This is a genomic window from Aliidiomarina soli (assembly GCF_003986975.1).
In the GTDB taxonomy this organism is placed as follows: Bacteria; Pseudomonadota; Gammaproteobacteria; order Enterobacterales; family Alteromonadaceae; genus Aliidiomarina; species Aliidiomarina soli.
Genome location: NZ_PIPO01000005.1, coordinates 227,490 through 342,832 on the forward strand (window position 1 = coordinate 227,490; position 115,343 = coordinate 342,832).

The window sequence follows — 115,343 nt, forward strand, 5'->3', positions numbered from 1 at the left end:
AAGTAAACAACGCAAGACTCATTGGCATAGTGCAATGGAGAAGAACAAAACATAACCGAAGTACACTGAAATATCAGTCAAGTTTGGTATCCCCTCGATCCTGGAATGTTGCCATTCTTTAGACAGGTAGCTTTGCGTCCCCACCTTTCGATGAGTTTGCCTTTTCAATATGCGTAACCCGTTATTAAACGCGGTTACCAGCAATTTTTAATAATTTGTAATATTGCTGTCACGGTTGACTGTAAAGTAATCAAACCAATAGAACAAGATTAATTTTTAAACAAACATTCTACTGGGTGCATTTTAACGGGTTAAAAAATTGGTTTAATTCGAAAAATACGCTGGTACAGCAAGAGGCTAAAGCGGGTTGCGGAGGTAAATTGGGTCAACTCTTGGTAGTATACGAAAAGAAATGTCATGAAACGTTATTCAACTTCAGTGAGGCGGTTACCTATGTTATTTGTTGTTTCCCCAGCGAAAAATCTCGACTATCAAAGCCCGGCAGCAACCGAGACCTATAGTCAGCCGCGGTTACTCGACGAGGCGGAACAACTGGTAAAGCGGGCGCGAACTTTGTCGCCTCAGGAACTTGGCTCATTGATGAAAATCAGTGATAAATTAGCCGGTCTCAATGCCGCACGCTTTAGTGACTGGCAACGGCCATTCACACCACAGAACGCGAAACAGGCGGTATTTGCATTTAACGGTGATGTTTATGCGGGGCTGGATGCGAATACGTTAGGCGCAAACGCGATTGACTATGCTCAACAACATATGCGTATTCTGTCTGGCCTCTATGGTGTTTTGCGGCCACTCGATTTGATGCAGCCTTACCGGCTTGAGATGGGGACCAAACTCACCACCAGCCGTGGTAAAGATCTGTATCAATTCTGGGGCGACCGGATTAGCGAACAACTGAATCAAGATCTGGCCAGTGCTGGCGATACAGTGTTGGTAAATCTCGCGTCCAACGAGTATTTTAAGGCTGTTAACAAGGGTAAATTGCAAGCAACACTGGTAACACCTGTATTTAAAGACAGCAAAAATGGGCAGCTAAAGGTAATAAGCTTCTATGCTAAGAAGGCACGGGGCTTAATGGCGCGTTTTATCGCGGAAAACCAGCCGGCCGACGTGCAGGCATTAAAAGCCTTTAACAGCGCGGGATATAAATTCGATGCGGCGTTGTCTTCAGATACAGAGTTGGTATTTACCCGTCCAGAACAAATTTAAAGGATTTAGCCATGAGTGAACACGATCCTGCTCAATCGAACACGCCTAAGCGCGGCCTTATTACGCTTGTTGCCCTTGCCCTGGTAATTTTACTACTGGTGGTTGTCGTTTTATGGTGGTCAGGCTCTGATGAGGAGCCGGATAGCCGCCAGTCAGTGCCGGTCGAGGTCAGTGAGCCTGAGCCGCTACCGGACCCTGAGCCCGAACCTGAACCATTACCGGACTACATGCCTTTGCCTGAGCCTGATTCGACCGCAGACGTCGAGCCGGAGCCTGAACCTGAGCCAGAAATTGAACTGCCTGAGCTGAATCAAAGTACGCAACCACTGTTAGCAGAGCTCGAAGAGCGAGAGCAAAATGTGCGTCCTCTGCGTAGTGAGCACCTGGTCCGTGATATGGTTATTTTTGTACATAACTTAAGCGATGGAGAGGTGATCCGTGAAAGCGCCGGTGTGAGTAGCCCTGACGCTCGTTTCACCACGCAGGAAGTGGATAACCAGTTGTATATCGACGAACGCAGCTTTGCCCGTTACGATGAGCTGGTAGACTGGTTTGTGAGCCTTGACAGTGAAGTGGTGGTGAACCTGTATGAAGCCTATCAGCCTTTGTTTGAACAGGCCTTTACTGAAATAGCACACCCTGATGAGACATTTCAGGTACAGATTCAGGACGCCATTGATGTACTACTGGCGACCCCGGAGCCTGAAGGGCTGCTTGCTTTATCAGATGATAGTGTAATGTATACCTTTGCCGACCCGGAGCTGGAGTCTCTGCCTGCAGCGCAGAAGCAAATGCTACGTTTGGGTCTTGAGAACCAGCGCAAAGTGAAGCGTAAACTGCGAGAAATTCGGGCGCGGCTCGAAGAACTCAATTAACAGGGACAGGTACAGGCGCGTATGACAGAACGAACGGCCGGTTTGCCAGTAAAAGCGAACCGTTTTCTCTACTGGTTGGGTGGCATTGGGCTTCGTCTGCTCGGTGGCTGGAGAATTGAAGGGCAATTGCCAGACCTGGCGAAAGGGGTTATCCCTATCGCGCCACATACCTCCAATTGGGACTTCATGGTTGGTTTGATGGTGAAATTTCGGTTAGGTTTGCAAGTTGCCTTTCTGGGTAAACATTCGTTGTTTCGTTTTCCACTCAAAGGATTTTTCACTCGTATCGGTGGTATTCCGGTAGAGCGGGGAAAAGGGCAAGGAGTGGTCGAAACGATGTGCGATGCCTTTGCCAAACGCGACCAGCTAATTCTGGTGATCGCGCCGGAAGGTACCCGCAAGAAAGTAGCCGCGTGGAAAACCGGTTTTCTCCATATAGCCAGTCAGGCGAAAGTGCCAGTTATTCCGGTCGCACTTGATTATGCCCGTAAAGTGGTACGGATCGGTGATCCTATGGACGTTTGCGATAATATTCAGCTGGCGCTGGAAAAAGTGCAGGCATTTACCGGACAGGCGCAGGGCAAGAACCCGAGGAATGGTTAATGGAAAAACAGACTGAAAAGCGTTCAGCCCCTATCAAGATCAGCATGGTTGGGCCCTTGCTCCTGAGCATGTTGTTATGGGCGTTCACTGCGACAGGGCAAAGCGATTTAACTCAATATGATGCTCCACAGGAATACCAGGACGACTGGCGCTTCGTGGTACTAAGCGAGAACGACAGTGTTGCCTATTATGGTGCCGCCCAGGCGTCCCGACGCATGTTGTATGAGACCTTAGGCTGGGGCTGGCCCACCTCTAAACAGACCCTGGAAAGCCATACCGACACCATTCAATTCCATGTTCAGCAACACAACGAGGGTGCAGCCTATACCTACGTTATTCTCGAACCGCAACATCGTCAGCTGCGTGGCGCATTATTTATTAGCCGGGTGCAGAACCGCAGTGACGTGCCAGGGTTTGATCCGGCAGAGTATCAGTTTGAAATAACCTTCTGGTTAAATGAAGCGGGACAATCCGCTCAACACAGCAACCGCTTAGTGGCCAATATCGCGCAGTGGGTACGGGAAGAGTGGGACGTCGAGTCGGTCCTATTCCCGACTTCGCGGGCCAATATCTTTGCCCGCAATCAGTTTGAACAGAACAATTTCGAAATGGTTGCTGAAGATGCCAGTAGCAATGAGCTTTTGTACAGGTTTCGTGCGCGCTGATACGCAATGTGGTAAACTACGCGCCATTTTTAGACTGGGTTTGTCGCAACCGAGAGCATGAAAGCAGTCTGCGCAACCTGGTGTACTGGGTATTTTACGGTCAGTGACCGTATTTAGGACATAAGATGAAGACAATTGAAGGTGGCGTTGCAGCGCCGGGTAAAAAATTTGCCATCGTGGTATCTCGTTTTAACAGCTTTATCGTCGACGCGTTACTGGAGGGTGCAGTAGGTACACTTCAGCGTATCGGCCAGGTCAACGCGGATGACATTACCGTGATTCGGGTGCCAGGTGCCTATGAGCTGCCGTTAACAGCGAAGAAAGCCGCAGAAAGTGGCCATTATGATGCCTTAATCGCGATTGGCGCGGTTATTCGCGGTGGTACACCACACTTTGACTTTGTTGCCGGTGAGGCGAACTCTGGTCTGGCTCAGGTTGCCATGCAATCAGGCATTCCGGTAGCTTTTGGTGTGATTACTACCGACACCGACGAACAGGCCATTGATCGGGCTGGCGTAAAGCACGGCAATAAAGGCTCAGAGGCTGCATTGAGCGCCCTTGAAATGGTCAACGTTCTGCAACAGTTGTAAGGATAATCATTGTGAAACCAGCAGCACGCCGTAAAGCACGTCGCTTGGCTATTCAGGCTATTTATTCATGGCAGCTTTCGAAAAACAGTATCAGTGATATTGAGGCTGAGTTTTTGACTGACAATGACGTTAGCAAGGTCGATGTTGATTACTTTCAGGATCTGATCCGAGGCGTCGCAACCCAGGCCAGTTCACTGGACGGCTCATTGTCGCCGTTTACCGACCGGCCGTTTGCGGATTTAGATCAGATCGAGCGGGCGATTTTACGTGTCTCCGCCTACGAGCTGAAGTTCCGCGTGGATGTGCCTTATAAGGTGGTTATGAACGAAGCGATTGAGTTAGCCAAAGCATTTGGCGCCGATGACAGCCACCGTTTTGTCAACGGCGTGCTCGACAAAGCGGTTGACAGTCTGCGTGCGGCGCGACAATAAAACTGGTTTGCGATATGTCTGTTCTTAGCGAGTTCGAACTAATCGAGCGTTATTTTCGTCATCATGGCCAGTCGCGCCGTGACGTTCAACTTGCGCAGGGCGACGACTGTGCGGTGGTAAAGACCACGCCGGGCACAGAAATTGCGGTTACCACAGACACCATGGTAGCGGGCGTTCACTTTGATGACAAAGTGCCGGCGCGCGCCCTTGGCCACAAACTGGTGGCGGTCAATCTGTCTGACCTGGCGGCAATGGGCGCTGAACCTGCATGGTTGTCGCTGGCGATTACCCTACCCAAAGCCGACCATACATGGCTGAGTGAATTCTCGGCTGGAATGCATGAACTGGCTGGTTATTACCATTGTCAGCTGATCGGGGGTGATACCACCCGTGGCCCGTTGACCTTAACCCTGACTGCTCAGGGCTTGCTGCCGGAAGGACAAACCCTGGTACGTCACGGCGCCAAGCCAGGTGACTGGATATTTGTCAGTGGTACCTTAGGTGATGCTGCAGCTGCGCTTGCTGCGCAGCGTGACGATTTAGAGATCTCCAGCGCCGGTCAGAAAAAGCTCGAGGAGCGTCTCTTCTACCCCACACCGAGAGTGTCCTTAGGGCAGGCTCTACGGGGCATGGCGACGAGCTGTATTGATGTCTCCGATGGATTAGCGGCCGATCTGCAACATATTTTAAAACGGTCTGAGGTTGGCGGACGTCTGTTTCTGACCCAGTTGCCATACTCTGATACGCTCAACACATTGTCACTTGAGCAGAAACGTCACTACGCACTGCACGGTGGCGACGACTACGAACTGTGTTTTACCATTCCTGAAGAAATGCGTGGCTCGCTGGAAACCGCCTTGACCCATTCCGGGGTAGATATTACCTGTATTGGTCAGATTGACAGACAGCCAGGGTTGCGTTTTTTTGATGGCGATAACGAAGTAACTGCCTCGGGATTAGGCTATCAACACTTTGGTATGGCTACACTTTAGTACCTGAACGTACCTCAAGGCAACTGAGAGCTGGGTAGCTTAACCTGGCTTATCTTTACTTCAGCGAACAGACGATAAGGACACCCGGATGAGTTACCGTCACCTGTTAAAAAACCCGCTTCATTTCCTGTCATTGGGGTTTGGTAGTGGTCTGTTTCCGAAGGCGCCAGGTACCATGGGAACAGTGGCCGCGATTCCTGTGGTGTGGCTGGCATCGTACCTCGGCACTACTGGCTTCATTATTGCCACGGTAGTGGCATTCCTGGTCGGTATCTACCTATGTGGCTATACCGCTAAGGCAATGGGCGAGCATGATCACCCGTCTATTGTGTGGGACGAAATAGCGGGCTATATGGTGGCGATGATTGCGGTTCCAGTGAGCGTAAGCACCCTGTTGCTGGCGTTTATCCTGTTCCGTATCTTCGATATCCTCAAACCGTGGCCAATCCGTTACCTTGACCGCCATATGCATGGCGGCCTGGGTATTATGGTGGATGACATTCTGGCTGGTTTAGCGAGCCTGGCAATCATTCACGCAGTACTCGCTATGGGCTGGTTATAAGCGCTTTCGGATCGAGGCTTCGATACCAGCAGCATCCAGTTCAAGTTCAGCCCGTATTTCAGCCTGTGAACCATGTTTGATAAAGCTGTCCGGTAAGCCCAGCATAAGCAGCGGGGAAGGCTGTTGCTGAGTCATTAGCAATTCGGCGACGGCGCTACCAGCACCCCCGGCAACCGCGTTTTCTTCCAATGTAACCAGCAAGTCGTGCTCAGCCGCGGCTTTTTTAACGGCCTCTGCATCCATCGGTTTGACAAAGCGCATGTCGATGACAGTGGCATCCAGCGCTTCGGCGGCCTGCATGGCTTCAGGCAGCAAGGTGCCGAAGTTCAGGATAGCAACCTTCGTCCCCTGGCGGCGCACGATCGCCTTACCCAGTTCCATTGCCTGCAAAGACTCCAGCTCGCATCCAATGCCGCTACCGCGTGGATAGCGCACCGCAGCAGGTTGCTGCAGATGGTAACCGGTATACAGCATCTGACGGCATTCGTTTTCATCGCTGGGTGTCATCACCACCATGTTTGGAATGCAACGCAGGAAGCTGATGTCAAAGGCGCCCTGATGGGTCGGTCCGTCGGCACCGACAATACCGGCCCGGTCAATCGCAAACAGCACCGGCAGGTTTTGCAGGGCAACGTCATGAATCAGCTGGTCATAGCCACGCTGTAAGAATGTTGAGTAGATCGCAACCACAGGTTTGCGTTTACCAATGGCAAGGCCGGCGGCCAGGGTGACCGCGTGTTGCTCGGCAATGGCCACATCGTAATACTGGTTAGGGAAGCGTTGTGAAAACTCAACCATGCCAGACCCCTCGCGCATTGCGGGGGTTATAGCGACCAGCTTATCGTCCTGGCTGGCCATCTCACACAGCCAGTCACCAAAAATTTTCGAGTACGACGGCAGCCCAGGTTTACTAGCCGGTAATTGATTAATCGCCGGATCAAACTTCGGCACACCGTGGTAGCCAATCGGGTCTTTTTCGGCTGGTTCGTAACCTTTGCCTTTGCGTGTCACCACATGTAAAAGCTGGGGCCCTTTCAGTGAACGCATGTTCTCAAGGGTTTCCACCAGAGTAGTCACGTCATGCCCGTCGACTGGCCCGATATAGTTAAAGCCAAGTTCTTCAAAAATGGTGCCCGGAGTCACCATCCCTTTCATGTGCTCTTCGGCACGGCTGGCCAGTTCGCGGACGGTGGGCATACCGCGCAGCATTTTTTTCGAGCCTTCGCGCAGCGAGGTATAGACCTTGCCGGATAGCAAGCGGGCGAAATGATTGTTTAGCGCACCGACATTTTCCGAAATCGACATTTCGTTGTCGTTCAGGATCACCAGCATATCCGGTTTAATATCGCCGGCGTGGTTCATCGCTTCAAACGCCATCCCGGCCGTCATCGCGCCATCACCAATGACCGCGACTACCCGGCGGTTCTGACGTTCTTTCTCAGCGGCAATGGCAAGGCCTAAGGCGGCACTGATTGAGGTACTGGAATGGCCGACTGAAAGCACATCGTATTCGCTCTCATCGCGCCACGGGAAAGGGTGTAAGCCGTCTTTCTGGCGAATACTGGACAGTTCATCACGGCGCCCGGTCAAAATTTTATGCGGGTAGGCCTGATGACCGACATCCCAAACTAAATGATCAAAGGGCGTTTGATAGACTTTATGCAAGGCGACGGTCAGCTCAACCGTACCAAGACCGCTGGCCAGGTGGCCGGAACTTTGACTGACTGAACTTAGCAGGTACTGTCTTAACTCTTTACACACCTGGTCGAGCTTTTGCCGGGGCAACGCGCGCAGATCTGCAGGGGAGTCAATCAGACGTAACACAGGGTACTGTGTTGTAGAGGTGCTTTCAGTCATGAACTAACGGTCTCTTGTGATCAGGTAATGGGTGAATGCTGCTAATACCTCGGTATTGTACGGGATAGCATCCAACGCGTGTAGCGCTTTTTGCGCTAACTCGGTGAGGTAGCCTTGGGCGCTCGCAAGCCCCATTAACGCTGGATAGGTGGATTTTTGCTGTTCGGCATCGGCGCCCTGTTGTTTGCCTAGGACCTGAGTGTCGCCGATAACGTCAAGAATATCATCCTGAACCTGGAAGGCTAACCCGATCAAACGGGCCCACTGGCGCAGATGATGACTCGTCTCCAGCCAGCTCTGCTGGTCTGCCCGGGCGTTAGTTGCAACCTCACTGGCAAGCAAAAGGCCCAGTTCAACGGCAGCTTCGATCAGCGCACCGGTTTTATAGTGGTGAATTCGTTCAAGGGTATCCAGGTCGACGTGGCGGTTGGTTGCCTGCAGGTCAAGAGACTGGCCGGCACACATGCCCTGCGCACCAGCTGCCTGCGCCAGCGTTCGAACCATGTTTAGCTGGACCACGGCACTGACACCCGCAAGCGGACGGCTGATTAGCTCAAAGGCGAGACTTTGCAGTGCATCACCAGCAAGAATGGCGGTCGCCTCGTCGAAGGCTTTGTGGCAGGTCGCCTGACCGCGACGTAAATCGTCGTCGTCCATGGCTGGCAAATCATCGTGAACCAGCGAATAAGCATGAATGCATTCAATCGCCGCCGCTGCTCCGTCAAGGTTTTTCGCCTCGGCACCGAGCATTTCACCCACCGCGTAGACCAAAAATGGACGGACTCGTTTGCCACCAAGCAACACCGCATAGCGCATGGCATCATGCAGGCGAGGGCAGACCGGATCGATGGCAGTAAGCTGGATCTGCAGGAAGTCACTGTGACGTTGGCGGTACGCCTGTAATTTATCGGTAAGCACAGGGTCCTCAGTCGCTGACGTAACGCTGTTGTTCGTCATCTGACTGGTCATGTTGACGGGGCCTCATCGTCGGACATCGGCTGCAGGGTTTCCTGTGATCCCTGACGCACTAATAAGCTGACTTTTTGTTCAGCCTGTTGCAGCTTTTGCTGACTGATCCGCGACAACGCCACGGCACGTTCAAATTGCTGCAGGGACTGCTCAAGGGGCAAATCGCCTTGTTCGAGCTGGTTAACAATGTGTTCAAGTTCACTCATCGCTTGCTCGAAGGTTAACTCAGAGGTGTCTTTGCTATCAGTCATCAGATGTTCTCCACGGAATGCTGCCACATCGGTGTTGCAACACGGGCCGCCATGTTAATCTCGCAACCTTACCGAACCTGTAGGCTAAATTCAATTGCCAGCGTTGCCAGGCGTGCTCTGCACGGCTGCCAGAGGGCTTTGCGACTGAAGTAATTTGCAAAGAGTTAGTAAAGAAATAGACATGGGCGCCGATGAATTAACAGTACCGACAAAAATTGCGGTTGTTAGTGTAGCGCGGATGATGAAAAATAGCGCCTCTTCTTGAGACACACACAACGGGGAGATCTGTGTGGATATAGCAACAATAATCGGCATTATCGGGGCGCTCGCCTTCATTGCGATGGCGATGCTGTTCAACGGAGACATCGGGCTCTATGTGAATGTGCCGTCCATCTTTATCGTATTTGGCGGATCATTATTTGTCGCCCTGGCCAGCTATCCGTTAAGTCAGTTTCTTGGCGCGGGTAAAGTCGCCGTCAAGGCCTTTATGTTCCGTATCGAGCAGCCTCAGGAGCTGATCGATAAAGCGGTGGAAATGGCTGATTCTGCGCGTAAGGGTGGTTTTCTGGCATTGGAAGAAACGGAAGTCCCCAACCCGTTTTTTCGCAAAGGCATTGATATGCTGGTGGATGGCCATGATGCCGAAGTCGTGCGCACGACCATGCAAAAAGACATTGATTTGACCTATGACCGACACGAACGTGGCGCTAATATTTTCCAGACCATTGGCGATGTATCGCCAGCGATGGGGATGATAGGGACGCTGATCGGTCTGGTTGCAATGCTGGCTAACATGGATGACCCAAAAGCGATCGGCCCAGCGATGGCAGTAGCCTTGCTGACCACGCTGTACGGTACTTTCATTGCTAACATTATCTGTGTGCCGATTGTGAACAAGCTCAAACTGCGTATGGAACAGGAAAAACTGAATCAGGAACTGATGCTGGATGCGGTGCTTGGTATTCAGGATGGCCAGAACCCACGTATTATCGAATCGCTGTTGAAGAACTATCTCGCTTCGTCGAAGCGTGTGGAAGAGGAGCGTTAAGCTATGGCTCTGCCGGAACCGCAAAAAAAGTGCCGTAAGTGCCCGCCGAAAGGTCTGGCGCCCTGGATGGCTACCTTCGCGGATCTGATGGCACTGCTGTTATGCTTTTTCGTACTGCTGCTGGCATTCAGTGAAATGGATGTACTTAAATTCAAGCAGATTGCGGGCTCGATGCAGTTCGCCTTTGGTGTGCAAAATCGCATTGAAGTGGAAGATATTCCTCGCGGTACCAGTGTGATTGCCCAGGAATTCAGTCCCGGCCGTCCGACGCCGACGCCGATTGAAACCATTCAGCAGGTAACCAGCGACATGACCGAGTCGACTCTGGACTTCCAGGACGGTGAGGATGACTACGTAGGTGGCCCACAGCAGGAAGAAGGCGGTGAGGCGGAACCTGAGGAGCAGTCGCCTGAGCAAATGGATATGATGCAGATGCAGGAGCAGACGGAACAGGCAATCAACCGCATCCGCGAAGAAATGGAACAGGAAATTGAAGAGGGCGCATTAGAGCTGGAAAACCTCGGTCAGCAAATTATCATCCGGGTGCGCGAACAAGGCACCTTCCCGCAAGGGTCTGCGTTCCTGCAACCACAGTTCCGCGGTGTTATTCGTCGCATTGGTGAAGTTCTGAATGATATTCCAGGTGAAATTACCATTTCAGGACATACAGATAATCGTCGTATTCGTTCAGAAATGCACAGTTCAAACTGGGATTTATCCAGTGCACGCGCCGTGGCGGTGGCTGAAGAAATGCTCAATGTAGAGAATTTCGAAGAAAGCCGCCTGACCGTTCGTGGTCTGGCCGATACGCGCCCACTGGTGCCTAACAACAGTGATGATAATCGTCGGCGCAACCGCCGCGTTGAAATTTCAATTCTGCAGGGGAGTGCGATGGAGTCACAACCAATCAGCACCCAACAAGGCAACTAGCCGATTCACCCCGTTTTTTGTATAATTGCCTGCCATTGGATGGCCTTGCCGGTTTAACCGACAAGGCCATCGTCGTTGTAGCATCTTGCTGTCCTAAGATGCCGTGCACACCCCAGGTTAGGTATTTCCATGAAGTATATTGTTCGGTTGCAGGCCGAAATTACGGTAAAAAGCAAATCAGTGCGCTCGCGTCACGGTAAATTATTGACTGCGAATTTGCGTATTCAGCTGAAAGCGCTGGACCCGGTGATTAAAGTAAAATGGCTCTGGGATCGCATCGAAGTTGTATTGCCCGAGCAACCCTCTGACGCCCTTTCGAACGCGGTGGTTGAGCGTTTACAGTCAACTCCGGGCGTGCTTCATTTTGAACGTGTGCAGTATCATCCACTGACGGATTTCGAGACCTTGCTTGACTGGGTTCTCAGCTTCAAGCGTGCTCAGCTAGTGGGTAAGTCATTTGCTATCCGGGTCAAACGCAAAGGGCATCATTCGTTTTCCTCCCAGGACCTGGCGCGCTATATAGGCGGTGGTGTGAAGGAACGGGTCGAAGGCACTCAGGTGAAGTTAAAAGGTGCCGAGGAAGAAGTGGTACTGATGATAGCTGAGGACGATGTATTCCTGGTGGAGCGGCGCTTTGCCGGTCTCGGCGGGTTCCCCTTACCGAGTCAGGAAACCGTGCTGTCGCTGATGTCAGGCGGGTTTGATTCGACAGTCTCGAGCTATCAGATGATCAAGCGTGGGGCACGCACCCATTACTGCTTTTTTAACTTAGGCGGCGACTTGCATGAGGCAGGAGTGCGTGAAATCTCCTACTATCTGTGGAAGCGTTTTTCACCGACCCATCCGGTGAAGTTCGTAAGCATTGATTTTGCGCCACTGGTGGATGTCATTCTCACTCATGTTGACAATGGCCTGATGGGCGTCGTTTTGAAGCGCACCATGTTGCGAGCCGCAGCGCTGGCCACTCGCTATGTTAATGCCCAGGCGCTGGTTACCGGTGAAGCGATGGGGCAGGTATCGAGTCAGACCCTGAGCAACCTGGCGGTGATCGACGAAGTCACCTCGAAGCTAGTGTTACGGCCGCTGATCGCGATGGATAAGCAGGATATTGTTGATATCGCCCGCCGCATTGGCACTGAACCTTTGGCCGCCGCGATGCCAGAGTATTGTGGCGTTATTTCGAATAAGCCAACGGTCAAAGCGGATCTGGAAAAAGTGAAGCAGGCCGAGCAGGCGATCACCGACCAAATGATTGAAGCTCAGGTCTATAATGCAGACGTCATCGACATTCGCCAACTGCATGACGCACAGATGGAAAAAGTGTCCCTGGCGGCAGCGGTTAACGACACAACCTTAGAAAAAGTAATTCTGGATATTCGCAGCAATGACGAAGTTGAACAGGCTCCGTTGCAGAATACCGAATACTCAGTTGAACATTTACCATTTTTTAAACTCGAATCTGCCTTTGCAGGGCTTCCAAAAGACCGCCAATATTTGCTTTACTGCGATCAGGGAATTATGAGCCGAATGCAGGTGCTGCATTTGCGCGAACTTGGCTACACCAATGTGGCGGTTTATCAACGAGCGGAGAAAACTGTTGAATAGCGTAGTAGCGCGAACTCTTTTTGTATTTACTTTTTGTCTGGTCTCGGGATTGTTCTTCTGGCAGTCGCCGCCCGCAGGCCCCACGTCGGTGGCTCACCTAGATAAGGTGGTTCACTTCGGGCTGTTCTTTGTGCTGGCAGCGAGCATGCAGTATGCCTTTCGTATGCGCTACTTATGGTCATTGAGCTGGTTGTTGCTGTACGCGGTAGCGATTGAATGGATTCAGTATTATATACCGGGCCGCGGTGCCGATGGCTGGGATGTCGTGGCTGACATGGCCGGGGCACTGAGTTTCTTCATTGTTTTCAGCTGGTATAAACAAAAACGCCGCAATTAGCGGCGTTTTTGTTTGCTGGATGGCTTTTTCTTCGCCGTAGCTTTCTTCTTTTTACTCTTACCTGGTTGTGGAAACTTGTATTGCGGGCGCAGCTCTTTAATCACCCGACGTTCGATCTTCTCGCCAAGATAGCGTTCGACCCGACCCAGCATATCTGCATCATGGGCCTCTACCAGCGACACGGCTAGCCCTTTACGACCCGCGCGACCCGTGCGGCCGATACGGTGGACAAAGACATCGGCGCGGCGCGGCAAGTCAAAGTTAACCACCAGTTGCACGTCATCAACATCAATCCCGCGAGCGGCGACATCGGTTGCGACCAGCACTGCATTTTTGCCCTGGGAAAAGTCTGCCAGCGCCTGATTGCGCGAATGCTGTGGCATGTCACCATGAAGCATGCTGACACGGTATTTCAGAGCACGTAGCTGGTCGGTTAGTGCCAGTACCCGTTCTTTGGTTTTAACAAACACCAGCACCGACTGAGTATGTTCATTCAGCAATGCCTGCAGTAACTGGGTCTTGTGTTCGAGGGTGTCTGCCTGATGCAGCCACTGCGTGATCTTGCCACGCTCGCGCTTTGGCGGTTGGGCATCGATATAGACAGGCTCCAGCAGGGTACTTTTACTGAAGCGCTGAATAGCGGCACCTTCCAGAGTTGCGGAGAAGAGCAGACGCTGGCGGACATGGCGGGCTTCCGCCAGAATACTGCTGACAGCATCGGTGAAACCCATATCCAGCATGCGATCGGCTTCATCAAGAATCAGCCATTCGATATCTTCAGCGGAAAAGCGCTCCTGACCGAGGTAGTCAAGCAAACGCCCGGGTGTGGAAATGACAATATCCAGATTGCTTTCAAAGGCACTCAGGTGACTGCCGAAATTGACCCCGCCGGTTACCAGTAAGCTCTGATGGCCGGTGTGTTGACAGATAATCGCTGCCTGCTCGTGGATCTGTGCAGCCAGTTCCCGGGTTGGTGCTAACACCAGTACTCGAGCACTCCCTGGTTCGCTACGCGGAAAATCCAACAGGTGCTGGAACGCTGGAACCAGATAGGCCAGGGTTTTTCCGGTCCCGGTCGGGGACGACGCCAGGATGTCATGCTCCGCCATGGCCTCAGGAATAACCTGTTGCTGGATGCGGGTCGGCATTTTATGGCCGAGTTGCAACATGGCTTCTATCAATTCCGGGGCGATGTCGAGATCGTGCCAGCTTGGAGTCATGGATATCAGGTGCCTTTCAATGAGTAAATTGGTGGCTATTTTATCCTGTTTTTGTGACGACGGCGATGCTTGCGTTCACAATCAATCCACGACAAACTATGCCTCTTGCGAATAGTCCAGAATACACATGGTAGCTATGCACACTTATACGGATTTATTGAACCAGGTTAGTCAGCAGTTAGAGGATGACAGTATTAAGCTGCCAGGCTTGCCCGAAATCGCGATTCAGGTGCAGCAGGCGGTCGCCGATCCCATGATGACATTACCCAAACTGTCACGGATCATTGCACGCGATCCGGCCTTAAGCGCGCGTCTGGTGCGCATCGCAAACAGTGCCTGGCTGGGGCGCCCGGTAAAAGCAGAAAATCTGCCGCAAGCCGTTATGCGGCTGGGATTCTGGCAAATCCGTAATGTCTCATTGGCGATGGCGCTGGAAGGGCTGTATGAAGCGCAGGATGCGATGGTCAAAGACGAACTGCGTGAGGCGTGGCGACAAAGCCTGGATCTGACCGCCGCCGCGGTCACCTTACTCAATCATTATCCGGGCGAAATGGACTTGCATAGCCATACGCTTGCTTTGGCCTGCAGCTGCAGCCGGATTGGCGTATTGCCGCTGCTCAGTGTGGTTGAACAGGACCAGCTGAGTGATATGGAGGATTATTATGCGGCGAAACAGGTCCTGGCAGTGCCTCTGGGGACTAAAGTGTTAACCAGCTGGCAGTTCAGCGCCGATATTATTCGTTTACACAAGCAATGGCGTGAAGGGATCGGCAGCTTACAGCCGTCGTATCTGAGCTTTATGCAGTTGGCCGGGGTTCTGACCGGGCAGATCAAGGTTACCGACGAAAAAGAGTTGCTTAAAATGTACGCCAGCAGTGGTTGTATTACCCGTCCGGGTGTCTGGCAGCAGCCTGCGGTGCAGGCTGACTACCAAAGCATTCTAAGTGCGTTACGCGACTAGCAGGACGCTGCTGCGTTAACTTTGCGCTAACTTTCCGTCAAGGCCTCGTCAAGGGCATCCAGTAAGGCATTGCATTCCAGTGCCATCAGACTGAAGTCTGCATCCAGTTGGTCGGCTTTATCAGCGCCCGCCATGTCGTCGTTCTTTTCTTTGACCACATCACTGAACTGCAACCGCTTAATAGCAAAGTCATCTTCGAGTACGAAATTCATGTGCTCATCCCATATCAGGCCAAGCTTGGTCGCCACTTTGCCGTGTTGCAAATGACTTTGAATTTCTTCACTGGCCAGTTCCTGCTTTTTCAGCCGCACCACAGCAGGTTCATCGCCGCTTCCTTTCAGCTCAGCATCGCCGCCCAGTTCGAACGGGGCAGGAGCACTTTGCTGTTCCAGCCAGGTGGTGAAAAAGGTCTCGGCAGCCTGCTCAGCCCCCCAGGGTTTGACCGGTAACGAGCCAATGGCACCGCGCAGCAGCGAGCTAAAGTCTTCGGCTTTGTTGCTTGATGAGGCATCCACAAAGAGCCGCTGTCCTTTCACATCAAGGTATGCCCATTGAGTACTGAAACGGCTAAACGCCTGCGGCAGCATCTGGTGGACGATGTCTTCTTTCAATGCGCTGCGTTCTTTCTTTGGCATAGGCCGGGCGTATTCTTCAGCATAGGCGCGGGCCTTTTCATCCAGCTCCGCATTAATTGCACTGGCTGGCAGCACTTTTTCTTCTTTGCGTGCACACAACAAAATATTATCGCCGATAGCGTGATGCAGCACTTCACTTTGCTCGCCGAATGGGGAGACAAAGCCAAAGCTGGCCAGTTGATGGCGCTGGCACGGCTGATAAAGGTACTCAGCAAGGCTGCTGTCAAAATCAGCGGGAACGGCAAAAGGTTGGGTAAACTGGTACACGCGCAGGTTTTTAAACCACATGGGGTTACTCCGGAAACAAGGGTTAGGTTGGGGCGAGCAGGCATTGTAGCCTAGTGATCGAGCACTTCAACGGGAAAATGGAAATCATAACGTAAACCTTTGCCGGGAGCGCTATGAGCGGTGATGTCACCTTGCAGCGTCTGGCACACAAGGTTACGGATAATATGGGTGCCAAGACCGCTGCCGCCGTCGTTGGGTCTGGTGGTAAAAAACGGGTCGAACAGATGATCAAGGTTATCCTGAGTCATGCCATTGCCGTTGTCCTGAAAGGTGCAATTGAGGGTGTCATTGTGTACCCGCAAGCGGATGCGGATAACGCCTTCGTCTATGCCATCAAACGCATGCAATAACGAATTCAGGATCATATTGGTCAGAATCTGTGCCAGTGAACCGGCCAGGCAGCGAATACGCACATCGGTTTCGCATTCCACTTTAACCTCATGGCGGGTGTGTTTTAATTTCGGTCGCAACGACTGAACCACGCCGTCTACGTACTCGCATATGCCGATGTCACGCATGGCGTCAGACGTCTGATCCACGGCCACCTGTTTAAAGCTCTCAATCAGGTCTTTCGCCCGGTTCAGGTTACTATCCAGCAACTGCACACTTTCACGCCCATCGGCGATGAAATGGCCTAACTGACTCTGGGTAAGGCTTTTATCCTCGAGCGCAATGGCGAGCTGTTCAAGACGGTCAGCAAGGAACGAACTGGCGGTCACACCAATCCCAATCGGCGTATTAATATCATGTGCAATACCAGCAACCAGGCCACCAAGCGAGGCCATCTTTTCTGATTCAACCAATTGGCTTTGCGCCCGTTGCAAGGTTTCCAGTGATTCTTTGAGGCGCTGATTGGTCCGTTTCAGGGTACTTTCGGTCAGCTTACGCTGGCGAATTTCCTGCTCCAGCTTGTACTGGCGTTGCTCAAGTTCGTGGCGTCGGTTTTCCAGGTCCATCATCAGATGGCTAAGGCGAGACGTCTTACGCGCGACTTCCTGTTCCAGCAGGTTGTTTTGTGCGTCCAGTTGCTGATTGGCGTGGCGCAGCTTTTGTTCGGTCAGGTGCAGGTCGGCCTGGTGGCTTTGCAGGTTGTCGATAAGCCGGTTGTAAGCGTCTTCCACCTGGGTGAACTCGTTGTTGTGCTGGTCTTTGAGGTGAATACGCGAGTTATCCAGATCATCGATATGAAAGGTTTCGATTTGCTTGCTTAACTGCTGGAAAGGGCGGCTAAGCAGGCGGCTGAAGGCGAGCGAGAAAATCAGAATAAGCAGAGTGCTTTTGATAATGGCATTGCCGATGAGGAACGCCAGACTGACTTTGAGCCGGTCAATGGCAACATTGCGGTTAGAAAAAATGGCCACATCGCCGACCCGGGTTGATTGCCCGGAGAACTCAAAAATAAGTGGGCTGTAATGGCCAAACACACCATTTTGTTCGGTCAGGTTAACCGCTTCATTCTGCTCGCTGGGTAACTGGGCAGGCTCGAAGGTGGTTCCTGACTGAACCAGGATGCTGCCTTCGTCGTCGCGGATAATAACGCCGCCAATCGAGGGGATATTAATTAACCCTTCGGCGATGGCATTGATTTGTGGGGAATTGAATTCCCATAAGGCACGGGTCAGGCTGCCAGCAAAGGTGTGCTGCTGGTTTTCCAGCTCTGCGACAAGGTAACGTTTGGTATTAAAGTACTCGCCTGCGATGTGTACGCAGGTAATCATGAAGGTGAGTAAAAAATATACCGACAGGACACGAGTAAGCAGTGACCGGGAAATTCGCTGATTCTGCATCACTTGGCCAGCCCTGCCGTGAAAACATCTATTGTCATGCCCTAAACCCTGGCTACCTGATTAAAGTTCTTCTTATGGTCGATGCAGGTTTACTCTACCAAGCTGACCATGGGGCGCAACTAATTTTTTTAACAAATGATGACACCCGTGTTTTTTACCAAATCATGACGCAATTGCGCTGTGGTCATAAAAGTGTCATACAATACTCCCATAATGCCTGCATTAACCAAAAGAGAGGATTAGGCATGGCGCGCAAGATTCTGATCGTAGAAGACGAAGCTCCAATTCGGGAGATGTTGGCATTCGTTATGGAACAGCATGGTTATCAGCCGGTTGAGGCAGGGGACTATGACAAAGCACTGGATGCAGTGGTCGAGCCCTACCCGGACATGGTGCTGCTTGACTGGATGTTGCCCGGTGGGAGCGGTATTCAACTGGCAAAAACTCTGAAGAGCCAGGATCACACCCGACACATCCCGATTATCATGCTCACCGCGCGCAGTGAAGAAGAGGACAAAGTCAAAGGGCTTGAAGTGGGAGCCGATGACTATATCACCAAGCCGTTCTCACCCAAGGAACTGATGGCGCGGATGCGGGCTGTATTTCGTCGGGTATCTCCTACCAGCCTTGATGAGCCGCTTGAAATCGAAGGGCTTAAACTGGACCCGGTGTCGCACCGTGTCAGTGCCAATGATGGCGCGATTGATATGGGCCCCACTGAATTCCGTTTGTTGCACTTCTTTATGACCCATCAGGACCGCGTATATTCCCGTGAACAGCTGCTTGATCACGTATGGGGAACCAATGTCTTTGTTGAAGACCGTACTGTGGATGTACACATCAGACGGCTTCGTAAAGCCATCGAAGGGGCGGGTCATGATCGGCTGGTACAGACGGTGCGTGGTGTTGGTTATCGGTTCTCGGCGCGTTAAATGGGACGTAATTATACCTTAAGCGCTATTCTCCGTGGTTTGCTGGTTTATCTGCTGCCGTTTGTGTTGGCAGGCTGGTACCTCGATGTTGTCTGGCAGGCACTGGCGCTGGCATTGTTGCTTAAGCTCTGCTGGCACTATTACTACATTAACCGCCTGACCGGCTGGCTGTGGGACAGCCGAACCCTGTTACCACCAATGGGCAAAGGGGTGTGGACCGATATCTTTGACGGTATTTACCGCACCCTGCGCCGCAATCAGGTGCGCCAACGCTCACTGAGTACACTGATCAAGCGTTTCCGTCAGGCCTCCGAAGCGATGCCAGATGCAGCGGTGGTGCTAAAAGAAGATGGCACCGTGACCTGGGCCAACAAGTTGGCTCAGCTGTATTTCGGACTGCAGTGGCCGGGTGACAATGGCATTCGTATCACCAACCTGATCCGCCATCCGCGCTTCGTCAAATTCTTTAAAAAAGGCGATTTCAGCCAGGCTGTTACCATGCATTCGCCGGCACATGCCAGTATGGAAGTGGAGGTACGGGTGATGCCCTATGCTGACAACCAATTCCTGTTGATAGCCCGCGATGTGACGCAGTTGACCAAACTTGAGCGAATGCGCAAAGACTTCGTCGCCAACGTCTCGCATGAGCTGAAAACACCGCTGACGGTGATGCAGGGGTATCTGGAAATGCTGGATGAACCGGAGCTGCTGCCAGCCAAGCAGCTGCACAAAGCGATTCATGATATGACCGCGCAGACGGCACGGATGCAGAATATGGTGAATCAGCTACTCGAGCTGTCGCGTATTGAGTCCAGCGGGCCTGACAGTTTTACTGAAGAAGTCGACATGGCTGCCCTGATCCGCAGTTGTGTGCATGATGTCTCATTGCTGAATAGTGAAAAGCAGCACCGCATTGAAGTGAGCCTGGACGAGCACCTGAGCGTGTATGGCAGTGCCGATAAATTGCGTGCCGTGGTGATGAACTTATTGACCAATGCAATTAAATACAGCCCGGCAGGCGGTACTATTAACCTCACCTGGCAGCGCCGCCATTTAGCGGCAGCGTTTTCTATCAGCGATACCGGACCGGGCATCGAACCTGAGCATTTAAGCCGGTTAACAGAACGTTTTTACCGCATTGATGCGGACCGCAACAGTGCCACCGGCGGCACCGGACTTGGCTTGTCCATTGTTAAGCATGCGCTGGAACATCACCGTTCACGACTGCAAATTGACAGTAAGGTCGGCCAGGGAAGCCGCTTCAGTTTTGTGGTACCTGCTGAACTGATAGTGCAGGCAAAAGCCGACGCAACCTAACGTCGTTAAGGTTGCGTCGGTAAAGTAACGTCGGCAAATGGTGCTGGTCTTTCGTTTCGGGCAACGGTTAGTGCAGTACCCGCGCCCGAATAGTGCCCTCGATGTTTTTAAGCTTTTCCAGCACGGCGTCAGCCTGGTCGCTGTCAATATCGACCACCACATAACCAATCTCGCTGTCGGTTTGCAGGTACTGCGCAGCGATGTTGATATCTAAGTCGGCAAAGGTCTGGTTTACTTCGCGCAACACCCCGGGCTGGTTTTTATGAATGTGCAGCAAACGGCTGGCATCGGCATGCAACGGCAGCGACACCTCGGGGAAGTTCACCGCGGATAAAGTCGAGCCGTTATCCGAGTATTTGGTCAGTTTACCGGCAACTTCGACGCCGATATTCTCCTGTGCTTCCTGGGTTGAACCGCCGACATGGGGGGTCAGAATCACGTTATCAAAGGCTCGCAGTGGCGACACAAATTCGTCGTCGGTAGCTTTAGGCTCAACCGGGAACACGTCGAGGGCAGCGCCACTAAGGTGTCCGCTTTGCAGTGCATCGACCAGGGCGTCGATATTGACCACGGTGCCGCGCGACGCATTAATAAGTTTACTGCCGGGTTTCATATAGGCCAGTTCACTGGCGCCTATCATCTGTTGCGTTTCGCGAGTTTCCGGTACATGCAGACTCACCACATCACTTTGTTCAAGTAAGCTCGTCAGCGCATTGATTTGCTGAGCATTACCGAGCGAGAGTTTTTCCTCAATATCGTAGTACAGCACCTGCATGCCCAGTTGTTCGGCAAGAATACCCAGTTGGGTACCAATATGACCGTAGCCAATAATACCCAGTACTTTGCCGCGAACTTCATGCGCGCCACTGGCGGTTTTTGGCCACTCACCACGGTGGCAGGCAGCATTTTTTTCCGGAACCCGGCGCAGCAGCATAATGATATTGGCCAGAACCAGCTCGGCCACGCTGCGGGTATTCGAAAACGGCGCGTTAAAGACCGGAATGCCAAGTCGTTTTGCGGCGTCGGTGTCGACCTGGTTGGTGCCAATGCAAAAGCAGCCAATGGCCGCCAGTTTCGTAGCTTTAGCCAACACCTCTGCACTTAGCTGAGTGCGTGAACGGATACCCACAAAATGGGCGTTGGCCAGCGCCTGGTCAAGCTCGTCGCCTGACAGTGCCGTGGGGTAACAGTCGATATTGTGATAGCCCTGGCGCTTGAGACAGTCAATGGCGCTTTGATGGACCCCTTCAAGTAGTACGATACGAATGCGGCTTTTATCCAGTGAAACGGTCGGCGCCATTAGGCTATGTCCTTAATCCAGTGTAGTCAGGGTTTGGCCATCGCTGAGCAGTGCGATATCAGCACCGCGCGAAGCAAACAGCCCATTGGTTACAACCCCTGTAATTTGATTGAGCTTTTCCTCAAGCTCAATAGGGCGTCCGATATTTAGGTTATAAACGTCGAGAATGACGTTGCCGTTATCGGTGACAAAGTCGTCGCGTAACACCGGGTCGCCACCAAGCTTCACAAGTTGCCGCGCGACATACGAACGTGCCATGGGGATAACTTCAACCGGCAACGGGAAGTCACCGAGTGCAGTCACCAGCTTGCTTTTATCGGCAATGCAGATAAAGCGGTCGGCCACCGCAGCAATGATTTTCTCGCGGGTCAGTGCGCCGCCGCCGCCCTTGATCATTTGCCGGTGACGATTAATTTCATCCGCACCGTCAACGTAAACGGGCAGTTCGCTGACCCCGTTCAGGTCAAAGACTGCAATACCATGTTGTTTTAAGCGTTCGGTTGAGGCTTTGGAGCTCGATACCGCACCGTCAATGTCATGCTTCATGCTGGCTAAGGCGTCGATGAAATAGTTGACCGTCGATCCGGTTCCAACACCGACAACAGTGCCGGGTTTGATGTACTCGAGTGCCGCTTCTGCGGCCATTTTTTTAGCGTGATCAGACATGATTGGCTTCTTCTTTTGGTGAGCGCTGGATGCTGTCTAGTATACGTGGCCCCGGCAGCTTCGCCAACTTCCGGCCGGCACTGGATCACCTCGGCTTAAAAGCGCCAGATGCGACCCGGGGTGATCACACCGTTAATCGGAACATCCCAGCTTGCCACCGGCAATTGCTCGACCTGCTGACAGTCGTGGGCCAGTCCGAACACGGTTAAGCCGGGTAGCTTGCCATTCAGCCAGGGAGCCAGGGTGCGGTCGTAAAAGCCGCCGCCCATACCGAGCCGGTTGCCATGCGGGTCAAAACCAACCAAAGGGATCAGCAGGCAGTCTATCTGCGCTAACGGCACCACTGCCTGGCAGCTCAACACAGGTTCAGGGATAGCAAAACGGTTGGGGCGCATAGGCGTTGTTTTGCTGTAGTCGAGCATCAGCAGGTGGCCAGGGTTGAACGGATGTAAAACCGGCAGCGCCAACTGCTTGCCCTGCTCCAGCAGGGTGTCAATTAACGGCGCGGTATTCAGTTCACCCCCGACGCTGTGGTAGAGGCCGATGCGCCGTGCCTGCTGCAATTCGGGTAACGCAAGAGCCTGCCTGGTTAAGGCGCTGGCAGCATCTTGCTGTTGCGCTGCATTCAATGCATTGCGCTGGCTGATCAGGCGTTCGCGCAACGCACTGCGAGCCTGCTCTGAGGAGGTTGTTTTCTGCGTTTGCATACCGGCTTGCCTGTGCTCCGCCATTGACTGTCCTTTCGACCCTTGCGACACTCGCAGGATAAATCGAATAACAGGACAATGCCATGTTAACCCGCCGTCTTTCCACTCTGATTGTTGTTTGCAGTATTTTAGCCTTTAGTTGGGCTGTATCGGCAGCGCCGCCGAGTGCCTCTGATCGCAGCAATGGTGAGGGCCCTTATCAGCGAATGATCCTGCGTGGCGGCACCCTGATCAATGGCGAAGGCGCGCCAGCGGTAGGCCCGGTCGATATCGTGATCGAGCAGGATCGCATTGTTGAGGTGGCCGTGGTCGGCTACCCGGGTGTGCCAATTCGCAACGAAGGCCGTCCTGAAGCAGGCCCTGATGATGTCGAAGTCGACGTGAGTGGGCATTACATATTACCGGGGTTTATCGACATGCATGCACACCTGGGCGGCTCGGCGGATAATATCCCGGCTGACTATGTGCTCAAACTGTGGCTCGCCCATGGTATTACCACGGTTCGCGAACCCGGCAGTTTTAACGGCTTAGACTGGACGTTGGAGCATGCACAGCGCGCCGAGCGGGGAGAGATCGCGGCACCGCGCATTATTCCGTACGTTGGCTTTGGCCAGGGCAGCGTAGAGCCTATTATCACTGCAGACCAGGCTCGCGACTGGGTGCGTCAGATTAAAAGCGAAGGTGCCTCGGGGATTAAATTCTTTGGTGCACCGCCACGGGTAATTGCGGCGGCACTGGATGAAGCAGAACAGCAGCAGCTGGGCACCATGATGCACCACGCCCAGCTCAATGTAGTGCGGACCAATGTGCTGGATTCAGCGCGCATGGGCCTGGGTAGCATGGAACACTGGTACGGGTTGCCGGAAGCGCTGTTTACCGGTCAGCGTATTCAGGACTATTCACCGGACTATAACTACCAGAATGAACAGGATCGCTTTGGCGAAGCCGGACGTCTCTGGCAGCAGGCGGCAGAACCAGGGTCAGAGCGCTGGAATCAGGTGCGTGACGAACTGATTGAACTCGACTTTACCATCAACCCCACGCTGACCATTTATGAGGCCAGTCGTGACCTTGAACGGCAACGCAACGCGGTGTGGCACGATGAATACACCTTGCCCACGTTATGGGACTTCTTTACCCCAAGTCGCTATGCTCACGGTTCCTATTGGTTTGACTGGACTACCGACGACGAGGTCGCTTGGCGAGATAACTACCGTCTGTGGATGCGCTTTCTGAATGACTATAAGAACCACGGTGGACGGATAACGCTGGGGTCGGACGCGGGCTATATCTATAAAATTTATGGCTTCGGCTATATTCAGGAAATGGAGCTGTTACGCGAGGCAGGCTTTAATGCGCTGGAAGTGATTCAGGCGGCGACCTTGCACGGCGCCGAAGCGCTTGGCCTTGATGATGAAATTGGCAGTGTGATTGCAGGTAAAAAAGCGGATCTGGTGATTGTGCAAGAGAACCCGTTGCGCAACTTTAAAGTCTTGTATGGCACCGGCCACTATCAGCTGGATGAAAATAATCAGCCAACGCGGACCAACGGCATAAAATATACCATTCGTGACGGGATTCTGTACGACACCAGTGAATTGCTTAACGACGTCCGCGCTATCGTAGCGGAAGCTAAAGAGGAATCAGGCAATGGATAAGATCCATAATTCGAAAGTGGATAGCTGGCTGATGCTGCTGGTGGTCACGCTGGCGTTGTTCGTGCTGTTGGCCAGTTCGTTGCTGGCTATCAGCGGCTGGGCATTGCTGGCGCTGGTATTGCTACTGTTGGCGGCGGTGTTACCGATGTGGATCCTGATGTCGACCCGATACCATATTATTGGGGATGAATTGCGGGTGCGCGCTGGGCCTTTTCGCTGGCGGATTGAACTGGACCGGATTGATGGTGTCGAGCCTTGTCATAATGCAGCGCTGGCGCCGGCATTGTCGAAAGAGCGTCTGCGCCTTCAATACCGCGCAAGCGGGCGTGATAAATCCGCTGGTACAGGTCGCTATGTGTTGTTGTTGTCACCGGAAGACCGATATCAGTTTATTTTTGACTTAGGGGTGGCAGACCCGGAAACCTTTGATCCTGAAACCGGCCCGCAAACTGAGTAGAAGGGTGCTCCCCAAGATGCCGCTGCTGCGTGGTAGCCCTTGAACCCACTGGCTCAAGGCGGGTGCTGAATTGAATGGTCGCAGGCTTCCCGGTACATGCCGGGCTTGCGCACTGACCACCAAGCAGGACCCTTAACTGAAAACATCGGCTCAGGGACATTCACCAACTGGCTAACACCCCAGGGAGCATAATTCTGCTGTAAAACTCTGGTGTATTTCTATCTGGCGTACTTCTAGTTGTACTCGTCGCCGTCCTGGCTGGATGCTTGTTCACCCATGGCTTTTTCAATCGTTGCCTGGAGCAGGCGAACCTTGTCCTCCAGCGCAGCTGTATGCTTTGACTGCTGAGTTTTATCTTCTATCCATTCATGGCATATATTAAGCGCGGTCATGACCGCTATCTGCTCAACATTGGTCAGCTTGGTGGCGCTCTTAGTTTCATTCAGGCGCTGGTCAAGTTGGCGAGCGGCTTCGCGAAGCGCGCTTTCCTGACCATCCGGGCACATAACCCGATAATTTCTATCGAGTAATCTGATGTCCATTGCGTGACCGCTCATCTACGAATTTCCTCTTGATTCTATAGGGCGGAGCATAGCTGTACTGCTATCATTATGCAACTGGAGCCTATCTCAGTTGCAGCATTCTTAAGCGGGGGAAAGTCAGCGCGCTGGCACTTTTCTGGCTCCGCCTTGCTGCCAGTGTTAGGATAATGGCAATTCTTTTGGGCGACATTCACATGGCTTGGAAAAAATATATGTCAGAATCAATAGCACGCGCATATGATGCGCTCAATCAACACCTTGAGCGCGAAAATATGCTCCTATGTGCCGCAGAAATCCACGGCATGCTATGCGGGCTGGTCGCCAGTGGCGCGCCTTTAAAGCAAAGTGAATGGCACGGTCTGATGATCGATCTGGCGAATGAAGGTCAGGCGTTCAGTGTCGGCATGAAGTCACTGCTGAACGACGTCCACCAGCAGGTGGGTGAAGACCTCTCTGATCCGCAAATGAGCTTTCAGTTATTGCTGCCGGGCGATGAAGAGCCACTTGCTGAGCGACTAAAGGCTTTAACCGATTGGGTGCAGTCATTTCTGGTCGGTTTTGGGGTCAATCAGCAGAACCTGGCCGAGGCCTCGGAAGATTTACGCGAAGCAATTCAGGATTTAAGTGAAATCGCACGTCTGTCTGACGATGTTGAGCCGGATGACGAAGGCGAGCGCGCTTACTACGAAGTCACTGAGTACGTGCGAATTTCTGCCATTATGTGTTTCAACGAATTAGCCGGCTTGCGTCACCCGCAAGCGCCAGGCTCAGACACATTGCACTAAACACTGTCATGCGACAGGTCATGCAACAGGTCATGCGACAGCGAGTTCAGGAGTAGATGGTGAAAGACGCGATTGCAGTGGAAGAACTGAAGCAACGCCGCCAGGCGCTGGCTGCATGTTATGCACCAGGTACGGTGCTGTTAATCCGTGGTGGCCGCCTGGTTACCCGCAGCAATGATACCGAGTATCCGTTTCGTCAGCGCAGCGATTTTTTCTATTTAACCGGTCTTAACGAACCGGATGGCTGGCTGGTGCTGGTCAGCGGCGAGCCGTTGGACGAGTTCCTGTTCGTGCTGCCACGCGATAGCGAGCAGGAAATCTGGCACGGGCGTCGGCTTGGCTGTGACAAGGCCGCTGAGCTGTCCGGAATAACCAAGGTTCGTGAGCTCAACGAACTCAACCGCAAGGTGCTGTCGCTGCTTGGTAGTCATGATGCAGTGGCCTGGTGTTATCAGGTTGATAGTGACGAACGCCAGCAACGTCAGCGCTGGCTGGACAAGCTCAGCGAATCACGTAAGCACGGCTGCCCGAGCCAAATCCATGATCTGGCACCTGCTATTCACGAACTGCGTTTATTTAAATCCAAAGCTGAAATAAACTTAATGCGGCGCTCTGCGCAGATAGCGGCAGATGCCCATCGCCGGGCGATGTCGATGTGCAAAGTGGGCCGCTATGAATACCAGCTGGCCGCCGAAATACACCACGAATTTGCCATGCGTGGCACCGCCGGGCCCGCCTACGGCACCATTTGCGGTAGTGGCGACAATGCCTGCATTTTGCATTACACCGAAAACGAATCCCAACTCAAAAATGGCGACTTAGTCCTGATCGACGCCGGTTGTGAATATCAGGGCTACGCCAGCGATATTACCCGCACCTTTCCGGTGAATGGCCGTTTTAGCCCAGCGCAGAAACGTCTCTATAACTGGGTGCTGAAAGCACAACAGGCGGCGATTGCTCAGATCAAACCTGGGGTGACGCTGCCGCAACTGTACAAGGTGGCGGCCAAAATTCTGAGCGAAGGCCTGATTGATGTCGGGGTGTTAAAAGGCTCTGTGGCTGAGAACATTAAAGGCATCCATTACCGCCCTTATTTTATGCATGGCCTTGGTCACTGGCTGGGGCTGGATGTGCATGATGTCGGTGCCTATAAAATCGATGGTGAACCACGCCCCCTGGAGCCGGGGATGGTGCTTACTATTGAACCGGGCCTGTATATCGACAGTGCAACCGAGTGTCCGCCTGAATACCGTGGGCTCGGTATCCGTATCGAGGACGACATCCTGGTCACCGAGGATGGCTGTGAAAACCTGACCGCCTCGGTGCCGGTGACCGTGGAAGAAATTGAAGATTTGATGACGCCCGGTGCATTTACCTAAGCCCGGGTACATGCACGGCTGAACAGCGAAGAAGAAGCAAAGATGAGCGCAAATTCTGTGGACATTACCATAAGTGGGGGCGGCGTTGTTGGCGGCTTAGCCGCGCTATTGCTGGCCAAAGCGATGCCGGACCGCTCGATACTGGTACTCGATGGCAGTGCGCCTGGCAGTCATGATCCGCGGACACTGGCGTTAGCCCATACCACGGTGCTAGCGATGCAGCAGGCCGGGCTGTGGAGTCCGGTTGCAGCGCTTAAAGGGAAAGCGAAAGAAACCAGTGAACCCGCCGGACAAGCCCAGCGTCTGGCGCAGGCGATTCAGCATATCCATGTATCTGAACGTGGTGCGGCCGGAAGTTCCTCCCTGCACGCTGCCGATTTTAATCTCGACGCGCTCGGTCAGGTAGTCCCCGCTCAGGCACTGCAACAGGATGTTCATGCTGCCTGCCAGCAGGTAGAGAACCTGACCTGGCTGGACAATACGGCGCTGAGCGCGTTCGAGCATCAGCGCGATAACGTGGTATTGACCGCTGGTCAGCAAACCCTGCACAGCCAGCTTTTGATTGCTGCCGATGGTGGCCGTTCGATGATCCGTGATCAACTTGCGATTCAGGGTCGTGAAACCGACTACCAGCAGACCGCGCTGATTGCCAATGTAACCTTTGATCGTGACCATCAGGGCATGGCGTATGAACGCTTTACCGAGCACGGGCCGATTGCCTTATTGCCATGTGGTCCGCGGCGAATGGCTCTGGTCTGGTGCGTCGCAGGCAGCGATGCGGATTATTACAATACATTGAGTGACGAAGACTTTTTGCGCGCTCTGCAGCAGGAATTTGGTTATCGGGCGGGCCGCTGTATTGGGCTAGACACCCGAGCCAGCTACCCACTGTATTTATTGTTGGCAGATCGCGCGGTGTATCACCGTACGGTGTTACTGGGCAATGCCTGTCATACCCTGCACCCGATTGCCGGGCAGGGCTATAACCTTGGCGTTCGCGACGTGCTTGATCTGGTTGAGGCACTGAGCGCTGACCATGATCCCGCGCAGCCGGGGTGGTCGCATCAAACTCTGCTTGCCTATGAGCGCAGGCGACAACAGGATTACCAGCGTATTGGTGGTTTAACCGACGGTCTGGTACGCACTTTCTCCAATCATTACCCGCCATTGCGGGCAGCGCGTAATATGGGTCTGCTCGCCCTGCGCAGCTGCAAACCCCTGGCTTACCCATTGGCACGTGCTGCCATGGGCTATCGCTCGTTAACAGGAGACTGAACAGATGGCATTGCATCGTACACAGGTAGTGGTGGTTGGCGGCGGGATGATCGGCCTGAGCCTGGCATTAAGCTTGGCCAAGCGTGGTCGTCAGGTGGTAGTCGTAGAAAAGCGGACCGACAAAGGCGTGATCCCGGATACCCAGCAACTGCGGGTCAGTGCTATCAGTGAAGGGTCACGCCACTGGCTTGAGCAAATCGGCGTTTGGCAGGCGGTTCCGACGGAACGTCTTGGCCCGTACACGGGCATGCAGGTTTGGGACCGCGACAATGGCGCTGAAATTGAATTTGCAGCCAGCGATGCCGGCTTCACAACGCTCGGTCATATTGTTGAAAACGCGGTGCTGGAAGCGGTGCTGTGGCAGCAAGCCGAGGCCGCAGGCGTGCAGCTACTCAGTGGGGTCGAGCATGAGGCCCCGGTGTTCAGTGAGCAGGACGTGACGCTAAGCTTAAGTAATGGCGACATTGTACTGGCGCAGTTGCTGGTGGCCGCCGATGGGGCTCAGTCGACGTTACGTAGTCAGGCAGACACGCCGATGGTGTTCAAAGACTATGAACAGCAGGGTTTAGTCGCCACCATTCGCAGTGAAAAACCTCATCAGGGTATCGCCCGACAGGCGTTTATGCCGGGCGGACCTCTGGCGCTATTGCCACTGGCTGATCCGCACTTGCTGTCAATTGTCTGGAGCCAGCCAAGTGTGCAGGCAGAGCAATGGTCGGTGGAAGATGAAGAGGTATTTAATCATCGCCTGACCGCCGCCAGTGACAACTGCCTTGGTTTGTTGGCTGTGGAAGGGCCGCGACGTAACTTTCCGTTGCAGATGCGCTACGCCGAACAATGGTTGTACAAGCGCCAGGTTTTGATTGGTGATGCCGCCCATACCATTCACCCGCTTGCCGGGCAGGGCGCTAACCTGGGTCTGGCCGATGCGCGAGATCTTGAAGCACGGTTGGCCGCGTTAGGCACCTTAAACGGGGTCTGGGATGAGGCTGAACTGATGCGCACCCTGCGAGGCTATCAGCGCGCGCGCAAGGCCGCTGCTTTGCAGCATATTGCGGTAATGGAAGGCTTCCATCAGCTGTTCCGTGGCAGCAACCCGCTGCTGCGCTTTATTCGCGGACGCGGCCTTAACCTGGTCAACCGCCAGCCGCTGTTAAAACAGTTTTTTCTCGCTCAAGCCAGTAAGTAAGCCAGCAAATAAGCCGCGTCAGCGTAGCGCCTCTTCGATATAACGCAGCAGGCGTTCGGCGGCGTCTTCACTGCGGCCATGGCGCTCCAGGTAGATATTAATCTGGCCCAGCTCCGGCAACGCAGGGTGTTTAACTTCATGCAGTTCAACCGGTACGCTGGAGCGCGCCAGTACAGTGACCCCCAGTCCGCTGCGCAAGGCACTGGAAATACCGGCCAGATCGCTGTTGGTGTAGCTGATTCTATAGCCATGCCCACTGAGCATTTTTTCCGCACGGCGACGATAGACGCAACCTTCCGGCGCCATCACCAATGCCAACGGCTGTGAGGGTTTATAGTCGGGACTGCCTGCAACCCAGACCAACTGATCGGTTTTGACCAGAATGGCATTGTCCGGCGCACTCTCGGCCACGGTCAGAATAATATCAAACTGGCGGCGGCTGGCGCCGAGACGCAAATCGCGGCTTAGCCCTGAGGTCACCTGCAGCGCCACCTGGGGGTAACTACTGGCAAACTGGCCGAGAATACTGGGTAACAAGGTCGAGGCAAATTCACTGGGTATCCCCAGGCGCACCTCACCGGACAGATTGGATTCGCTATGCAACGCGATGATTTGGTCATTCAGGTTCAGCAATTGCTGTGCCATTGGGTACAATTCGACGCCGGCATCGGTCAGCCGAATGCGGTTCTCCTGACGCTGCAGCAACTTCGCATTAAGCATTTGCTCAAGGCGTTTTATTTGCAAACTAATCGCCGGCTGCGAGCGGCCCATGCGCTCACCCGCCAGGGTGTAGCTTTGCAGATCGTAAACGCTTAAAAATGCGCGTAAATTTTCGCTCGGAATGTGTTTCATCGGCCACCTTTCTATAACGACAGATTATTTTTACCACTTATTATTAATTTTATAAATAGTGTCATTTGCCTTTTTAATTTGTTGCCGGGCGCCCAAACCTCTATAATCCGCGTTAAATTTAAGCGAATACGGTAAACATAATGGCTAGCAAAACTCCTTTGTACGATGCCCATGTGGCAGCAGGCGCGAAAATGGTCGACTTCCACGGCTGGGATATGCCGCTGAACTATGGTTCTCAGATAGAAGAGCACCATGCTGTACGCCAGCGCGCGGGCATGTTTGACGTCTCGCACATGACCATTGTGGATGCCACCGGCCCTGAAGCTAAGGCCTATTTGCGCTATTTACTGGCCAACGATGTGGCCAAGCTGACCCAGCCGGGTAAAGCACTTTACACCGGTATGCTGAATGAGCAGGGCGGTGTGATTGATGATTTGATCGTGTACTACTTTGCTGATGATTCGTATCGCCTGGTGGTTAACTCAGCAACCCGTGACAAAGACATGCAGTGGCTGCAAAAGCAGGCAGGTGAGTTTGACGTGTCAGTCACTGAGCGCACCGAGTTTGCGATGATTGCCTTGCAGGGCCCGCAGGCGCAGGAAAAAATTGCCATTTTGCTTGGTGACGACCAGTTCGGCCAGGTTAAAGAAATGAAGCCATTCTTTGGTCTGCAGCTGGGTGACTTGTTTGTCGCCACCACTGGCTATACCGGTGAAGCTGGCTATGAGATTATCGTCCCCAATGAATTAGTCGTCTCGGTGTGGGACAAGTTGCTCGATAATGGCGTTGAGCCATGTGGCCTTGGCGCGCGTGATACCCTGCGTCTGGAAGCTGGCATGAACCTGTATGGTCAGGACATGGACGAAACCGTATCACCATTAGCCGCCAACATGGGCTGGAGCGTTGCCTTCGAACCGGCTGAGCGTAAGTTTATTGGCCGTGACGTTCTGGAAGCGCAAAAAGCACAAGGGACCGAGAAGTTAATCGGTCTGGTGATGGAAGATAAAGGCGTATTGCGTGCCGGGCTGAAAGTGAAGGTTGAAGGTGGTGAAGGCGTGATAACCTCAGGGACTTTCTCGCCAACCCTCGGTTACAGCATCGCCATGGCGCGGGTACCGACGCCAGTGGGGGACACTGCTGAGGTGGAAATGCGCAAGAAAATGGTTACAGTAAAAGTTGTCAAGCCAGGTTTCGTTCGTCACGGCGCTGCGGTGGTGAAAGCTTACTAAGGCTTCATCTGGGCCTGACTACCTTAGTTAATCAATGTTTTTAAAAAGCTATATAAAAAGGACAAGACAATGAGCAACGTTCCAACAGAATTGAAATACGCAGCGTCGCACGAATGGGTGCGTAACGAAGGCGAAGGCGTTTACACCGTCGGTATCAGTGAACACGCGCAGGAGCTGTTAGGTGACATGGTGTTTGTCGAGCTGCCGGAAGAAGGCGATACCTTCTCAGTGGGTGACGACTGTGCGGTTGCAGAATCAGTTAAAGCGGCGTCTGATATTTACGCGCCAATTAGCGGCCAGATCGTGGCTGTGAACGAAGATCTCGAAGACTCGCCGGAAATGGTCAACAACGACCCGTACGGTGACGGCTGGTTATTCAAAATTAAAGCAGACGATGAAAATGAATTAAACAACCTGCTGGATGCAGAAGCCTATTCTGCGTCAATCGAAGACGAATAAGCAGGTTGTCAGAATGTCAGGGCCCCGGTTATGCCGGGGCCTTGTTTTTCGCTTAGCCAACGTAAGCGACATTGCCATTAGCTAAATCAAGGTGAATCATGAGCGGTAAAACCCTGGAACAATTTGAACGTCACGACGAGTTTGTGGCCCGTCATATCGGCCCGAGTGAAGATGAGCGCGCAGCCATGCTGCAAGCCGTCGGTGCATCGTCACTGGAAGAAATGACTACGCAAACCGTACCCGGTGCAATTTTGCGCGAGCCTTTTCTGAACATTGGCACGGCCATGACAGAGCGTGATGCGCTGGCAAAATTGAAAACCATCGCGAGCAAGAACCAGGTGTTTAAAAGCTACATTGGGGCAGGTTACTACGACACCCTGACGCCGAACGTGATTCTCCGTAACGTGCTGGAAAATCCGGGTTGGTACACCGCGTACACCCCGTACCAGCCAGAAATTGCTCAGGGCCGCCTGCAGGCTATCCTCAACTTCCAGCAAATGACCATGGATTTAACTGGCATGGAGCTGGCGAGTGCGTCACTGCTGGATGAAGCCACAGCCGCAGCCGAAGCAATGGCCATGGCCAAGCGGGTAGCCAAGTCGAAGTCCAACGCATTCTTTATTGCCAACAACGTATTCCCGCAAACCATTGACGTGGTCAAAGCGCGCGCTGACATGTTCGGTTTCGATATTATCGAAGGCGACTGGACCGAAGCGGCCGACCATGAAGTCTTTGGTGCCTTGCTGCAAAGCCCGGCCGACAATGGCGATATTCTTGATTTAAGCGACGTGATTGCCGCGGTGCAAAAGCAAAAAGCAGTAGTCGCAGTAGCAACCGATCTGATGAGCCTGGTGATGTGTAAGTCGCCGGGTGAAATGGGCGCGGATATGGTCTTTGGTTCGGCGCAACGGTTTGGTGTGCCAATGGGCTACGGCGGACCACATGCAGCATTCTTTGCTACTCGTGACAAATTCAAACGTGCCTTACCGGGCCGTATTATTGGTGTGTCTAAAGACTCACGTGGCAACCTGGCGCTGCGTATGGCGATGCAAACCCGCGAACAGCATATCCGTCGCGAGAAAGCTAACTCAAACATCTGTACCGCGCAGGTTCTGCTGGCCAACATGGCCTCATTCTACGCGGTTTACCACGGTCCTGAAGGGCTGAAGAACATTGCCGGACGCATTCACCGCCTGACCGACATTGTTGCCGCAGGCCTGCAGGAAAAAGGGCTGACGGTCACCAACAGCAGCTGGTTCGACACCCTGACAGTGAACGTGCGCTCCAGCAAGAGTGACATTATTGAGCGTGCGCGTGCCGCTGAAGTGAACCTGCGTCTGGACCACGACGGTCAGGTTGGTATCAGTCTTGATGAAAGCAAAACTGCTGCCGATGTCGCGCAACTGTTCGATATTCTGCTTGGCGAAGGCCATGGCCTGAGTGTCGGTAAACTGGACTCTGAAGTAAGTGGCGGCGACGACAGCTTACCTCTTAACCTGCAGCGCGATAGCGATTTCCTGACTCACGAAGTATTTAACTCGTATCATTCAGAAACCGAGATGCTGCGTTACATTAAGTCGCTGGAAAACAAAGATCTGGCACTTAACCATTCGATGATTTCACTCGGCTCCTGCACCATGAAGCTGAATGCGACGGCCGAGATGATCCCGGTGACCTGGCCAGAATTTGGTGGCCTGCACCCGTTCTGCCCACCTGAACAAACCCGGGGCTACGCGCAAATGATTGCCAGCCTGTCAGACTGGTTGCTGGACATTACCGGCTATGACGCCATGTCGATGCAGCCAAACTCAGGTGCGCAGGGTGAATACGCTGGTCTGATGGCAATTCAGAAGTATCATCAGAGCCGTGGTGAAGGGCATCGTGATATCTGCCTGATCCCAAGTTCAGCGCATGGTACCAACCCGGCTTCAGCGCAAATGGCGAGCATGAAAGTGATCGTGGTTGACTGCGATGAGCAGGGCAATATCGACGTCAGCGATTTCCGCCAGAAAGCCGAAGAAGCCGGTGACAACCTGTCGTGTGCCATGGTGACCTACCCGTCGACCCATGGTGTGTACGAAGAAAAAATCCGTGAAGTCTGCGACATCGTGCATGAATTCGGTGGCCAGGTGTATATGGACGGCGCCAACATGAACGCTCAGGTTGGGGTGACCTCACCAGGCTTTATTGGCTCGGATGTATCGCACCTGAACCTGCATAAAACCTTCTGCATACCACATGGTGGTGGCGGACCAGGCATGGGCCCTATCGGAGTCAAGAAACACCTGGCACCATTCTTACCGGGTCACGTCATGATGGACGGCGAAGGGCTGGCGCATGGTAACCATGCCGTATCAGCAGCACCGTACGGAAGTGCCAGCATCCTGCCAATTTCGTGGATGTACATTGCGATGATGGGCAGCGCAGGCCTGCGTGAAGCGACCGAAACCGCCATTCTGAACGCAAACTACCTGGCAACTAAGCTGGGTGAGCACTACCCAATTCTGTACAGCGGACGCAACGGCCGCGTCGCCCATGAGTGCATCATCGATTTACGCCCGCTGAAAGACAAAGCGGATATCGCCGAAATCGACATTGCCAAGCGCCTGCAGGACTATGGCTTCCACTCGCCAACCATGTCGTTCCCGGTCGCGGGCACGCTGATGGTAGAGCCAACCGAGTCCGAGTCGAAAGCCGAGCTGGACCGCTTCATTGAAGCCATGGTCTGCATTAAAGGCGAACTGGAGAAAGTGGCTGCAGGTGAATGGCCAGCGGACAACAACCCGCTGGTGAATGCGCCGCATACCCTGGCCGATATAGTCGACAGCAGCTGGGACCGGCCGTACGACCGCCAACTGGCCGCGTACCCGGTACCTGCCGTAGCCATCGATAAGTTCTGGCCAAGCGTGAACCGCATCGACGATGTCTATGGCGACCGGAATCTGGTGTGCAGCTGCCCGGATATTGATAGCTACCGGTAAGCTATCTTAAAAGTATGCAGCATAATAGAGTCTGCGAGTGGATTTAATTGTGTTTGCGACTATTTTATTAGATATTTAAAGAAAAACCCGCCATTGGCGGGTTTTTCTTTAGGCGGACCAATTTAGCGCTGAATGCTGCAAAGCAGATCATAACTAAGACAGGATATTATTAGCGACTAGCGGGCATTTTTTTGTTAGCTTGGTAACCATTGATTCAATCATCCACTACGAAATATGAGGTAGTTGCAATGGACAGTGAGAGCAGCGCATTTTATGTAGTGTCACTGAAACTAAGAAGACACCCGCAAGATTACCGATGAGTGAGACTATATTTCTCCTTTAATCGCCAAGTAATATTCCATTTTTTACATGACGAGTGACTTGTTGAAAAGGTGGAAAACTTAGGCAAGTAATTTACAGATAGGAAATTACTTGTGTTCTAACCGGCCAATCAGTTACTTAAAAGTTATAGACTGAGCTGTGAAGAATTAAAAAGTGTTAAGCCAAATCTGTGATGGTGGTACTGACTCTATATTTATTTTGATTAACGAGGAAAAAGTTTACTCTGGCTGTATTAAAAACACCTATAAAATTTCAACTTGAAAACGAAAAAGCGATAATATAAGACCTCTAAGGATTTTTTAAAATTCTCATTTGATGTTGAAAAATAATGGTACTAAGGACTAATTAAAAATTACACAAACGACACAGGCAAAAAAACTCGTGGTGAGCTTGATACAGATTAAGTTGACCTAGAACTTACGAAAGTAGTGAAGGCGATGGAGGCTAGCTATTAATGTTAAGGATGCCAGTAAACCTTGATACGACGAAATTAGAAGAGTTAATAAAGAACTCATTAGAAACAGCCAATAGACCGTCTCAATTGGAATTGCCGGTCGGTACTAATCGACTCGCTTTTGGTGGCTACGCTGCGGCTACGCAAGCCGTAAACACTTGGTTTTATGCCAATGAAAATGATGCAACATTGAAGCTTAAGACTCCATTCGACGCATCAGAACTTATCCATGACCCGCATAAGTTTACTGCCTTTATGATGGCGAGGAATTTTTCTACTAATGAAGTAGAGAATTACGAACTCAAAAAGAAAATTTACACTGCAGCCAAACAACAAATAGAAGAACAGTCGAAAAGTCAATATGGCCAGACAAGAGGAAGACTTTGCTGGTTCTCATTTGTTGACCATAGTACTAAAGGGTTTGATAAGAATTTTTACATTAACTCCCCCCATAAAAAACCCATAATCAGAAATGAAGCGCAGATTTCGAATATTATAAGAGCAATGGTCGAGCAATCATCTAAAGTAGCAGGGGGAGGGACTCTACCTCCATACGATGACGTGAAAAATCTTGGGCGCGTATTTGAAGAGCTCTTCCACAACACTCATGAACATGGGAGTAGAGGCACGGATAAAAATACTTGGCTTAAACCTGCTACCCGCTTGATTTATACATACGGTATTAATTTAAACGACAACGCTATTCTCAATGCGAGTGAAAATGAAGAATGGTTGACTGCTTACCTTAAGACTCTTGAGAAAAACGGGTTGGCTACACAACACTTTATTGAGATTAGCGTTATAGATTCTGGGTTAGGCTTCTGTGGCAGATGGCTGTCGGATAATCCTGAAGAAGCTGAGCAATTAGAAAAAGATGAAAAGTTTCAATATTCAGTATTAAAACGATGCTTCGAATTTAAAAAAACTTCAACTGGAATATTTAATAAGGGGCACGGGCTAACAGCTGTAATGGAGCATTTAACCAAGCTAAATGGATTTTTAAAGGTTAGAAGTAATAAGTTATCGGTTTACAGAGATTTTGCCAGTGAACCATTTTCACTTAAGTCACCTGATTACGAATTTTTTGATTGGATAACCAAAAAAAGATGTCCTGAGAATGTAACCTTATTGCCAGAAGCGAGAGGGGTGGCGATCACTCTTTTAATTCCTCTTAATGCGAAGTCTTACATAAAGGAGAACAGCTGATGAGTGATTGTTTTTCATTCAGGTTCAAGGAGCAAGCGAGTCAGAAGAGTTCTCTTATTCTTTTTGTTCACGGCAGTGCAAGCTCAAGCACGATCACGAAAGTGATAAAATCGGATGTTTCAGAAAATCTCTCACCTAAATATCTTTATATTATGGGTTTCGGAATCAATGAGCTTGAAAAAGCGCTTTTGAGTAACGAGCTTTTTATGGAAGAGGTAGGTAGTTGGATCGCGGACGTTGACAAAAAATTGAAGTTTCTCAATGTCAGTTGCGACGGACGTATATCAGTAGGTGATGCGAAGACTGAATACAAATATCAAGATAGCTTGATAGAGGCAGGTGCGAGGGAAGTCTTCGTGAAGCGAAAAGGCTTGATTACGTCCTCTGAGAGTTATCATTTTGCAAAACCTTCTGGTGCACATTGTAACAAATTCATTAGAGCATCAAACTTATTTACATCTGGTCTTGAAACTGCGTTTCTTGCTATAGGTATTCTCAAATACCTGAATGATGATGTAAAACGAGTGTATGTAGATACTTCCTCCATATCTTTTTTGTTATCTATTGCGCTCCAGTTGTCGAAGCAGTTTGAAGATAAATTGCCAACAATAGAAAGCTTTGGTTCATATGACAATGTAAATGATTTTGATTTCGTAGAAGGTAAAGAAACTCTTGTATTCATTTCTGCGACTACAAGTAATGGCTTAAGGAACGAACTACTAGAAAAGAAAAATCTTAAGAAAGAGCAAATAATTACACTGTTATACTCTAGTGTTAAAAGCGAAGAGAACAATGTTTTTGACATAGGCAGTGTACTAGAGGGAGATATTTACTCAGTTAAAGAAGAAAATTGTAGACTATGTCAACGAGGTTCAAAAGTTATTGATATTTCTGGAGAGCAATTCCTGCCTGCAACTCCGAAGCATGAAACGCTTCTTATTAGGAAGTTAGATTTTACCGTTCAAAGACAAAAATTTTTCGACGAATTTGCAACTAAAAAAGTATTTAAATGCGATTCCTCACCTGGGGATGGGTTAGGGGTAGAGCATTTTTATATAGATGTGGAGCGGGTGCTCTCACTAAACAGTGATAGTTTCGGAAAAGATCTAGAGCGAAACGTAAAAAAATACCTTGCCCAAGATACGGAACTTATTGTTGCTCTAGATTCTGCCGCGTCGCTTTCATTAGCGAAAAGAATTAGTGGAAGCGCCAAGAATTCACTTTCGGTCAAAATGTTTAATAAATTGAACGAGAGTGAGTTAGAAGGGGCGCCGTCGGTTATGGTTGTCGCCAGCTCTATTACGTCAGGAAGAAAACTTTTGTCGGCGTCTAGAAAGCTCAGAAGAATTTCTAAAACAGCGTCTATTACTTACTTGGTAGCGTTTTCGAAGATTCCAACAAAGGAACAATTTGAGCAATTGCGAAAAGATCTAACGCTAGGTGGCTACGAGCTTATAGTATTAAGGCATTGTCCAATGCCAAGAAATAGGGACGAAGAAGTTACCACGTGGGTTGCGGAGGAAAATATTCTACGTAGCGAGGCTGATAGCGTTTTTGATGGCGATACTTTATTGCCCTCTTCATTGAAAGCGCGTTTAGAGTCTTTAACCGGAGAATGTAAAGAAGATGACCTGTTTCTGAATTCACCTATTGGAAAGAAGTTGAGTTTACGGCCTACATTTGCGTTTTGGAGTGGATTAAATTTAGATACCGAGAACGCAACTCAAGCAGACGTATATTGGACTATTCAATCATTAATTCATGATTTAAGAGCGAGCTCTGAGAAAGGCCTTTCCACTAGTTATCATACGACGTTAATTAGCCCTGTTTGTTTTGATCGTTTTAATGACGGGGTAATACAAGCTTGTATTTTGAGAGCCGCAAAGCCAATTGAATTGAATTACGCAATCGATGAAACGTATAGCAGGCAAATTACCGACATTATTCTCTCTTGCATTTCCAACCTTGATAATGATCAAGGAGAAGGTACTTTAGAGTTTTTGATGGCTATTTGGCTTGAGCGGCTCTGCCTAAAGCCCAGTCATCTTAGGGAATTGTGTGAAACAAAAACTATGAATAAAACAGTTAATTTTCTACTTGGAAAAATAGCCTCGGTATGCCAGAAATAGCGGTATATCAGGAATAGGCTACTCAAATATAATTAGTTAAGTTATTGATATAATATATCAGTACTGAAGCGCAAGAAGGTGCTGGAATCGAAAAGGTTCCTGTGGAACTCAATATTTTCGAAGAGAGCAGTGTTAACGACCTTGCCATGGGACAAAACGTGCTGTCAGACTACGTCTGAACAATCATTGTATTCGACACTTAATGGAAAAAGTTGCTTTATCCGTTTGCTTGATTACTGAACTATGAATTTATCGGTTTCTTAATAGTCTTTCGAAAAGTTAACTCTCTTGCATGAAGAGAAACGCTTATTGAATAGCATTATTACTAGGCGGTCGTCTGTGTTTGGTGCTCTAGGCTTGGCGCGAAAGGTCCTCAAAGCTCACTGAGTATGCAAAACAGGCGGCATACAAATTTAAATGTTATTGAAAATGTGGTGTTATTTCACGGGAAAGGTCACTTCAAGCAAAGCTTCGTTGCCAGTGTTAAAGACCCCGACAAAGACTCCCAAAAAGATCTTAAAGAGTCACCAACGCGATACCAGAGCCGACCGTGGCAGAAAAAGCCAGTTTGACTATCTCGGTAATGCGTTTTGTGCCTTCAGTTCATAAGAGTACTGGACACCGTACGGCTTGTTTATCTCGACGACCCAGGGAAGGCTTACTGCGTCATTGAATAAGGGTTTAAAAACTGCCGGTTCCAAAGCAAGCGCTTATCTACCTCTCCCAGTTCTGCCTCAGCGCAGACTGTATCCCAGTTATCAGTAATTATCTGAATTTGATGCGCAAAGATCTCCTTAGCTTCCTCTTGTGACAATAGAAAGTTGTGGGCTGTTTCCAGGCACGTTGCTAATTGACTCATCTTATTATTGCCAGCAATTAGCATGGCCTGAGAAGCTTCGTTTCCGGTACGTCCCTGAGGGCATATGTCGTAAGCTGGTGTTAATGTCAGTGTCTTTCCGTTCCAGAATGCCGCATGATTACGTGCGTGATCGTCTGTGTTTCCAGAAAGAATATTAAAGGTCAGGCGGCAAAAGAGTTCACGGAGTGTTTCCTTAGGCTTTGTAAATCGGTGTCGAATAATTTCCGCTAGTGTCTCGTAGCTGGCATATCGCGCCATCATGTCATCCAGTGCAAATAACGTCAGTGCCGACACCATAGATTTGCGCGTCCAGCCCTTTTTTGAGTCTACGCGATCGAAGCGCTCGACCAGCAACACATCTTTGTTGGCAGCCTTGGTCATTTTAACAGGAGCAACGTCGAGACCTGCCAACTTAGCCAAGCGCATGGCGATAAATTCAGCCTTTACGACACTGTAGATATCACTGCTTGAGGCAAATTTTGCAATATACTTTGTGCCGTCTTCCTCAATTAATGCTTTAGGGCGAGCGCCACCGATAGAGCTGCCGTGGAAAAGCGCTTGATCGAGTTCTGGCGTCAGCGGTATGCCTTTTTCCACACGCTCAGCGGACTCCATCAGTTCTTGCATCGAGACATTTGCTGCGGATCGTGGCACGTATTCTGTTGGCGAAAGCTGAAAGTCCAGGGCGCCAATGCGGTCTGAGCCAGACTCCAAAAGATAGGTAAGCTCATCGAGCTGAGCAGTATCAATGTCATTACCTTTGTGACCAAGCCGGCGGTTAATGATAACGCGCCGCCCCCACGCATCTGGAGCACTGTCTCGAATGCAGCCGGGCATATTTAGTCCGTATAGAAGTGAGAGTACACCGGGGCGTAATGGTAATTCAGGCTCGTAAATAGGTATGGCATCCATTGTTCTTTCTAAATAACTTCTACCATAGTTAAAGAGTAGCTTTTCACCGTCAGGCTCGAGGCGACCAGCCACGACGGGCTCTGTCGCATCGGGTAACCAAATCCAGACGTAAGCTTCTTTATAGTCTTTCTTAGAAGTCATCTATGACTTTCCTTTTAGCCTTGCGGGCGCTTTTAGGCAGCAGCGCAAGCTTTGCTTCGACTTGTTTTAGCTGCATCGTTAGTCGGCCAGGCTCTGCTTCAAATAAGGTCACCCCGACAATTCTGGCGACCTCAAAGGTTGCGCCTATTTCGCACTTCGGATCGGCTTTCTCTATGCGAGATAGCATGCCTCTGGAGATACCGGCACGATCTGCCAGCTCCTGAGCGCTCATCTTTTGTTCAAGCCTTGAGGCACGGATCAACTTCGCCAACAATGTTAGCGCTTCTTCAGTGTAGCTGGAGTAAGTTCTTGCTGAGGACTTTGGCATTTTGCATCACATATAGTGCATTTGTATGTTTAATGACTCACATATAGAGCAAAATCTTTCATACGTCAATTTTAGAAACTACACTCAGTGTTCTATATAAAGAGCTTAAGGATTCCTTATGTTCTATATGTAGAGCATTTATGAGTGGATTCCTAGCGCTTTTCACTGTAGGGGCAGGATAAGTTAGTACCATGAAGCAGCCGTTTGAAATTGAAGCTCACCTTGCGCGGGCTCGTGTTTAAGTGGCCGTCGCGGAACTTCGAAATGCCCAAGGTTGCCGGTTTTGTTACTTGTCGAACCCCAAGCAATCTTGTAAGTTAGAGTTATAAATAAAAAAGCGCACGCCGATGGATGATGGCGAAGCGAACGCAGTTGCCAATGCAACCGCTCATGAGCCCGCTCAAGTTGTTTCCTCAAGGAAGAGCCCTCCTCACATTCGTTTTCGCTGCTTACGATTGCTTATTTTGTCCCTAGCTTCGCTTAGTGTTTGGCACGTTTACGCTAGTGGTCGTTACTAACCACAGAGACTGCATTAGCACATTCTTGAGTTAGTGTGCACGCACGGTATATTGGGAATAGCATGGGCGCTCACTATTAAAATGTTATGAAAGCTATGAGATTGGCGTTATGGCAACACCTAGTAGGTCGATGAAAAAATTGTCTTGTATTGGTGTTGATGGAGAGATTAGAGAGTACACCGTCTCTATATCTAAGTGCCTTCCCAACATATGTATTGAAGTTGAAGCAGAAAATGTCGGAGCGGGGAAGCTTGAAATGGCATTGATGCCTGAAGGTGAATTGCTATGGGTCAAGTATATAGAAAGGCCATATACTGAGCCATTTGTAGGCAGAGGTGTTGCAGAAACTCTAATTATAGAGCTGGTTATGTTTTTTAAAAAGCAACTAACTTCAACATCCACATACTCTGCTTGCGGGGAATACGGGCGTTCAGAAAGCGCAACTAAAATGTGGAAAAGGCTAGTCGCTAGAAGCTTAGCCCTATACGATGAAGTTTCAGATAGATTTGTTACATCTATCGATATTTCTTCATAACAAAGCAATGCAGCGGATGAACCGCTGATTGCGGTGTTAGTTAAGGAAGACTATGGATCCTACCACACTTCAACTTTGGTCAGTCATCGGTACTTGGGTCGCTGGTATTGGCACCGTAGGTGCCGTGATAACTTCCCTTTGGTTTGCGTTGCATCAGAACACGATAAAATTACAGGTGTCTGCTGGTCACCGAATTCTAGTTTCGCCGGGATCTAAGGAACCCCCAGACTATTGCTTTATACGAGTAGTAAATGTTGGTCTTCGTCCGGCAAGGGTTACCCATGTGGGCTGGCAGGTGGGAAGGTGGCGTAATAAAAAGCACATGCTACAAACCTTTGGATATCCAGGGTTTAATGATGTACCTAAAGCCCTTCACGAGGGCGAGGAAGCAAGCTTTATGGTTCCTTTCGTGCGCTCTGGGGGGGGTGAGGATTGGGTCGTGCGCTTTCCGAAATATATAGTGGGGGAGAACTCCCCTAAGATAATCAAAACTCTAAAGGTCTCAGTTCACACGTCAGTAGGTCAGAGTTTTAAGCGTAAAGTGGAACGGAGTTTGATCGAGAAACTCGAAGAATCGTATAGAGCTAACAATGAAAATCAGCCGACGCAGAAAGAGCGCGGCTGATTTTGGCGTTAGGCCCATGGGATGCTAATGCTTAAAACGAATAACTACATTAATATTGATCTGAAGGTAAAGGATCAATACATCTATAGAATTATTTCGATTGAACGCTTGATTGAGCTTTTTTCAAATAAGAAAAATTTATTAGTCAGCCCGAGGAAATGGGAAGACCCATTTGAGAACTTCATCCTAAAGTCTAAAGCCAGGCTATCTGATGGGAAAATTGTCGATTTTGGGTTTAGGGACAACTTTTATGGTCAATGCTGGACTCGCCATAAGGCATCTGATGCTATGTGGAGAATCTACTCTCCAGAATCAAGCGGGGTAAGGATCAGAACAACCATTCCAAAGCTAGCAAATAGTTTGGCCGTTGGGCTACATCCTTGGCAGAACGTTCAGTGCTTTATCGGTAAAGTGAAATATCTAAATAACAAAAAAATGATGGATTTTGCGAATACTGTTTTCAAAGGAAAAATCAACCCTGAGGCATATGAGCTTGCAAAAACGCTTCTGATAAAACGGCCGGCATTCAAACACGAGAATGAAGTGCGTCTTTTATATTTTGAGAAAGAAAGCGGAAAGTCCGGGAGCATCTATGAATACGACATTGATCCACACTCTTTGATTGATCAAATAATGATCGACCCACGGCTTGATTGCTCGGAATTTAGAAAAGTGAAAGCTGATATTCAATCCAAGACTAATTTCAAAGGCCGAATACTAAGATCGTTGTTGTATGCACCACCAGAGAATATGGTTTTTCCCTTTGGACTGTAACTGGCCTAACCAAGCAATTAAATACGTTCACTGCGGTCACCGGACGCTCGTTCCTCGCGCCGCTTATTGCGCGCGTTTCGCATTCAAGGATGGTGGATTATCAAAATAGATGTTTTTGATGTTTTTATCGGTGAATTAGCATCTGGTAATCCTTGTGGAGTGGTAGAGCTTGATAACTGGCTTACTGACGCTGAGCTATATCAAATTACGCGTGATGCTGGGCAGCCCGTTACATCGTTCATTGTTCGCATTGACGGTCAATTTCACATTCGCTGGTTCGCATTGGATGGCGAAATTAACCTTTGTGGTCACGGGAGTTTGGGTGCAGGAGCAGCGATCCTTTCAAAGTACAAGTTGGACGACGTAGTTTTCTTTAGTAAACATGGTGAAGTCGCGATTTCTAAAAAGGATAGTCTGCACGCACTCGTATTACCAAGCTGGGAAGGTAAGCCTTGCAAAGCTCCGATAGAGATCTCGGACTTAGCTGTGGATGTCGTTGATGTATTCTCGACCAGAGACTTAGTGTTAGTTTTTCCGTCGGTAAAGGCGGTAGTGGACTTCCTGCCAGACGATGAGCGACTAAGAAAGCTCAATGACCATCATGCTTTAATCGTCACCGCTGCAGACGGTGAGTGTGGCTACGTCCTAAGATACTTTGCTCCGAAAATTGGTATATCTGAAGATCTAGTAACAGGCTCAGCACAATGCTCTCTTGCGCCGTATTGGTTTAAAAAACTTGGTGCAGATTCACTGAATGTGCGTCAACTTTCAACTTCGGGCGGTGATTTTGAAGTAGAGCGCAAGTCAGAGAGTTTAATAACGATACTTGCTCAAGCAAGGTTACGAGCTCTTGCAATTTAACAGGGCGCCGCACTTGCGGCCGTTGGGACTCCAACCAGCTATGCGGTTTGTCGCCCGTGTGCTTAACGTTAGGCTTTTGGGATCGATTAATGAAGTATAAGTGTGACATTGAGTTTTTAGAGCGGCGGTTGAAATGGCTTAAGTGGCTTAATTATGGGTTCTTGATACCTTGCATAGTTGCTATATATTTCAAACCTTCAATTTTTTTTGTAAATGGCTCACTCACTACAGGGGTAGTTATTTGTGTGGTCACTTTGTCTGTATTGAGGTTCATCGACAAGCACTATGAGGGTGCTTTATATAACCATCGTAGTGATACGGTTATTCTAAGTGGTACTGGACTTGAATTTTTTCAACACGATTCAGGCTATAGCTTTAAGCGGGACTACAAAGATATTGTGTCGGTGGAGTACTTTAGATTTCTTGGCACACCAAAGGTAAAACTTCGTTTTACAAACAATGAGTTCTACGATCTTGTTTGGTTTAAAGACTCTAACGCTCTTTACAGCAAGCTAAAAAGTAAATAGAGCATGTTAAAGAACGCCTAAAGGCGCTTAAGTCGGACTACAAGCCGTGGCGGTTTTGGTTCGAATTGGATTTTGTATTTACGGTGGTTATTTGGGGTTTAGCGTTGGTTTGCAGCCACTTAGCTTAGCGTTATATGCAAGTCGAGATCATTGCATGAATCAAGAAGAATACGATAGAAAAGTTGAGACAGACAATAAGGATTCTGGGCGAGTGAACAGCAAGATCGTCCGTGCCGAAAAAGCGATACAGGTATCGGGGGTTCTTAATAAACTGCAGTCGTATTCGCCGGAAGTGGTTAGTACGATATTTGTTTCTCTGGATACGAGGGAAAGCGACATAGATATCGTTTGTACGTATCAGGAACAGGAAGCGTTTATTGAGGAATTTGAATCGGCATATTCTGGCTATGAAGCATACAGCCTGAGCCCACGCAACGATCACGCTTTAGGTCGCTTTCACTGTAACCAGTTTTTATTTGAAGTCTATGCGTCAAAAACTCCAGTGCAGTTGCAGGCTGCATTTCGCCATTATCAGGTGATGAAATGCCTTGTAAAGGTCGGGGGTAATGAGTTCATCGACAGGATACGGCAGCTTAAAGAAAGCGGTCTCAAAACAGAACCCGCTATTTGTCGGGTTATGGGGATTTCTGGCGACCCCTACGCTGCAGTTCTTGAACTGGAGCGCTGGTCCGAAGATGAGCTTAAAGCGCATGTTGCAAATTGCATGTAGCAATCGCAGGCAAAGCGACCCCCATACAGCGTGGCCCTTGCTGCGGGCGTTAATTTTAATCGGGTTTAGTGATGAATATTGAGATCGTAGAAAAAGCAGATCACCTTAATCTAATAGAAATTTGGGAGGCCTCAGTACGGGCAACCCATGATTTTCTGGCGGAAGATGATTTACAGAAGTTAAAGCCGTTAATTTTGGAGCAGTACTTTGACGCAGTTGATTTAAGATGCGTTAAAAATGCTCATGGTGAAATTCAGGGATTCTGTGGCGTCCATGAAGGTAACATTGAAATGTTGTTTATCTCACCTGATGCGCGGGGAAAAGGCATTGGTGCCACGTTAACTGCTCATGCTATCAAAAAGCAGGGAGCATCAAAGGTCGATGTAAATGAACAGAATGAACAGGCGCTAGGTTTTTATCAGCATATTGGCTTTAAAGTGATAGGCCGCTCACCTTTTGATGGCCAGGGTAAGCCCTATCCGCTGTTGCATATGGCGCTATAAAAATGTAACCCATATAGGGCTCTCTTATCTTATGCGCCTAATGCGGGGAACCAGCGGAAGACGAAGCGTTAGAATGAGTTATCAGTACCTTATGAGCAATCAGCCACTACCCCACTTGTATCATTTTGCTGTCTGTGTATCTTCATCAGGCCTTTCAGATTAACCAATAGCATTGGCAGTACAATCAAAACGAAAGCGATATTAGACAACGGAACGGCGAGCCAGACGCCGTCAATACCGATGAACTTTGGCAAGATAAAGAGGAATGGCAGCTGAACAAACATGTTACCCAGGGCAACAAATAGGGCTTGTCCGCTCTTGCCGACGGCAACAAAGTAGACAGAGGCCATGAACAGGAAGCCGTCTAAAAACAGGGCCATCAAATGCAGGCGGATGCCGTGTTTCCCTGCTTCAAGCAATGCCTCGTTGCCGGTGGTGAAGATGCCGACAAAGACGCCTGGAAACATATTAAACAATATGACCAGAGCGATACCAGACCCGACCGTGACAGAAAAAGCCAATTTGACGGTCTCGGTGATGCGCTTGTACTGTTTGGCGCCTAAGTAATAACTTACCGGGGGCTGCAAACCGCTTACCAAACCTTCCGCAAAGAAGTAGTAAGCGCTTGCGATATATCCCACAATCGCGAATGCAGCCAGCTGTGTCGTATCACCATAGGCCATAAATTGCATATTGTGGAACGCCATCACAAAGCTGAAATAGATAAACATCACCAGGTTGGATGAGCCTAGTTGCACGATGCGCGTGGCGATGGTTTTATCAAATTGTTTAACCGTCAGTTTGGTTTTGGCTTTTGCTGACATAAAGTAACGCAGACACAAAACACAGGTGGCTAGCTGAGCAATTAAGGTGGCAATGGCTGCACCTTGTAACCCCATGTCAAGATGCCCCAGGAACACGTAGTCCAACACAATATTCGTTAAAGCACCGACCACAATGAATACCGTGGCAAGGTTCGGGCTGTTGTCATTGCGAACCAGAATCGGCATGGCACTCGCGCCAATCGAGATAAGCGCACCAAAGGACATGGTCTGCACATAGCTCCAGCTCATCTCCATGGTGATGTCTGTCGCGCCTTGTATGGTGAGCAGGCCCTGACCAAAAGTGATAAACACTGCGGTGGCTAGCAGACCAATGAGAACGACCAAACAGAGTGCTGTGATTAGTGTTGCCTGAGTGGCCGGCAGGTTGTTCTCACCACGGTATTTAGACAGCAGGCTGCCGCCACCCATACCCACCAGCAAACCAAAACCCATAATGAAGCCGAGCAACGGAATTGCCATGTTGATGCTTGCAAGTCCGTCTGCACCAATAAAGTGTCCAACGAAAAAGCCATCAATAATCTGATACAAACCACTCACTAACATCGCGACGATAGAAGGAATGGCAAAGCGCCAGAATGCGCCGGCTACGGACTGTGATTCCTGAACTGGTGTTGCGCCTTGCATGATCTGATACCCATAGTGTTGTAAACACGGGCATGATATACAAAAAAGAGATACGATAAAGTTAGTTATCATCCGCTGTTCGGATGGGTTGGAGGGTTGGGTTGAGCTGAAAACAACCGCTTTAGGAGATTGAAATGAATTGGACATTAGATCAGTTGCTGGCTTTTGTGACCGCTGCCGAGCAGGGTTCGTTTTCAGCGGCGGCAAGGCAGCTGCGTAAAGCGCAATCACGCATCAGCAGCGCTATTGCGAACTTAGAGCTTGATTTAGGTTTCGAGCTATTTGACCGCAGCTCAAAATTCCCGACATTGACCCCCCTGGGTAAAGAAATGCTGCCTGAAGCGCGCGCTGTGCTTAACCAATGTCTTCGTTTAGACTCAAGAGCCCTGGCCGCCGCAAACGAAGAGCCTATTTCGTTGCGTATCGCTATAGATGAAGCATTACCACTGGAAACCATCCACTCTATTTTCTCTCAGGTCGGGGAGGTATTTCCTGACACGCACTTGGTTATTACTAATGGCTCACAGGACGACATTGCCATTAACATTGCAAATCAGAAAGCCGACATTGGTTTTATGATCAGCAATAGTGCATTGCCAGCAAAGTTGACCTTACAGTCGTTAGGGTACTTTAAGAAAATACTGATTGTCGGTAACAGGCACCCGCTTGCCAAAGAAGGCGTAGTGAGTCTTGCGCAATTACAGCAGTACCGTCAGTTTGTACTCTGTAACCGCTCAGGAGAGAACCGCGAAAATGCATTGAGCCCCGATCACTGGGATTTAGACAGTTATTACCTGATCTGTGAGCTGGTTACGCAAAATCAGGGGTGGGCAATAGTGCCAGAACATATCGCCAGGGCAGATTGGTTCAAAGAACAAGTTAAAGCGGTAAAAAGTGATTTTTTGAGCGACAAATTAATTGAAATAGGCATAGTGAAACGACTAGATAGCCCAAGCAGCAAAATCACGGAATGGATAACGGAAAAAATGCGTCACTTAATCAACAATCATGCTGTTTAACGAGGCTGGCGAGATTAGAGACTTCGACAGGAAAAGAACTATTATCGAAACATCAGCCCTGTCCCATGGCGTTAAAATTCTAATGAAGGATGGTGGATTATCAAAGTAGATATCTATGATGTGTTTATCGGCGAATCAGCCTCTGGCAATCCTTGTGGGGTTATAGGACTTTCTGGCGAACCCTACGCTGCAGTTCTTGAACTGGAGCGCTGGTCCGAAGATGAGCTTAAAGCGCATGTTGCAAATTGCATCTAGCAATCCCAGACTGCCTTGGAATAGCTCAGGGCCCATGCCTGAAGCTTAGACAGCCTAACCTTTCCGGGCTTCAAGCATGCGCTGAAGTATTTCCTGAAGGAGCTGCTGGTCGGACGCGGGGAGCTGTTCGATAAGAGGTGCCAGTGCTTGTTGCCCCTGGACACGCAGTTGTTTCATTAGCTCGTAACCCTCGCTTGTCAGAAAAACATCTGTAGCCCTGCCGTCTTCCGCATTCGGCGCACGCGCCACCAGGCCTCTCTTTTCTGCTCGGGTAATGAGTCCCGACATTGTCTGCTTCTCTAATCCCAGGTAGTCGGCGAGCTCCGCCATTCGCGGGCGCCGATCCCAAAGGATTCCCAAGACACGGATCAGGGAGAGGGACAAGCCATGCTCGGCGGCAATCCTGTTGATTACGGCCATAGTGACAAAGGAGGTCGCCGTAAGAGCATCGGCCAGCCCTTCGTCGGGCATGGAGGCTTGCTTAATGGATATTTGCTTTTTCATCATGATTTCATATTGACATAGTTCGTATCCCGCATCAATATTAGGTTCGTATTGCGAACTTAATGGGCAGGGTTCCCATTTTTAGGAGAACGCTATGTTGAAGAAAACGGCATTGAAATTCGCTGCGACCATGCTGGTCGCAAGCATCGGTACTGCAGCCATCGCCAACAGCTTTCCCAGGCTGATCGACCCCGCCACAGATTTGGCTGCCCAGGCACCCGGACTGGAGTTAGGCTGGGCTGACTCTGTCTATATCACCAGCCGCTTGAACGCAGGCGGCCACGATATAGGCATCCTGTTGCATGTCGTATCGATCCCGAACGGACCGGGGCGCAAGATCGTCTATTCCATTACGGACGAGTCAACGGACTTCTATCGATACGAAGTCGTTCAGGTTGCTGAGAAAGACCTTGAGTGGAGCGATGACGGGCTGAATATCAGAGCACCGGGTCTCACTTGGAGCGGAAATGCCGAGAAGATGACAATCTCGTTCGAAATTCCGTGGAGCTCACTGGAACTTGTATTAGAGGCCGAGGGGCCGGTAATGAGTTATGGCGGCACTGGTGCTTTTCCCTTGTTTGGCCACATCAACCACGAGTTCGCTTTGCCCAAGCTGAACACGACAGGTACTTTGACCCTGGAAGGGGATACCTATGAGGTTTCGGGGCAGACCTGGCTTGATCGTCAGTGGGGCCGGTCACGCCACAGCCTGACACGAATTGGAGCTGGATAAGTTTCAACCTCCCGAACGGTGATGTGATGGCAATTTGGGATGCGGTGAGTCCGTCGACTGACAGTTACGCCTGGGCAACGGTGATGTATCCGGACGGCACCCATGTCGTGGCGGAGGTCGAACCGCTCGCGGCGGGCGCGAGCGAGAGCTGGACCAGCGCTGAAAGCGGCAATACCTATCCGACTCGCTGGCAGGTTCGCATTCCGGCATTGGACGCTTATTTAACGGTCGATGTGACGGGCAATCGTCATCAGGAGATTGTTATCCACGGAGATGGGCGCTATGAGGCCACCGCAGCCTTTTCCGGAATGTATCAGGGAGAGGACGTTTCGGGCAAAAGCTATGTCGAGATGTTCGGTGACTGGCAGAGTAAGACCGCGGCGTCTCAAGCTTCGCCCGCCGCTTCACCGGGGATGGTTGAGAATTGATCGGAGGGGGTAACGATGCGCATCGCTATAGCAACTGCTCGCACTGCGAGACACATGCTGCAAACTTTTGCCGTGGCGTTAGCTATCTGGACGGTGGCGACCCTGGGCTATTATTGGTTATTAGAGCCTCTCGGCGTAGAGGACGGCCTTAATGACGCACCGGTCTTCTATGCCGCCTTCTATACTGGCTGGGTGGCAATAGCTTTTCTTGTCTTCCGGCGCTCACATTTCTGCTGGCTCACCGCCGAGATGATGCGTCGCTATCTCGTACCAGCAGGTTTGCTGGCGGTCGTGCTCTTTAGCATTGCGGCCATTGGCATCCCGAGCCTACCCGGTTTGCCATGGGGCTCTGTTGACGGGCCGCCGCACCCTTTCGAAATGACGTCGGCCTATTTCCTTCCTAAATCGGCAGAGATTCTTTTACAGCAGCTACTGATCGCGGCAATCACGATTGAATTGAAGTCCCGTCAACTCTCCGATACCAAAGTTGCAGCCCTGGTCGGGTTACTGTTCGGCGGCACCCACCTACTATTGGTCTTTATCTATCCCGAACCGGTTATCATCTTCAGGCTAACTGTCGGCGCCACGCTGCTGGGCGTGCTGGCCCCATGGCTGATGCTTCGTCTGCGATGTGGATTTTTGGTTTCCTATGCAGTGCATTGGGGGCTCTATGCGTGGCTGGCTCCACTATTCTGGTCAAACTAAACAGTTTGATCTGCTCATTAGATTCAGTCGGGCTTTGTTAACAGCTGCGAAAGCCCACAAAAATCCAGGCTGGCGGCTTTGTCAGTGAGCAAAAAATTCTGCAATGCGGTCTGGGTAACCTGTGGTCGGTTGGCATCCGGTCGGGCGTCGTGCATTAATACAATATCCCCCGGCTTCACAGCAGCGAGGCGTCGGCTCACTCCGCTTAAGGTTCCCCATGCGCCCCAGTCGATCACGCTGCAGCTCCACAACACCGTACGCAACTGCAATGCACTGGCTTGCTGTAGGGTGGCGGGTCGAATGCGCCCGTAAGCGGGGCGGAACAAGCGGGGAGGGCTTCCGGTTATGTCGGCCAGGGTATGGTAGCAGCGGCGCATTTCTTCACGGGCTTGTGCTTCGGGTAACCGCCAGGGGTGGGCGTGGGAGTAACTGTGGATACCAATATCGTGCCCGGCCTCTGCTATCTGGCGTACCAGCGCCGGATGGGCGGCACAGGCTTCGCCGAGCACGAAGAAACTGGCTTTGATTTGATGTTGCGCGAGCGTATCCAGTATCGCTGGCGTAAACCGTGGGTCCGGGCCGTCATCGAAGGTCAGATAAACCTGCGGTTTAGACCGACGCCCCCGGCTGGTGATATTAAGAAAGCCGTTGGGCCACATAGGAGCTTTTTCCTTCGACGGTATCACGCAGTTGTGCCGGGGTTAGCCAGAACCTATGGGGTATAAGCTGACGGTTTTGGTGTGCCTGCAACTGTGGAAAAAGGGCTAACAGCAACAGCCGGAAGTGCCAGTGCAATAGCCACCGCCGCCAGCCTTCCGGCAATGGGTGGCTTTCAAAGCCCACTTTGTCGCCGTGGGTTTTAAACCAGGTCACACCGGTGATGGCTTTTATTTCTTGTTGGGCACACTGCACCTGCAGGCTCTCATGCAGCCGCGCCATTGAACTTATTAGCGCTTTACCAAAAAACCAGGCCACGCGACGAGACGATGTTTGTTTAGTGCGGTCGTGTAACTGCGCCATAAAGTCGTTGTTAAAATGCAGCACCAGGATCGCGTCACCTGCCGTGACCTGGGTACCATCGCGGAAGACCTGAGGCTCGCCCTGGTAAAGCTGTTTTTTCACCTGCAAAAAATCGTCAACCGGCTCTAGTTTATGCCAGCGACGGTAAGCTCTGTCGTAGCACAGGTAACAGGTGTTCAAAAGTCGCCAGGCATATAATCTGAACATGATCTTAATCCTTGGTTTATTGGGCAACTAATTATTGGGCAACTAGTTACTGAGCAATAAGTCAGTGAGAAACTAATTACTGGGCAATTTTAGGCTCAGCCATTGGGCTGCACGAAGCCGGCAGGCGCTCGATAACTCGCATCGCTACCTGCTCTGCAGCATTGCGGTGGCCTGTGAGATAGGCACGCTCCTGCATTGCAGCGAGTGTTTCAGGCTCGGCAAATAGCTGCTTTAGCCGAGCGGCCAGTTGCGTGGGAAATAGTTTATCGCCGACGCCTTGCTGCCTTAAAAATTCGACATTATGGGCTTCCTGGCCTCCCAGTGAGCAGGTGGCGAAAAAGGGCCGGCCACAAGCCAGCGCCTCGCTGACCGATAAACCGCCGGGTTTACCGATCACCACATCGGCGGCAGCAATCAGCTGCGCCATATCGTCGACCCAATCGAAGAGGATCAGCTGAGTGGGGCAGGCTTGCTGTAAACGTTGCAAAGCGGATTGGTCACTGCTGGCATTGCCGACAGTGACCAGTATTTGCCATTCATTTGCCGCTTTACACAGGTAGTCGACGGTTGGCAGCAGACCAATTCCGTACTGACCGCCGGTCACCAGCACCGTTGGTTTGCGCGGATCCAGTTTCAATGTTGCCCGTGCCTCGCTTTGAGGCGGCGGGTTATTGAATTGCCGGTGCAGGGGAATTCCTGTTTCATGGATACTGCCCGCTGGTACGCCCCACGCCAGTAATTGATCGGCAACGCCCTGTGAGGGTACGCAATAGTCATCTGTGGTTGGTTTTACCCACACTTTTTGCAGGCCGTAATCGGTCACTATGCCCAGTGAGGGGATATCGCTGAACTGTTGTTTTTGTTTCAGTCGCGAAAACAGCGCAGCCGGGTACATTTGGGTGGCCACGACAACGTCAGGCGCGATCTTTTCTATCTGTTCTTTCATGCGGTGTAACAGCACCGTGCGTATTAGCAATAATAAGCTGCGCAGTATGATTGAATAGGTGCTTCGCTCATCCTGGTTAAGCAGCAAACGGAAATAACTGGTTAATAGCGCACTATCCAGATTATGTTGGCTCATAGGCAGCCAGCGGGTCTGGCGGGGAAACCAGTGCAACTGCTGGTCGGCGACGAACTGTTTAATGCCTTCGTCTAACGGGGTTTCGCCGCTGAGCTGTTGCCACACACTTTTATCCAGATCATAAAGTTTTTGATAATAGTCCGGGTAGTCCTGGGTCATTCGAAGGTAACTGCCTTTTACCGCAGCGGCGACTTTCTCATCCATCAGCGACCATAAGTCCAGATACTCACAGCGTACGCTTGGGAAATGATCCTGCAACGCTTGCTCCACCGCGTTGGCGGCACGAATATGACCAAAGCCTAACTGCGAAGTGAGAAATAGTATTTTCATTGCTGTTCCTTAGTCGCCCACATCACGGGAGTCCTTTGAATCATCAGAGTCACTTAAATGACCGGCGGATCTGGCATAGTTGGTTAATGCCAGCAAACCAAGTAAGAAGACGATCCCGAGCCCGACCATGGTGTATTGCCAGGGCCCGAACGAGGCTTCGGCTGTATAGAGAACACGCCCTGTCACCCCGAAGTACACCATGACCAGGGTAAAAGGGGCGCTACCGAACAAGGTCCCCCACACATAACGCCGCAGGTCGGTTCTGGCGGCGCCGTACAGGTAATTATGCAGGCTAAAGGGCACCAGCGGGTTCATCCGTAATAAGGTGATAACCTTGACGTTGTTACTGGTCAGAAGGCGCATGGAGGCCGCCCGGAATGACGTGCGGGAGCGACCACGGCGTAGCCCTTTCCGTAGCAAATCAGGTAGCAAATGACGCAGCGAGTGGCCTAACAAATGACGGCTGATTAAAAAACTGAGTAAAGCGCCGGTATTGATGGCGATAAGCGCAATCAGCGCGCCTTGCCAGAAACCAAACAGTAGACCTGCAGTGACCGCAAAGGGAGACAGCGGCAGCAAAACGATAACGGCCAGACTATAGATCCCGATGAGTGTCAGGCTGGCCGCCCAACCCTGGTGAGTAAGCAGGTTCTGCAGTAAAGCCTGCCATTGCTGGCTGGAAACACTGAATGCCAGAGTAATAACCGCTACAACAAGAATTACCCCCACCACTAGCTGCCAGCGCGTGAGTTTGGCCGGGGATACGTTAGCGCGACGAAACGATGTTTTTTGCATAAGCTAGTGCCGGTAACAATCGGTTTGGATTGTTTAGATAAAAAATAAGCCTCGGTTAAGCGGCCTGCGGTACTGCATAGCGTTCTACCTGAATAGATAGTACATCGCGGGGGAGTCTGCCACTGCTGAGGTTATTTGTGTGTACTGCGGCGCAGAAGGTACACTGATGTGGCGTCGCGACAAATTAACCTAAGGACTATGCGTGCAGGTTGTTACCTTTACCCAGGCTCAGACAGATTTAACCCAGGCCTACGCGGCCGAGCATGTGACCTGGCTGGTTGCGTTCTCTATTCTGATTGCCATGCTGGCGTCCTTTGCCAGTTTTAACCACGTTCAGCTAATCCGTCGTCGTGAACTGACCAATAGTCGTGTCTCCTGGACTTTGCTTGGTGCGGTGGCAATGGGTGCCGGGGTCTGGGCGATGCACTTTACCGGCATGCTGTCTTATCAATTGCCTTTGGATGTTAACTACCATACCGGACGTACTGCGCTGTCGGTGGTGCCAGCTGTACTGGCGGGTTACGTTACGTTAACCGTGATTAGTAAGCCGACACTGCAGATCCGCGATGTGCTGGTCGGCGGGGTTCTGATGGGGGCGGGCATCGGGCTGATGCATTATATCGGCATGAGCGCGATGATATTGCCTGCCGAGCGCCTGTACCAACCGCTTATGTTTGTGTTGTCCATTCTGGTTGCCATCGTCCTGGCGACGCTGTCATTGTCCGTGCGCCCACTGCTGTCGTCGATGCTTAAGCATCCACTGCTGTTAAACCTGCTGGCCTCTGTTTTTATGGGGCTGGCGATCACCAGTATGCATTATGTAGCCATGCACGCGACGATCTTTATGCCGCTAAGTGAGGCCTACCAGCGGCCTGCTGTAGCCATGCTCGACAATAGTGCGCTGGTTACCATCGCGGTGGCAGTGGCGGTGTTTATTGTGCTGATTTCATCCCTGGCGGTGGTGATGCGCTTTCGTTTACTGCATGTCGAACTGGGTCAGAAAGCAGCGGAAGCCGAAGCGAGAGCTTTGGAAGACCGCTTCCGTACCATTGCTGAACGAGTACCCGGTATGGTCTACGAATTCAGGTTAGATGCCAGCGCTCAAATGAGTTTCCCGTACACCAGCGATGCCGTGCGCGATATTTATGGTGTGACTCCGGAGGAGATACGTAACGATGCGCTGATACTGGAGCAGATCATACATCCCGATGATTTGTCGTTGGTTTATCAGGGGATCGAAGAATCAGCGCGGACCATGCAGCCTTGGCAATCGGAGTATCGGGTTATCCGCCGAACTGACGGCGCCGAGCGCTGGCTGCTGGGCAGCGCAGCACCCTTGCCTGACGCGGATGGTGCCGTTATCTGGAGTGGCGTGATAACCGACATTACCGAGCGTAAAAAGCATGACGAAATGATCTATCAGCTAGCGTTCTACGATGCCCTGACTGAGTTGCCAAACCGCCGGCTTATCTATCGCCAGCTCGAGCAAAAAATGGCCGAAGCCCAACGCGAAGGCTGGTGCGGGGTTGTCATTTTTATCGATGTAGACAGTTTTAAACGGCTCAATGACTCGCAAGGCCATAGTGCGGGCGACAGCTTGTTGCGCCAGATCGGCGCCAGGTTACGAAAAGCGTCGAGTGAAAGTGCTTTGGTCGGACGCCTCAGCAGTGACGAATTTGTGGTGGTCGAGGCTAAACTGGCAGACAGTTATCACGCTTGTGTACCACACGCAAAGCAGCTGGCGACTGAGCTTCTCAATACCCTGAATGGAGAGTTTGATCTTGAGGGGCATCGTTTTGAATGTGCGTTAAGCATGGGTATTTGCATGTTCCGCCATCACAAGGTTGATGCGGCTGAGATATTAAAACGCGCCGATATTGCAATGCATGAAGCGAAAAGTGCAGGGGGCAACCAGTGGCGCTTATTCGATCCTGCTATGCAATCAGGCTTAGAACACCGTTACCAGCTTGAACAGGCGTTACGTAGTTTAGTTAATCATCCGGATGATCAACTGAGTCTGCATTTGCAGCCACAGGTTAATGCCAATAATCAGATTGCCGGGGCCGAGGCGTTGTTACGCTGGCAACACCCTGACTTTGGTGCTATTTCGCCGGGCGAGTTTATTCCGTTGGCTGAAGAAACCGGTTTGATCGTGCCGATTGGCCAGTGGGTGATTACTCAGGCATGTGAGTTACTTGCTCAGTGGCAACAGTCGGCTGACCTGGCAGAGCTGACACTGTCTGTGAATGTCAGCGCTCGCCAGTTCTATCAGCCGGATTTTGTCGAATCGGTGTTACAGCAGGTGGCTAAAATTGGCCCGGTTGCAAACCATCTGGTCCTCGAATTAACCGAAAGTCTGATCCTTGAAGATATCGAGGAAGCGGTCAAGCGAATGCTGGCCTTGAAAGCGCATGGGGTCCGCTTTTCGATGGATGATTTCGGTACTGGGTATTCGTCATTGTCGTACTTAGCGACCTTACCTTTTGACGAAGTGAAGATTGACCAGAGTTTTATAAGTAAGGCGAACCAAGGAGATAGCTCACGCGAGTGGATAATCATTGAAGCTATTATCGGCCTGGCCGATAAGCTGCGTATGCAGGTGATTGCCGAAGGCGTGGAAAGCAAACAACAACAACAGGCTTTACTGCGCCGAAATTGCCGTGCATTCCAAGGCTTCTACTTTAGTAAGCCGCTGACCCAGGAAGCATTTGCCAGCCTGGTTACAACACAACGGGTCTAGGATGAGTACCCACAAGGAACTTTAAATGATAAGAACTATAAATATTGGGGTGCGCTCTGCACTGTTTTTTGCAGTGATGGGGCTTTTGGTGATTGTGCTTGGGGTTGTGGCCCTGGTGGGGCAGTCACAGATGGAAAGGGAAAAAGAGGACATTACCGAGGTCGCTGTACCGGCGATGATGCAGGTGCAAGATATTAATCGTGAATTTTTGCGTACTCGTGTGTATACCATGAATGCTATCGCTGCCACGACCGAGGATTTTCGTCGTCAGTACCAGCAAGAGCTGCAACAATCCCGCCGCATACAGGACGACTTTAAGAAGACGTTACGTACCTATATGACAACTGAGGGTGGCCGGGCCCTGTTGCAGGACTATGAGGACCTGGAACAGAGTTACTGGCAAGCCCATGTCGACGTGATCAATATTGCCCGGGACCAGGGCGTGGAACAGGGTATTCGTGCCCGCAACCAGCAGCTGGACCCGATTGTGGCTGAGATGCGTAGCCAACTGGAAGCGATGGTAGCCTGGCAGCAGCGTCTGGTAGACACCGCAGACGCCCAGGCCAGCAATATAGCGCAGCAAGTGCAGATACTGGTGGTTGTGTTGATTGTCGCTGCGATCGCCCTGGTGGCAATTCTGGCGACTATCTTCACCCGCAGTATTGTGCGTCCGCTACGTGATGCAGTGAGCCATGCGCAGACCATCGCTGATGGCGATCTGACTCGTCAGATTGATAGCAACGGCAATGACGAAGCGACTCGCCTGACGGACGCCTTGCAACGGATGCAAAGCAACCTGCGCGATTCAATTGCACTGATTGCAGATTCGTCGCAGCAACTGGCCTCAACCTCTGAAGAACTGAACTCAGTAACCGAGGACTCGACCCGTGGCTTGCATCAGCAAAGCGAACAGCTTGAACAAGCGGCGACGGCGGTTAACGAGTTAACCGCAGCGGTTGAAGAAGTGGCACGCAATGCTCAGGCAGCCGCGGAAGAGTCTATTAACGCTGACGAGCGGGCCCAGTTTGGTCGCGAGCAGGTTAATACTACGGTGTCCAATATCGAAAGCCTGGTTGCTGAACTGAAAGCATCCTCGGCGGACATAGAAACGCTGGCCAGCAAGGTGAAAGACATTACCTCAGTGTTGGATGTCATCGGTGGTATTGCTGAGCAGACCAATCTGCTGGCACTGAATGCCGCGATTGAAGCCGCCCGTGCCGGTGAATCCGGTCGTGGTTTCGCGGTCGTCGCCGATGAAGTACGCGCGCTGGCGCACCGTACTCAGGAATCGACCAAGGAAATTGAGACTATGGTCTCTGCGGTACAGAAATCCAGTGGTGATGCAGTGAAAGGGATGCAGGTCAGTACCGAGCAGGCAACCCACACCCAGGACGTGGCGAAAGCCGCTGGCGAAGCACTGCAAACGATTGCGGTGGCGGTCTCGCAGATCTCTGAACGCAATGCTTCAATTGCCAGTGCGGCTGAAGAGCAGGCTCAGGTGGCGAAAGATGTCGATAAGAACCTGGTCGCAATTCAGGACCTGTCGAGCCAGACTGCATCAGGTGCGAACCAGACGTCCGCATCGAGTCAGGAACTGGCCCGTTTGGCGGTTAATCTGAGTGAACTGGTTGGCAATTTTAAAGTTTAAGCAAAAAACTGTGTAAACAGCCTGCAAGGCCTGCCGTTATATGACGGCAGGCCTTTTTTATTATGGGCTGTAGGCATATACTGGGAGCTATTACGCGGACCTAACCGACGACCTAACCACAGGCCTATTTGTTCATGACACAGACTCAGCCCAAGCAGGCTGGCTTCTTTTCTAACCTGCTGTTTAATATTCTTATTCCAGTCATTATTCTGATGAAGCTCAGTTCGCCCGAGTATCTGGGGCCGGCACTGGGTGTGGTTGTAGCACTGGCATTCCCGATTGGCTATGGCTTGTATGACCTGAAGCGCAGCCACAAAGTGAATGGTTTCTCGGTGCTAGGTGTGGTCAGTGTTATTTTAACCGGTGGGATCAGTTTACTGGAGCTGGATCCACAATATATCGCGATTAAAGAAGCGGCGGTGCCGGGCGTAATCGGGGTGGCGGTGTTGGTCAGTCATTTTACCCGTTTCCCATTGATTAAAAAGTTACTGATGAATGACCAGGTAATCAATGTGGCGCGTTTTGAGCAGGCTGTCGAGGAACGGGGTAACCGACCTGCATTTGAACGGGTGCTGCGTGTGTCAACCTACCTGGTCGCGGGCGCGTTTTTTCTTTCAGCGACTCTCAATTATATTCTGGCGCGCTGGATTGTAGTAAGCCCGGCTGGCACCACTGCCTTTAACGAGGAACTTGGGCGGATGACCGCGCTGAGTTTCCCGGTCATTGCGTTACCCACCATGCTGGTTATGTTTGCTGCTATATTTTATTTGTTTTACCAAATGAAAAAGCTGACAGGTCAGTCAGTTGAGAACTTTTTACACGCACATGACAAGGACAGCACGTCCGATTCATCTAACCACTAAGGGAGTAGCCTGAATCTGTGATTCACCTCGCACGTTACGACGAACAGAGTGTAAGACTGACCCGCGAGCTGGGTGACAAGGCTGAACACCGGCTCGATCTGTACCTGTTTATTCCGGGTGAATTAAACGTTGATTCGCAGCTGATTCCTGAGCAGGAATTTTACCTGCAGGGTATTTATGTGCGCCGTACCTATTCCAGTAGCGCGCAGCTCTCGCCTTTGGTGCAAAGCCGCCTGATTAGCCGCAGCCGCGGCCAGCAGGACCGCGCAGATCCGAAATACCGTCTCAGTGTCAGCCTTTATGCGTACCAGTATACCAATGCGCTGGAAAGTGCGGCGCGGGCATTGCTGGCCAACAGTGAGGTTAAGCGTGATGAAATAGGTGAGTTGCTCGAACTGAGCGCTACTATTTTACGGCGCTTGCGGCGCAATGTGCCAAAAGACGAGTCGCTCTCGCGCTACCATGTCAATATTGATAATTACCTCTCGTGGCAGACTGAACAGCAGTTTTTGTTGCTCGCTGCACGGATGCCTTTTGCCGACGATCAGCAGGATTTAAAAGACTTGCTGATCAAAGTCGCACGGCGCGAACACAAGCACCGTGAAGAGCAGGAATACAACAGCAAAGCGGTTAATGATGACTCCACCCGGATGTCGAATAAGATGCGTTTGCTGCGCCGCTTGATAGAGTACCCGGTTACCTTTAAGCGCCGGACCCAGGAGCTAGGTGTCGGCGAGCAGCGCTGGCTGAAAGCAGCGGTGGCGGCGGTGGTGATGACCTTTGTTTCATTTCTGCTGCTGGAAAGCCGTTTGCTGGTGGGTGATATCACCGCGATGTTTTTGGTTATCGCCGCATTTTTATACGGGGTGCGTGAATTTTTCCGTGATGATATCCGCCAGAAACTATGGCTGTGGCTGCGCAAAGGGCGACCGAAATGGCGCCATACCTATCTTGATGTCAATTCTGAGCAGACCATTGGACGTTCACTGGAATGGATCGACTACCAGAGTTTTGACGATTTACCGGAAGATATTCGCACCGCGCGCCAGGGCAATACCCCGCAGCGTGGTGAGTCGATTCTGCATTACCGTAATGACTCAAAAATGCTGCCAACACGATTTCTCAGTGGTTATGCGCAGACACGGGAAAGCATTATTTTAGATCTCGACCTCATTATGCGGGTCATGAACCCAAGTACCCACATTGTATTTCGCCTGGATAATCAAGAAATTATCGAGGATCAGGTGGAAAAACGCTATGTTCTTAATCTGGTCGCGCGCGACGTTGAAGGCGACGGCAGTGTCGTTATTCAGCGCTGGCGAATTGTCATTAACCACAATCGTATTGTCGAAGTTGAACTCTCCGCTTAGTTAACATATTGTTAACGCTCTCATTGCAAACTCTACATTTGAGATAATTCTTAAGGAGGTCCGTTTGTCAGTGACAGGTGGCTCACGCAACATTATGCGGCGTAATAATGTGGTTGTACTAGGAACCGGCTCGCAGACCATAGTGCTTGCTCATGGGCTTGGCTGTGACCAGCGGATCTGGCACAAAGTGGTGCCCCTGTTGTCGGCGGACTACCGTCTTGTGTTGTTTGATTACGTTGGTGCTGGTGAGTCTGATCTGAGTCAGTATAACGAGGCGAAGTATAAAACACTGCGCGGCTATGCTGATGACCTGCTTGATGTGGTTGAATGCCTGAACCTGGACCAGCCCTACCTGCTTTCTCACTCGGCAAGTGGCAGCATCGGCGTTCTTGCTGAACAAGCGGCGCCGGGAACCTTCCGCCATTTACTGATGGTAAGTCCTTCTCCCCGTTATATAAATGACGGCACGTATCAAGGGGGCTTTGAGCGCAGCGACATTGATGCGTTGCTGGAACTGATGGAAGAAAACTATTTTCAGTGGGCCAATGTAATGGCGGCCACGGCGATGAAGAATGAGCAGCGACCAGAGCTGGCTGAGCGCCTGGTACGCAGTTTTCAACAGGCGCGACCCGATATTATGCTCAACTTTGCTCGTGCCATTCTGTATTCGGACTATCGTGCTGAATACGCTGAACTTGCCTGCTCGGTGAGTGTCATGCAGGCGGCGGATGATGCGATTGTGCCGCCCGCAGTGAGTGATTACCTCGTCGGTACCATGCAGAAATGCGAGCTTTACACCCTGGACGCGCAAGGGCATTATCCTCAGTTAAGTCATCCGGCGGAGGTGGTCACCTTGCTGCGGAAAATCTTAAACGCGGCAGTACCTCGCCCATAATCTGAGTTCACAGGAGCCCTATGGCAACGCTGGCACCGAAACGTGAGATTTTTGCTTGGGCGATGTATGACGTTGCCAATCAAGCCTACACCACGGTCGTAATTTCGTTCATTTACTCTGCGTTTTTCGTCACGTACATCGTTCCGGACAGCTACCGCTGGCAGGATGGCTACTGGTCGATGGCTCTGATTGGTTCGACCATCCTGGCTATGTTGCTGTCACCCTGGATCGGTCAGCGTATCGACGAAGGGGCGAGCAAGAAACGTTTGCTGGCCTGGTCGACCCTGGTCTGTGCCGCCTTTACCTCTGCCCTGATTTGGGTTTCACCCGGTGATGTCTGGTTAGGGGTTGCGCTGATATTGGTCACCAACACCGCCTGGATGCTGGGCGAGGCCATTATTTCCTCGTTTTTACCTGATATTGCTAAGCGCAGTCAGATGGGCCTGATTTCCGGGATCGGCTGGGGTGTGGGCTACATTGGTGGCTTAATCAGCATGGTCTTGGTGACCATAGTGTTGGTTACGGCCAACCCGGAGCAGCAACCTGAGCTGTATATCAGCCAGAACCAGTGGTCGATGTTTGCGATTTCGGTTTATTTTGTCCTCTTTGCATTGCCGACCTTTATTTTGCTTAAAGACCGTCGTCGGCCGGTACTGGCCAAGCACCAGCGACTGAGTTGGCGCTCGAGCCTGAATATTCAGTTGTTGCGTCAAAACCAGCCTATTTTATGGCGCTTCTTTATGGCATTTGTGTTTTATATGGCCGGGGTGCAGACGGTCATTAAGTTTATTGGTATCTACAGTACTGGTGAATTGGGCCTGACTCAGGCGGATCTGGTCGGCGTGTTTCTGGCGACTCAGTTTAGTGCGATGGGCGGTGCGTTGGCGTTTGGTTTTGTCGAACACCGGATAGGGGCCCGGCCGACCCTTTTTGCGGTGATTGCAATCTGGCTGGTGGCCATTGTGGCAATGTATATGCTGCCGACACTGGTCGCCTGGTCCGGTATCGACGTGGCCCACCTCTTTATGGGCGTGGCCTTATTGGCAGGCACCGGAATTGGTGCGATTCAGTCCTCTAGCCGCTCGCTGGTGGGGCAGTTAACCTCAGCCCGCTTAGGTGGCAGTGCGTTTGGCTGGTGGGGCGTGTTTAACCGGCTGGCCATGTTAATGGCGGCAAGCTTCGGGATTGTAGCTGATATCTTCAGCCGCCAGTCAGCATTGCTGATGGTGATTGGATTCTTTCTCGCTGGCGGCGTACTGTTGCTTCGGGTTCCGTTACAGGAAGGGCAACGACAGGCAGAGCAAGAGGATGCACACTAATGGATGCTGAGTTTAACTGGGTCGAACAGGTACCAGCACCGTATCTGGTGATGGATAGCAGCAACTGCATTGTAGCGGTCAACGAGGCGTGTCTGACGTTACTAGGGTATGGCAACGACGAGCTTATCGGAGTGTCATTCAGTAACCTGATGAATAAAGCCAACTGGCTGGCATGGCATAACATGGTGCAGCCTGCACTGGATAGCGGAAAGCCCGCCGAACAATACAGCATGCGATTGCAGCAGCAAAACGGCGAACCGGTTTCATTGCTGTTGAGTGCTAAACAACAGTCTGATGTTATTCACCTGACCCTCACGCCTTATGAAACCCGGATTAATATGGAGCGTAGTCTGATTGCGCAGCGCAATGAGGTTCGCGAGTCGGCCCAGGCGCTGACCCGTGAGCAAGCGTCGTTACTGGCCCGGCAGTCGCAGCAGGCTGAACTGATTCGTAAATTAGAAGACGTGAATAGCAACTTTGTGCAGACCGAGAAAATGGCGGCGATTGGCCAACTGGCAGCAGGGGTGGCTCATGAGATTAATAACCCGATTGGCTATGTTTATTCGAATCTGCAGACCATGGCTGAATACGTCGATGACCTGCGCCAGATTATCGAGGCGATTGACCATGTTGACTCGGTAGACGAACTGAAACGGCTGAAAAAGACCCTCGATTACGATTTCATTCGCACCGATGTCAGCGCGCTGCTGCGGGAATCGGAAGAAGGCATTGAACGGGTAAAACATATTATTACCGCACTCAAAGACTTCTCTCGCCAGGACGAGTGTGAAATGCAGCGGGCGAATATTAATAAAGCCGTTGAAACCACCATCAGCGTGGCCTGGAACGAGCTTAAGTATAAAGCTGAAGTTCATACCTCGTTAGCCGATATACCTGATGTGTGCTGCAATCTGGGGCAAATTAATCAGGTGTTTATGAACCTGTTGGTCAATGCGGCGCAGGCGATTGAAAAGTTCGGCAATATTTATGTGGAGACAGTGGTCGCAGGTGATACTGTAGAAATCTCCATCCGCGATGATGGAAGCGGTATCAGTGATGAGCAGATGCCGCGGATCTTCGAGCCCTTTTATACCTCGAAACCGGTTGGCGAAGGCACCGGGTTGGGTCTCGCTCTGACCTATAACATTGTCAAAAAGCATGGTGGAACCCTTCGGGTCGACAGCAAAGTAGGGCAGGGAACTTGTTTTACCGTGGTATTGCCGGTTGCTGGCATTCAACAAGCCCAAACCGAGGCTTAATCCGAAAACGAAAGGAACAGGAAAGACCATGGCGACAACGACGATTCGAGTCTTGTTAGTAGATGATGAAAGCAATGTGTTGAGCTCACTTCAGCGCCTGCTTCGCAACGAAAGCATGCAGATCCATACGGCCGGGAGTGGCAAAGACGCGCTGGCGCTAATGGAATCTGAAGAAATCGATATTCTGGTGTCCGATTCAAGGATGCCGGAAATGGATGGTAGCGAACTGCTAACCCTGGTGCAGAAGCGCTGGCCGCGCTGTATTCGCATCCTGCTGACTGGCTATCCGGAAATGGAAAGCCTGATTAAAAGTATTAATCAGGGGCATCTATATCGCTTTATTCAGAAGCCGTGGAATGATGATGAAGTGCGCGGCGTGCTGCGCCAGGCTGCCCGCCTGGCCTACGCTGAGCGCGAACGGAGCCGGTTGACTAAGTTGATCCAGGCACGCAACCGCAAGCTGCGTGACCTTAACCAGCAATTGGAACTTAGCGTTACTAAACGCACCAATGCCCTGCGTAAAGCCATCCAGTTACGCGACAAAGCGTATAAAAAGCTGGAAAAGAGTTACATGAATTCGACAGAGGTCTTCGCTGCATTGATTAACCAGCGGCTGCCGAAGTCTCGTCAGACCAACGGCAAGGTCAGCGCTTTGGTCAAAGCCTATGCTGAAGAGTCTGGTTGGGATGCCGCCCGGATCAACGATATGACCATGGCGGCGGCTTTATATAATCTGGGTAAGGTTACCTGGAGTGACGAACACCTGATGACGCCCAGTGATACCTTTCGGGGCCGTGACCGGGACAAATTCCGAACCTATCCGGAACTGGGAGAAAGCTTATTGATGTCGCTGGAGCCATTGCAGCGGGCCGCTATTATTATCCGGCATCACCAGGAGCGCTGGGACGGTCGCGGCTTTCCGGGGCAACTGGAAGGACGCAACATCCCTGAAGAGTCACGTTTATTAAAGCTTGCGGTAGACTTTATTGAGCTGCAACGGGGCATGATCCTGGACCGTCTAATGAACCGGGATGATGCACTGGAGAACCTGGGGATTTTTGCTGACCGTGTCTATGACCCGGATATGACAGCGCGTTTTATTGCTCTGGTGCATGATAAAGCGCCGGATCTGGAACCCTTACCGGATGGTGTTATTTCCTGTCGTCTGAACCAGTTAAAAGCCGGCATGTTGGTGAAGAGCAACTTGCTGACCGACAGTGGGTTTTTGTTGCTCAATGCCGGCAGCGTACTGACACCGGGCATGATTGAAAAGCTGATGGTGTTTGAGCGTACCCGACGTGAACATTATCAGGTGCATATCGATGTCTCCAGTGATGAGCATGTGACGCCGGACGATGAAGCCTCTGAATCCGCTGAGACGAGCGGTAGCCAGGACTCATGACGCAACGCCCGCAGTTGCCGATCGCCAGTATGGTAGGCGCGCTTGACGCCATGCCGGTGAGTGTCATTATCGCCGACGCAAAGGTAGCGGACATGCCCATTGTCTATACCAATCCCGCCTTTGAGGCGTTAACCGGTTACACCAGTGACGAGGCCCGGGGTAGAAACTGCCGTTTTCTGCAGGGGCCGGATACTGCGACCGAGGAGGTCACCCGGGTTCGACGAGCGTTGCATAACGGGCAGTCGGTGCAGGCGGTTTTACGTAATTACCGCAAAGACGGCGAGGCGTTCTGGAATGAATTAACCCTGGTGCCTTTGCTTGATGCAGAGGATTCGCTGGTATTTTATATGGGGGTGTCCCGTGACGCGACCCGCGAGGCGAACTTAAGCGCAGAGCTGGATCATTACACCAGCCATGACCCTTTAACTGGCCTGCCTAACCGGGCGCTGCTGGAAGAACGTCTGGAACAAAGCGTACGCCTGAGTCAGCGTTATAAACGGGAACTGGCGGTGGTGTACCTGGATCTGGATGGCTTTAAACCGATCAACGACCACTTTGGCCATCATTTCGGCGACCGTTTATTGCAGAAAGTAGCGAAGCGGCTGCAAGCCCTGATCCGACCCGGCGACACCCTGGCACGGGTTGAAGGCGATGAATTCGCGATAGTGTTATCCGATCTGGCGAACGCCACCGATGTAGTGATTATACTCGAACGTATTCTGGCTCAGGTAGCCGAACCTATGAACGTCAGCGGCATGGACGTGCAGCTGTCGGCGTCTATCGGGGTGACCCTGAGCTCCGACGAGGTGGAAGACCCAATGGTCCTGATCCAGCAGGCGGATTTGGCGATGTACCAGGCGAAACAACGCGGGCGTAATAACTTCCAGTGGTACAGCGGTGACCTTAACGCCTCAGTGGCGCAGTTTATTAATATTCGCAATCAACTTTCGAAGGCGATCGAAACCGATCAGTTTAGCCTGGTCTACCAGCCGAAGTTTGATTTACGCAGCGGCCAGTGTACCGGTGTGGAAGCGCTGGCGCGCTGGACTCACCCGGTGCTGGGGGAGGTCTCTCCTAACGAATTTATTCCGGTAGCAGAAAAGACTGGTTTAATCGTACCCTTTAGCGAATGGGTCATTCGCCGGGCGGCCGCGGACTTTAAACGGCTGGTTTTAGCAGACCCTGATTTGCCTAGTGTGTCGGTCAATATCTCCCCATTGCATTTTCTTCGTGAACACTTTGTCGAGCGCCTGGCCGAACTGCTGACCGAATGTCAGTTGGATGCACAGTACCTTGATATTGAAGTGACTGAATCAGTGCTGCTAAAAGACCCTGAAACTACGGTGCGCAAAATGCTGGCGCTGAAGGAACTTGGTGTGCATCTGTCATTGGATGATTTTGGCACTGGCTTTTCAAGCCTTAATTACCTCAAACGGCTGCCCATAGACACCCTTAAAATTGACCGCAGTTTTATTGCTGATCTTGCGCACAATAAAGGTGACGCGGCGATCATTCAGGGTATTGTGTCGATGGCGCATCACCTTAATATGAAGGTGGTTGCTGAAGGCATCGAGACCAAGGCACAGTACAGCTTTTTACGTCGCGCGTTGTGCGATGAAATGCAGGGTTACTACCGCGCACGGCCGATGCCTCTGGAGGAAGTCGCTCAGTTTCTGGAGTTACATGAGGGGCTGACAGAGCCGGAAGACGATGAAAAGCGGCCGACACTGTTGCTGGTGGATGATGAGCCGAATGTACTGCGTTCTCTGAACCGTCTGTTACGCCGTGACGGGTATCACGTACTGACGGCGGAAACCGCTGATGAGGCATTCGAATTGTTGGCTCAACACCAGGTTCAGGTGATAATTTCTGATCAGCGGATGCGCCATATGAACGGAACCGAGCTGCTTAACCATGTTAAGTCAATGTACCCGGGTATTGTGCGCATTGTGTTGTCTGGCTATATGGATCTGGAGTCGGTCACCGCGGCGATTAATCAGGGACAAATCTATAAATTCTTAACCAAGCCTTGGGACGACAAAGAATTACGCGAAGTCGTGCGCAAAGCGGTACGTTTGGCTGAGGTGCCATGATGAAAAAATCTATCCTGGTGGCGCTGTTATGTGGCGTTGTGTTGAGTGGGTGTAGCGGGCAGGACGAGCCTCCTCAAGTTGATGAATCAGGCTTGCCGAGGCTGAATATCGACCCGTTTCGGGTAACCGTTTCCGGCTTGTCGTCCGGTGCCTATATGGCGCAGCAGTTTCATTTTGCTCATAGCGAACGGGTGCGCGGCGCCGCACTATTAGCAGGCGGCCCCTATGACTGCGCTCAGGGCAGTCTGGCGACTGCGTTAACTCAGTGCATGGGGAATGGCACTAACCCGCCGGACAGCGAGCAATTGCTGGCCCTTATACGACAGCGTGCTGACCAACGCACGATCCAGCCACTGGCAAATTTGCGCCAGGATCAGGTCTGGCTGTTTCGCGGGCAACGCGATCAAACTGTCGGCGACGCGATATTCAACCGCGCCCAGGACGTCTACCAGCAGTTTGTTGAGCCAGCGAATATCGAGCAGATAACCCGTGCCGAAACTGGCCATCTGTGGCCGACACTAACCAGTGGCGGCGATTGTGCGGGCAGCGAGTCCCCGTACCTCGGCAATTGCAACTACGACGCGGCTGGCGAGTTACTGGCGGCCTTGTATGGCTACTTACATGAACCGGGTTCCGGCGAGCGTGCGCTGGTGACCTTTAACCAGCACATGGCTGGCGGCCGTTTCGCCGACAGCCTGGCCGATGAAGGCTATTTGTATGTCCCTGAGGAATGCGCGCAAGGGCAAGCGTGCAGCCTGCATATTAGCTTCCATGGCTGCAACCAGCATAGCGCCGCGGTGGGTGACCGTTTTGCCCGTGAGTCAGGGCTCAACCGATGGGCAGACAGCAACCGGCTGGTTATTCTGTACCCTCAGGTGCGGCCGTCTACGACGGAGCCAATGAACCCACAGGGTTGCTGGGACTGGTGGGGATATACAGGTGCCGACTACGCCACGCTGGATGGCCTGCAAATTGAAGCAGTACTAAAGATGATTAATCGAATGGCAGGCGTTAATGTAAACACTGATGTAGACATGAACGCAGACACAGAAACTGGTACGCCGGAGGACTAACTCATGCTGAATGTGATGCTTTTTCACCGGCGACACGACGGTAGTTGAGCGGCAACTGCATGCTAACGGTGAGCCCTTGACCGGGCTGACTGCTTAACGCCAGTTCGCCCCCTAACTGCTGATGGACCAGATTGAACACGATCGACAGACCGAGCCCAGATCCACCCCCGGTGCGGTTGGTAGTAAAAAACGGTTCAAAGGCGTGTTCTAAGTTACTGCCGGACATGCCTTTCCCATTATCCCGGTAAATGCAGTAAAGCACCTGTTCATCATGCTCACAGTGGATATCTATACGTGGTGAGCGAAGCTGGCCGGATTCTGCGAACGCATGCTCACAGGTGTTGGTAATCAGGTTGGTGAAAATTTGCGCCAGCGCACCAGGGTAGGTCGTCACTTCTAAATCATTCGGGCAGTCAATGACCACCTGCGGCGCATAACGTTTTAACAACGGGCGCAGACTGGCCACAATGGTATGTAGGTAGGGGCCTAGCAAGAAGGTCGAGAGTTCAAAGTGCGACTGGTCCACTGCGGTACGTTTAAAATTCTGCACTAAGCTACTGGCCCGGCGCAGATTGTTGCTTAGCAAGTCGTATGCTTGGGCTGTGTCGCTAAGGTAGTCATTAAGCTGGGTATGGGTGAGCGCTTTGTCGTCGAACGAACGCTGCAGCCGGCCGCGCATTTCTTCACAGTGACTAATAGCGGTGACTGCCACGCCAAGGGGGGTGTTGACCTCGTGGGCCACACCCGCAACCAGTTTACCCAGGGCCGCCATTTTTTCCGCTTCCAGCAACTTGGCAGTGCGTTCCTGCACCTGTTGTTCAAGGGCCGCATTCTGTTGAATGAGCTGACGCTCGTAAAGGTTACGTTCGCAGGCAGACAAGGCCCGGCCGTAGAGGTCGGCGTGAGCGGCAACAAAGCGCACCTCGGGGGCGGTCCACTGGCGGCCATCACCGGTGTGCTCAGCACAGACAATACCGACCATTTCACCACGGTGACGAATGGGGGCATCCAGCATAGAACTGATCCCTTCCGCTTGCAGGTAGTCGTCGCTGAATTCCAGAGTGGCCGGGTGATGGTGGGCATCGTCAGCAATAATAGCGCGTTCACTGTGTAACGCGGCAAAGTAGCGGGGAAACGCCTGGCGAGTGATCTCAAAGGCTCCGTTCTGGCTAAACTGACCGTGGTGGAGTGCCAGTTTGACGGTTAGGGCAGTGCCCTTGCGGTTAAAAAACCAAATGCTCACCCTCTCGATTTGCAGCCCGCCCGCCAGGCTGCTCAGCAGTAACTCGCCGGCAGCATCAAGGTCGCCACTGTCGATGGTAGCGGACTGTGATACATAGAGCAGCTTATCATCCAGATGATTAAGCAAGGTCATCGACTGATTAATTCCTGATAGGTAGGCATTTGTTTAGCATACTCAATGGTGCAGCCAGTGCAACAAAAATAGCGCAGGGGTGGTGCGCTTGATGCAGCGCAAAAGGCGGTTTGTTTGCGGTTTTATTCAGTTAATTGTCGCTAACATCTGATAAAAGCATTCGATATACTAGCCTTTACAAAAAGTGCATTCAGCGGGTAGCGTAGGAAAAAATGCAGCATTGCGACTCGCTTACAAGCAAAAAAATAAACCTAAAAACAATAAAAACCAGGGGATGTCATGCAGGGACTTCAACAGTTAATGAAAAAGATTTCAGCGCGGATCATAGCAGGCTTTATTGCGGTCGCTATCCTGGTCGCCGCGGTGGGTCTGGCGGGTCTCCATTTCATGGACGACGTAGAACAAAACCTGGTCTACGTCAGCGATACCACAACACCGACAGTAACCACCGCGGCTCAGCTAAAGAATGCGATGTATTCAGCCAACGCGTTGGTAGGTCGCGCGCTGACCACTCACTCAATTAGCGAATTGGGTGAGCTGCAACAGGATTTCGAGATTGCCAGCGAGGTTTTTGCTACCAGTTACCGGCGCCTTAGCGAGCTGGTTACTGACGAGGCACTGCAGGCATCGCTTGAAGATGCGCAGACCGCACGCGAGGCCTTTGAACAGGAAGCGATGGTGGTGTTTGCTCAGCAACAGCAACTGATAGCGGTCGAGGCGGACGTGGCGCGACGTTTAAATGAGTTTGACCGCACGGCAGCATTTCTGACAGGCGAGCTGGGGGATATTTCTTATCAGGCAGAGCAACTGCTACAAGACGTTGAGTTAACCTCGGCCGCAGTCAACCTGCAAAGCCTGGTGATGGAGGTGCAGTATCTGACCCGTGACCTTCTGAGTCAGTCCCATGTACGGGCAGCAAGACCTTTACGTGAAGAACTGGAACAGGTGTTTATGATTTTCGAGTTTCCACTCGAAACGGTGATGGCAAGCGATGATGCTGACTTACGTGCTGCAGCGGTTGAAGTGGAAGAATTACTGCAGGAGTGGCAGCGACTGGCGTTCGCCGAGGGATTGCTGTTCGATTTATACGAAGAGCAGCTGCAAATTGCAGAGACCGTGCGCCTGTCGCTCGACGATATGGTAAACGAAGTTGATGCCGTTAATTTTGCTCTCGATGACGTCGAGAGTGCGGCGGATTCCCTCAACTCATCGGCTGCGACGGATGCTCGCGAAACGGTGAACCAGGCATTCTGGATTATTCTTACCATTGTAGTGATTGCCTTTATTCTCGCTATTGTACTAGGCATTTGGGTCACCCATGCAGTGACGCGGCCACTTGGCGGTGAGCCTTCACAAATGCAGGAAATTGCGACGCAAATTGCAGAGGGTGATTTACGGGTTGAGGCGCAGGGTGATGAGCGAGGCGTGCTGCGCGCTATGCTGGTGATGGCAGACAAACTGCGTGACTTGCTGGCTGAGATCTCCGAAGCGAGCAGGTCGCTGAGTCGGTCGGCGGATAACACCACGGCCATTGCCGGCGATGCGAATGATCTGATTCAGGAACAGGAACAGGCGATTGAGCAAACCGTGACCGCGATTTCGCAAGTGGTGTCGACGGTTCAGGGAATCGCGGATAATGCTGCAAAAGCCTTTGAAACCACGCAACAGGTGCAAAGCCGTACCGATGAGGCCGAGCAGGCCTTTAAAGAAACGGCCCAGGCGATTCAACAGGTTGCTGATGAAGTCGAGCGCGCCGCCAGTGTGGTGCAAGGCGTCGAAGCGAAGAGTCATGAAATTGGCACCGTCCTGGAAGTGATCGAAAACATTGCTGAGCAAACCAACTTACTTGCGCTCAACGCGGCAATTGAAGCGGCCCGAGCTGGTGAACAGGGGCGCGGGTTTGCCGTTGTGGCGGATGAAGTGCGTTCTTTGGCGCAGAAAACCCAGGACTCGACCCTAAATATCCAGAGTATTATTCAGGGTCTGCAACAGGAAACCCAAAGTGCGGTGAACGTAATGACCAGTTCACAGGCACAGGTGGTGCAAACCCTGGATAAGTCAGCCCAGGCCAGTACGGCGCTGGATGTTATCCGCAGTTCCATGGGTGAGATGACGGATATTAACGATCAGGTTGCCACCGCGTCTGAAGAACTGGCTAGTGTGACCCAGGAAATCCAGACCAATATTAATGGCATCAATGATATGTCGACGCGTTCAGCGGAAGGGTCGGCGAAGATGACAGAGGCCAGTGCCGAGCTGGGCAGAGTGGCGGATAGCCTGCGCGGGCTGGCGGCACGCTTTACGGTATAGAAAGTCAGGTGGACATGCTGGGGAGCCGCGGCTCCCTTAGCAGCGTGCGGCGACTTCAGCGACCAGTTGGCGGAACCAGCGATGGCCGTCGTCATGTTGCAACAGCGGGCTCCAGATCATTTTTAATTCAATTTCCGGGATCGCAAAGGGTGGTTCGCGCAACACCAGGTCAGGACTGTCTTCGTATAGCATCGCCGCTTTGCGCGGCAAAGTGGCGATGAGCCCTTCCTTGGCCAGATACATGGCAACATGGTAGTTACGGGTAAACACTTTGATCCGGCGTTGATGGCCCAAGCGATTAAGCGCTTCATCCACCCAGCCCAGCTTTTGCACGTCGTTCGGGTCCATCCCGATGCCGACCCCAAACCCTGTTTTACTAACCCAAGAGTGGCGTGCGTTGAGGTACTCTTCGAGGGTGTAGTTGTTGATCAGCGGATGCTCTTTATGCAGCAGACAGGCGAAATCATCCTTCCATAATAGTTTTTGGTGGAACGATTGCGGTAGCTCGTCAAAGCGATTCACGGCGATGTCGACCTTGCCGTTTTCGACGTCATGAAAGCTGACGTCACTGGGTGTCATCAGGTCAATAGTGACCTGCGGTGCCTGTTCACGTAAGGCACCCAGCAGCGGCGCCATCAACGTCGAAGCGGCATAGTCTGAAATCATAATGCGGAACACACGTTCACTTTCAGCGGCGACAAAGGTGCGCGACGGCTGAATTACCTCTTCCACACTATATAGAATTTGCCGCACCTGAGACTGCATTTCCAGGGCTCGCTCAGTCGGCATCATGCCTTCGCTGGTGCGCACCAGAATAGGGTCGTTAAGCAGCGTGCGCAACCGCTTCAAACCGTTGCTCATAGCTGGCTGAGTAATGTTGAGCTGCTCAGCCGCGCGGGTCACATTACGCTCGCGTAATAATGCGTCCAGATAGACCAGCAGATTGAGATCAATATGACGAAACTGGTTCATAGATACAATAAACTTCTTTAATGTTAAATGCTAAGTTACATAAGCAAAGTGAATTATAGGGTGCCTTAGCAAGCGCTAAAAAACAATCACAAAAAGAGGCTGACATGGCTCAGGCAAACCGCATTGCCCGTTTGATTTTACAAGGGTTTCAACGCCACTACCGGATCTTCGGCGAGCTGACTGATGATGCGGGTCAGCGTTTCCAACAGGGCGACTGGCTGGGTTTGCAGCATTTGTCGCGTGAACGTATTTCCTATTATGACGAGCGGGTGGCTGAATGTGTCGAGGAACTGACCGCCCAGTTGCCGAGCGGATCGCCTGACAGTGAACTGTGGCAACAGGTGAAACAGGACTATACCGGGCTGTTGAGCTTTCATCCGCAGGCCGAATTAGCGGAAACCTTTTTTAATTCAGTGTTTTGTAAGTTGTTCCACCGCCGCTATTTTCACAATCAGTTTATCTTTGTTGAAACGACGATTGAGGGGCGCATTCCGGTCCCCGTCGAGGCCGAGTATCGTTCCTATTTTCCAGTCGAACATGGGGTGCCTGAGACACTGCTGCAAATTATTCAGGACATTGGTTTTGCGGCGCCCTTTGCTGATCTGAAAGATGATGTAGAACGATTACGCCGCGCCTTCAGCGAGCAGACGCGGCAACATAACCTGCAGGCACACCAGCTGCGCCTGGATGTGCTTAAGCACCCCTTCTATCGCAACAAAGCGGCCTATGTGATTGGCCGGATTGTCACCACAGAACGTTCTTACCCGTTCATTGTGCCTGTGCTTCGCGGCAATGACGGGCATCTGCTGGTCGATGCTTTACTGACGGACCCGCAACATTTGGGCGTTATCTTCAGTTTTGCACGGGCTTATTTTATGGTCCGGGCGCAGGCGCCTTCGGCCTTGGTGTGCTTTTTACAGAGCCTGTTACCACGCAAAAGCAAAGCCGATTTGTATTCCGCCATTGGCCTGCACAAGCAGGGTAAAACCGAGTTCTACCGTGAACTGCTGCTTCACCTGCAGCGCAGTGACGATCAGATGGTAGCGGCTCCGGGTATTCGAGGCCTGGTGATGATGGTGTTTACCTTGCCTTCCTTCCCTTATGTTTTCAAAGTTATTCGTGACCGCTTTGGCAGCACCAAAGAGTTCGGGCGTGACACTGTGGTTGAGCGATATCAGCTGGTGAAGCGCCATGACCGGGTCGGGCGGATGGCAGATACCATCGAGTATTCTGATGTGGCATTGCCGCTTAACCGGATCTCTGCTGATCTGCTGGCAGAACTGGAGTCGAGTATTGGCGAGTCGATGAAAATAGAAGGGGACACCCTGATCATTCGCCATTTATATATCGAGAAACGCCTGACGCCGCTGAATATCTATCTTGAGTATGCGGATGAGGAGGAAACCCGCGCTATTCTTGATGATTACGGGCGGGCACTGAAAGATATGCTGGCGGCGAATATCTTTCCCGGTGATATGTTGTTGAAAAACTTTGGTGTTACCCGCGGGCGCCGGGTGGTGTTTTATGATTACGACGAAGTTCAGTACCTGACGAGCATGAACTTCCGTGCCATGCCAAAAGCGAAAGATCAACAGGACCTGCTAATGGATAGTGAATCAGTTTCGGTTGGCCCACACGATGTGTTTCCACAGCAACTGGCAACCTATGTTTTTGCCAAACCTAAGCTGCGGGCGATATTCACCGAGCTACATCCCGATTTACTTGAGGCCGAGTATTGGCAGTCGCTCCAGAGTAGTATTCGGCAGGGCGAAGTTGCCGATATCTTTCCATACCCCAGCCAGCTTCGTTTTTCGCGCTATAAGTCTGATGAATGATGTTTATAAATTCACAGAAGAAATGACTGCAATATAAACTATAAATTTCATTGATGTAAATCTCAGCGCTATGCTCAATCCAGGTTAACAACGACGTAACAACTTGGATGAAGTTATGAGCGATACACAACTGAAGTTTACCAAACCAGCTACAGCAGCCAGTGAGCAGATATTTACCGCCAGCGCGGTCGAATTTTTGAACCAACTGGCGACGCATTTCGCCGGCGAGATACCGCCGCTGCTTGCCCAGCGGGAAGCGGATCAAGCCCGCTATGACAAGGGTGAGTTACCCGACTTTGACCCCGCCACGGCGGCTGTTCGTGATAGTGACTGGCGAGTGGCTGAGATCCCCCGGGACCTGCAGAAACGACGCCTCGAGATCACCGGTCCTGTCGACCGCAAGATGGTAATTAATGCCTTAAATGCGGATGTGGATGTGTTTATGGCTGACTTTGAGGATGCTCAGTCGCCGACCTGGGATGGCCTTATCGACGGGCAGCTTAATCTTCGCGATGCCAACCGCGGCGAGATCAGCTTCGAAGATACGGCCAAGGGCAAACGTTATCAGCTAAACGAAAACCCTGCGTTGCTGATTGCCCGTGTACGTGGCCTGCATTTACCTGAAAAACATATTCTGCATCAGGGTAAGCCGTTGCCCGGGGCACTGCTCGACTTTGCTATGTATGTCTTTCATAACCATCAGCAGCGGCTGGCAAATGGCAGCGGCGTTTATTTCTACCTGCCGAAACTTCAACACAGCCGCGAGGCCGCCTGGTGGTCAAAGGTGTTCACATTTACCGAGGACTACTTTGAGCTTAAGCGCGGCACCATTCGTGCCACGGTGCTTATCGAAACCCTGCCTGCCGTGTTCCAGATGCATGAGATCCTGCATGCACTGAAAGAGCACATTGTCGCCTTGAACTGTGGCCGCTGGGATTACATTTTCAGTTACATCAAAACCTTGCGGGCTCACGCCGACCGCGTATTGCCTGACCGCCAGGTCGTTAGCATGGACAAGCCATTTCTGAATGCCTACTCACGTCTGTTGATTCAAACCTGTCACAAGCGCGGAGCGCTGGCGATGGGAGGCATGGCGGCCTTTATTCCAAGCAAAGACGAGGCTGAAAACGAACGTATTCTGGCCAAAGTCAAAGCCGACAAAGAGCAGGAATTTGGCAACGGCCATGATGGCACCTGGATCGCTCATCCCGGTCTGGCAACAACGGTGAAGGAGGTCTATCAGCGTTACCTTGGTGATAGCGACAACCAATTGCAGGTGCTGCGCGAAAATGACACTGACATTGACCAGGCGTTGTTGCTGCAACCTTGTGAGGGTGAACGCACTGAGCAGGGCATGCGGGCCAATATCCGGGTCTCGGTGCAATACATTGCAGCCTGGATTTCAGGCAAAGGCTGCGTACCTATATACGGTCTGATGGAAGATGCGGCGACAGCGGAAATTTCGCGAACTTCAATCTGGCAATGGATTACTCACGCCCAGCTGCTGAGTGACGGGCGCACCGTAACGCGCGAACTGTTCGAAAGCATGCTGGCTGAGGAAGCCGAGGTGGTTCGCAACGAGGTCGGAGAAACACGCTGGGAGGCGGAGAATTTCGCCCCGGCTGTCGAGTTATTTGCCCGCCTGACAGTGGCAGACCAACTGGATGACTTCCTAACCCTGCCTGGTTATCAGTTACTTGATTAGCCAGCTCCGGTTCTACTGACAATTACTATCGACAACTAATAACTTTTAGCATTCGCTGCTCAGGCAGCTAACAACAACAGGACTTTACTATGGCAACTTCAACTGATTTTCAACAAGCAGTACGCGAACTGGAACACGAGTGGGCGACAGATCCGCGCTGGGACGGTGTTGAGCGAACTTACAGTGCAGAGGACGTGGTTCGGTTACGCGGCTCGGTGAAGGTCGAGCATACCCTGGCCAAACGCGGTGCCAATAAATTGTGGCGTCTGGTTAACGGTGAAGCACAGGAAAAGTTCGGCAAAAACTATGTCAACGCATTGGGCGCCTTAACCGGTGGCCAGGCAGTACAGCAGGTCAAAGCAGGCATTCAGGCGATTTACTTATCAGGCTGGCAAGTTGCGGCGGACAACAATACCTCGGGCACTATGTACCCGGATCAGTCGTTGTACCCGGTCGATTCAGTACCGGAAGTGGTACGCCGGATTAATAATTCGTTCAGTCGTGCGGATCAGATCCAATGGTCGAAAGGGGTCCACGCCGAAGAGGACAACTACATCGATTACTTTGCCCCGATTGTGGCCGATGCAGAAGCGGGTTTTGGCGGCGTTTTGAATGCTTATGAGCTGATGCAGGGCATGATCAAGGCTGGCGCGTCCGGTGTTCATTTTGAAGACCAGCTGGCCTCGGTGAAAAAGTGCGGCCATATGGGCGGCAAGGTTTTGGTCCCTACTCAGGAAGCGGTGCAAAAGTTAGTCGCTGCACGTTTAGCGGCCGATGTTGCCGGCGTGCCGACCCTTATTCTGGCGCGCACGGATGCCAACGCCGCTGACTTACTTACCAATGACGTCGATCCGAATGATCAGGACTTCATTACCGGTGAGCGCACCGCAGAAGGTTTCTACCGGGTTAAACCGGGCATCGAGCAGGCCATTTCAAGAGGGCTGGCCTATGCTCCGTATGCCGACCTGCTGTGGTGTGAAACCGCCAAACCGGATCTGGATGAAGCACGTCAGTTTGCCGAAGCCATTCATGCCAAATACCCGGGTAAACTGCTGGCTTACAACTGTTCACCGTCGTTTAACTGGAAACGCAACCTGGATGACGCCACCATTGCGAAGTTCCAGCGCGAGTTGGCCGCCATGGGATATCGCTTCCAGTTCATCACCTTAGCGGGTGTGCATAACATGTGGTACAACATGTTCGAGCTGGCTTATGACTATGCGCGCAATGACATGACCGCCTACGTGAAGCTGCAGCAAAACGAGTTCGCGGCGGCCGAGAAAGGCTATACCTTTGTCTCTCACCAGCAGGAAGTAGGGACGGGTTACTTTGACGATCTGACCAATGTTATTCAGGGCGGCACCTCGTCAGTCACCGCCTTAACTGGTTCTACGGAAGAAGAGCAGTTCGGTTAAGCAAACTGCTTACTAACAATGGATGTTGAACAGGGCAGGCCAGGAGGGCCTGCCTTTTTTATAGCTTTTATAGTTCGCTACTGGCCAGGGCTGAATTATTCTTTAGATAATCGATATCGATGGTGGCGCCAATCCAGCCAGTCACCTGATTCTGTTCGTTCCGCTCAGGTTTGGCGGTTGCCAGATACCAGGCGTAGCTGCCATCTTCATGGCGCAGACGGTACTCCATTCGAAAGGGTTGTCCGGAGCGTACACATTTGTTCCATTGACTAACAGTTCGACCTTGATCCTGAGGGTGAATATAATCAACCCATTTGTCGACCACTGCGGTGCGCTCGCCCCCCACCGTTGAGGTTAAGGAATCGTTTGATTCGTAGATCATCCCCTGGGCGTCAGCCTGCCAGAGAATAATCGGTGCTTCCTCGGCAATCGTCCTGTAGCGCTCCATTTGCTGTGAGATCTGCATTTCTTTTAAACGGAGATCGGTAACGTCCTGCATAATTCCATGCACATCGCCGTCTTTTTCCTGGTGTGCAAGCAAACGGACAAAGCGTTTACGACTATTGCTATCCAAAAACACAGCTTCTATTTCGCGGTTCTCATAACTTCGTGCGTTGGGCAGGGCCTCTGCTTCTTTCATCGCTTCAAGCATGAGTCGCCCTTCGCCGAAGAAGCGGGCGGCAAACTGGGTACGGGGGATTGACTGATTATCTGCCACCCCGGTTAAACGAGCGATGGCGCCACTCATCCGCACGCTGTCGGTGGTGCGGTTGTAATTCCATTGACTTACTTTGGCCAACTGGGTGGTGCGCCGTAACTGGCGTTGTTGCTTATTGAGCTTCGCAAACAGACGATTTAGCCGGGTTTGATAACGCAGCGCCAGATAGCTCAGAGCTGCTACCACCAGGATACAAACCGTGGTTGCCAGGCGATTGGCTACCACATACGTCAGGCTGAAGCCGGCGGATGGAGAAGGCGCCCACCATAGACCAACCCAGGTCAGCAAAATGGCGAGGCTGCTGACAAAAGCCAGATGGCGCACCTGGTTACTGAACGCTGCGAGCAGAACCAGGGGGATATAAAGCAGCCCATGAGCGAACCCCTGCCGGGTTAACGCGTCACTGACTGCAACCAGTGTAAGAAGCAGATAAACACTGGGTACAATATAGGGAGAAAATGAAAATCGGGTGACCAGGCGGTGCATCTTGAGTCCTCTTGGCTACGAACGCCCAACCAGCACCCTACGTTCATCCAATATGTACTGCAAGCAAATTTAGCTCCAGATAAAAGAAAACCCACCAAAAGGTGGGTTTCTCGTAATCGAAGATGACGCCGGGGCACAAAAAAAAGCCTGTCCAAATGGACAGGCTTCCTTAAATAGTGGTGCCCGGAGGCGGACAAAACCGCCGGGAGCGGTTTTGAACAACGCGTAAGCGTTGGCCCGGAGGGTGAAATGCATGGATGCATTTCATAATCGAAGATGACGCCGGGGCACATAAAAGAAAACCCGCCAAAAGGCGGGTTTCTCATAATAATGGTGCCCGGAGGCGGAATCGAACCACCGACACGAGGATTTTCAATCCTCTGCTCTACCGACTGAGCTATCCGGGCGTGGGTGCAATTAAACGCAAAACGGCGGCGCAAGTCAAACGCTTTTTAAGGCTTTGCGTCTGATTGCTCAGGAAATGCCCGTTTTGCGACTTTTATGTGCGCAGATAGGTGCTCCCATCGAGGCACTTTTCGTAAAAATCGGTCCAGCGCACGCCCTCACGGGGAGCCAGACCACCCTTACGAATTTGCTGATCAACCGCTTTTTTGACCACTTTTGCCATGTAATCCGTATTATATTGCATGGTTTCCAGCACACGTGCGGCGGAGTTACCCGGCACTATCTCTTCAATGTAGAAGTCACCCGGCTCTTCGTCGTGGGCAAAAATATGCACTTCTGTCAGGCGGCCAAAGAGGTTATGCATGTCGCCCATTACATCCTGATACGCGCCAGTCAGGAACATACCAATATGGTAGGGTTCGTCTTTGCGCAATGGGTGTAACGGAATGTTCTCACTGACTTGAGTGCCTTCGATAAATTTGCTGATTTTACCGTCGCTGTCACAGGTAATGTCGGCGATAGAGGCGCGGACACTGGGTTTCTCATCCAGCCGGGTAATTGGCACTATCGGCAATAACTGGCCAATTGCCCAGGTATCGGCAGCGGATTGAAAAACTGAGAAGTTGCCCAGGTACTGGCTGGCCAGGGTATTTTCCAGCGCTTCAAGTTCCTGAATGACAAAGCTGTCACGGTCCAGTGAATGATGAATATCGGTTAGAATTTGCCAGTACATGACATCGATCTTCGCTATTTCCGGCAGATCAACGACACCGAGCTTGAACGCTTCATAGGCACTTTCTTTAAAACTGGCGGCATCGTTATAGCGTTCCTGCGGGTGCGTCTTGTCATCACCGATCAGCTCACGCATATTGCTTACCAGCACGTGCTCGCCTTCAGTTGGACTGATATCAAACTCAGTGCCGCCGGGTTTGATTTCGCCCACCACATTGGTCACCACCATACTGTGGTAGGCCGTAATAGCACGACCGCTTTCACTGACCAGGTTAGGGTGGGGCACGCCTTCCAGCTCGCAGATTTGTTTAACCCCATAAACTACGTCGGCAATGTACTCCTCGGTGGAGTAGTTGCGTGAGGAGTCTGTGGTTGAGCTGGTGCCGTCATAGTCGACGCCGAGGCCTCCACCGATGTCGAGGTACTCCATCGGCACGCCCATTTGCACCAGTTTGGCGTATAACCGCGCACCTTCGGTGACCGCTTCTTTGATTTTACGGATATCAGAAATTTGGCTACCAATGTGGTAATGCAACAGCTTGGCACAATGCAGCATGTCGTGCTTTTTGAGGTAGTCGATGGCGTTCAGAATTTCAGCAATACTAAGGCCAAACTTGGCCCGTTCACCACTGGAACTGGCCCATTTACCCTGGCTTTTCACCATCATTTTACTGCGCAGGCCAATCATCGGCTCAATATTGAGCTTCTGCGCCAGAGCGACCAGCATTTCCAGTTCAGAGAACTTCTCCACCACCACAATCATTTTCCGTCCAAGACGGCGGCCGAGTAACGCCAGGGTCAGGTAATCTTCGTCTTTGTAGCCGTTGAGGACGGTCAGCGCTTCAGGGTTTTCGTTGTACGCCATCGCCGCCATGAGTTCTGGCTTGGAACCCGCTTCAAGCCCGTAGTTGTAGGGTTCGCCGGCATCAATAATTTCCTCAACCACTTCCCGCATCTGATTGACTTTAACCGGGTAGACACCGACATATTTACCCTGATAACTGGCCTGCTGGATGGTGTCGCGGAAGGTTTCGTTGAGTATTTCAACCTGTGAGCGGAGGACATCATGGAAGCGGATAACGGCAGGGAACTGAATGCCTTCGGCGACCATTTCGTCGATCACTTCTTTAAGATCAATTTTGACATCAGGCCGACGATGGTTGGCACTGACGTGAATGTTGCCGTTGTCCCCGATTGAAAAATAGCCTGAGCTCCAGCGGTTAACACCATACAGCTCTTCGGCCTGCTCGATGCTCCATTCATTCAGGTCAGTGGTCATGGACGGCGTCCTTTTTCTAAGGTTATTAACAGCTCGCGCACTATTTTAGCGGCGAAAACATCGGAGTTTCCGGTCGGGTCAATTTGCGGTGACAGCTCGACCACATCGCAGCCGACCAGATTACGTTCACCTAATAGCTTGACCAGGCTGACAAACGAATGAAAGTCTTCGCCACCAGGTTCGGGCGTACCTGTCCCTGGCAAAAATGAAGGGTCAAAGTAATCCAGATCCAGGGTTAAATAAATCGGTTGCTCCGGCGGAATTGCCGCCACGCTGTTGAGGAAGTCCTGGCGCGATGTCCGCACCGTCTTATGCTCGTGCATGTAACGATACTCGTCACGGGTGCCGGAGCGGATGCCGTACTGGATTAACTGATGGCCGGGACCAAAATGGTCGAGTACACGGCGAATAATAGAGGCGTGGGAATAGTGGTAGCCTTCAAAGCCATCGCGTAAATCGGCGTGCGCATCCAGATGCAGCAGAACCAGATCGTCATACTGCTGCAGGTAGCGGACTATAGGTGCATACGAAATAGAATGCTCACCGCCGAGGGTCATAATACGCACATCGTCAGCGGCCAGATTTACCCCGTTAAAGATACGGTTAAAGTCGTTCGTAGCGTGCTGCCATTGCGCCTCAACGTCGGCTTTTTCGCCCAGCTCCAGGTTACCTAAGTCATAGAAAACAAAATCGTCCAGATCAGAATCCTGATAGGGTGAGTACGACTCGATGTCTTCAGAGATCGAGCGCAGTCCGTCTGGTCCATGACGGGTGCCTTTACGAAAACAGGCGGTGCCGTCGAAACCAAAGCCGACAATATGGGTGTGGCCCGGAAACACCTGTTTGGCGATGTCAGCGCCAAAATAGGCGCGAACCGGTTCACTTAGACTGACGTTAAAGTCGATAGGTTGTGACAATGCGTATTACCTTTTGGTTAGCTTCTGGTTAAGCATTCCATTGAACATCAAAATGGGGCGCAATTATGCGGATTCTTTCACCACATTTGAAGCAAAATTTAGCTGTTGCAAGCCAAGTTGCAAGTCGACCAGGCGAGAGTCCAGTTGTTTATCGCGCTCAAAGGTCAAATGCAATGGTACCCGTACTACGTGTCCCTGCTCGACACCGATCATATGACCGCTTATTCCGTCCAGTACAGCGTGCACTGCGGCCTGACCTAATTGCATCGACAGAATACGGTCAGCCGCGTTAGGACGGCCGCCACGCTGTATATGGCCAAGCGGCGCGGAATGGCAGGTGGTGCCGGTTGCCTGGGTTAACTGGCGGGCTAATTCTTCAACCCCGCCAGGCCATAGATTTTCAGAAACGACGATCAGATAACTGCTGTCAGGAAACGCCTGCCGTGCGCGCCTGATGCTATCTGCCAGGTCGGCCAGTTTAGGTTGAGGTTCCAGTTCAGGCACCAGCATCGCTTCGGCGGAGCCTGCAATTGCTGAGTGCAAACCGATAAACCCGGCATGGCGGCCCATGACTTCAATCAGGAACACCCGTGCCATGGCTTCGGCGGTCTCACGAATGCGGTCAATGGCTTCCATCGCCGTGTCTACGGCGGTGGTGAAGCCAATGGTAGTGTCGGTACCGGCTAAGTCATTGTCGATGGTGCCTGGCAGGCCAAGGACCTGGCCGTCCCAGTATTGATCAAGGTGATGGGCGCCACGAAAGGAACCATCGCCGCCAATCACCACCAGCGCACTAATGTCGTGCTGGTCGAGGACGGCAGCAGCCTGGCGCGCGGCATCGACTTCCTTGAACTGAGGATAGCGAGAGCTGAGTAAAATAGTGCCACCGCGCTGACTGACCAGACGCATGTCATTTGGATGCAAGGGCTGATTCAAATCCTCGACAATGCCGCGAAACCCATGCCGAAAACCAATCACTTCAATATCGTGTTGGCTGGCGGTAAGTACAATAGCCCGAATACAGGCATTCATGCCGGGGGCATCACCTCCACTGGTGATGACTGCAATTCTCTTCATGGACGGTCCTTTTACTGACTTTTCCAGGATACACGTAGACTCAACAGCTTAACCAATGGAGTGCGGCTGACCAAGCGCCAATTTAAGGTTACACTGCTTTTTCAGTCAAGTTTCGCTCAATTAGCGTAAAAGAGAATGATCTATGCCCCGTTTTGACGCCCAACAACTGCTTCATTTTGGCCAGTCGGTATTAACCGCCGCTGGTGCCAGCCCGGAGATTGCTGCTGATACCGCCAAGTACCTGCTCGAAGGCGACCTGCTTGGCTATTCCACCCATGGCTACAAACGCCTTTATTTCAACGCCAAACTATTGGCTGAGGGGCAGGCCAGGGGTGAGGGAGATATCAGTGTACTAAAACAGCGGGCAGCGGTAGCAAGCTGGGATGCCAACTTTCTGCCGGGCCCGTTCGTTGCTGCCAAAGCTGTACGCCAGGCATGTGACATGGCGCGTGATGCAGGGACTGCGACTATTGTTGTTCGCCGGGCCCAGCACGTTGCCAGCCTGGCTGCCTATCTGCAACTGGCAACTGAGCAGGGACTATTAATTAGTTTGCTCTGTTCAACCCCGGCCCAGGCGAGCGTCGCGCCCTTTGGAGGTAAAGCGGCGGTCTTTTCGCCGAATCCGTTTGCGATTGGGGTGCCCACATCAGATAAACCTCTGCTACTTGATATGAGCTTCTCAATGACTGCGGCGGGTAAAATTCGTCAGTACTGGGAGCGTCAGCAGCCATTACCCTGGCAGGCGATTGTGCGAGCGGACGGGCAACTGTCTTCGGACCCGGCAGACTATATCGAGGGAGAGGGAGCGGCCATCCTTCCGTTAGGAGGGACCGAGCTTGGTTACAAAGGCTACGGCTTGTGTCTGATGAGCGAAATCTGGACCATGTCGCTCAGTAATTATGGTCGTTTAGACGGCGCCAGTGACGGCGAGAGCAACGCGCTTTTCGTTCAGGTTCTTGACCCCTCAGCGTTTGGTGAGACAGCCGATTTCCTGCGCGTGACCGATGATCTGGTGGCGCGCTGCAAGGCGTGTCCGCCACTCCACTCTGATTCTCCGGTGCGCATTCCTGGCGAGCGGGCACTGGCTAAACGCGCCTACCAGTTGCAACAGGGCGTCAAGTTAGATGACGCCACCTGGGGACGTCTTCAGCGCGCCGCGCAGCGGTTTTCCGTCACCCCGCCGACAGTGCGGGACGATTAAGGCTGCAAACGTTGCAGTGTCCAGCCGTCTTGCTGTCGCTGGTAGCTAAAACGGTCGTGTAAGCGAGAGGCCCGGCCCTGCCAGAATTCGATGTAGCTGGGTTTTATGCGGATACCGCCCCAGAAGGGCGGTAATGGAATTTCGTCGTGGCTGGCAAACTCATCTTCGCGTGCTTTGTATTGTGCATCCAGATGGGCGCGGTCGCTGATTGTCTGGCTTTGTTGCGATGCCCAGGCTGCAACTTGGCTGGCCCGGGGGCGGCTGTGAAAATAGGCAGCATTTTCTGCATCAGATAAAAACTCAACCTGTCCCTCTATGCTAATTTGTTGCTCGAGCGGCAACCAGGCGAAATGCGCTGAGCATTGCTGGTTTTCGCTGAGTTGGCGCGCCTTTCTGCTTTGCAGGTTGGTGTAGAACACAAATCCCCGCTGGTCATATTCTTTGAGCAGAACCACCCGTTGACTAACGCGGCCATCGGCACCACTGGTGGCCACAACCATAGCGGTCGGATCAGTGCTTAGCTCAGCCAGTTTGGCGACATCAAACCAACGCTCAAACTGCAGTATAGGGTCTTCAGCAAGGTCTTTGCGTTGCAGTTGCTGGCGCTGATAATCGCGGCGAATGTCATCCAGTTTCATGGTTTTGATGCTCCTGACAAAAGGGAAGCGGCGCTAGCCGTCCAGATTGTGATCTTTGGCATGTTCAAAGGCAATTGCGGTATTATTCATAAATAATTCCAGCAGATGTTGATCATGCTCACTGAGTTCATCATTCGGTGCATCATCTTTGACTATCCCTTCGATAAAAAGCAGGTAAGAGCGACCGTTTCTGGTTTTATACAGACCATAGTAGTCATGCTGATGAATAACGAATGAAACCGGTTCAGGGCGTTGCACCAGGGCTTCTATGACTGTGTGTTCGACCTGTTGCTGCAGTCGCGAGCCTTCGTCGCCGGCATAATGGCCGGTGGCGGCGAGGACTTCGAAGCCGTTTGATCTGCTTTTTGCTGTCAGGCCGTCCACGCTGCAGTAAGCGGCGGTATCGGCGTGGGTTACCAGCGTTACCAGTTGCGCCAGAATACCGCGGCTTAGTTCACGTACCGAGGAGGCGCTGAACAGCTCTGCTGAGGCTTTAATTATTTGCTCAAGGGACTGTCGGTTACGTTCAATGCGCAAGAGTTCGCGGTATGCACGTAAACTGCAGTACATCAAAGTGACCAGTTTACGGTAGGTGAGTTCGGTCTTTTCTTTGTAATCGTCAATTTCGTAACGTGCGATGATTTCTTCTTCCGGTGCTTGGCCGGGTTGCCCGGTACGCAACACAATGCGTATCAGGCGGTTTTTGAGGGTTTCACGGATCCAGCGGGCGACATCAAGACCAGCGTGGTCAGTTTCCATGACCACATCAAGCAGCACTAAGGCAATCTGATCCTGCTCCTGCAATACCTGTTGTGCTTCCTGGCCGGAGTAGGCAGAAATAAACTCAAGACCACGGCCATTCAGCTGAAAATCACTTAATGCCATGCGGGTGATGACATGAATTTCATCGTCGTCGTCGACAATTAATATTTTATACGGTGATTTACGCGGTGCTGCCGCGGACGTGTTGTTTTCGTCAGCAAATAAAAAGGTATCAGTCATGGTCTGCATACTCAAAAAAGGCGTCTGTCAAAAGACGCCTTTGCTGGTTTAGCGGGTGGTATGAAATACACGTTCACCACCGACATAGGTAGAGAGGACCTGAACTTTCCATAAGTCCTTATTACTGGTGCGGAACGGATCACGGTCAACGACAATGAAGTCGGCATATTTGCCAACCTGCAACGACCCTGAATACTCGTCGGCAAAGCCCGCCCAGGCACCGTCAATAGTAAAGCTACGCATGGTTTCCAGTAACGACAGCGCCTGCTCCGGATGCCAGCCTTCAACTGGCTGGTTATGACGATCCTGGCGGGTCACCGCCGCATGAATGCCATAGAAGGGGTTCGCCAGTTCAACCGGAAAATCTGAGCCACCAGCGATAATAGACCCGTTATCGACAAAGCGACGCCACGCATAGGCCCCGGCAATTCGTTGCTCGCCGATACGATTCTCGGCCATATTCATGTCGCTGGTCGCGTGGGTCGGCTGCATCGACGGAATAATCCCCAGCTCAGTAAAACGGGGAATGTCCTCAAGCTGAACAATTTGTGCATGCTCAATACGGTGGCGATAGGCGGCAAGGCTGCCGTTTTCTTCCTCGTCAGCGAGGCGGGCAAACTCATCCAGCGCCAGACGGTTGGAATAGTCACCTATCGCGTGGTAGCTGATCTGAAAGCCAGCCTGATGCGCCTGCTCAAATAAACTCCGTACACGCTCTTCCGGGGTAACTAGCAACCCGTAGTTGTCGGGATCGTCGGAGTAGGGTTCGATCAAGCGCGCGCCGCGACTGCCAAGTGCACCGTCACCATACATTTTTACGTTGCCAATGCGCAGACGGTGGTTGTCACTGAGGTAGATACCTTCTTCCAGAATGGCATCCAGGTCCGGATCGGTGGCTGCAACCATGGCGTTTATCCGCAGTTTCAGCTCATCGTTTTCATTCATCGCTTTGAAGTCATCCAGCCCCTGGCGGCTGACACCGGCGTCGAGAACCTGAGTAAGACCCAGTTCCAGTAAATGCTCCTGTCCAACTTTAAGCGCGCCCAGTCGCGTCTCCTCGGTGACTTCCGGGATTGTGTCGCCAACCAGCGCCATCGCGGTATCAATTAAAATACCGGTAGGGTTGCCTTCCTCGTCGCGAATAATCTGCCCACCATCGGGATCTGGTGTGTCTGCGTTGATTCCGGCCATTTCCAGCGCCATCGTATTAACCCAGGCAGCATGGGCATCGACGCGGGTCAGATACACAGGTCGGTCATTGATTAGTTCGTCAAGGTCTTGACGTGTTGGGTAATCAGTCACCGGCCAGAGTTCCTGGTTCCAACCGCGTCCGACCACCCAGTCCAGTTCCAGATTTGAATCCGCGTAGTTGGCAACTTTAGCTACCGTGGCAGTGCGGTTATTGATGCCGCGTAAGTCCACCTGAATAAGGTTTTCACCCAGGATCTGAACATGTCCATGCGAGTCAATCAGGCCGGGCAACAAGGTTCTGCCGGCGAGGTTGTGTGCCCGCGCGTCCGGGAACTGCTGGCGCAATTCATCACCCCCAATAGCGGCGACCCGGCCGTCTTCAACCACCATGTGGGTGAAGCTTTGTAGATTCGTTTCCGGGCCCATTTCACCGGTGAAGGTATAACCGGTAAAATTATGGTAAAGCTGGCTTTCAGCGATGCTTAAAGGCGTATATAACGCCACCAGGAGCCCGAGCAGGGCTGTGCAATGTCGAAGTTTCATCATTAGTTTCAATATTTTGAGCCTCAGAGTTGAGAGACTATATCCTTTTTTTGCCAAACTTGCAGGTACCCAGCTGAGGTAACCCCGTACACTTTAGTGTCCGTTACATGCAGCGCAATAACTTGCCCAGTCTGGCGACCAAGACGTTGCGGGCGCGGATAACAGTGAGCGCTCGTTGTTCGTTGTAGCGTGTGCAGATACATACAATTACCGCTGCTGCCCAGCCATAGTCGTTGCCCTTCAGTTATCAGGCTGGCAACCTGACCATCGACAGTTGGATCAACGCGGTGGTTAATTTTACCGCTATTTCTATCAATCTGTACAATTTGCTGACCACTGCCGGTGGCAAAACGGTCGCCCGGCGGTTGAGTCACCACCATTACCTGCTCCGGGGACGTGGCAATAGACTGGACGACGTGCATATTGGCGAATTTAATCGTCCACAGTGGGTTGCGGTCTGCTTCCTGCCAGTAGCTTAACCGGCCACTCTCATCCCCAACCAGCAGTCCGCCGTCGCTATCGAAGTGCAACTGACTGATCCGTTCGGCAACCTCAAGCGTTGTACGATTTACCGGGTGGCCAGCATCATTGAAGTGTAGCCATTCCAATAACGGTCCGTCGAAGGCCAGAGCAAGCTGGTGCTGATGAGCATCAATCAACCGTATCCGCTGCGAACTGACCCAGGGACCGGCCATTTTCGCCTGCTGGTAATCCCAGCTATAGACGTGCTTATCATCTGTTATAGCCAACAGCTCCGGCGTGAGCCAGGCCAGATTCCAGGTACCCTCTGCTGGAGGGAGTTCGAGCAAGGCCTCTAATTCGCCGTGTTTATTGTACACCGCCACTTGCTCTAATGTCGCCACTGCAAGCGTCCCCATTGGGCTGAAGCTGGCATTCATTAAGCTCGCAGGCGATAGCTGATGGCTACGCTGCAATGCATTTGGGGGCGTGCAGGCGGTCAATAAAAAGACACTGAGGAGGAAAGTTACAGCGAAAGCTCTTAACATTGGTATAGGATATTTGTTAAAGTAATAAAAATTAGCATGACCTAATCACTATGCGGAAAGTTAAACAGATGGGTTTTTACGTTATCTGTTGAGTTTGACGCGCTGGCCAGGATGCCTTAGTGGTTACAACATGTACGCTGTGACCTCTGCCAATTGCAGATAACATCAAATAACAATAGCGAAGCTTGGTTACAATGAAAATACTTATTCTAGATCCACAGTTTTTGACGCGTTCTGGGTTGATCCATCTGCTAACCAGTTATAGCGAGAAAGTCTCTATTTACGAAGCGGATAGCTTTGCTGTTGCGCAAAACTACCTCGCCAGCGGCGAAAGCTATGACATGATTTTTGCTGAGCTGGATTTGCCTGATCTTGATCACCGGGATATTACCCAGAAGCTTTATAGTCTGGCGCCCCAGAGTCACATCGTTCTGTTCACCTGGCGACAGCACAATGCAGATATTCGTCACGCTCTGGTTCAGGGGGCGCGCAGTTATTTGTGCAAGGGTTCGGTAGCAGAGCAAATGAAACTGGCAATTCACGGCTTGCTGCAAGGTCGAGAGTATTTACCAGCAGAAACCAGCAATACGAGCTCGGGACATGGTGCGCGCAACGACATTGAGCGCCATTTATCACCCCGTCAGCAAGAAATCATGCAGTTGCTGGCACAGGGACTGTCGAATAAGGAAATCGCTAATATTCTGGGCATCACCGAGGGCACCATTCGGGTGCACTTATCGGCCATCTTTAAAGCGATTAAGGTTTCGAACCGTACCGAAGCAACCCTTTGGTATTTATTGCGGCAAAACAAGCTCAGTGCGTAATGGTCGATCTTAAAACCCTGCAGGGGTCGCTCAGCGATTACCAACGACCACCACTGGAAAAGTGGAATCCCCCGTTCTGTGGCGACATCGACATCTGTATTAAGCAGGATGGTCGCTGGTTTTATCAGGGCAGCGAAATCACCAGGAACGCCCTGGTCCGGCTTTTTGCCAGTGTGTTATGGAAAGAAAGCGACGACTACTACCTTAAAACGCCAGCCGAGAAAGTGCGCATTGAAGTCGAAGACTTACCTTTTGTGGTGGTTGACTGGCAGGTGGGCGACACGCCGCAATCAGCTATCGAAGTAAGCACTAACACTGGGGAAAGATACCAGCTTAGCGAGTCACATCCTCTAATTCTGCATAATAAACAACCGGCTGTTCAAATTCGTGACGGTTTTTTGGCGCGCGTCCACAGAAACGTGTATTATCAGTGGGCTGAATTGGTGACCCCGGCACAAAAAGGGGAAGCCGACGGTTTTTATCTACAGAGTGGAAGCTGTAGATTTTACTTTGGACCAGCGTCATAAGGCTAGTGGATGCAACATAACAAAACCATTTATTTAATCGATGAGTCGGACGAACGCTGTCAGCGCCTGGCATCATTGTTCGAATTTATTGGTGAACGTCCGCGATTACTGGCTGCCAGTCAGTTAGAAAAACAAGTCAAACAAAATGGTTTTCCGTTCTGCATGGTCGTAGGGGCCGTGCCCGATGCCTCCGCATTGGCCAAAAAGTTGCCGCGCGTTCCGGTGTTGGTCACCGAAGAAAGAGCCGGCGCAACTTTGTCGTCTGCCAATGTGGTCGGACAGATTAGTAGTTGCGTGAATTATTCCGAGCTTACCCAGTTACTCCATTATTGCCATGAATATCACCGACAACGGCCAACTCCCGCCAATAGTATGCTGGGTGAAGGGCATCACCTTGAACTCATGCGTGCATTAGTTGGCCAAAGTCAGGGCATTGAAGAGGTTCGTACCCTTATTACTCAGGTCGCCACGACCCAGGCGAATGTACTTATTCTGGGCGAGTCAGGCACAGGTAAAGAAGTCACCGCACGCAGTATCCATGAACTCTCCTCGCGCCATGAAGGCCCTTTTGTTCCGGTTAATTGCGGTGCTATTCCAGGTGATTTGCTGGAAAGTGAATTATTTGGCCACGAGAAAGGCGCCTTCACCGGTGCTATCAGTACCCGTAAAGGGCGCTTTGAAATGGCCCAGGGCGGCACGCTGTTTCTGGATGAAATCGGCGACATGCCAATGCCGATGCAGGTAAAACTGCTGCGCGTATTACAGGAACGGGTGTTTGAACGGGTCGGCGGCTCACGTCCAATTGAGGCGGATGTCCGTATTATTGCTGCCACCCACCGTAAACTGGATAACATGATCAAGCATGGCCAGTTCCGCGAAGATCTCTATTACCGGCTCAATGTATTTCCGGTTGAAATGCCCTCGCTACGCGACCGTCAGGAAGATATCCCGCTATTAGTGACTGAGCTGCTGCGGCGGCTGCACACCAATCAGGGCTTGACGCTGAAGTTCACTGACCATGCCACGGCCTCGTTGTGTCAGCATCACTGGCCCGGTAACGTACGTGAACTGGCTAATTTAATTGAACGTATGAGCATTACTCATCCGGACGGCGTGGTCGATGTGCATGATCTGCCGGTTAAATACCGGCACGTTGATGCGCCACAGTTTGTTGCTGAGTACGTCGACGGCCTCGATGAACGAGATGCTTTGAATGCGCTTTTCAGTGACGACAGCATGAACGACGGCCTGTCCGCGCAGGACGGGCGTACCGAACTACCTGCCGAGGGTGTTGATCTGAAAGCACTTCTGGGTGAGCTTGAAGTTGATTTAATCGAACAGGCCCTGGACCAAACGGAATGGGTGGTGGCGCGAGCCGCTGAGCTTTTGAAAATGCGTCGCACCACGCTGGTAGAAAAAATGCGTAAGTACAGCCTGAAACGGGATGAGTAGAAGGCTGGCGTCAAAAATCAGTCCCCCAAGCTGGCATAACCGTTGCATTCTCTCGTTCCCTGAGTTGTAGGGGGACATTATCATGACGCAGGCAACTGCGATTTCTTCAGAACTGCCATTAGATGCCGTTTTGGCTGCGATGCCAAATGGGGTCGTTATGCTCGACCCACGCGGCTGTATTAGTCACGCTAATCCTGCCGCTGTGCAATTGCTGGATACCCAGCTGGTGGGTCAGCTATGGCGTGAGATTATTGCGCATACCTTTGCCCCACGCGACGATGACGGCCACGAAGTGTCGTTGGTATCCGGGCGCCGGGTACGGCTTGATATATCAGCCTTAAGTCCGCATCCCGGCCAGCTAATCGTGATTACCGATATGTCGGAAACACGTGCCTTGCAGGCTCGGGTGAGCCAGATGCAGCGTCTCTCCGCAATGGGCCGGATGGTGGCGTCGCTAGCCCATCAGATCCGTACCCCGTTGTCCGCCGCTATGCTGTATGCGCAGAATTTATGCCGCGATAATCTGCCGTTGGTACAACGAACCAAATTCTCCTCCAAGCTAAGTGCCCGACTGCAGGATCTTGAGCAGCAGGTCAATGATATGCTGTTGTTTGCCAAAAGTGGCGAACAACTCCCGGTTGAACGCCTGCAACTGAACACGGTATTAGAAACCGTGCGCGAGCAGGTCGACGTCATCGCTGAACGCACGCAGATAAGTTTTGAAGTAGTACCAGCTGAGCAGGATGCCAGTTTTCTTGGCAACCAGTCGGCCTTGACCAGCGCGTTGCAAAATTTGATTATAAATGCATTTGAAGCGTGCAGTGCAGGCTGTAGGGTAGTGCTCTACGCACAAACAGACGACGAAGAGCTGTATATAGGCGTGAGTGACGATGGCCCGGGTATCGCCAGTACCGATTTAGAACAGATATTTACCCCGTTTTTCACCCGCAAGTCACAGGGCACAGGCCTTGGTTTAGCGGTGGTGAAATCGGTAGCGAAAGCCCATCAGGGGGATGTACAGGTACGTAGTGAGGTAGGACGGGGGACCACATTCAGGTTTGTCCTGCCTCGTTATCAGGGGGAACAGTAAATGACCGATGATCGTCAGATCTTGATCGTGGAAGATGATAAAAACTTGCAGGAAGCCATTGTCGATACATTGGAGCTGGAAGGGTTTAATTGCGTAACGGCTGACTCTGCGGAGCAGGCGTTACTGACCTTAAAAGACGAAGCCATTGATATGGTCATCTCCGATGTACAGATGCCAGGCCTGAGTGGTTTGCAACTGTTGCAGAGCATGCAAAGCCAGGGGTTGGTGATTCCAACTCTGATGATGACGGCGTACGCGAAGGTTGATGATGCGGTGATCGCAATGCGCGCTGGTGCGCTGGACTACCTTAGTAAACCGTTTTCAACGGAGCGTTTGCTTGAGCTGGTAAGTCGTTACTTACCGCCCCGTTCTACGACCAAAGGTCAGCCGGTGGTGGGAGACAGTTACAGTGAGCAAATGCTCAAACTGGCGAAGCGGGTTGCCAACACCGATGCCACTGTGATGATTACAGGACCGAGTGGCTCGGGTAAGGAAGTTCTGTCTCAGTATATTCATCAACAGTCGGCACGCAGTGAAGGGCCTTTCATTGCTATCAACTGCGCGGCGATCCCGGAAAATATGCTTGAAGCGACCCTGTTCGGTTATGAAAAAGGGGCCTTTACTGGTGCGGTACAGGCAATGCCGGGCAAATTCGAACAGGCCCAGGGTGGCACTTTGCTGCTCGATGAAATTACCGAAATGGATCTGGCCTTACAGTCGAAGCTGCTGAGGGTATTACAGGAGCGCCAGGTGGAACGTCTTGGTGGGCGTAAGACAATAGAACTGAATGTGCGGATTATTGCGACCAGTAACCGCGATCTTAAGGCCGCAGTGGCGGATGGCGTTTTCCGCGAAGATTTGTATTACCGCCTAAACGTATTCCCTCTCAGCTGGCGTCCGCTGCAGGACCGTGCCGGCGACATCATTCCCCTGGCTGAGCATCTATTGTCGCGGCACTGCGAGCGAGCGGGTCAGATTGCACCGGTATTAACTGACTGCGCGCGACGCAAGATGCAGAATTATAGCTGGCCGGGCAACGTGCGCGAACTGGAGAATGTGATTCAACGGGCACTGATACTCTTTACCGACGGCGAGATCAAAGCGGATGATCTGTTGCTCGATGATTCTTATGCAGACGAAGCCCCAACGGCGACCAGTGAAGTGCAGGAGAGGGCCGCGCAATCAGGTCTGACAGCGGACTCGCTTGCTGATCCGGTGGACAGAGCAACTCCAGAGCGCCTGGGCAGTGAACTTAAACAACAAGAACAACAAATCATTCTGGATGCGCTGAATCGTTGTAATGGCAAACGCAAGGATGTGGCTGAACAACTCGGAATTAGCGCACGGACGTTACGCTACAAACTGGCGCAGATGCGTGATCAGGGAATTGATCTTCCTTAGATCGTAAATTGATCGTAAAGTTGGCGTCTATTTTGCAGCACTTTGTCATCACAAGCGCATTACAAGCCTGGGCGACTAAAAATTGACACTACCAGGTATTAAGAATTTTTTGGGGGAACCTTCCATGAACATCAAAAGCGACCACTTATACGGTGAAATGCAAAACATGCTGGCGGAAATGCAACCGCAGGCAAGTCAACTCGATCGTGTTAATGCAGGCAATCAGTCACAGACTGAGTTTGGCGGCATGCTGAAATCAGCCATTGATAATATTAACGGCTTGCAGATGGAAGCCGGTGAGTTGCGTAACCGTATGGAAATGGGGGACAGCAGTGTGTCCCTGGCAGAAGTCATGATTGCAGCTCAGAAGTCCAGCATCGCCTTTGAAGCGGGCGTGCAAGTGCGTAACAAAGTAGTTGATGCGTACGAAAAAATCATGAACATGCCAGTCTAAGTGGGCCGTTTGAAGTAGGAGTTTAAAGCATGGCAGAGTCCACGGATCTGGTCGCAGGCAAGCAAGATTTCCCGGCCAATTCAGGGTCAGGCGACAGCGCGACGAACGAAGAGCAGAAATCTGGTTTTCTTAGCGGGTTGGGTAACTTTGATGCGTTGCGTCAGATCATAATTGTGGTGGCGCTGGCGATATGTGTCGCCATTGCGATCTTTATCATGCTTTGGGTACAAGAGCCGGATTACCGTCCGCTGGGTGAGCTGGAAACCGCGGAACTGGTTGAAACCCTGGATTTCATGGACGCTAACCGTCATGAATACCGGGTCGAAGGCAACACCGTGTATGTGCGCTCGGACCGCTATGCGGATATTCGCCTGCAGATGACCCGTCAGGGTATGGGCCCAGCCCATAGCAGCACGGGTGATGATTTCCTGATGCAGGATCCAGGCTTTGGTGTGTCCCAGCGTCTTGAGTCTGAACGACTGAAGCATTCCCGTGAACAGCAGCTGGCTCGTACTATTGAACAAATGCAATCGGTCGATAAGGCACGCGTCTTATTGGCGGTTCCGCGCGAGAACGTGTTTGCGCGCCGCGAGCGGCAACCCAGTGCCAGTGTCATGCTGAACATCCGTCGCGCTCAGTTAAACCGCGAAGAGATCGACTCAGTGGTTGACCTGGTCGCGTCAGCAGTTCCGCAGCTACAAACCAATCAGGTAACGGTGACCGACCAGAATGGTCGCCTGTTACATTCCGGTTCGCGCAACCAGCTTTCCGCTCAGGCGCGCCGTGAATACGAAATTGCGCGGCAACGCGAACAGGAATACCTGGATAAGATCGACAACATTTTGTCGCCTGTATTGGGCTATGGAAATTACACCTCGCAAGTCGACGTAACCATGGACTTTACCCAGGTTGAGCAAACCCAGCGAACCTTTAATCCCGACTTACCTGCTGTTCGTTCAGAAATGATTATTGAAGATAATACAGTGGGCAGCTCGATAGGCGGAATTCCCGGTGCTTTGAGTAACCAGCCTCCCCTTGAATCGGATATTCCGGAAGAAGTAGGCCCCGGAATGGCGGGTGCTGTGGTACCGGGACGCAATCATCGCGAGCAAACCCGCAACTACGAACTTGACCAGACGATCAGCCATACGCGTCAGCAAGTGGGTGTGTTGGAGCGTTTAAGTGTCTCTGTGGCACTGGATTATCGCACTACTACCAATGCTGACGGCGAAGAAGTACGTGAACCCTTCTCAGATGCAGAGCTGGCAAATATTCGCCGCATGCTGATGGCCGGTGTGGGGTACAACATTAACCGTGGTGACAATGTTGAAGTGGTCGCCTTTCCGTTTATCAACGAACCATTATTCGCCGAGGCTGGTGAAGCCTGGTGGGAAGAAGCATGGTTCTGGCGTCTGGTTCGACTTGGCGCTGGTGTTCTGGTTATTACCGTTCTGATTATGACGGTCGTTCGTCCGATGCTGCGTAAGCTGATTTACCCAGACGAAACAGCGGATGATGGTATCGATGAGTTGCTGGCGCGGGATGAAGATCTCGGCGATGAAACTATCGATATGCTAACCGAACAATTTGACAGCGACAGTATCGGCTTCTCGCCGGATGGCACGTTACAGCTGCCAGATCTGCATAAAGATGAGGATCTGCTAAAAGCTGTTCGTGCTCTGGTGGCGAATGAGCCAGAGTTGTCCTCACAAGTGGTAAAAGCGTGGTTGAACGAAGATGTCTGAAGTTGATGTTAAAACAAAACGTCGTACGCTTGCTCGTATCGAAGAAGACGAAGCTTTTGATGTCCATAAACTGAGTGGCGTTGAGAAATCAGCTATTTTGCTACTGAGTTTGTCCGAAGAGGACGCGGCACAGATCTTAAAGCACCTGGAACCCAAGCAGGTGCAACGGGTCGGTATGGCGATGGCCAGCCTGGAAGACTTTAGTCAGGAAAAGGTTAACGCGGTACACAGCCTGTTCCTTGAACAGATTCAGGAATTCACCACCATTGGCTTCAAGAGTGAAGAGTTTGTGCGTAAAGCACTTACCGCTGCTCTGGGTGAAGACAAAGCCGGTAACCTTATTGAACAGATCGTTATGGGCAGTGGCTCGAAAGGTCTGGACTCGCTTAAATGGATGGACTCCAAGCAGGTTGCCACGCTTATTCGTAATGAACACCCGCAGATCCAAACCATTGTTTTATCCTACCTCGACCCTGAGCAGTCGGCAGAAATCATGGCCCAGTTCAGTGAAAAAGTGCGCCTGGATTTGATGATGCGGATTGCCAACCTGGAAGAAGTACAACCAGCTGCATTGCAGGAGTTGAACGAGATTATGGAGAAACAGTTTGCCGGCCAGTCAGGCGCTCAGGCTGCGAAAATGGGCGGCTTGAAAGCAGCTGCAAATATCATGAACTATCTGGATACTTCAGTCGAAGGTCCATTGATGGATTCAATTCGCGAGCAAGACGAAGAACTCAGTCAGCAGATTCAGGATCTTATGTTTGTGTTCGAGAACCTTATCGATGTCGACGACCGTGGTATTCAGACTCTGCTGCGTGAAGTTGAAGGTGAAGTACTGCAGAAAGCACTGAAAGGTACTGACGATCGGCTTAAGGCAAAAATATTCCGCAATATGTCGAAACGTGCCGCTGAACTTTTACAGGATGATCTGGAGGCGATGGGGCCAGTGCGGATCAGTGATGTCGAAGCAGCACAGAAAGATATCCTGGCGACAGCACGGCGCCTGGCAGATTCAGGCGAACTGATGCTTGGTGGTGGTAGCAACGAAGAATTCTTATTCTAATTGAGGAGCGGGTATGAGTGATTCGCGCCGCCCTCAAAAGGGCGACCAGCCTGCACGTTGGGAATATCCTGATATAACCAGCGACGAATACATTACCTCAATGCGGCGCAATGCGGTGAACAAACCGATGCGCTGGCAGTTTGAACCGCCGGAACCAGAACCGGCAGAAGAGGAAGACGAAGCTCCCCAACTGACAGCAGAGATGCTCGAAGCAATTCGTGAAGAGGCGCGCCAGGAGGGGATCGCGGAAGGCCGTGAAGAAGGTCTGAAAAGCGGCCATGAAGAGGGCTTTAAGCAAGGGTATGACGAAGGCCTGTTAGCTGGTAAGAGTGCTGGTGAAGCGGAAGCTGCCGCAGCCGGTGAACAATTGCAGCAGGAACTGAGTCTGCGTTGGCAACAGCTTTTCGAACACATGCGTCAACCCGCACTGCAAATCAATGAAGGTGTCGAACGTCAACTGGTAACCATGACAGCGACGCTGGCGCAAGCGATCTGTATGCACGAAGTGGAGACCAACCCGAGTATTATTCAGCAGGTGGTGCAACACGCGGTGACAGACCTTACTGAACAGGCCGGTCAGCTGAAAATCGCATTGCACCCCTTAGATATTGAGCTCATTAAGCAGCGCTGGAATGAGCAGGAGCTGACTGAGTTGGGCTGGCGTATCGAACAGGACGCGAGCCTGACGCGCGGCGGGTGTGTGGTGACAACCCCGGTGACGCGGGTGGATGCGACGCTTGAGTCACGTATTAACGATGTATTTAAGTATTACATCAAGGGGCTGAAAGGTTCGGATGGCCAGCCTATGCGGTCTGAGCCTCAGGTCGATGCCGTTGAGCAACAGCGAAGCAAGCAACACGCTGAGGCTGAACAGAAGGCACAGGCTGAACAAGCGGCGGCTGCGGCACAAAAACCGGCAGACTCCGAGCAGGACCCGCAAGCAACAGAGCAGGCAGCAACGGAGCAACCACAAGGCGATAGCAATGGGCGCAATGAATGAACTGGAGCGTCGCCTAGCCGCTCGTCAGCAATATATTCGTCCAGCCCGGCTGCAAACTAGTGGCCGTCTGACCCGTGTCGTTGGCCTCACCTTCGAAGCCATTGGCTGTCGTGCCTCAATCGGCTCGCTGTGCTCGGTGGAAACCAGTCAGGGCGAGGTGATCGCCGAAGTTGTAGGTTTCGATGACGATGTTCTTTATCTGATGCCCGCTGATGACGCCCACGGTGTTATCCCGGGTGCAAAAGTGCGTCCCTTGCTCGACCAGGCAGGTATTCCGCTTGGGATTGAGCTTCTGGGGCGGGTGATTGACGGCGCTGGTAACCCGCTTGATGGACTGGGCCCGATAGAGACAGCCCGCCGTGGTTCCCGTCAACGAGAAAAGATAAACCCGTTAGCGCGCCGCCCGGTGCGCGAACCCCTCGACGTTGGTGTCACCGCTATTAATGCATTGCTAACGGTAGGCAAAGGCCAGCGCATGGGGCTTTTCGCCGGCAGTGGTGTGGGTAAAAGTGTGTTGTTGGGGATGATGACGAGGGGGTCAACCGCTGACGTTATCGTGGTCGGCTTAATTGGTGAACGGGGCCGCGAAGTAAAAGAATTTATTGAAGACATTCTCGGTGAAGAAGGCCGCCGTCGCAGTGTTGTCATTGCCTCTCCGGCGGATCAGTCGCCGTTAATGCGTTTACGTGGTTGCGAAACCGCAGCTCAGATCGCCGAGTACTTCCGTGATCAGGGCCTTAATGTACTCTTGCTGATGGATTCGTTAACCCGTTATGCGATGGCGCAACGGGAAATTGCTTTGGCAATTGGTGAGCCCCCGGCGACCAAAGGGTATCCGCCCTCGGTATTTGCCCGTCTGCCTGCGTTGGTTGAGCGAGCTGGCAATGGGGGTGATGGACAGGGCTCTATTACCGCATTTTATACGGTACTCACTGAAGGCGATGATATGCAGGACCCGATTGCGGATTCTGCGCGCGCAATATTGGACGGCCATGTCGTGCTTAGTCGGCGTCTGGCCGAGCAGGGTCATTATCCGGCTATCGATATAGAGGCGTCCGTGAGCCGGGTTATGCCACAGGTTATTTCGCCACAGCATTTACAGAATGCGATGGCGGTTAAGCAGATTTATTCCAGTTACCAACAAAATCGTGATCTGATAAGTATTGGTGCCTATGCGAAAGGGTCTGACCCGCGTGTTGATCAGGCGATCCAGTTGATGCCAATGGTCGAGCGATTTCTGCAACAGGGTATGCTCGATGTCTCGCCTTTCGATGACTGCGTGTCAGTTTTGGCTCAACTTGCTGAGCGGGTACGCTAGCTACCGGAGGTAAACGATGCAGGACAAGTCACTTTACCTGGTTCTCGATATGGAAAAGAAGCGAGAAGACCAGGCCGCAGTTCGCTTACAGCAGGCGCGTCAGCAATGTGAAATGCAGCGCAGTCGACTGGCTGGCCTTGAGCAGTATCGTACCGAGTATCTGAACAGCGCGCTTGAGCGAGGGCAGGGCGGCCTGCAGTCAATGCGCTTCGGTCATTACCACGCGTTTATTGGCAAACTGGATGAAGGTATTGGCCAACAGCGAATTAAATTACAGCGACTGGAACAGGTCGTGACCGACCGTCAGCAGTATTGGGTTGAAAAGCAACAGCGACGCAAAGCCATCGAGCATTTGCTGGAGAAAAAGCGACAACAAGCGGCTTTACGCCAGAATCGACGAGAGCAGGCGACGGCTGACGAATATGCAACTCAAGGCTTTATGCGACGTTTGAAACAACAGAAACATTAGTCAGACTCTACAACAAACGTTGGAATGGATATTGCATTTCTTTACTCAGAGATTAGTCAGGCCCTGACATGGCCGAAGAGGTAATGCAATGCAACACATGAACGTAGGACGGACGCCATCAGCAGCTACATCGACTCAGTCGTCAGTAGACCAGCATCGTCAGCCTGGCACGCAGCGAGCCGCCGATGACCGCGGCTTCTCAAGCCAGCTAAGTCAGGCCAATGCCGGCCACCAGTCCAGTGTGAAAAACGCACAGGGTGAACAGGACCGTCGGATGGCGAGTTCCGGGAATAGCGAAAAAAACGGCAAAGCAACGAAAACGGATGAAGCTTCCGTTGCTGGCGTTCAGCAAAAGCTAGGGGAGCTTGAGCTGAAACTTGAAGAGGGTGATACCGTATCCGATGAAAGCTGGCTTGATTTGATTAGTGAAATCAAATCGTTGGCTGAAGGTGGGGTCAGTGAAGGTCAGTTAGACGATCTCAAAGCTCAGTTGCAACAAGCTTTGGACAGCGTAGATGGCGACCTGGCTGGACTGCTTGAAAAGCTGCAGCTCGACTCGTCAATGGTAAGTGAAGATGTGCTGGATATTGACCAGCTGATGGGCGAACTGGAGCAACTCGATTCAGCCGCCCTGGCTGGCTTGCAGGAGAAGCTCAGCCAACTTATTGATGGCGGTAAAGAGGCAGTCACTCAGGCCGAACTGGTAGCTCAGTTGGAGCAACTTGAGAAAGAGGGCGACGGTGAAGTGGCCGACCTGCTTGGCCAGTTGCGAGAGTTGCTAGCGGATGAAAATCTGGATCTGCAGGATCCTGAAACACAGAACCGTCTTGCGGGTATGCTGCAGCAGCTGTCTGATTCCGAGCAAGTAAGTCTGAGCAGCATCGATAATAGTAAGCTTGCAGCCTTTATGCAGGATCTGAATGAGCATATTGAGCAACAGTTGATGCCGCAGAACCGTCGTGAAGGTCTGGCTGGCGAAAGCGGAACCTTAGGGGGCAGAAATTTGCCACCTGCGGCAATGGCGATGAGCGAAGCGGCTCAGCAGTTACGCAACCAGTTGCAAGCTTTAGTGCAGGCACAGAATGAGTCAGCAGATGGCGAATCCACAGACAGTCAGTTTGAAAGCTTACGTCGCATGGTCAGCGAGATGACGCCGGCGTCGACCGCAAACGATGGCCGTGGTCAGCAAGGAAATGCTAATACCGCCTCCAATTTTAATCAGGCATTAAATCAGGCAGGCGCAAATCGTGACGCTCAAGCGGCGCAAAACAGCGAGCGCTCTAACCTGAGTGCGTTTGAAGCGGCCCGGCAAACCCAGCAGGCAGTGGATATCCTCGGTACAGGGGCAGCGAATACATTACGCGAACGGATATCGGTGATGTTCAATACTCGCACCCAGGCGGCAGAAATGCGCCTTGATCCACCGGATCTTGGGCGCTTAAGTATTCGTCTGAATATGAACCAGGAACAGGCATCGGTCAGTTTTCAGGTAACCACGCCGCAGGCGCGTGAGGCACTTGAACAAAGTTTACCGCGCTTACGTGAGTTGCTGCAGGAACAGGGAATCCAACTGGCGGATGCCAATGTCAGTGAACAGCAGAGTGACGGACAGCAACAGGCGGGCGCCTTTAGTGACAACCAGGGGTTCGGCAACGGAGCTGGCGGTGAGTTTGCTGAGGATGCGGACGATATAGCGATTGCTCAGGTCGACGTGCTTGAACAGACTAGTAATAGTGACGGCCGGGTTGATTACTTTGTATAAGCGGCCCACATCATTTACGACATTTAATTAGGGTAGATCATGGCTGAAGAACAGGATCAGGTTCAGGAACAGGAAACTAAAAGCAAGATCGGCTTGATTGCCGGCGGCGTTGTGGTGGTGCTGCTTATTTTAGTGCTTGTCTGGTTTTTCTTTCTGCGCGGGGGCGACCAGCCCTCGGTCAGTGAGCAAGTTGGACCGGAGCAGGTTGCAGCAGATGATTCGGAAAGTGCGCGCTATGTTCCACTACCGAAAGATTTCATTTTTAATGTGGCAGGCGACCGACGTGACCGCATGGCGCAAATCAGTGTGCAATTGATGGTTCGGGGATCGCGGAATGAACGCTTAGCACTGGAAAATATTCCTTTGATTGAAAGTACCTTGCTGGATGTTTTCTCGCGAGCCAGTGCGGACCGCCTGAACTCACCTGAAGGTAAACGCGAGTTGCGGGTGCAGACACTGGACGCGGTGCGTGAAGTCCTGCGCGAGGCGACCAATGGCAGCCCTGTGGTGGAAGAAGTGCTGTTTACCGGCATGGTTTTGCAGTAACCAGCTGCAGTCACCAACGGTACTAAAAACCCGCGATAGAAGGGGTTGATTTAAAGTTGGAACACTAATTGCAGCTTTACTGATAATAAGTGGTAATAACGGTAATGCTAGTAGCAATTAGAACGACAGACTAGCCGCGATCGACCTTTAGTAGTGCTGACGTGCGCCGTGGTTTATAACGAATAACTGAAATAGCGAGCTGAGTATGGCTGTAAGCGATTTACTCTCACAGGATGAAATTGACGCACTATTGCATGGTGTCGATGACGTTGAAGAAGATAGTATCGAAATGTCGGGCGCCGCGTCCGATGCCCTCGATTACGACTTTTCGTCACAGGATCGCATTGTGCGTGGGCGTATGCCAACGCTTGAAATCGTTAATGAGCGCTTTGCCCGTCATATGCGGATAAGCCTCTTTAATATGATGCGTCGCAGTGCCGAGGTGTCAATTAATGGCGTGCAAATGCTCAAATTTGGCGAGTACGTGCATACCTTATTCGTCCCAACCAGTCTTAACATGGTGCGCTTTCGTCCGTTGAAAGGGACCGCGCTGATTACCATGGAAGCGCGTCTGGTCTTTATTCTGGTGGATAACTTCTTTGGTGGTGACGGCCGCTATCATGCCAAGATCGAAGGGCGTGAATTTACTCCCACTGAACGTCGTATCATCCAGATGTTGCTGAAGCTTATCTTTGAGGACTACAAAGAAGCCTGGGCACCGGTTATGGATGTCGGTTTTGAATACCTCGACTCTGAAGTCAATCCGGCGATGGCGAACATTGTTAGCCCGACCGAAGTCATCGTTATTAGCTCGTTCCATATAGAGCTTGATGGCGGCGGTGGTGATTTCCACATTGCGTTGCCTTACTCGATGCTGGAGCCAATACGTGAACTGCTTGACGCGGGTGTACAGAGTGATAAAGAAGACACCGACCTGCGCTGGGGTAAGGCACTACGTGACGAGATCATGGATGTGCCAGTCGAGATTAAAGCCAAGTTACTGGACACAGAGCTGTCCTTACGTGAAGTGATGGATCTGCAGTCGGGCGATATTATTCCGGTCGATATGCCAGAGAACCTGACGGTTTATATCGAAGATCTGCCGACGTTCCGGGCCAAAATGGGCCGTTCACGCGACAATATTGCACTGAAGATTTCGAAGAAGATTCCACGACCAGAAACCGTGAAGTCGGATATCCACATGTTAACCAGAGGCGGACAACGTATCGGTGGCGATGCAGAGTTACAGCAGCTGGAAGAAGATTTTGACGTTTAATAGTAGCCGATAGGCAAGAGGCTTTTATGAGTAACGAAAACGATAACGGAAACAACGGCGAAATGGACGATTGGGAAGAAGCAATGGCTGGTCAGCAAGACCAGGCGGAAGCAGAAACAGAAGCAACAGCAGAAGGTAATGAGGGTGTTAAAACCGCTGATCTGGAAGAGCTGACCGATGAATCGGATAAAAGTCCGGAGGAGCGCCGTAAGCTGGATGCGATTCTGGATATTCCGGTTACCATTTCGATGGAAGTTGGCCGCAGCCAGATCAGTATCCGTAATCTGTTGCAGTTAAACCAGGGCTCAGTGGTTGAACTTGAACGCGTCGCTGGCGAACCATTGGATGTTTTGGTCAACGGCACTTTAATTGCGCATGGCGAAGTGGTTGTTGTAAATGACAAATTTGGTATTCGTTTAACCGATGTCATCAGCCAGCTAGAACGGATCCGCAAACTGCGTTAAGGTATCGGCCTGGCGCCTGCTAGCGTAGCAGGCGCGGGCAACCGACGAGGCACATATGAACCAATCTGGTACTCTCACCATGGCAGATGCAGGGGCAACTTTGTTGATGTTACTGGTGGTGTTAGCGGTTATCGTCGGCCTGGCAGCATTGGTCCGTAAAATGAATATGCGCATGCCAGGTCGGAACGGACCCGTAACGGTACTTAGTTCAGTGTCTATTGGGCCGAAAGAACGTCTGGTGATAGTCGCCGTTGGTGACCAAAAGTTGTTGCTTGGGGTAACCACACAACAAATCCAGCTCTTGCAGACCTTGCCTGATGACTTTAAGGTAAAGGATACACAACAGACAGCATCATCCTCTTTTGCTGAACAGGTATTATCGGCGCTAAAACGTGACCGCTAACCTTTACAGCCGACGGATGCGGAACATTCCATTATGAAATCATGGACACTGGCGATAGTAGTCGCCCTTCTTGCGTTAGCCGCTTTCTACACACCTCAGGTATCGGCCCAGGACGGACTCAATGCGATTACCGTTACCACCAATGAGGATGGTAGTCAGGAGTACTCGGTAACCCTGCAAATCCTGATTATAATGACGGCGCTGAGTTTTATTCCAGCTGCGGTTATTATGATGACCTCATTTACCCGAATCATTATCGTCTTGGCCATTTTGCGTCAGGCGATTGGTCTGCAAAGCTCACCCTCCAATCAGATCCTTATCGGTATCACGCTGTTCCTGACCTTTTTTATTATGACCCCGGTGCTGACCACCATTAATGAAGATGCGGTACAGCCTTATATAGCCGAGGAAATAACGCCGGTTGAAGCGGTTGAGAGGGCGCGCGATCCGATTAAAGCATTTATGCTGTCGCAAACACGGTTGACCGATCTGGAAACATTCATTGATATTTCCGGCTATGAAGGCATCGACGGACCAGAAGATGTGCCGATGACCATTCTGATACCGTCCTTTATCACCAGTGAATTGAAGACAGCGTTTCAGATTGGGTTTATGCTGTTTATTCCGTTTTTGATCATCGATCTGGTGGTTGCCAGTGTCCTTATGGCCATGGGTATGATGATGTTATCACCAATGATCGTGTCGCTGCCGTTCAAACTCATGTTGTTTGTGTTGGTTGACGGGTGGAGCATGGTTATGCGCACTCTGGCTGGCAGTTACGGCTTGTAGCGAGGTTCATAATGTCACCTGAAGTCTTTCTGGATGTGTTTCGTGATGCTCTGTTTCTCATCGTTGTGCTGGTGAGCTTTATCATCGTACCCGGGCTGATTGTGGGCCTGATTGTGGCGGTATTCCAGGCTGCTACCTCAATTAACGAACAGACTTTAAGTTTCCTCCCACGTTTGTTGGTAACTCTGACTGCAATTGGCCTCGGTGGACATTGGTTAGTGCGGATGCTGATGGATTTTACCATCGGCATGTACATGCGCATTCCTGAAGTTGTTGGCTAATGAACATCTACGAAAGCGTCATTATGGAATGGCTGGCGCAACACTACTGGCCATTCGTCCGTGTCAGCAGTATGTTTTTGACCATGGCTGTATTTAGTGGTCGCGGTTTGCCCTCACGGATTAAGATTTTCTTCGCAATGGCGATCACCATTGCGATATCCCCGGCACTGCCACCGATCGATGTTCCTTTCGAAACCGTCTCACCCGCCGGAATGCTGACCACCATTCAGCAAATTTTGATCGGCGTCGCCCTGGGCTTTATGTCGTTATTGGCAATTAATACCTTTGCCCTTGCCGGCCAGGTGTTGGGTATGCAGATAGGTCTTGGTTTTGCCGCGATGGTAGATCCGAACAGTGGCCAACAGGTGCCGGTTATTGCTCAGTTCTACCTGATGCTGGCGACGTTAATATTTCTTGCTGTGGATGGTCACCTGGTAATGATTCAGATGATCGCTGTTAGCTTTCAGGCGATTCCTGTGGGGCAGGTCGGGCTCGATGCAGATGCTTTCTATTATATAGCCACCTGGGCAGTGTGGATGTTTAATGCGGCCCTTGGGTTTTCCATTTCGGCCATGGTTTCGATTCTGCTGATTAACCTGTCATTTGGTGTCATGACGCGGGCGTCCCCGCAGCTCAACATTTTTACGGTTGGTTTTCCGATTACCATGGTCTCTGGTTTGTTGATCTTATGGCTGACTGTGGGTAACTTTATTGTTCATTTTGAAAATCAATGGGAACGGGCAGTGAGCGGGATGTGTTTTATTCTTGGCGGCACTTGTTAGGAGACGGCAATGGCTGAAACGGATCAGGAACGCACAGAAGAGCCCACGCAGAAAAAGCTTGATGACGCGAAGAAGAAAGGGCAGATAGCACGCTCCAAAGAGATGGGCACCCTTGGCGTCCTGGCAGCGGCAGCCATTGGCCTGTTGGCGATGGGCGGTGCCATGGCCGAGGCTCTGTTCAGTATCTTTTATCAATATTTTTCGGTTGAGCGGGCGGTTATTTTTGATGACAACGCCACCTTGAATATCTGGTCCGGCATTTTTAATGCGCTGCTGTATCCCTTAGGTACTTTCTTTTTTATTGTCGTGTTAGGTGCTTTTATCGGCAATACGGTGGTTGGCGGCTTCAATTTCAGTTGGCAGGGAGCGGCGCCGAAACCGTCCAAGATGAGCCCCTTGAAAGGGCTTAAACGTATGCTCGGAACCCAGGCATTGATTGAGCTACTCAAAGCAGTGGGTAAGTTTAGTATTGTCGCTGTATTTGCTTACTTTCTGCTGCGCTGGCAGTTTCCTAATATCCTTCAGCTCTCCAATGGCATTATTGAACAAACCCTGGCGGACGCTCTGACCATGCTTGGTTTTATGTTTTTGCTGTTGACCAGCTCGATGCTCTTTATCGTCGCTATTGATGTTCCTTTTCAACGCTACAACCACACCAAGCAATTACGCATGACCAAGCAGGAAATCAAAGACGAACGCAAAAATGCCGAAGGTAGCCCGGAAATTAAAGGTAAAATTCGTCAGATGCAGCTTTCCATGGCGATGAAGCGAATGATGCAGGACATCCCCAATGCCGACGTGGTGGTGACCAACCCGACTCATTTCGCGGTGGCTCTGACGTATGACCCGCTTGCAAAAGGCGCACCGCGCGTCGTCGCCAAAGGCAATGACGAAGTGGCGGCGAAAATTCGCGAAGTTGCAGTGGACTCGGACGTGCCTCTGGTGCAGTCACCTGAGCTCGCACGGGCAGTGTACTACAGCACCAAAATAGGGCAGGAGATCCCCGAAGGTTTGTTTATGGCAGTGGCGCAAGTCCTCGCCTATGTGTTCCAGCTAAAGGAATACGCCAAGGGCCGTGGTAACCGGCCAAAAGAGCCTCGTAATCCACCTATTCCGGACGAATTGCAACACGACTGATGCTATCATAGCGCGCTTTGATGGCAGATAAGGTGGTAAAAGGCAACGGCATGACTAGACAATTAAACGTCGCTCTGGCGCAAGTGAAACTGACGGTGGGCGCAATAGAAGCGAACACGGATCGGGTGGTAGACACCGTCGCCAGACACTCAGACGCCGATATTCTGGTGTTCCCTGAACTGACTTTAACTGGTTACCCGCTCGAAGATATTGTCTATCGCGCAGATCTATATGCGGGGCTTGAGCATGCGTTAGAACGCATTAAAGCAGCCAGCACAGATGTCGCTATTATGGTTGGCTACCCGGAGACCGATGGGCAGGCCATTTTCAATGCTGTGTCGGTATTTTATCAGGGTCTTCGTATTGCCCACTACCGTAAGCAAATATTACCCAATTACGGTGAGTTTGATGAAAAGCGCTACTTCACCGCGGGCACCGGAAGCACCGTCTTCGAATTCAAAGGCCATCAGATAGGCTTGCTGATATGTGAGGATCTCTGGCAGCAGGCTCCGATTGCGGGCGCCAAGGCGGCTGGGGCAGAACTTATATTGTCGACCAATGCATCGCCTTACGAAGAATATAAAGCGGCTCAGCGACTTCAGGTCCTGCACCAACGCTGGGCTGAAAGTGGCCTGCCAATTGTCTACGTGAACCAGGTCGGCGGCCAGGACGAATTACTTTTTGATGGCAATTCAATGGTCGTAGATGAGCATGGTCAGGCAGCGATTACCTTAAAGCATTGCGCTGAAGATGTGGTAACCGCGCAATTCAATGACGGAAAGCTGGTAAATAACGTCGACCATGGAACCGATAGCGCCGATGCGGCGCTGTATCAGGCGTTAACACTGGCACTCCATGACTATGTTAGCAAAAACGGTTTTTCTTCAGTATTGCTTGGTTTATCGGGTGGTATTGATTCGGCCTTGACCCTGGCGCTGGCGGTGGACGCACTTGGAGCGGATCGGGTGCGCGCCGTTATGATGCCGTACCAGTACACGGCTGACATCAGTATTGAAGATGCCAAACAACAAGCCGAGTGGTTGGGTTGCCAGTTCGATGTGGTGCCAGTTGCCCCCATGGTCGACAGCTTTATGCAGGTCGTTCCGGGTCTGACAGCCGATAAGCCGCGTGATACCACAGAAGAGAACTTACAGGCCCGTTGCCGTGGTGTGTTATTGATGGCATTGTCGAATAAAGAAGGCAGCCTGCTACTCAGCACCGGAAATAAGAGCGAACTGGCGGTGGGTTACTGCACCTTGTACGGCGATATGTGTGGTGGTTTCGCGCCGATCAAAGATGTGTATAAAGAACGTGTTTATGATCTGGCCAGATTCCGCAACACGCTAGGGGAGGCTATTCCGGAGCGGGTCATTACCCGACCGCCGTCTGCAGAGCTGGCTCCGGATCAGAAAGATCAGGACTCGTTGCCGCCTTATTCAGTACTTGATGAAATTATCGCCGCCTATGTTGAGCAAGATCAGTCACTTGCTGATATGATTAATGCAGGCTATGACGCTGAAACTGTAAAGCGCGTAGTTACTCTGGTTGACCGCAATGAATACAAGCGGCGCCAGGGCGCTGTCGGGCCGAAGGTTACCCGACGTAATTTTGGTCGTGACAGACGCTACCCGATTACCAGCCGCTACTTGCAGAGTATGTTGGCGCGGACTGAAGATTAAATTGGTCGACTCAAGCAAAGCACATTAGCAGGAGCAAGCATGAAAAAGGTGGAAGCCATCATCAAACCCTTCAAACTCGATGATGTGCGCGCAGCATTATCCGATGTCGGGATTGCCGGTATGACAGTGTCTGAAGTAAAAGGGTTTGGGCGGCAAAAGGGTCATACCGAGTTATATCGCGGTGCTGAGTATATGGTCGATTTTTTGCCCAAAGTTAAGGTTGAAGTGGTGGTCAAAGACGATGAGTTGGATCGCTGTATCGAGGCCATTATGGAAACGGCACAGACCGGCAAAATTGGTGACGGGAAGATATTTATTTCGGATGTTGCCCGCGTGATTCGGATCCGTACCGGGGAAGAGAATGAGGATGCGGTGTAAGGTCTGGCGCTAGTAGTGCAAACCCTCCGCGTTCAGTAAAAAGAAAGCCAGCAACTGCTGGCTTTCTTTTTGTCTGTTTCTGTCGAACTTAAACGTCCCGCTTTAGCCACCAGCAAGCCGATGCTGTGGGAAGTTCAAACGTAACACGGCCAACGCATCATCACGCAGGTCTTCTAAGCCCAGCGCGTCGTAGGCGGTAATCATCAGTTCCAGTGCTTGCTCAACTTCCGGCACCTGAGGGAAGCTTTCAAGAATATATTGCCCTCGACGCGCGGCAGCCATATAGGCTTCGCGGCGCATGTAATATTCGCCAGCGCTTAGTTCATACTGAGCTAAACGTGACTGGATCCCTATCATGCGTAAGCGGGCATCGGCGGCATACTGGCTTTCCGGGTGACGTTCCAGTAATTGACGAAAGTCTTCAAAAGCTTGCTCGGAATAGCTTTTATCGCGGTCTGAACGGTCAATACCAACCAGACGGTGGAAGGCATTGTCTTCCAATTGGAGGTGAACCAAGCCGCGCATATAGCGCACGTAATCTGCATCCACGTGATTTGGATTCAAGCGCAGGAAGCGGTCAATTGCAGTCAGCGCACGGTCCTGATCAGCCACATGGTAATAAACATAAATCAGATCGAGTTGAACCTGGTTAATATGGGCACCAAACGGATAACGGCTTTCGATGTTGCGCAAGGTTTGCGAGGCCATGGTAAAATTGCCTGAATTTAAATAGCTTTGCGCTTGTTCATACATTTGCTCAGCAGAACCCTGCATCTGGCGTTCACGCTCACGATCAGGATTTGAAGAACAGCCAGTCAGAATGAATGACATCAGGAATACAGAGAGGAGCACAACTTTCATAAGGAACCTTTGCTACCTTTTATTGCTTTTGCTTTAGTCATACCCATATAAAACAGGTACACTTGCGATTAATTCGGCATTCTACCTTAGCGACTACAGGTTTCACAGCAGATATTTATGACCCAACAGATTACTCACGAAGCAGTTATTGACGAGCATCATTTTGGAATGCGTTTCGACCAGGTGCTGGCGGAATTGTTCCCGGATTATTCACGCTCACGTTTGAAAGACTGGATTGTTGACGGCAAAGTTACTCTGGATGGCAAGGTAGTTACCAAGCCTCGCGAGAAAGTTCTGCCTGGTATGGCAGTCCGTCTGGACGCGCAGGTAGAAAGCGAAGAACGCTTTGAAGCCCAGCCTATAGACCTCGATATTGTTTTCGAAGACGAGCACATTCTGGTGCTGAACAAACCTGCCGGGCTGGTGGTCCATCCTGGCGCTGGTACCCCGGACGGAACTATCCTCAATGCTCTGTTGCACCATCATCAAGGCGCGGCTCAACTGGCCCGGGCCGGCATTGTGCATCGGCTGGACAAAGACACCACAGGTTTGATGGTGGTAGCGAAAAGCATTGCCGCTCAAACCCATTTAGTCACTGCATTGCAGGCGCGTGACATTACCCGCGAATATGAAGCTATAGTAAATGGGGTGATGACGGCGGGCGGTCAGGTTGACGAACCAGTCGGCCGGCACCCAACGAAGCGAACCCATATGGCGGTGGTTAGCAGTGGTAAACCGGCGGTAACACATTATCGGGTTGCCGAGCGTTTCCGCTTGCATACCCGACTGCGTTTGCGTTTGGAAAGTGGGCGTACTCACCAAATCCGGGTCCACATGGCTCACCTGCGGCATCCACTAGTGGGTGACTTGCAATATGGTGGCCGGCCACGTCCGCCACAGGGCGGTAGCGATGAACTTTTGACCGCGCTGCGCGGGTTCAAGCGGCAGGCGTTGCATGCGGTCAAGTTAGCATTGCATCACCCAATAAGTGGCGAACTGATGAGCTGGGAAGCGCCAGTGCCCGATGACATGTTAGCGATAGCCGAGTTATTGCGTAAGGATGCGCATGGAGTGGACGATGATTACAACCTTTAAAGCCGACTGGCCTGTTACCAGTGAAGTGAATGCTTTAACCACGACCCGCAGCGGCGGCGTCAGTGTGTCGCCGTTTGGTCAATTGAATGTTGCGACTCATGTTGGCGATTTGCCGGCTGCAGTTCAGGAGAACCGACGTCGACTCAGTCAGCAGTTAGAATTGCCGACAGAACCTAATTGGTTGAGCCAGACCCACAGTAATGGAATGGTGCGCATCGGCGAGCAGGGGTTGCAGGATTTGCCGGATGCGGATGCGGCGTATACCGATGTTGCGGGTCAGGTACTGGTGATTATGACCGCTGATTGCCTGCCGGTTTTCCTGGCGACAAAAGACGGTAGTGAATTGGCATTGGTTCATGCGGGCTGGCGTGGCATGGTCAATGGCATTATTGGTCGTGCATTGAAACAATTTGAGGCTCCGGCCGACGAAATTTGTGTCTGGCTGGGGCCTGCTATCAGCCAGCAGGCATTTGAAGTGGGTGACGACGTGCGTGATTTAATTATCGGGCGTAACGCAGAACATGCCAGCGCGTTTCAGCGTTACCAGATGCACTGGAAAGCCGATTTGTATGAAATAGCCCGCCAGCAACTGGCTGGCAAAGTGGGCTTTATTGGCGGTGGCGACCACTGCACCTATACAGAAAGCAAACTGTTCTATTCCTACCGTCGTGATGGCACCACTGGCCGGATGGCTAACTTACTTTGGAAAAGTTGATCCTGAATCAACCAGTGACCTTGAAATTGGGTAAATAATACCCACATTAAAAGCAATGATGTTTTTAAGGAGAAGGTAAATGCGCCTGGACCGATTCACCAGTAAATTTCAGTTAGCGATTTCCGATGCTCAGTCGTTAGCGCTCGGCCGCGACCACCAATATATAGAACCCATCCACTTGATGAGCGCATTGCTCAATCAGGACGGCGGCACAGTGCGTCAGCTATTGCAGAACACTGGAGTAAATATTCCCACCTTTCGCGCCCAGTTATCAAAGGCGTTAGATGATATTCCTCAGGTTGAAGGAACCGGCGGTGAAGTTCAGCTGAGTTCTGCCTCTGCAACGCTGCTTAATCTGTGTGACAAATATGCGCAAAAGCGCAAAGACAAATACATCTCCAGCGAGCTTTTTGTGCTGGCGGCGTTGGAAGACAAAGGTAAGCTTGGTGAGTTACTGAAAAAGCAGGGTGTTGAGGCTGGCAAGGTCGACAAAGCTATTAACGATATACGCAATGGTCAGCAGATCGATGATCCGAATGCCGAAGAGCAACGCCAGGCGCTCGACAAGTACACCATTGATTTAACCGAGCGAGCAGAGCAGGGCAAGCTGGACCCGGTGATCGGCCGTGACGAAGAGATCCGCCGTACCATTCAGGTTCTCCAGCGTCGGACAAAGAATAATCCAGTGCTGATCGGTGAGCCCGGTGTGGGTAAAACAGCTATTGTGGAAGGCCTGGCGCAACGAATTATCAATGGCGAGGTGCCTGAGGGTTTAAAACACAAGCGGGTGTTGTCGCTTGATTTAGGC

General features: G+C 51.6%; 107 protein-coding genes, 1 tRNA gene, 1 other RNA gene and 1 riboswitch (1 of these 110 only partly in view). Of the genes, 77 read left to right on the forward strand and 32 right to left on the reverse strand.

Annotation, left to right across the window (positions count from 1 at the left end; genetic code table 11):
• Positions 1-82: 82 nt before the first annotated feature.
• A riboswitch (cyclic di-GMP riboswitch) is annotated at positions 83-171 on the reverse strand.
• 282 nt (positions 172-453) lie between these two features.
• The 8 genes from yaaA to CWE14_RS11935 all read left to right on the forward strand — a co-directional run bounded on the left by yaaA (position 454) and on the right by CWE14_RS11935 (position 5,948).
• Complete coding sequence (gene yaaA, locus CWE14_RS11900) at positions 454-1,230, forward strand: peroxide stress protein YaaA (protein ID WP_126799577.1); 777 nt, start codon at positions 454-456, stop codon at positions 1,228-1,230.
• Between the two features lie 11 nt (positions 1,231-1,241).
• Positions 1,242-2,105 (forward strand): DUF3014 domain-containing protein, encoded by an 864-nt coding sequence (locus CWE14_RS11905; protein WP_126799578.1) that lies wholly within the window; start codon positions 1,242-1,244, stop codon positions 2,103-2,105.
• A 21-nt stretch (positions 2,106-2,126) separates the two neighbouring features.
• Entirely contained in the window at positions 2,127-2,708 is a 582-nt protein-coding gene (locus tag CWE14_RS11910; RefSeq protein ID WP_126799579.1) for a 1-acyl-sn-glycerol-3-phosphate acyltransferase, read from the forward strand.
• Positions 2,708-3,373: a hypothetical protein gene (locus tag CWE14_RS11915; RefSeq protein WP_126799580.1), complete on the forward strand. Its 666-nt coding sequence runs from the start codon at positions 2,708-2,710 to the stop codon at positions 3,371-3,373. The genes CWE14_RS11910 and CWE14_RS11915 overlap by 1 nt, the downstream gene beginning before the upstream one ends.
• A gap of 125 nt (positions 3,374-3,498) precedes the next feature.
• Positions 3,499-3,963: a 6,7-dimethyl-8-ribityllumazine synthase gene (gene ribH, locus CWE14_RS11920; RefSeq protein WP_126790082.1), complete on the forward strand. Its 465-nt coding sequence runs from the start codon at positions 3,499-3,501 to the stop codon at positions 3,961-3,963.
• Between the two features lie 11 nt (positions 3,964-3,974).
• Positions 3,975-4,394 carry a transcription antitermination factor NusB gene (nusB, locus tag CWE14_RS11925; protein ID WP_126799581.1) on the forward strand — a complete coding sequence of 140 codons (420 nt, stop codon included), beginning with the start codon at positions 3,975-3,977 and terminating at the stop codon, positions 4,392-4,394.
• A gap of 14 nt (positions 4,395-4,408) precedes the next feature.
• The gene (gene thiL / locus CWE14_RS11930) at positions 4,409-5,386 is read left to right on the forward strand and encodes a thiamine-phosphate kinase (RefSeq protein WP_126799582.1); all 978 of its coding nucleotides are present in this window, start codon (positions 4,409-4,411) and stop codon (positions 5,384-5,386) included.
• A gap of 88 nt (positions 5,387-5,474) precedes the next feature.
• Entirely contained in the window at positions 5,475-5,948 is a 474-nt protein-coding gene (locus CWE14_RS11935; protein WP_126790079.1) for a phosphatidylglycerophosphatase A family protein, read from the forward strand.
• On the opposite strand, the gene dxs is transcribed toward CWE14_RS11935, so the two are convergent.
• From dxs to CWE14_RS11950, 3 genes are read right to left on the reverse strand one after another with little or no spacing between them, the layout of a single operon-like run.
• A complete protein-coding gene (gene dxs, locus CWE14_RS11940) occupies positions 5,943-7,805 on the reverse strand; it encodes a 1-deoxy-D-xylulose-5-phosphate synthase (protein WP_126799583.1) in 1,863 nt (620 codons plus the stop codon). The genes CWE14_RS11935 and dxs overlap by 6 nt on opposite strands.
• A 3-nt stretch (positions 7,806-7,808) precedes the next feature.
• Positions 7,809-8,723 carry a (2E,6E)-farnesyl diphosphate synthase gene (ispA, locus tag CWE14_RS11945; protein ID WP_241972402.1) on the reverse strand — a complete coding sequence of 305 codons (915 nt, stop codon included), beginning with the start codon at positions 8,721-8,723 and terminating at the stop codon, positions 7,809-7,811.
• A gap of 47 nt (positions 8,724-8,770) precedes the next feature.
• Entirely contained in the window at positions 8,771-9,025 is a 255-nt protein-coding gene (locus CWE14_RS11950; RefSeq protein WP_126799584.1) for an exodeoxyribonuclease VII small subunit, read from the reverse strand.
• A 289-nt stretch (positions 9,026-9,314) separates the two neighbouring features.
• Between CWE14_RS11950 and pomA the strand changes: the two genes are divergently transcribed.
• The 4 genes from pomA (at position 9,315) to CWE14_RS11970 (ending at position 12,945) form a co-directional block, all read left to right on the forward strand.
• Positions 9,315-10,073 (forward strand): flagellar motor protein PomA, encoded by a 759-nt coding sequence (gene pomA / locus CWE14_RS11955; protein ID WP_126799585.1) that lies wholly within the window; start codon positions 9,315-9,317, stop codon positions 10,071-10,073.
• A gap of 3 nt (positions 10,074-10,076) precedes the next feature.
• Positions 10,077-11,003 carry a flagellar motor protein MotB gene (locus CWE14_RS11960; RefSeq protein WP_126799586.1) on the forward strand — a complete coding sequence of 309 codons (927 nt, stop codon included), beginning with the start codon at positions 10,077-10,079 and terminating at the stop codon, positions 11,001-11,003.
• A gap of 129 nt (positions 11,004-11,132) precedes the next feature.
• Complete coding sequence (thiI, locus tag CWE14_RS11965) at positions 11,133-12,608, forward strand: tRNA uracil 4-sulfurtransferase ThiI (protein WP_126799587.1); 1,476 nt, start codon at positions 11,133-11,135, stop codon at positions 12,606-12,608.
• Positions 12,601-12,945 (forward strand): VanZ family protein, encoded by a 345-nt coding sequence (locus CWE14_RS11970; RefSeq protein WP_157981821.1) that lies wholly within the window; start codon positions 12,601-12,603, stop codon positions 12,943-12,945. Before thiI ends, CWE14_RS11970 begins: the two co-directional genes overlap by 8 nt.
• Here CWE14_RS11970 and srmB read toward each other — a convergent pair.
• Positions 12,942-14,165: an ATP-dependent RNA helicase SrmB gene (gene srmB, locus CWE14_RS11975; protein WP_126799589.1), complete on the reverse strand. Its 1,224-nt coding sequence runs from the start codon at positions 14,163-14,165 to the stop codon at positions 12,942-12,944. The two genes, CWE14_RS11970 and srmB, sit on opposite strands and share 4 nt — an antisense overlap.
• A gap of 136 nt (positions 14,166-14,301) precedes the next feature.
• Between srmB and CWE14_RS11980 the strand changes: the two genes are divergently transcribed.
• On the forward strand, positions 14,302-15,126 hold the full coding sequence (locus CWE14_RS11980; protein ID WP_157981822.1) for an HDOD domain-containing protein: 825 nt from the start codon (positions 14,302-14,304) through the stop codon (positions 15,124-15,126).
• A 26-nt stretch (positions 15,127-15,152) separates the two neighbouring features.
• Here the strand turns inward: CWE14_RS11980 and rdgC are convergent, their stop codons facing one another.
• On the reverse strand, positions 15,153-16,049 hold the full coding sequence (rdgC, locus tag CWE14_RS11985) for a recombination-associated protein RdgC (protein WP_126799591.1): 897 nt from the start codon (positions 16,047-16,049) through the stop codon (positions 15,153-15,155).
• Positions 16,050-16,099: 50 nt separating this feature from the next.
• Positions 16,100-17,836: a sensor histidine kinase gene (locus tag CWE14_RS11990; RefSeq protein WP_126799592.1), complete on the reverse strand. Its 1,737-nt coding sequence runs from the start codon at positions 17,834-17,836 to the stop codon at positions 16,100-16,102.
• Positions 17,837-18,081: 245 nt separating this feature from the next.
• On the opposite strand from CWE14_RS11990, the gene phoB reads away from it, so the two are divergent.
• Positions 18,082-18,768, forward strand: a complete 687-nt coding sequence (phoB, locus tag CWE14_RS11995) for a phosphate regulon transcriptional regulator PhoB (RefSeq protein ID WP_126790068.1) — start codon at positions 18,082-18,084, stop codon at positions 18,766-18,768.
• Positions 18,769-20,085 carry a phosphate regulon sensor histidine kinase PhoR gene (gene phoR, locus CWE14_RS12000; RefSeq protein WP_126799593.1) on the forward strand — a complete coding sequence of 439 codons (1,317 nt, stop codon included), beginning with the start codon at positions 18,769-18,771 and terminating at the stop codon, positions 20,083-20,085.
• 67 nt (positions 20,086-20,152) lie between these two features.
• Here phoR and serA read toward each other — a convergent pair whose 3' ends face one another.
• The 3 genes from serA to CWE14_RS12015 form a co-directional block, all read right to left on the reverse strand.
• The gene (serA, locus tag CWE14_RS12005) at positions 20,153-21,385 is read right to left on the reverse strand and encodes a phosphoglycerate dehydrogenase (RefSeq protein ID WP_126799594.1); all 1,233 of its coding nucleotides are present in this window, start codon (positions 21,383-21,385) and stop codon (positions 20,153-20,155) included.
• Between the two features lie 12 nt (positions 21,386-21,397).
• A complete protein-coding gene (rpiA, locus tag CWE14_RS12010; RefSeq protein WP_126799595.1) occupies positions 21,398-22,051 on the reverse strand; it encodes a ribose-5-phosphate isomerase RpiA in 654 nt (217 codons plus the stop codon).
• Positions 22,052-22,146: 95 nt separating this feature from the next.
• Entirely contained in the window at positions 22,147-22,758 is a 612-nt protein-coding gene (locus CWE14_RS12015; RefSeq protein WP_126799596.1) for a 5-formyltetrahydrofolate cyclo-ligase, read from the reverse strand.
• Positions 22,759-22,841: 83 nt separating this feature from the next.
• Between CWE14_RS12015 and CWE14_RS12020 the strand changes: the two genes are divergently transcribed.
• Both CWE14_RS12020 and CWE14_RS12025 read left to right on the forward strand, forming a co-directional pair.
• Entirely contained in the window at positions 22,842-24,416 is a 1,575-nt protein-coding gene (locus CWE14_RS12020) for an amidohydrolase family protein (protein WP_126799597.1), read from the forward strand.
• Positions 24,409-24,873, forward strand: coding sequence for a PH domain-containing protein (locus tag CWE14_RS12025; protein WP_126799598.1), 465 nt, complete (start codon positions 24,409-24,411; stop codon positions 24,871-24,873). The genes CWE14_RS12020 and CWE14_RS12025 overlap by 8 nt, the downstream gene beginning before the upstream one ends.
• A gap of 4 nt (positions 24,874-24,877) precedes the next feature.
• Here the strand turns inward: CWE14_RS12025 and ssrS are convergent.
• Both ssrS and zapA read right to left on the reverse strand, forming a co-directional pair.
• Positions 24,878-25,062, reverse strand: a non-coding RNA gene (gene ssrS, locus CWE14_RS12030) — 6S RNA.
• Positions 25,063-25,106: 44 nt separating this feature from the next.
• On the reverse strand, positions 25,107-25,430 hold the full coding sequence (gene zapA, locus CWE14_RS12035; RefSeq protein WP_126790061.1) for a cell division protein ZapA: 324 nt from the start codon (positions 25,428-25,430) through the stop codon (positions 25,107-25,109).
• 197 nt (positions 25,431-25,627) lie between these two features.
• On the opposite strand from zapA, the gene CWE14_RS12040 reads away from it, so the two are divergent.
• The 4 genes from CWE14_RS12040 to CWE14_RS12055 are packed head-to-tail and all read left to right on the forward strand — an operon-like array spanning position 25,628 to position 30,043.
• Positions 25,628-26,200 carry a UPF0149 family protein gene (locus tag CWE14_RS12040; RefSeq protein ID WP_126790060.1) on the forward strand — a complete coding sequence of 191 codons (573 nt, stop codon included), beginning with the start codon at positions 25,628-25,630 and terminating at the stop codon, positions 26,198-26,200.
• 56 nt (positions 26,201-26,256) lie between these two features.
• Positions 26,257-27,579, forward strand: a complete 1,323-nt coding sequence (gene pepP, locus CWE14_RS12045; protein ID WP_198676590.1) for a Xaa-Pro aminopeptidase — start codon at positions 26,257-26,259, stop codon at positions 27,577-27,579.
• A 42-nt stretch (positions 27,580-27,621) separates the two neighbouring features.
• Positions 27,622-28,854 (forward strand): FAD-dependent monooxygenase, encoded by a 1,233-nt coding sequence (locus CWE14_RS12050; RefSeq protein WP_126799599.1) that lies wholly within the window; start codon positions 27,622-27,624, stop codon positions 28,852-28,854.
• Positions 28,855-28,858: 4 nt separating this feature from the next.
• Positions 28,859-30,043 carry an FAD-dependent oxidoreductase gene (locus tag CWE14_RS12055; protein ID WP_126799600.1) on the forward strand — a complete coding sequence of 395 codons (1,185 nt, stop codon included), beginning with the start codon at positions 28,859-28,861 and terminating at the stop codon, positions 30,041-30,043.
• Positions 30,044-30,061: 18 nt separating this feature from the next.
• Here CWE14_RS12055 and CWE14_RS12060 read toward each other — a convergent pair whose 3' ends face one another.
• Positions 30,062-30,895 carry a LysR family transcriptional regulator gene (locus CWE14_RS12060; RefSeq protein WP_126799601.1) on the reverse strand — a complete coding sequence of 278 codons (834 nt, stop codon included), beginning with the start codon at positions 30,893-30,895 and terminating at the stop codon, positions 30,062-30,064.
• A 140-nt stretch (positions 30,896-31,035) separates the two neighbouring features.
• Here CWE14_RS12060 and gcvT point away from each other — a divergent pair, with 140 nt between their 5' ends.
• The 5 genes from gcvT (at position 31,036) to CWE14_RS12085 (ending at position 39,695) form a co-directional block, all read left to right on the forward strand.
• The gene (gene gcvT / locus CWE14_RS12065) at positions 31,036-32,124 is read left to right on the forward strand and encodes a glycine cleavage system aminomethyltransferase GcvT (protein WP_126799602.1); all 1,089 of its coding nucleotides are present in this window, start codon (positions 31,036-31,038) and stop codon (positions 32,122-32,124) included.
• Between the two features lie 69 nt (positions 32,125-32,193).
• Positions 32,194-32,583 carry a glycine cleavage system protein GcvH gene (gene gcvH / locus CWE14_RS12070; RefSeq protein ID WP_126790055.1) on the forward strand — a complete coding sequence of 130 codons (390 nt, stop codon included), beginning with the start codon at positions 32,194-32,196 and terminating at the stop codon, positions 32,581-32,583.
• Between the two features lie 98 nt (positions 32,584-32,681).
• A complete protein-coding gene (gene gcvP, locus CWE14_RS12075; protein ID WP_126799603.1) occupies positions 32,682-35,564 on the forward strand; it encodes an aminomethyl-transferring glycine dehydrogenase in 2,883 nt (960 codons plus the stop codon).
• Between the two features lie 796 nt (positions 35,565-36,360).
• On the forward strand, positions 36,361-37,566 hold the full coding sequence (locus tag CWE14_RS12080) for a hypothetical protein (RefSeq protein ID WP_126799604.1): 1,206 nt from the start codon (positions 36,361-36,363) through the stop codon (positions 37,564-37,566).
• Positions 37,566-39,695 carry a hypothetical protein gene (locus CWE14_RS12085; RefSeq protein WP_126799605.1) on the forward strand — a complete coding sequence of 710 codons (2,130 nt, stop codon included), beginning with the start codon at positions 37,566-37,568 and terminating at the stop codon, positions 39,693-39,695. The genes CWE14_RS12080 and CWE14_RS12085 overlap by 1 nt, the downstream gene beginning before the upstream one ends.
• Before the next feature lie 658 nt (positions 39,696-40,353).
• Here the strand turns inward: CWE14_RS12085 and CWE14_RS12090 are convergent.
• Together CWE14_RS12090 and CWE14_RS12095 are read right to left on the reverse strand one after the other, a co-directional pair.
• Entirely contained in the window at positions 40,354-41,607 is a 1,254-nt protein-coding gene (locus CWE14_RS12090) for a type II toxin-antitoxin system HipA family toxin (RefSeq protein ID WP_126799606.1), read from the reverse strand.
• Entirely contained in the window at positions 41,597-41,878 is a 282-nt protein-coding gene (locus CWE14_RS12095; protein ID WP_241972398.1) for a helix-turn-helix transcriptional regulator, read from the reverse strand. Before CWE14_RS12095 ends, CWE14_RS12090 begins: the two co-directional genes overlap by 11 nt.
• A gap of 684 nt (positions 41,879-42,562) precedes the next feature.
• On the opposite strand from CWE14_RS12095, the gene CWE14_RS12100 reads away from it, so the two are divergent.
• The 7 genes from CWE14_RS12100 (at position 42,563) to CWE14_RS12130 (ending at position 47,008) form a co-directional block, all read left to right on the forward strand.
• A complete protein-coding gene (locus tag CWE14_RS12100) occupies positions 42,563-42,988 on the forward strand; it encodes a hypothetical protein (protein WP_126799608.1) in 426 nt (141 codons plus the stop codon).
• A 52-nt stretch (positions 42,989-43,040) separates the two neighbouring features.
• Positions 43,041-43,613 (forward strand): hypothetical protein, encoded by a 573-nt coding sequence (locus CWE14_RS12105; protein ID WP_126799609.1) that lies wholly within the window; start codon positions 43,041-43,043, stop codon positions 43,611-43,613.
• A gap of 27 nt (positions 43,614-43,640) precedes the next feature.
• Entirely contained in the window at positions 43,641-44,387 is a 747-nt protein-coding gene (locus tag CWE14_RS12110) for a DUF2971 domain-containing protein (protein WP_157981823.1), read from the forward strand.
• A gap of 66 nt (positions 44,388-44,453) precedes the next feature.
• Positions 44,454-45,248 (forward strand): PhzF family phenazine biosynthesis protein, encoded by a 795-nt coding sequence (locus CWE14_RS12115; protein ID WP_198676591.1) that lies wholly within the window; start codon positions 44,454-44,456, stop codon positions 45,246-45,248.
• A gap of 89 nt (positions 45,249-45,337) precedes the next feature.
• Positions 45,338-45,775, forward strand: coding sequence for a hypothetical protein (locus tag CWE14_RS12120; protein ID WP_126799612.1), 438 nt, complete (start codon positions 45,338-45,340; stop codon positions 45,773-45,775).
• A gap of 154 nt (positions 45,776-45,929) precedes the next feature.
• A complete protein-coding gene (locus tag CWE14_RS12125; RefSeq protein WP_241972399.1) occupies positions 45,930-46,505 on the forward strand; it encodes a DUF4269 domain-containing protein in 576 nt (191 codons plus the stop codon).
• Positions 46,506-46,576: 71 nt separating this feature from the next.
• On the forward strand, positions 46,577-47,008 hold the full coding sequence (locus tag CWE14_RS12130) for an acetyltransferase (RefSeq protein ID WP_126799613.1): 432 nt from the start codon (positions 46,577-46,579) through the stop codon (positions 47,006-47,008).
• Between the two features lie 89 nt (positions 47,009-47,097).
• On the opposite strand, the gene CWE14_RS12135 is transcribed toward CWE14_RS12130, so the two are convergent.
• Positions 47,098-48,477: an MATE family efflux transporter gene (locus CWE14_RS12135; RefSeq protein WP_126799614.1), complete on the reverse strand. Its 1,380-nt coding sequence runs from the start codon at positions 48,475-48,477 to the stop codon at positions 47,098-47,100.
• A gap of 134 nt (positions 48,478-48,611) precedes the next feature.
• Here CWE14_RS12135 and CWE14_RS12140 point away from each other — a divergent pair, with 134 nt between their 5' ends.
• Positions 48,612-49,496, forward strand: coding sequence for a LysR family transcriptional regulator (locus CWE14_RS12140; protein ID WP_126799615.1), 885 nt, complete (start codon positions 48,612-48,614; stop codon positions 49,494-49,496).
• Between the two features lie 309 nt (positions 49,497-49,805).
• On the opposite strand, the gene CWE14_RS12145 is transcribed toward CWE14_RS12140, so the two are convergent.
• Positions 49,806-50,258 carry a MarR family winged helix-turn-helix transcriptional regulator gene (locus tag CWE14_RS12145; protein ID WP_198676592.1) on the reverse strand — a complete coding sequence of 151 codons (453 nt, stop codon included), beginning with the start codon at positions 50,256-50,258 and terminating at the stop codon, positions 49,806-49,808.
• Positions 50,259-50,349: 91 nt separating this feature from the next.
• Here CWE14_RS12145 and CWE14_RS12150 point away from each other — a divergent pair, with 91 nt between their 5' ends.
• The 3 genes from CWE14_RS12150 to CWE14_RS12160 are packed head-to-tail and all read left to right on the forward strand — an operon-like array spanning position 50,350 to position 52,121.
• Positions 50,350-50,988, forward strand: a complete 639-nt coding sequence (locus CWE14_RS12150) for a lipocalin-like domain-containing protein (protein ID WP_126799616.1) — start codon at positions 50,350-50,352, stop codon at positions 50,986-50,988.
• A gap of 26 nt (positions 50,989-51,014) precedes the next feature.
• A complete protein-coding gene (locus CWE14_RS12155; RefSeq protein WP_126799617.1) occupies positions 51,015-51,416 on the forward strand; it encodes a lipocalin family protein in 402 nt (133 codons plus the stop codon).
• 15 nt (positions 51,417-51,431) lie between these two features.
• Positions 51,432-52,121, forward strand: a complete 690-nt coding sequence (locus tag CWE14_RS12160) for a hypothetical protein (protein ID WP_126799618.1) — start codon at positions 51,432-51,434, stop codon at positions 52,119-52,121.
• A 23-nt stretch (positions 52,122-52,144) separates the two neighbouring features.
• Here CWE14_RS12160 and CWE14_RS12165 read toward each other — a convergent pair whose 3' ends face one another.
• The 4 genes from CWE14_RS12165 to CWE14_RS12180 all read right to left on the reverse strand — a co-directional run bounded on the left by CWE14_RS12165 (position 52,145) and on the right by CWE14_RS12180 (position 55,554).
• Positions 52,145-52,780 carry a polysaccharide deacetylase family protein gene (locus CWE14_RS12165; protein WP_126799619.1) on the reverse strand — a complete coding sequence of 212 codons (636 nt, stop codon included), beginning with the start codon at positions 52,778-52,780 and terminating at the stop codon, positions 52,145-52,147.
• On the reverse strand, positions 52,758-53,348 hold the full coding sequence (locus tag CWE14_RS12170) for a YkoP family protein (protein ID WP_126799620.1): 591 nt from the start codon (positions 53,346-53,348) through the stop codon (positions 52,758-52,760). Before CWE14_RS12170 ends, CWE14_RS12165 begins: the two co-directional genes overlap by 23 nt.
• A gap of 76 nt (positions 53,349-53,424) precedes the next feature.
• The gene (locus CWE14_RS12175; RefSeq protein WP_126799621.1) at positions 53,425-54,759 is read right to left on the reverse strand and encodes an MGDG synthase family glycosyltransferase; all 1,335 of its coding nucleotides are present in this window, start codon (positions 54,757-54,759) and stop codon (positions 53,425-53,427) included.
• Between the two features lie 9 nt (positions 54,760-54,768).
• Positions 54,769-55,554: a TVP38/TMEM64 family protein gene (locus CWE14_RS12180; RefSeq protein WP_126799622.1), complete on the reverse strand. Its 786-nt coding sequence runs from the start codon at positions 55,552-55,554 to the stop codon at positions 54,769-54,771.
• A gap of 202 nt (positions 55,555-55,756) precedes the next feature.
• On the opposite strand from CWE14_RS12180, the gene CWE14_RS12185 reads away from it, so the two are divergent.
• The 10 genes from CWE14_RS12185 to CWE14_RS12230 all read left to right on the forward strand — a co-directional run bounded on the left by CWE14_RS12185 (position 55,757) and on the right by CWE14_RS12230 (position 70,216).
• Positions 55,757-58,294 carry a bifunctional diguanylate cyclase/phosphodiesterase gene (locus CWE14_RS12185; RefSeq protein WP_126799623.1) on the forward strand — a complete coding sequence of 846 codons (2,538 nt, stop codon included), beginning with the start codon at positions 55,757-55,759 and terminating at the stop codon, positions 58,292-58,294.
• A 25-nt stretch (positions 58,295-58,319) separates the two neighbouring features.
• On the forward strand, positions 58,320-59,942 hold the full coding sequence (locus CWE14_RS12190) for a methyl-accepting chemotaxis protein (RefSeq protein WP_126799624.1): 1,623 nt from the start codon (positions 58,320-58,322) through the stop codon (positions 59,940-59,942).
• Positions 59,943-60,076: 134 nt separating this feature from the next.
• Positions 60,077-60,805: a VC0807 family protein gene (locus CWE14_RS12195; protein ID WP_126799625.1), complete on the forward strand. Its 729-nt coding sequence runs from the start codon at positions 60,077-60,079 to the stop codon at positions 60,803-60,805.
• A 17-nt stretch (positions 60,806-60,822) separates the two neighbouring features.
• A complete protein-coding gene (locus tag CWE14_RS12200; RefSeq protein ID WP_126799626.1) occupies positions 60,823-62,175 on the forward strand; it encodes a hypothetical protein in 1,353 nt (450 codons plus the stop codon).
• Between the two features lie 70 nt (positions 62,176-62,245).
• On the forward strand, positions 62,246-63,070 hold the full coding sequence (locus CWE14_RS12205; protein WP_241972403.1) for an alpha/beta fold hydrolase: 825 nt from the start codon (positions 62,246-62,248) through the stop codon (positions 63,068-63,070).
• Between the two features lie 20 nt (positions 63,071-63,090).
• On the forward strand, positions 63,091-64,389 hold the full coding sequence (locus CWE14_RS12210; RefSeq protein ID WP_126799628.1) for an MFS transporter: 1,299 nt from the start codon (positions 63,091-63,093) through the stop codon (positions 64,387-64,389).
• Positions 64,389-65,648: a sensor histidine kinase gene (locus CWE14_RS12215; protein WP_126799629.1), complete on the forward strand. Its 1,260-nt coding sequence runs from the start codon at positions 64,389-64,391 to the stop codon at positions 65,646-65,648. The genes CWE14_RS12210 and CWE14_RS12215 overlap by 1 nt, the downstream gene beginning before the upstream one ends.
• 28 nt (positions 65,649-65,676) lie before the next feature.
• Entirely contained in the window at positions 65,677-67,050 is a 1,374-nt protein-coding gene (gene nosR / locus CWE14_RS12220) for a response regulator c-di-GMP phosphodiesterase, NosR family (RefSeq protein WP_126799630.1), read from the forward strand.
• A complete protein-coding gene (locus CWE14_RS12225) occupies positions 67,047-69,143 on the forward strand; it encodes an EAL domain-containing protein (RefSeq protein WP_126799631.1) in 2,097 nt (698 codons plus the stop codon). Before nosR ends, CWE14_RS12225 begins: the two co-directional genes overlap by 4 nt.
• On the forward strand, positions 69,143-70,216 hold the full coding sequence (locus CWE14_RS12230) for an extracellular catalytic domain type 2 short-chain-length polyhydroxyalkanoate depolymerase (RefSeq protein ID WP_198676593.1): 1,074 nt from the start codon (positions 69,143-69,145) through the stop codon (positions 70,214-70,216). Before CWE14_RS12225 ends, CWE14_RS12230 begins: the two co-directional genes overlap by 1 nt.
• 1 nt (position 70,217) lies before the next feature.
• Here the strand turns inward: CWE14_RS12230 and CWE14_RS12235 are convergent, their stop codons facing one another.
• Positions 70,218-71,591, reverse strand: a complete 1,374-nt coding sequence (locus tag CWE14_RS12235) for a sensor histidine kinase (RefSeq protein WP_241972400.1) — start codon at positions 71,589-71,591, stop codon at positions 70,218-70,220.
• 279 nt (positions 71,592-71,870) lie between these two features.
• On the opposite strand from CWE14_RS12235, the gene CWE14_RS12240 reads away from it, so the two are divergent.
• Positions 71,871-73,901, forward strand: coding sequence for a methyl-accepting chemotaxis protein (locus tag CWE14_RS12240; RefSeq protein ID WP_126799633.1), 2,031 nt, complete (start codon positions 71,871-71,873; stop codon positions 73,899-73,901).
• Between the two features lie 36 nt (positions 73,902-73,937).
• On the opposite strand, the gene CWE14_RS12245 is transcribed toward CWE14_RS12240, so the two are convergent.
• Entirely contained in the window at positions 73,938-74,873 is a 936-nt protein-coding gene (locus tag CWE14_RS12245; RefSeq protein WP_126799634.1) for a LysR family transcriptional regulator, read from the reverse strand.
• Positions 74,874-74,977: 104 nt separating this feature from the next.
• Here CWE14_RS12245 and aceK point away from each other — a divergent pair, with 104 nt between their 5' ends.
• The 3 genes from aceK to aceA all read left to right on the forward strand — a co-directional run bounded on the left by aceK (position 74,978) and on the right by aceA (position 79,828).
• On the forward strand, positions 74,978-76,708 hold the full coding sequence (gene aceK / locus CWE14_RS12250; protein WP_126799635.1) for a bifunctional isocitrate dehydrogenase kinase/phosphatase: 1,731 nt from the start codon (positions 74,978-74,980) through the stop codon (positions 76,706-76,708).
• A gap of 115 nt (positions 76,709-76,823) precedes the next feature.
• Positions 76,824-78,413, forward strand: a complete 1,590-nt coding sequence (aceB, locus tag CWE14_RS12255) for a malate synthase A (protein ID WP_126799636.1) — start codon at positions 76,824-76,826, stop codon at positions 78,411-78,413.
• Positions 78,414-78,502: 89 nt separating this feature from the next.
• Entirely contained in the window at positions 78,503-79,828 is a 1,326-nt protein-coding gene (aceA, locus tag CWE14_RS12260; protein ID WP_126799637.1) for an isocitrate lyase, read from the forward strand.
• Between the two features lie 67 nt (positions 79,829-79,895).
• On the opposite strand, the gene CWE14_RS12265 is transcribed toward aceA, so the two are convergent.
• The 5 genes from CWE14_RS12265 to CWE14_RS12285 all read right to left on the reverse strand — a co-directional run bounded on the left by CWE14_RS12265 (position 79,896) and on the right by CWE14_RS12285 (position 85,442).
• Positions 79,896-81,032: a PAS domain-containing protein gene (locus CWE14_RS12265; protein WP_126799638.1), complete on the reverse strand. Its 1,137-nt coding sequence runs from the start codon at positions 81,030-81,032 to the stop codon at positions 79,896-79,898.
• A 331-nt stretch (positions 81,033-81,363) separates the two neighbouring features.
• A tRNA-Phe gene (locus CWE14_RS12270) sits at positions 81,364-81,439 on the reverse strand.
• 92 nt (positions 81,440-81,531) lie between these two features.
• Positions 81,532-83,448: a biosynthetic arginine decarboxylase gene (speA, locus tag CWE14_RS12275; protein WP_241972401.1), complete on the reverse strand. Its 1,917-nt coding sequence runs from the start codon at positions 83,446-83,448 to the stop codon at positions 81,532-81,534.
• Positions 83,445-84,365: an agmatinase gene (speB, locus tag CWE14_RS12280; protein ID WP_126799639.1), complete on the reverse strand. Its 921-nt coding sequence runs from the start codon at positions 84,363-84,365 to the stop codon at positions 83,445-83,447. The genes speA and speB overlap by 4 nt, the downstream gene beginning before the upstream one ends.
• A gap of 63 nt (positions 84,366-84,428) precedes the next feature.
• Positions 84,429-85,442, reverse strand: coding sequence for a 6-phosphofructokinase (locus CWE14_RS12285; protein ID WP_126799640.1), 1,014 nt, complete (start codon positions 85,440-85,442; stop codon positions 84,429-84,431).
• Positions 85,443-85,584: 142 nt separating this feature from the next.
• Here CWE14_RS12285 and CWE14_RS12290 point away from each other — a divergent pair, with 142 nt between their 5' ends.
• Positions 85,585-86,643: an Ldh family oxidoreductase gene (locus CWE14_RS12290; RefSeq protein ID WP_126799641.1), complete on the forward strand. Its 1,059-nt coding sequence runs from the start codon at positions 85,585-85,587 to the stop codon at positions 86,641-86,643.
• On the opposite strand, the gene pdxH is transcribed toward CWE14_RS12290, so the two are convergent.
• The 4 genes from pdxH to CWE14_RS12310 are packed head-to-tail and all read right to left on the reverse strand — an operon-like array spanning position 86,640 to position 90,880.
• Positions 86,640-87,281: a pyridoxamine 5'-phosphate oxidase gene (gene pdxH / locus CWE14_RS12295; RefSeq protein WP_126799642.1), complete on the reverse strand. Its 642-nt coding sequence runs from the start codon at positions 87,279-87,281 to the stop codon at positions 86,640-86,642. The genes CWE14_RS12290 and pdxH overlap by 4 nt on opposite strands.
• Positions 87,282-87,314: 33 nt before the next feature.
• Positions 87,315-88,283 (reverse strand): DUF3369 domain-containing protein, encoded by a 969-nt coding sequence (locus CWE14_RS12300; RefSeq protein WP_126799643.1) that lies wholly within the window; start codon positions 88,281-88,283, stop codon positions 87,315-87,317.
• A gap of 48 nt (positions 88,284-88,331) precedes the next feature.
• Positions 88,332-90,020, reverse strand: a complete 1,689-nt coding sequence (locus tag CWE14_RS12305; protein WP_126799644.1) for an amidohydrolase — start codon at positions 90,018-90,020, stop codon at positions 88,332-88,334.
• A 20-nt stretch (positions 90,021-90,040) separates the two neighbouring features.
• Entirely contained in the window at positions 90,041-90,880 is an 840-nt protein-coding gene (locus CWE14_RS12310) for a hypothetical protein (RefSeq protein WP_126799645.1), read from the reverse strand.
• Between the two features lie 338 nt (positions 90,881-91,218).
• On the opposite strand from CWE14_RS12310, the gene CWE14_RS12315 reads away from it, so the two are divergent.
• The 22 genes from CWE14_RS12315 (at position 91,219) to glnB (ending at position 111,864) form a co-directional block, all read left to right on the forward strand.
• A complete protein-coding gene (locus CWE14_RS12315; RefSeq protein WP_126799646.1) occupies positions 91,219-91,848 on the forward strand; it encodes a LuxR C-terminal-related transcriptional regulator in 630 nt (209 codons plus the stop codon).
• Entirely contained in the window at positions 91,848-92,375 is a 528-nt protein-coding gene (locus CWE14_RS12320; RefSeq protein ID WP_126799647.1) for a DUF1285 domain-containing protein, read from the forward strand. Before CWE14_RS12315 ends, CWE14_RS12320 begins: the two co-directional genes overlap by 1 nt.
• A 9-nt stretch (positions 92,376-92,384) precedes the next feature.
• Positions 92,385-93,827: a sigma-54 dependent transcriptional regulator gene (locus CWE14_RS12325; protein ID WP_126799648.1), complete on the forward strand. Its 1,443-nt coding sequence runs from the start codon at positions 92,385-92,387 to the stop codon at positions 93,825-93,827.
• A gap of 82 nt (positions 93,828-93,909) precedes the next feature.
• The gene (locus CWE14_RS12330; protein WP_126799649.1) at positions 93,910-94,917 is read left to right on the forward strand and encodes a sensor histidine kinase; all 1,008 of its coding nucleotides are present in this window, start codon (positions 93,910-93,912) and stop codon (positions 94,915-94,917) included.
• The gene (locus CWE14_RS12335; protein WP_126799650.1) at positions 94,918-96,318 is read left to right on the forward strand and encodes a sigma-54-dependent transcriptional regulator; all 1,401 of its coding nucleotides are present in this window, start codon (positions 94,918-94,920) and stop codon (positions 96,316-96,318) included.
• A gap of 124 nt (positions 96,319-96,442) precedes the next feature.
• Positions 96,443-96,772, forward strand: a complete 330-nt coding sequence (gene fliE / locus CWE14_RS12340) for a flagellar hook-basal body complex protein FliE (protein WP_126790012.1) — start codon at positions 96,443-96,445, stop codon at positions 96,770-96,772.
• 29 nt (positions 96,773-96,801) lie between these two features.
• Positions 96,802-98,517: a flagellar basal-body MS-ring/collar protein FliF gene (gene fliF / locus CWE14_RS12345; RefSeq protein WP_126799651.1), complete on the forward strand. Its 1,716-nt coding sequence runs from the start codon at positions 96,802-96,804 to the stop codon at positions 98,515-98,517.
• Positions 98,510-99,580, forward strand: a complete 1,071-nt coding sequence (gene fliG / locus CWE14_RS12350) for a flagellar motor switch protein FliG (RefSeq protein WP_126790010.1) — start codon at positions 98,510-98,512, stop codon at positions 99,578-99,580. Before fliF ends, fliG begins: the two co-directional genes overlap by 8 nt.
• Positions 99,581-99,593: 13 nt before the next feature.
• Entirely contained in the window at positions 99,594-100,580 is a 987-nt protein-coding gene (gene fliH, locus CWE14_RS12355; protein ID WP_126799652.1) for a flagellar assembly protein FliH, read from the forward strand.
• Positions 100,564-101,898 (forward strand): flagellar protein export ATPase FliI, encoded by a 1,335-nt coding sequence (fliI, locus tag CWE14_RS12360; RefSeq protein WP_126799653.1) that lies wholly within the window; start codon positions 100,564-100,566, stop codon positions 101,896-101,898. Before fliH ends, fliI begins: the two co-directional genes overlap by 17 nt.
• A 16-nt stretch (positions 101,899-101,914) precedes the next feature.
• Positions 101,915-102,367, forward strand: coding sequence for a flagellar export protein FliJ (gene fliJ / locus CWE14_RS12365; RefSeq protein WP_126790007.1), 453 nt, complete (start codon positions 101,915-101,917; stop codon positions 102,365-102,367).
• Between the two features lie 88 nt (positions 102,368-102,455).
• On the forward strand, positions 102,456-104,129 hold the full coding sequence (locus tag CWE14_RS12370) for a flagellar hook-length control protein FliK (protein WP_126799654.1): 1,674 nt from the start codon (positions 102,456-102,458) through the stop codon (positions 104,127-104,129).
• A 39-nt stretch (positions 104,130-104,168) separates the two neighbouring features.
• Positions 104,169-104,675 carry a flagellar basal body-associated FliL family protein gene (locus CWE14_RS12375; RefSeq protein WP_126799655.1) on the forward strand — a complete coding sequence of 169 codons (507 nt, stop codon included), beginning with the start codon at positions 104,169-104,171 and terminating at the stop codon, positions 104,673-104,675.
• 205 nt (positions 104,676-104,880) lie between these two features.
• Positions 104,881-105,951, forward strand: coding sequence for a flagellar motor switch protein FliM (gene fliM / locus CWE14_RS12380; RefSeq protein WP_126790004.1), 1,071 nt, complete (start codon positions 104,881-104,883; stop codon positions 105,949-105,951).
• Positions 105,952-105,977: 26 nt separating this feature from the next.
• Positions 105,978-106,415 carry a flagellar motor switch protein FliN gene (gene fliN, locus CWE14_RS12385; protein WP_198675754.1) on the forward strand — a complete coding sequence of 146 codons (438 nt, stop codon included), beginning with the start codon at positions 105,978-105,980 and terminating at the stop codon, positions 106,413-106,415.
• Between the two features lie 55 nt (positions 106,416-106,470).
• Entirely contained in the window at positions 106,471-106,818 is a 348-nt protein-coding gene (fliO, locus tag CWE14_RS12390) for a flagellar biosynthetic protein FliO (RefSeq protein ID WP_126799656.1), read from the forward strand.
• A 33-nt stretch (positions 106,819-106,851) separates the two neighbouring features.
• Complete coding sequence (gene fliP / locus CWE14_RS12395; RefSeq protein ID WP_126790002.1) at positions 106,852-107,607, forward strand: flagellar type III secretion system pore protein FliP; 756 nt, start codon at positions 106,852-106,854, stop codon at positions 107,605-107,607.
• Between the two features lie 11 nt (positions 107,608-107,618).
• Positions 107,619-107,888 carry a flagellar biosynthesis protein FliQ gene (gene fliQ, locus CWE14_RS12400; protein ID WP_126790001.1) on the forward strand — a complete coding sequence of 90 codons (270 nt, stop codon included), beginning with the start codon at positions 107,619-107,621 and terminating at the stop codon, positions 107,886-107,888.
• Complete coding sequence (gene fliR / locus CWE14_RS12405; protein WP_126799657.1) at positions 107,888-108,670, forward strand: flagellar biosynthetic protein FliR; 783 nt, start codon at positions 107,888-107,890, stop codon at positions 108,668-108,670. Before fliQ ends, fliR begins: the two co-directional genes overlap by 1 nt.
• A gap of 9 nt (positions 108,671-108,679) precedes the next feature.
• Positions 108,680-109,807: a flagellar biosynthesis protein FlhB gene (gene flhB / locus CWE14_RS12410; protein WP_126799658.1), complete on the forward strand. Its 1,128-nt coding sequence runs from the start codon at positions 108,680-108,682 to the stop codon at positions 109,805-109,807.
• 50 nt (positions 109,808-109,857) lie between these two features.
• Positions 109,858-111,486: an NAD+ synthase gene (locus CWE14_RS12415; protein WP_126799659.1), complete on the forward strand. Its 1,629-nt coding sequence runs from the start codon at positions 109,858-109,860 to the stop codon at positions 111,484-111,486.
• A 39-nt stretch (positions 111,487-111,525) separates the two neighbouring features.
• Positions 111,526-111,864, forward strand: coding sequence for a nitrogen regulatory protein P-II (gene glnB, locus CWE14_RS12420; protein ID WP_126789997.1), 339 nt, complete (start codon positions 111,526-111,528; stop codon positions 111,862-111,864).
• A gap of 102 nt (positions 111,865-111,966) precedes the next feature.
• Here the strand turns inward: glnB and CWE14_RS12425 are convergent, their stop codons facing one another.
• Positions 111,967-112,725 (reverse strand): outer membrane protein assembly factor BamD, encoded by a 759-nt coding sequence (locus tag CWE14_RS12425; protein WP_126799660.1) that lies wholly within the window; start codon positions 112,723-112,725, stop codon positions 111,967-111,969.
• A 117-nt stretch (positions 112,726-112,842) separates the two neighbouring features.
• Here CWE14_RS12425 and rluD point away from each other — a divergent pair, with 117 nt between their 5' ends.
• The 3 genes from rluD to clpB form a co-directional block, all read left to right on the forward strand.
• The gene (gene rluD, locus CWE14_RS12430) at positions 112,843-113,820 is read left to right on the forward strand and encodes a 23S rRNA pseudouridine(1911/1915/1917) synthase RluD (protein WP_126799661.1); all 978 of its coding nucleotides are present in this window, start codon (positions 112,843-112,845) and stop codon (positions 113,818-113,820) included.
• Positions 113,804-114,535 carry a peptidoglycan editing factor PgeF gene (gene pgeF, locus CWE14_RS12435; protein WP_126789994.1) on the forward strand — a complete coding sequence of 244 codons (732 nt, stop codon included), beginning with the start codon at positions 113,804-113,806 and terminating at the stop codon, positions 114,533-114,535. The genes rluD and pgeF overlap by 17 nt, the downstream gene beginning before the upstream one ends.
• 79 nt (positions 114,536-114,614) lie before the next feature.
• A protein-coding gene (gene clpB / locus CWE14_RS12440; RefSeq protein WP_126799662.1) for an ATP-dependent chaperone ClpB crosses the window boundary here: on the forward strand, positions 114,615-115,343 show its 5' portion. The gene runs 1,845 nt beyond the window's last position; only the first 729 of its 2,574 coding nucleotides appear in the window; its start codon is at positions 114,615-114,617; its stop codon lies off the right edge, out of view.

Coding starts and splice junctions, on each gene's coding strand:
- yaaA (WP_126799577.1), top strand. CDS start 454: ATGTTATTTGTTGTTTCCCCAGCGAAAAATCTCGACTATCAAAGCCCG.
- CWE14_RS11905 (WP_126799578.1), top strand. CDS start 1,242: ATGAGTGAACACGATCCTGCTCAATCGAACACGCCTAAGCGCGGCCTT.
- CWE14_RS11910 (WP_126799579.1), top strand. CDS start 2,127: ATGACAGAACGAACGGCCGGTTTGCCAGTAAAAGCGAACCGTTTTCTC.
- CWE14_RS11915 (WP_126799580.1), top strand. CDS start 2,708: ATGGAAAAACAGACTGAAAAGCGTTCAGCCCCTATCAAGATCAGCATG.
- ribH (WP_126790082.1), top strand. CDS start 3,499: ATGAAGACAATTGAAGGTGGCGTTGCAGCGCCGGGTAAAAAATTTGCC.
- thiL (WP_126799582.1), top strand. CDS start 4,409: ATGTCTGTTCTTAGCGAGTTCGAACTAATCGAGCGTTATTTTCGTCAT.
- CWE14_RS11935 (WP_126790079.1), top strand. CDS start 5,475: ATGAGTTACCGTCACCTGTTAAAAAACCCGCTTCATTTCCTGTCATTG.
- dxs (WP_126799583.1), bottom strand. CDS start 7,805: ATGACTGAAAGCACCTCTACAACACAGTACCCTGTGTTACGTCTGATT.
- CWE14_RS11950 (WP_126799584.1), bottom strand. CDS start 9,025: ATGACTGATAGCAAAGACACCTCTGAGTTAACCTTCGAGCAAGCGATG.
- CWE14_RS11960 (WP_126799586.1), top strand. CDS start 10,077: ATGGCTCTGCCGGAACCGCAAAAAAAGTGCCGTAAGTGCCCGCCGAAA.
- thiI (WP_126799587.1), top strand. CDS start 11,133: ATGAAGTATATTGTTCGGTTGCAGGCCGAAATTACGGTAAAAAGCAAA.
- srmB (WP_126799589.1), bottom strand. CDS start 14,165: ATGACTCCAAGCTGGCACGATCTCGACATCGCCCCGGAATTGATAGAA.
- CWE14_RS11980 (WP_157981822.1), top strand. CDS start 14,302: ATGCACACTTATACGGATTTATTGAACCAGGTTAGTCAGCAGTTAGAG.
- rdgC (WP_126799591.1), bottom strand. CDS start 16,049: ATGTGGTTTAAAAACCTGCGCGTGTACCAGTTTACCCAACCTTTTGCC.
- CWE14_RS11990 (WP_126799592.1), bottom strand. CDS start 17,836: ATGCAGAATCAGCGAATTTCCCGGTCACTGCTTACTCGTGTCCTGTCG.
- phoB (WP_126790068.1), top strand. CDS start 18,082: ATGGCGCGCAAGATTCTGATCGTAGAAGACGAAGCTCCAATTCGGGAG.
- phoR (WP_126799593.1), top strand. CDS start 18,769: ATGGGACGTAATTATACCTTAAGCGCTATTCTCCGTGGTTTGCTGGTT.
- serA (WP_126799594.1), bottom strand. CDS start 21,385: ATGGCGCCGACCGTTTCACTGGATAAAAGCCGCATTCGTATCGTACTA.
- rpiA (WP_126799595.1), bottom strand. CDS start 22,051: ATGTCTGATCACGCTAAAAAAATGGCCGCAGAAGCGGCACTCGAGTAC.
- CWE14_RS12015 (WP_126799596.1), bottom strand. CDS start 22,758: ATGCAAACGCAGAAAACAACCTCCTCAGAGCAGGCTCGCAGTGCGTTG.
- CWE14_RS12020 (WP_126799597.1), top strand. CDS start 22,842: ATGTTAACCCGCCGTCTTTCCACTCTGATTGTTGTTTGCAGTATTTTA.
- CWE14_RS12025 (WP_126799598.1), top strand. CDS start 24,409: ATGGATAAGATCCATAATTCGAAAGTGGATAGCTGGCTGATGCTGCTG.
- zapA (WP_126790061.1), bottom strand. CDS start 25,430: ATGAGCGGTCACGCAATGGACATCAGATTACTCGATAGAAATTATCGG.
- CWE14_RS12040 (WP_126790060.1), top strand. CDS start 25,628: ATGTCAGAATCAATAGCACGCGCATATGATGCGCTCAATCAACACCTT.
- pepP (WP_198676590.1), top strand. CDS start 26,257: ATGGTGAAAGACGCGATTGCAGTGGAAGAACTGAAGCAACGCCGCCAG.
- CWE14_RS12050 (WP_126799599.1), top strand. CDS start 27,622: ATGAGCGCAAATTCTGTGGACATTACCATAAGTGGGGGCGGCGTTGTT.
- CWE14_RS12055 (WP_126799600.1), top strand. CDS start 28,859: ATGGCATTGCATCGTACACAGGTAGTGGTGGTTGGCGGCGGGATGATC.
- CWE14_RS12060 (WP_126799601.1), bottom strand. CDS start 30,895: ATGAAACACATTCCGAGCGAAAATTTACGCGCATTTTTAAGCGTTTAC.
- gcvT (WP_126799602.1), top strand. CDS start 31,036: ATGGCTAGCAAAACTCCTTTGTACGATGCCCATGTGGCAGCAGGCGCG.
- gcvH (WP_126790055.1), top strand. CDS start 32,194: ATGAGCAACGTTCCAACAGAATTGAAATACGCAGCGTCGCACGAATGG.
- gcvP (WP_126799603.1), top strand. CDS start 32,682: ATGAGCGGTAAAACCCTGGAACAATTTGAACGTCACGACGAGTTTGTG.
- CWE14_RS12080 (WP_126799604.1), top strand. CDS start 36,361: ATGTTAAGGATGCCAGTAAACCTTGATACGACGAAATTAGAAGAGTTA.
- CWE14_RS12085 (WP_126799605.1), top strand. CDS start 37,566: ATGAGTGATTGTTTTTCATTCAGGTTCAAGGAGCAAGCGAGTCAGAAG.
- CWE14_RS12090 (WP_126799606.1), bottom strand. CDS start 41,607: ATGACTTCTAAGAAAGACTATAAAGAAGCTTACGTCTGGATTTGGTTA.
- CWE14_RS12100 (WP_126799608.1), top strand. CDS start 42,563: ATGGCAACACCTAGTAGGTCGATGAAAAAATTGTCTTGTATTGGTGTT.
- CWE14_RS12105 (WP_126799609.1), top strand. CDS start 43,041: ATGGATCCTACCACACTTCAACTTTGGTCAGTCATCGGTACTTGGGTC.
- CWE14_RS12110 (WP_157981823.1), top strand. CDS start 43,641: ATGCTTAAAACGAATAACTACATTAATATTGATCTGAAGGTAAAGGAT.
- CWE14_RS12120 (WP_126799612.1), top strand. CDS start 45,338: ATGAAGTATAAGTGTGACATTGAGTTTTTAGAGCGGCGGTTGAAATGG.
- CWE14_RS12125 (WP_241972399.1), top strand. CDS start 45,930: ATGAATCAAGAAGAATACGATAGAAAAGTTGAGACAGACAATAAGGAT.
- CWE14_RS12130 (WP_126799613.1), top strand. CDS start 46,577: ATGAATATTGAGATCGTAGAAAAAGCAGATCACCTTAATCTAATAGAA.
- CWE14_RS12135 (WP_126799614.1), bottom strand. CDS start 48,477: ATGCAAGGCGCAACACCAGTTCAGGAATCACAGTCCGTAGCCGGCGCA.
- CWE14_RS12140 (WP_126799615.1), top strand. CDS start 48,612: ATGAATTGGACATTAGATCAGTTGCTGGCTTTTGTGACCGCTGCCGAG.
- CWE14_RS12145 (WP_198676592.1), bottom strand. CDS start 50,258: ATGATGAAAAAGCAAATATCCATTAAGCAAGCCTCCATGCCCGACGAA.
- CWE14_RS12150 (WP_126799616.1), top strand. CDS start 50,350: ATGTTGAAGAAAACGGCATTGAAATTCGCTGCGACCATGCTGGTCGCA.
- CWE14_RS12155 (WP_126799617.1), top strand. CDS start 51,015: ATGGCAATTTGGGATGCGGTGAGTCCGTCGACTGACAGTTACGCCTGG.
- CWE14_RS12160 (WP_126799618.1), top strand. CDS start 51,432: ATGCGCATCGCTATAGCAACTGCTCGCACTGCGAGACACATGCTGCAA.
- CWE14_RS12165 (WP_126799619.1), bottom strand. CDS start 52,780: ATGTGGCCCAACGGCTTTCTTAATATCACCAGCCGGGGGCGTCGGTCT.
- CWE14_RS12170 (WP_126799620.1), bottom strand. CDS start 53,348: ATGTTCAGATTATATGCCTGGCGACTTTTGAACACCTGTTACCTGTGC.
- CWE14_RS12175 (WP_126799621.1), bottom strand. CDS start 54,759: ATGAAAATACTATTTCTCACTTCGCAGTTAGGCTTTGGTCATATTCGT.
- CWE14_RS12180 (WP_126799622.1), bottom strand. CDS start 55,554: ATGCAAAAAACATCGTTTCGTCGCGCTAACGTATCCCCGGCCAAACTC.
- CWE14_RS12190 (WP_126799624.1), top strand. CDS start 58,320: ATGATAAGAACTATAAATATTGGGGTGCGCTCTGCACTGTTTTTTGCA.
- CWE14_RS12195 (WP_126799625.1), top strand. CDS start 60,077: ATGACACAGACTCAGCCCAAGCAGGCTGGCTTCTTTTCTAACCTGCTG.
- CWE14_RS12210 (WP_126799628.1), top strand. CDS start 63,091: ATGGCAACGCTGGCACCGAAACGTGAGATTTTTGCTTGGGCGATGTAT.
- CWE14_RS12215 (WP_126799629.1), top strand. CDS start 64,389: ATGGATGCTGAGTTTAACTGGGTCGAACAGGTACCAGCACCGTATCTG.
- nosR (WP_126799630.1), top strand. CDS start 65,677: ATGGCGACAACGACGATTCGAGTCTTGTTAGTAGATGATGAAAGCAAT.
- CWE14_RS12225 (WP_126799631.1), top strand. CDS start 67,047: ATGACGCAACGCCCGCAGTTGCCGATCGCCAGTATGGTAGGCGCGCTT.
- CWE14_RS12230 (WP_198676593.1), top strand. CDS start 69,143: ATGAAAAAATCTATCCTGGTGGCGCTGTTATGTGGCGTTGTGTTGAGT.
- CWE14_RS12235 (WP_241972400.1), bottom strand. CDS start 71,591: ATGACCTTGCTTAATCATCTGGATGATAAGCTGCTCTATGTATCACAG.
- CWE14_RS12240 (WP_126799633.1), top strand. CDS start 71,871: ATGCAGGGACTTCAACAGTTAATGAAAAAGATTTCAGCGCGGATCATA.
- CWE14_RS12245 (WP_126799634.1), bottom strand. CDS start 74,873: ATGAACCAGTTTCGTCATATTGATCTCAATCTGCTGGTCTATCTGGAC.
- aceK (WP_126799635.1), top strand. CDS start 74,978: ATGGCTCAGGCAAACCGCATTGCCCGTTTGATTTTACAAGGGTTTCAA.
- aceB (WP_126799636.1), top strand. CDS start 76,824: ATGAGCGATACACAACTGAAGTTTACCAAACCAGCTACAGCAGCCAGT.
- aceA (WP_126799637.1), top strand. CDS start 78,503: ATGGCAACTTCAACTGATTTTCAACAAGCAGTACGCGAACTGGAACAC.
- CWE14_RS12265 (WP_126799638.1), bottom strand. CDS start 81,032: ATGCACCGCCTGGTCACCCGATTTTCATTTTCTCCCTATATTGTACCC.
- speA (WP_241972401.1), bottom strand. CDS start 83,448: ATGACCACTGACCTGAATGAATGGAGCATCGAGCAGGCCGAAGAGCTG.
- CWE14_RS12285 (WP_126799640.1), bottom strand. CDS start 85,442: ATGAAGAGAATTGCAGTCATCACCAGTGGAGGTGATGCCCCCGGCATG.
- CWE14_RS12290 (WP_126799641.1), top strand. CDS start 85,585: ATGCCCCGTTTTGACGCCCAACAACTGCTTCATTTTGGCCAGTCGGTA.
- pdxH (WP_126799642.1), bottom strand. CDS start 87,281: ATGAAACTGGATGACATTCGCCGCGATTATCAGCGCCAGCAACTGCAA.
- CWE14_RS12300 (WP_126799643.1), bottom strand. CDS start 88,283: ATGACTGATACCTTTTTATTTGCTGACGAAAACAACACGTCCGCGGCA.
- CWE14_RS12305 (WP_126799644.1), bottom strand. CDS start 90,020: ATGATGAAACTTCGACATTGCACAGCCCTGCTCGGGCTCCTGGTGGCG.
- CWE14_RS12315 (WP_126799646.1), top strand. CDS start 91,219: ATGAAAATACTTATTCTAGATCCACAGTTTTTGACGCGTTCTGGGTTG.
- CWE14_RS12320 (WP_126799647.1), top strand. CDS start 91,848: ATGGTCGATCTTAAAACCCTGCAGGGGTCGCTCAGCGATTACCAACGA.
- CWE14_RS12325 (WP_126799648.1), top strand. CDS start 92,385: ATGCAACATAACAAAACCATTTATTTAATCGATGAGTCGGACGAACGC.
- CWE14_RS12330 (WP_126799649.1), top strand. CDS start 93,910: ATGACGCAGGCAACTGCGATTTCTTCAGAACTGCCATTAGATGCCGTT.
- CWE14_RS12335 (WP_126799650.1), top strand. CDS start 94,918: ATGACCGATGATCGTCAGATCTTGATCGTGGAAGATGATAAAAACTTG.
- fliE (WP_126790012.1), top strand. CDS start 96,443: ATGAACATCAAAAGCGACCACTTATACGGTGAAATGCAAAACATGCTG.
- fliF (WP_126799651.1), top strand. CDS start 96,802: ATGGCAGAGTCCACGGATCTGGTCGCAGGCAAGCAAGATTTCCCGGCC.
- fliG (WP_126790010.1), top strand. CDS start 98,510: ATGTCTGAAGTTGATGTTAAAACAAAACGTCGTACGCTTGCTCGTATC.
- fliH (WP_126799652.1), top strand. CDS start 99,594: ATGAGTGATTCGCGCCGCCCTCAAAAGGGCGACCAGCCTGCACGTTGG.
- fliI (WP_126799653.1), top strand. CDS start 100,564: ATGGGCGCAATGAATGAACTGGAGCGTCGCCTAGCCGCTCGTCAGCAA.
- fliJ (WP_126790007.1), top strand. CDS start 101,915: ATGCAGGACAAGTCACTTTACCTGGTTCTCGATATGGAAAAGAAGCGA.
- CWE14_RS12370 (WP_126799654.1), top strand. CDS start 102,456: ATGCAACACATGAACGTAGGACGGACGCCATCAGCAGCTACATCGACT.
- CWE14_RS12375 (WP_126799655.1), top strand. CDS start 104,169: ATGGCTGAAGAACAGGATCAGGTTCAGGAACAGGAAACTAAAAGCAAG.
- fliM (WP_126790004.1), top strand. CDS start 104,881: ATGGCTGTAAGCGATTTACTCTCACAGGATGAAATTGACGCACTATTG.
- fliN (WP_198675754.1), top strand. CDS start 105,978: ATGAGTAACGAAAACGATAACGGAAACAACGGCGAAATGGACGATTGG.
- fliO (WP_126799656.1), top strand. CDS start 106,471: ATGAACCAATCTGGTACTCTCACCATGGCAGATGCAGGGGCAACTTTG.
- fliP (WP_126790002.1), top strand. CDS start 106,852: ATGAAATCATGGACACTGGCGATAGTAGTCGCCCTTCTTGCGTTAGCC.
- fliQ (WP_126790001.1), top strand. CDS start 107,619: ATGTCACCTGAAGTCTTTCTGGATGTGTTTCGTGATGCTCTGTTTCTC.
- fliR (WP_126799657.1), top strand. CDS start 107,888: ATGAACATCTACGAAAGCGTCATTATGGAATGGCTGGCGCAACACTAC.
- flhB (WP_126799658.1), top strand. CDS start 108,680: ATGGCTGAAACGGATCAGGAACGCACAGAAGAGCCCACGCAGAAAAAG.
- CWE14_RS12415 (WP_126799659.1), top strand. CDS start 109,858: ATGACTAGACAATTAAACGTCGCTCTGGCGCAAGTGAAACTGACGGTG.
- glnB (WP_126789997.1), top strand. CDS start 111,526: ATGAAAAAGGTGGAAGCCATCATCAAACCCTTCAAACTCGATGATGTG.
- CWE14_RS12425 (WP_126799660.1), bottom strand. CDS start 112,725: ATGAAAGTTGTGCTCCTCTCTGTATTCCTGATGTCATTCATTCTGACT.
- rluD (WP_126799661.1), top strand. CDS start 112,843: ATGACCCAACAGATTACTCACGAAGCAGTTATTGACGAGCATCATTTT.
- pgeF (WP_126789994.1), top strand. CDS start 113,804: ATGATTACAACCTTTAAAGCCGACTGGCCTGTTACCAGTGAAGTGAAT.